Origin of the sequence: Roseateles subflavus (assembly GCF_030285365.1) — a bacterium.
GTDB classification, from domain to species: domain Bacteria; phylum Pseudomonadota; class Gammaproteobacteria; order Burkholderiales; family Burkholderiaceae_C; genus Roseateles_B; species Roseateles_B subflavus.
The window spans coordinates 1-112869 of the sequence record NZ_JASVDS010000005.1 but is presented as its reverse complement, the minus strand read 5'-3'; the positions used below and the strand labels follow the sequence as shown (position 1 = coordinate 112869).

General features: G+C 69.2%; 101 protein-coding genes and 1 tRNA gene (1 of these 102 only partly in view). 62 read left to right on the top strand and 40 right to left on the bottom strand.

What is annotated here, in order from left to right; all coding sequences use genetic code 11:
- Positions 1-530: the 3' portion of a LytR/AlgR family response regulator transcription factor gene (locus QRD43_RS17240; protein ID WP_285983743.1), read on the top strand. It extends 283 nt beyond the left edge of the window; 530 of the gene's 813 nt are visible here — the last part of the coding sequence; the start codon falls outside the window, past its left edge; it ends in the stop codon at positions 528-530.
- A 103-nt stretch (positions 531-633) separates the two neighbouring features.
- A complete protein-coding gene (locus QRD43_RS17235) occupies positions 634-2439 on the top strand; it encodes a glutamine--tRNA ligase/YqeY domain fusion protein (RefSeq protein ID WP_285983742.1) in 1806 nt (601 codons plus the stop codon).
- 135 nt (positions 2440-2574) lie between these two features.
- Here QRD43_RS17235 and QRD43_RS17230 read toward each other — a convergent pair whose 3' ends face one another.
- The 7 genes from QRD43_RS17230 to QRD43_RS17200 all read right to left on the bottom strand — a co-directional run bounded on the left by QRD43_RS17230 (position 2575) and on the right by QRD43_RS17200 (position 9674).
- A complete protein-coding gene (locus QRD43_RS17230; protein ID WP_285983741.1) occupies positions 2575-2832 on the bottom strand; it encodes a hypothetical protein in 258 nt (85 codons plus the stop codon).
- A 222-nt stretch (positions 2833-3054) separates the two neighbouring features.
- Entirely contained in the window at positions 3055-5325 is a 2271-nt protein-coding gene (locus QRD43_RS17225; RefSeq protein WP_285983740.1) for a S9 family peptidase, read from the bottom strand.
- A gap of 131 nt (positions 5326-5456) precedes the next feature.
- Positions 5457-6437, bottom strand: a complete 981-nt coding sequence (locus QRD43_RS17220; RefSeq protein ID WP_285983739.1) for a tRNA dihydrouridine synthase — start codon at positions 6435-6437, stop codon at positions 5457-5459.
- The gene (locus QRD43_RS17215) at positions 6434-6961 is read right to left on the bottom strand and encodes a M48 family metallopeptidase (protein WP_285983738.1); all 528 of its coding nucleotides are present in this window, start codon (positions 6959-6961) and stop codon (positions 6434-6436) included. Before QRD43_RS17215 ends, QRD43_RS17220 begins: the two co-directional genes overlap by 4 nt.
- Before the next feature lie 134 nt (positions 6962-7095).
- On the bottom strand, positions 7096-8190 hold the full coding sequence (locus QRD43_RS17210; RefSeq protein ID WP_285983737.1) for a hypothetical protein: 1095 nt from the start codon (positions 8188-8190) through the stop codon (positions 7096-7098).
- A 64-nt stretch (positions 8191-8254) separates the two neighbouring features.
- Positions 8255-9172, bottom strand: coding sequence for a response regulator (locus tag QRD43_RS17205; RefSeq protein WP_285983736.1), 918 nt, complete (start codon positions 9170-9172; stop codon positions 8255-8257).
- Entirely contained in the window at positions 9165-9674 is a 510-nt protein-coding gene (locus tag QRD43_RS17200) for a hypothetical protein (protein WP_285983735.1), read from the bottom strand. Before QRD43_RS17200 ends, QRD43_RS17205 begins: the two co-directional genes overlap by 8 nt.
- A 104-nt stretch (positions 9675-9778) precedes the next feature.
- Here QRD43_RS17200 and QRD43_RS17195 point away from each other — a divergent pair, with 104 nt between their 5' ends.
- Together QRD43_RS17195 and QRD43_RS17190 are read left to right on the top strand one after the other, a co-directional pair.
- A complete protein-coding gene (locus QRD43_RS17195) occupies positions 9779-10126 on the top strand; it encodes a 2Fe-2S iron-sulfur cluster-binding protein (RefSeq protein ID WP_285983734.1) in 348 nt (115 codons plus the stop codon).
- A 233-nt stretch (positions 10127-10359) separates the two neighbouring features.
- Positions 10360-10950, top strand: a complete 591-nt coding sequence (locus QRD43_RS17190; protein WP_285983733.1) for a lysophospholipid acyltransferase family protein — start codon at positions 10360-10362, stop codon at positions 10948-10950.
- 73 nt (positions 10951-11023) lie between these two features.
- On the opposite strand, the gene minE is transcribed toward QRD43_RS17190, so the two are convergent.
- From minE to minC, 3 genes are read right to left on the bottom strand one after another with little or no spacing between them, the layout of a single operon-like run.
- Positions 11024-11284 (bottom strand): cell division topological specificity factor MinE, encoded by a 261-nt coding sequence (minE, locus tag QRD43_RS17185; RefSeq protein ID WP_183105219.1) that lies wholly within the window; start codon positions 11282-11284, stop codon positions 11024-11026.
- Positions 11285-11297: 13 nt separating this feature from the next.
- Positions 11298-12113 carry a septum site-determining protein MinD gene (minD, locus tag QRD43_RS17180; RefSeq protein WP_285983732.1) on the bottom strand — a complete coding sequence of 272 codons (816 nt, stop codon included), beginning with the start codon at positions 12111-12113 and terminating at the stop codon, positions 11298-11300.
- Positions 12114-12168: 55 nt separating this feature from the next.
- On the bottom strand, positions 12169-13023 hold the full coding sequence (minC, locus tag QRD43_RS17175; RefSeq protein ID WP_285983731.1) for a septum site-determining protein MinC: 855 nt from the start codon (positions 13021-13023) through the stop codon (positions 12169-12171).
- A 1086-nt stretch (positions 13024-14109) separates the two neighbouring features.
- Here minC and QRD43_RS17170 point away from each other — a divergent pair.
- From QRD43_RS17170 to QRD43_RS17150, 5 genes are all read left to right on the top strand, one after another.
- Complete coding sequence (locus QRD43_RS17170; protein WP_285983730.1) at positions 14110-14298, top strand: hypothetical protein; 189 nt, start codon at positions 14110-14112, stop codon at positions 14296-14298.
- Between the two features lie 85 nt (positions 14299-14383).
- Positions 14384-16429 carry a methionine--tRNA ligase gene (metG, locus tag QRD43_RS17165; protein WP_285983729.1) on the top strand — a complete coding sequence of 682 codons (2046 nt, stop codon included), beginning with the start codon at positions 14384-14386 and terminating at the stop codon, positions 16427-16429.
- 285 nt (positions 16430-16714) lie between these two features.
- A complete protein-coding gene (locus QRD43_RS17160) occupies positions 16715-18421 on the top strand; it encodes a SulP family inorganic anion transporter (protein ID WP_285983728.1) in 1707 nt (568 codons plus the stop codon).
- A 55-nt stretch (positions 18422-18476) separates the two neighbouring features.
- Positions 18477-18680, top strand: coding sequence for a DUF3460 family protein (locus QRD43_RS17155; RefSeq protein WP_285983727.1), 204 nt, complete (start codon positions 18477-18479; stop codon positions 18678-18680).
- 90 nt (positions 18681-18770) lie between these two features.
- Positions 18771-19604 carry a segregation and condensation protein A gene (locus QRD43_RS17150; protein WP_285983961.1) on the top strand — a complete coding sequence of 278 codons (834 nt, stop codon included), beginning with the start codon at positions 18771-18773 and terminating at the stop codon, positions 19602-19604.
- A gap of 75 nt (positions 19605-19679) precedes the next feature.
- On the opposite strand, the gene QRD43_RS17145 is transcribed toward QRD43_RS17150, so the two are convergent.
- Together QRD43_RS17145 and QRD43_RS17140 are read right to left on the bottom strand one after the other, a co-directional pair.
- Complete coding sequence (locus QRD43_RS17145; RefSeq protein WP_285983726.1) at positions 19680-20420, bottom strand: response regulator; 741 nt, start codon at positions 20418-20420, stop codon at positions 19680-19682.
- 147 nt (positions 20421-20567) lie between these two features.
- Positions 20568-21209 (bottom strand): ParA family protein, encoded by a 642-nt coding sequence (locus QRD43_RS17140; RefSeq protein ID WP_285983725.1) that lies wholly within the window; start codon positions 21207-21209, stop codon positions 20568-20570.
- Between the two features lie 130 nt (positions 21210-21339).
- Here QRD43_RS17140 and kefF point away from each other — a divergent pair, with 130 nt between their 5' ends.
- From kefF to QRD43_RS17125, 3 genes are read left to right on the top strand one after another with little or no spacing between them, the layout of a single operon-like run.
- Positions 21340-21951, top strand: coding sequence for a glutathione-regulated potassium-efflux system oxidoreductase KefF (kefF, locus tag QRD43_RS17135; RefSeq protein WP_285983724.1), 612 nt, complete (start codon positions 21340-21342; stop codon positions 21949-21951).
- Complete coding sequence (gene kefC, locus QRD43_RS17130; RefSeq protein ID WP_285983723.1) at positions 21948-23792, top strand: glutathione-regulated potassium-efflux system protein KefC; 1845 nt, start codon at positions 21948-21950, stop codon at positions 23790-23792. The genes kefF and kefC overlap by 4 nt, the downstream gene beginning before the upstream one ends.
- A gap of 51 nt (positions 23793-23843) precedes the next feature.
- A complete protein-coding gene (locus QRD43_RS17125) occupies positions 23844-24275 on the top strand; it encodes a DUF1841 family protein (RefSeq protein ID WP_285983722.1) in 432 nt (143 codons plus the stop codon).
- Between the two features lie 84 nt (positions 24276-24359).
- Here the strand turns inward: QRD43_RS17125 and QRD43_RS17120 are convergent, their stop codons facing one another.
- From QRD43_RS17120 to flgA, 3 genes are all read right to left on the bottom strand, one after another.
- Positions 24360-24761 carry a hypothetical protein gene (locus QRD43_RS17120; protein ID WP_285983721.1) on the bottom strand — a complete coding sequence of 134 codons (402 nt, stop codon included), beginning with the start codon at positions 24759-24761 and terminating at the stop codon, positions 24360-24362.
- Positions 24762-24821: 60 nt separating this feature from the next.
- A complete protein-coding gene (gene flgM, locus QRD43_RS17115; RefSeq protein ID WP_285983720.1) occupies positions 24822-25154 on the bottom strand; it encodes a flagellar biosynthesis anti-sigma factor FlgM in 333 nt (110 codons plus the stop codon).
- 145 nt (positions 25155-25299) lie between these two features.
- Positions 25300-26034: a flagellar basal body P-ring formation chaperone FlgA gene (flgA, locus tag QRD43_RS17110; RefSeq protein WP_285983719.1), complete on the bottom strand. Its 735-nt coding sequence runs from the start codon at positions 26032-26034 to the stop codon at positions 25300-25302.
- Between the two features lie 193 nt (positions 26035-26227).
- On the opposite strand from flgA, the gene flgB reads away from it, so the two are divergent.
- The 14 genes from flgB (at position 26228) to QRD43_RS17040 (ending at position 42844) form a co-directional block, all read left to right on the top strand.
- Entirely contained in the window at positions 26228-26641 is a 414-nt protein-coding gene (gene flgB, locus QRD43_RS17105; protein ID WP_285983718.1) for a flagellar basal body rod protein FlgB, read from the top strand.
- A gap of 43 nt (positions 26642-26684) precedes the next feature.
- The gene (gene flgC / locus QRD43_RS17100; protein ID WP_285983717.1) at positions 26685-27101 is read left to right on the top strand and encodes a flagellar basal body rod protein FlgC; all 417 of its coding nucleotides are present in this window, start codon (positions 26685-26687) and stop codon (positions 27099-27101) included.
- A 26-nt stretch (positions 27102-27127) separates the two neighbouring features.
- Positions 27128-27793 carry a flagellar hook assembly protein FlgD gene (locus tag QRD43_RS17095; RefSeq protein WP_285983716.1) on the top strand — a complete coding sequence of 222 codons (666 nt, stop codon included), beginning with the start codon at positions 27128-27130 and terminating at the stop codon, positions 27791-27793.
- A gap of 33 nt (positions 27794-27826) precedes the next feature.
- Positions 27827-29158, top strand: a complete 1332-nt coding sequence (gene flgE / locus QRD43_RS17090; protein WP_285983715.1) for a flagellar hook protein FlgE — start codon at positions 27827-27829, stop codon at positions 29156-29158.
- Positions 29159-29186: 28 nt separating this feature from the next.
- Entirely contained in the window at positions 29187-29921 is a 735-nt protein-coding gene (gene flgF / locus QRD43_RS17085) for a flagellar basal-body rod protein FlgF (RefSeq protein WP_285983714.1), read from the top strand.
- 33 nt (positions 29922-29954) lie between these two features.
- Complete coding sequence (gene flgG / locus QRD43_RS17080; protein WP_285983713.1) at positions 29955-30737, top strand: flagellar basal-body rod protein FlgG; 783 nt, start codon at positions 29955-29957, stop codon at positions 30735-30737.
- A gap of 45 nt (positions 30738-30782) precedes the next feature.
- Complete coding sequence (locus QRD43_RS17075; protein WP_285983712.1) at positions 30783-31463, top strand: flagellar basal body L-ring protein FlgH; 681 nt, start codon at positions 30783-30785, stop codon at positions 31461-31463.
- 42 nt (positions 31464-31505) lie between these two features.
- Positions 31506-32612, top strand: coding sequence for a flagellar basal body P-ring protein FlgI (locus QRD43_RS17070; RefSeq protein WP_285983711.1), 1107 nt, complete (start codon positions 31506-31508; stop codon positions 32610-32612).
- Between the two features lie 180 nt (positions 32613-32792).
- Entirely contained in the window at positions 32793-33653 is an 861-nt protein-coding gene (flgJ, locus tag QRD43_RS17065) for a flagellar assembly peptidoglycan hydrolase FlgJ (RefSeq protein WP_285983710.1), read from the top strand.
- A gap of 44 nt (positions 33654-33697) precedes the next feature.
- On the top strand, positions 33698-35698 hold the full coding sequence (gene flgK, locus QRD43_RS17060; RefSeq protein ID WP_285983709.1) for a flagellar hook-associated protein FlgK: 2001 nt from the start codon (positions 33698-33700) through the stop codon (positions 35696-35698).
- Positions 35699-35732: 34 nt separating this feature from the next.
- A complete protein-coding gene (flgL, locus tag QRD43_RS17055; RefSeq protein WP_285983708.1) occupies positions 35733-36944 on the top strand; it encodes a flagellar hook-associated protein FlgL in 1212 nt (403 codons plus the stop codon).
- A 19-nt stretch (positions 36945-36963) separates the two neighbouring features.
- A complete protein-coding gene (locus QRD43_RS17050; RefSeq protein ID WP_285983707.1) occupies positions 36964-38151 on the top strand; it encodes an EAL and HDOD domain-containing protein in 1188 nt (395 codons plus the stop codon).
- Positions 38152-38198: 47 nt separating this feature from the next.
- Entirely contained in the window at positions 38199-42014 is a 3816-nt protein-coding gene (locus QRD43_RS17045; protein ID WP_285983706.1) for a PAS domain S-box protein, read from the top strand.
- Between the two features lie 221 nt (positions 42015-42235).
- Entirely contained in the window at positions 42236-42844 is a 609-nt protein-coding gene (locus QRD43_RS17040; protein WP_285983705.1) for a response regulator, read from the top strand.
- A gap of 43 nt (positions 42845-42887) precedes the next feature.
- Here the strand turns inward: QRD43_RS17040 and QRD43_RS17035 are convergent, their stop codons facing one another.
- Positions 42888-44243: a sensor histidine kinase gene (locus QRD43_RS17035; protein ID WP_285983704.1), complete on the bottom strand. Its 1356-nt coding sequence runs from the start codon at positions 44241-44243 to the stop codon at positions 42888-42890.
- Between the two features lie 257 nt (positions 44244-44500).
- Between QRD43_RS17035 and QRD43_RS17030 the strand changes: the two genes are divergently transcribed.
- The 5 genes from QRD43_RS17030 to QRD43_RS17010 all read left to right on the top strand — a co-directional run bounded on the left by QRD43_RS17030 (position 44501) and on the right by QRD43_RS17010 (position 52266).
- The gene (locus QRD43_RS17030) at positions 44501-46984 is read left to right on the top strand and encodes a PAS domain-containing hybrid sensor histidine kinase/response regulator (protein WP_285983703.1); all 2484 of its coding nucleotides are present in this window, start codon (positions 44501-44503) and stop codon (positions 46982-46984) included.
- Positions 46981-49230, top strand: coding sequence for a two-component system response regulator (locus QRD43_RS17025; RefSeq protein WP_285983702.1), 2250 nt, complete (start codon positions 46981-46983; stop codon positions 49228-49230). The genes QRD43_RS17030 and QRD43_RS17025 overlap by 4 nt, the downstream gene beginning before the upstream one ends.
- Positions 49231-49245: 15 nt before the next feature.
- Positions 49246-51135: a GGDEF domain-containing protein gene (locus QRD43_RS17020; protein ID WP_285983701.1), complete on the top strand. Its 1890-nt coding sequence runs from the start codon at positions 49246-49248 to the stop codon at positions 51133-51135.
- Positions 51136-51287: 152 nt separating this feature from the next.
- Entirely contained in the window at positions 51288-51464 is a 177-nt protein-coding gene (locus QRD43_RS17015; RefSeq protein WP_285983700.1) for a hypothetical protein, read from the top strand.
- 4 nt (positions 51465-51468) lie between these two features.
- A complete protein-coding gene (locus QRD43_RS17010; RefSeq protein WP_285983699.1) occupies positions 51469-52266 on the top strand; it encodes a CPBP family intramembrane glutamic endopeptidase in 798 nt (265 codons plus the stop codon).
- A 57-nt stretch (positions 52267-52323) separates the two neighbouring features.
- On the opposite strand, the gene QRD43_RS17005 is transcribed toward QRD43_RS17010, so the two are convergent.
- From QRD43_RS17005 to QRD43_RS16940, 14 genes are all read right to left on the bottom strand, one after another.
- A complete protein-coding gene (locus QRD43_RS17005; RefSeq protein ID WP_285983698.1) occupies positions 52324-53679 on the bottom strand; it encodes a methyl-accepting chemotaxis protein in 1356 nt (451 codons plus the stop codon).
- A gap of 42 nt (positions 53680-53721) precedes the next feature.
- The gene (locus QRD43_RS17000; RefSeq protein ID WP_285983697.1) at positions 53722-54435 is read right to left on the bottom strand and encodes an RNA polymerase sigma factor FliA; all 714 of its coding nucleotides are present in this window, start codon (positions 54433-54435) and stop codon (positions 53722-53724) included.
- 16 nt (positions 54436-54451) lie between these two features.
- The gene (locus QRD43_RS16995) at positions 54452-55261 is read right to left on the bottom strand and encodes a MinD/ParA family ATP-binding protein (RefSeq protein ID WP_285983696.1); all 810 of its coding nucleotides are present in this window, start codon (positions 55259-55261) and stop codon (positions 54452-54454) included.
- A 47-nt stretch (positions 55262-55308) separates the two neighbouring features.
- Complete coding sequence (flhF, locus tag QRD43_RS16990) at positions 55309-56958, bottom strand: flagellar biosynthesis GTPase FlhF (RefSeq protein ID WP_285983695.1); 1650 nt, start codon at positions 56956-56958, stop codon at positions 55309-55311.
- A 46-nt stretch (positions 56959-57004) separates the two neighbouring features.
- Complete coding sequence (flhA, locus tag QRD43_RS16985) at positions 57005-59095, bottom strand: flagellar biosynthesis protein FlhA (RefSeq protein ID WP_285983694.1); 2091 nt, start codon at positions 59093-59095, stop codon at positions 57005-57007.
- Entirely contained in the window at positions 59092-60270 is a 1179-nt protein-coding gene (gene flhB, locus QRD43_RS16980; RefSeq protein ID WP_285983693.1) for a flagellar biosynthesis protein FlhB, read from the bottom strand. Before flhB ends, flhA begins: the two co-directional genes overlap by 4 nt.
- 260 nt (positions 60271-60530) lie before the next feature.
- Positions 60531-61166: a protein phosphatase CheZ gene (locus tag QRD43_RS16975; RefSeq protein WP_285983692.1), complete on the bottom strand. Its 636-nt coding sequence runs from the start codon at positions 61164-61166 to the stop codon at positions 60531-60533.
- Between the two features lie 12 nt (positions 61167-61178).
- Positions 61179-61571 (bottom strand): chemotaxis response regulator CheY, encoded by a 393-nt coding sequence (cheY, locus tag QRD43_RS16970; RefSeq protein ID WP_183105258.1) that lies wholly within the window; start codon positions 61569-61571, stop codon positions 61179-61181.
- Between the two features lie 103 nt (positions 61572-61674).
- Positions 61675-62601, bottom strand: coding sequence for a flagellar motor protein MotB (motB, locus tag QRD43_RS16965; protein ID WP_285983691.1), 927 nt, complete (start codon positions 62599-62601; stop codon positions 61675-61677).
- 41 nt (positions 62602-62642) lie between these two features.
- Positions 62643-63503, bottom strand: a complete 861-nt coding sequence (motA, locus tag QRD43_RS16960; protein WP_285983690.1) for a flagellar motor stator protein MotA — start codon at positions 63501-63503, stop codon at positions 62643-62645.
- 121 nt (positions 63504-63624) lie between these two features.
- On the bottom strand, positions 63625-64437 hold the full coding sequence (locus tag QRD43_RS16955; protein WP_285983689.1) for a class I SAM-dependent methyltransferase: 813 nt from the start codon (positions 64435-64437) through the stop codon (positions 63625-63627).
- 18 nt (positions 64438-64455) lie between these two features.
- Positions 64456-64992 carry a flagellar transcriptional regulator FlhC gene (flhC, locus tag QRD43_RS16950; protein ID WP_285983688.1) on the bottom strand — a complete coding sequence of 179 codons (537 nt, stop codon included), beginning with the start codon at positions 64990-64992 and terminating at the stop codon, positions 64456-64458.
- A 206-nt stretch (positions 64993-65198) separates the two neighbouring features.
- Complete coding sequence (gene flhD / locus QRD43_RS16945; RefSeq protein ID WP_285983687.1) at positions 65199-65525, bottom strand: flagellar transcriptional regulator FlhD; 327 nt, start codon at positions 65523-65525, stop codon at positions 65199-65201.
- 246 nt (positions 65526-65771) lie between these two features.
- Entirely contained in the window at positions 65772-66251 is a 480-nt protein-coding gene (locus tag QRD43_RS16940; RefSeq protein ID WP_285983686.1) for a hypothetical protein, read from the bottom strand.
- 723 nt (positions 66252-66974) lie between these two features.
- Between QRD43_RS16940 and QRD43_RS16935 the strand changes: the two genes are divergently transcribed.
- The 7 genes from QRD43_RS16935 (at position 66975) to QRD43_RS16905 (ending at position 73748) form a co-directional block, all read left to right on the top strand.
- Positions 66975-67883: a flagellin N-terminal helical domain-containing protein gene (locus QRD43_RS16935; protein ID WP_285983685.1), complete on the top strand. Its 909-nt coding sequence runs from the start codon at positions 66975-66977 to the stop codon at positions 67881-67883.
- A gap of 351 nt (positions 67884-68234) precedes the next feature.
- Positions 68235-69149 carry a flagellin N-terminal helical domain-containing protein gene (locus QRD43_RS16930; protein ID WP_285983684.1) on the top strand — a complete coding sequence of 305 codons (915 nt, stop codon included), beginning with the start codon at positions 68235-68237 and terminating at the stop codon, positions 69147-69149.
- Positions 69150-69455: 306 nt separating this feature from the next.
- Entirely contained in the window at positions 69456-70370 is a 915-nt protein-coding gene (locus QRD43_RS16925; RefSeq protein WP_285983683.1) for a flagellin N-terminal helical domain-containing protein, read from the top strand.
- Between the two features lie 151 nt (positions 70371-70521).
- Positions 70522-71925: a flagellar filament capping protein FliD gene (gene fliD / locus QRD43_RS16920; RefSeq protein WP_285983682.1), complete on the top strand. Its 1404-nt coding sequence runs from the start codon at positions 70522-70524 to the stop codon at positions 71923-71925.
- A 174-nt stretch (positions 71926-72099) separates the two neighbouring features.
- Entirely contained in the window at positions 72100-72531 is a 432-nt protein-coding gene (gene fliS, locus QRD43_RS16915) for a flagellar export chaperone FliS (protein ID WP_285983681.1), read from the top strand.
- A gap of 54 nt (positions 72532-72585) precedes the next feature.
- A complete protein-coding gene (locus tag QRD43_RS16910; protein ID WP_285983680.1) occupies positions 72586-72885 on the top strand; it encodes a flagellar protein FliT in 300 nt (99 codons plus the stop codon).
- A gap of 113 nt (positions 72886-72998) precedes the next feature.
- Positions 72999-73748 carry a flagellar brake protein gene (locus QRD43_RS16905; protein WP_285983679.1) on the top strand — a complete coding sequence of 250 codons (750 nt, stop codon included), beginning with the start codon at positions 72999-73001 and terminating at the stop codon, positions 73746-73748.
- Between the two features lie 31 nt (positions 73749-73779).
- Here QRD43_RS16905 and fliE read toward each other — a convergent pair whose 3' ends face one another.
- Positions 73780-74103, bottom strand: a complete 324-nt coding sequence (gene fliE, locus QRD43_RS16900) for a flagellar hook-basal body complex protein FliE (protein ID WP_285983678.1) — start codon at positions 74101-74103, stop codon at positions 73780-73782.
- Positions 74104-74326: 223 nt separating this feature from the next.
- On the opposite strand from fliE, the gene fliF reads away from it, so the two are divergent.
- The 13 genes from fliF to fliR all read left to right on the top strand — a co-directional run bounded on the left by fliF (position 74327) and on the right by fliR (position 86432).
- Positions 74327-76027: a flagellar basal-body MS-ring/collar protein FliF gene (gene fliF / locus QRD43_RS16895; RefSeq protein ID WP_285983677.1), complete on the top strand. Its 1701-nt coding sequence runs from the start codon at positions 74327-74329 to the stop codon at positions 76025-76027.
- 486 nt (positions 76028-76513) lie between these two features.
- On the top strand, positions 76514-77509 hold the full coding sequence (fliG, locus tag QRD43_RS16890) for a flagellar motor switch protein FliG (protein ID WP_285983676.1): 996 nt from the start codon (positions 76514-76516) through the stop codon (positions 77507-77509).
- Between the two features lie 42 nt (positions 77510-77551).
- On the top strand, positions 77552-78355 hold the full coding sequence (locus QRD43_RS16885; protein ID WP_285983675.1) for a FliH/SctL family protein: 804 nt from the start codon (positions 77552-77554) through the stop codon (positions 78353-78355).
- The gene (gene fliI / locus QRD43_RS16880; RefSeq protein ID WP_285983674.1) at positions 78352-79788 is read left to right on the top strand and encodes a flagellar protein export ATPase FliI; all 1437 of its coding nucleotides are present in this window, start codon (positions 78352-78354) and stop codon (positions 79786-79788) included. Before QRD43_RS16885 ends, fliI begins: the two co-directional genes overlap by 4 nt.
- Before the next feature lie 34 nt (positions 79789-79822).
- Positions 79823-80296, top strand: coding sequence for a flagellar export protein FliJ (gene fliJ / locus QRD43_RS16875; RefSeq protein ID WP_285983673.1), 474 nt, complete (start codon positions 79823-79825; stop codon positions 80294-80296).
- A 70-nt stretch (positions 80297-80366) separates the two neighbouring features.
- Entirely contained in the window at positions 80367-81806 is a 1440-nt protein-coding gene (locus tag QRD43_RS16870; RefSeq protein ID WP_285983672.1) for a flagellar hook-length control protein FliK, read from the top strand.
- Positions 81807-81958: 152 nt separating this feature from the next.
- On the top strand, positions 81959-82549 hold the full coding sequence (locus QRD43_RS16865) for a flagellar basal body-associated FliL family protein (RefSeq protein ID WP_285983671.1): 591 nt from the start codon (positions 81959-81961) through the stop codon (positions 82547-82549).
- A 24-nt stretch (positions 82550-82573) separates the two neighbouring features.
- On the top strand, positions 82574-83578 hold the full coding sequence (fliM, locus tag QRD43_RS16860) for a flagellar motor switch protein FliM (RefSeq protein WP_285983670.1): 1005 nt from the start codon (positions 82574-82576) through the stop codon (positions 83576-83578).
- A 10-nt stretch (positions 83579-83588) separates the two neighbouring features.
- Positions 83589-84008 carry a flagellar motor switch protein FliN gene (fliN, locus tag QRD43_RS16855; protein ID WP_285983669.1) on the top strand — a complete coding sequence of 140 codons (420 nt, stop codon included), beginning with the start codon at positions 83589-83591 and terminating at the stop codon, positions 84006-84008.
- A gap of 97 nt (positions 84009-84105) precedes the next feature.
- Positions 84106-84453 carry a FliO/MopB family protein gene (locus QRD43_RS16850; protein ID WP_285983668.1) on the top strand — a complete coding sequence of 116 codons (348 nt, stop codon included), beginning with the start codon at positions 84106-84108 and terminating at the stop codon, positions 84451-84453.
- Positions 84446-85231, top strand: a complete 786-nt coding sequence (gene fliP, locus QRD43_RS16845; protein WP_285983667.1) for a flagellar type III secretion system pore protein FliP — start codon at positions 84446-84448, stop codon at positions 85229-85231. The genes QRD43_RS16850 and fliP overlap by 8 nt, the downstream gene beginning before the upstream one ends.
- Before the next feature lie 138 nt (positions 85232-85369).
- Positions 85370-85639: a flagellar biosynthesis protein FliQ gene (gene fliQ / locus QRD43_RS16840; RefSeq protein ID WP_285983666.1), complete on the top strand. Its 270-nt coding sequence runs from the start codon at positions 85370-85372 to the stop codon at positions 85637-85639.
- Positions 85640-85667: 28 nt separating this feature from the next.
- Positions 85668-86432: a flagellar biosynthetic protein FliR gene (fliR, locus tag QRD43_RS16835; protein WP_285983665.1), complete on the top strand. Its 765-nt coding sequence runs from the start codon at positions 85668-85670 to the stop codon at positions 86430-86432.
- Positions 86433-86441: 9 nt separating this feature from the next.
- Here the strand turns inward: fliR and QRD43_RS16830 are convergent, their stop codons facing one another.
- The 5 genes from QRD43_RS16830 to QRD43_RS16810 are packed head-to-tail and all read right to left on the bottom strand — an operon-like array spanning position 86442 to position 92224.
- Positions 86442-86960, bottom strand: a complete 519-nt coding sequence (locus QRD43_RS16830) for a YfiR family protein (protein ID WP_285983664.1) — start codon at positions 86958-86960, stop codon at positions 86442-86444.
- Complete coding sequence (locus tag QRD43_RS16825) at positions 86957-89035, bottom strand: TonB-dependent receptor plug domain-containing protein (RefSeq protein WP_285983663.1); 2079 nt, start codon at positions 89033-89035, stop codon at positions 86957-86959. The genes QRD43_RS16830 and QRD43_RS16825 overlap by 4 nt, the downstream gene beginning before the upstream one ends.
- Entirely contained in the window at positions 89025-90377 is a 1353-nt protein-coding gene (locus tag QRD43_RS16820) for a sensor domain-containing diguanylate cyclase (RefSeq protein ID WP_285983662.1), read from the bottom strand. The genes QRD43_RS16825 and QRD43_RS16820 overlap by 11 nt, the downstream gene beginning before the upstream one ends.
- 48 nt (positions 90378-90425) lie before the next feature.
- Positions 90426-91073: a response regulator gene (locus QRD43_RS16815; protein WP_285983661.1), complete on the bottom strand. Its 648-nt coding sequence runs from the start codon at positions 91071-91073 to the stop codon at positions 90426-90428.
- On the bottom strand, positions 91070-92224 hold the full coding sequence (locus QRD43_RS16810; protein ID WP_285983660.1) for a hybrid sensor histidine kinase/response regulator: 1155 nt from the start codon (positions 92222-92224) through the stop codon (positions 91070-91072). The genes QRD43_RS16815 and QRD43_RS16810 overlap by 4 nt, the downstream gene beginning before the upstream one ends.
- Before the next feature lie 366 nt (positions 92225-92590).
- Between QRD43_RS16810 and QRD43_RS16805 the strand changes: the two genes are divergently transcribed.
- The 7 genes from QRD43_RS16805 (at position 92591) to QRD43_RS16775 (ending at position 102384) form a co-directional block, all read left to right on the top strand.
- A complete protein-coding gene (locus QRD43_RS16805) occupies positions 92591-92974 on the top strand; it encodes a hypothetical protein (RefSeq protein WP_285983659.1) in 384 nt (127 codons plus the stop codon).
- 49 nt (positions 92975-93023) lie between these two features.
- Positions 93024-93386: a response regulator gene (locus QRD43_RS16800; RefSeq protein ID WP_183105291.1), complete on the top strand. Its 363-nt coding sequence runs from the start codon at positions 93024-93026 to the stop codon at positions 93384-93386.
- A gap of 26 nt (positions 93387-93412) precedes the next feature.
- Positions 93413-95557, top strand: coding sequence for a chemotaxis protein CheA (locus QRD43_RS16795; RefSeq protein ID WP_285983658.1), 2145 nt, complete (start codon positions 93413-93415; stop codon positions 95555-95557).
- A gap of 47 nt (positions 95558-95604) precedes the next feature.
- Entirely contained in the window at positions 95605-97410 is a 1806-nt protein-coding gene (locus QRD43_RS16790) for a methyl-accepting chemotaxis protein (RefSeq protein ID WP_285983657.1), read from the top strand.
- Positions 97411-97455: 45 nt separating this feature from the next.
- On the top strand, positions 97456-97986 hold the full coding sequence (locus QRD43_RS16785) for a chemotaxis protein CheW (RefSeq protein ID WP_285983656.1): 531 nt from the start codon (positions 97456-97458) through the stop codon (positions 97984-97986).
- A 97-nt stretch (positions 97987-98083) separates the two neighbouring features.
- Positions 98084-100231 carry a methyl-accepting chemotaxis protein gene (locus QRD43_RS16780; protein ID WP_285983655.1) on the top strand — a complete coding sequence of 716 codons (2148 nt, stop codon included), beginning with the start codon at positions 98084-98086 and terminating at the stop codon, positions 100229-100231.
- A 137-nt stretch (positions 100232-100368) separates the two neighbouring features.
- Positions 100369-102384, top strand: coding sequence for a methyl-accepting chemotaxis protein (locus QRD43_RS16775; protein ID WP_342399045.1), 2016 nt, complete (start codon positions 100369-100371; stop codon positions 102382-102384).
- 385 nt (positions 102385-102769) lie between these two features.
- Here QRD43_RS16775 and QRD43_RS16770 read toward each other — a convergent pair whose 3' ends face one another.
- Positions 102770-105334 carry an ABC transporter permease gene (locus QRD43_RS16770; protein WP_285983654.1) on the bottom strand — a complete coding sequence of 855 codons (2565 nt, stop codon included), beginning with the start codon at positions 105332-105334 and terminating at the stop codon, positions 102770-102772.
- A 92-nt stretch (positions 105335-105426) separates the two neighbouring features.
- On the opposite strand from QRD43_RS16770, the gene QRD43_RS16765 reads away from it, so the two are divergent.
- Positions 105427-106293: a dioxygenase family protein gene (locus tag QRD43_RS16765; protein WP_285983653.1), complete on the top strand. Its 867-nt coding sequence runs from the start codon at positions 105427-105429 to the stop codon at positions 106291-106293.
- A gap of 66 nt (positions 106294-106359) precedes the next feature.
- A tRNA-Gly gene (locus QRD43_RS16760) sits at positions 106360-106433 on the top strand.
- Positions 106434-106508: 75 nt separating this feature from the next.
- On the opposite strand, the gene QRD43_RS16755 is transcribed toward QRD43_RS16760, so the two are convergent.
- The gene (locus QRD43_RS16755) at positions 106509-107999 is read right to left on the bottom strand and encodes an NAD-dependent succinate-semialdehyde dehydrogenase (RefSeq protein ID WP_285983652.1); all 1491 of its coding nucleotides are present in this window, start codon (positions 107997-107999) and stop codon (positions 106509-106511) included.
- Positions 108000-108162: 163 nt separating this feature from the next.
- Between QRD43_RS16755 and alaS the strand changes: the two genes are divergently transcribed.
- Positions 108163-110790 carry an alanine--tRNA ligase gene (gene alaS, locus QRD43_RS16750; RefSeq protein ID WP_285983651.1) on the top strand — a complete coding sequence of 876 codons (2628 nt, stop codon included), beginning with the start codon at positions 108163-108165 and terminating at the stop codon, positions 110788-110790.
- Between the two features lie 139 nt (positions 110791-110929).
- Positions 110930-111538: a hypothetical protein gene (locus QRD43_RS16745; protein WP_285983650.1), complete on the top strand. Its 609-nt coding sequence runs from the start codon at positions 110930-110932 to the stop codon at positions 111536-111538.
- 28 nt (positions 111539-111566) lie between these two features.
- Here QRD43_RS16745 and QRD43_RS16740 read toward each other — a convergent pair whose 3' ends face one another.
- Positions 111567-112058: an SET domain-containing protein gene (locus QRD43_RS16740; RefSeq protein ID WP_285983649.1), complete on the bottom strand. Its 492-nt coding sequence runs from the start codon at positions 112056-112058 to the stop codon at positions 111567-111569.
- Between the two features lie 123 nt (positions 112059-112181).
- Entirely contained in the window at positions 112182-112472 is a 291-nt protein-coding gene (locus QRD43_RS16735; protein ID WP_285983648.1) for a hypothetical protein, read from the bottom strand.
- Between the last annotated feature and the right edge of the window lie 397 nt (positions 112473-112869).

Sequence of the window (112869 nt, the reverse complement as noted above, 5' to 3'; positions counted from 1 at the left end):
TGCAGGCCTTCGAGCACGCGGCCGTGGACTACGTGCTCAAGCCCGTGCAGCGCGAGCGACTCGCCCAGACGGTGGCGCGGCTGAAGCAGGCCCTGGCGCAGCGCCAGGCCTCGGCCAGCCCGCCGCTGGATGCCACCCTGGCGCAGCTGCGCCAGCTGCTTGCCCCGGCGAGCGGCGTTGCGCTCGCGCCGGCGCCGGCCGTGCCGCGCCTGCGCCTGCTGCAGGTCAGCCAGGGGTCGAGCATCCAGATGGTGCCCGTCGAGGACGTGCTGTTCTTCGAGGCCGCCGACAAATACGTCCGCGTGGTGACGGCGCAGAAGGAGCACCTGATGCGGCTGTCGCTGCGCGAGCTGCTGCCCCAGCTGGACACCGAACTCTTCTGGCAGGTCCATCGGGGCACGGTGGTGAAGGCGGCCGCCATCGAACGCGCGGTGCGCGACGAGCAGGGCAAGCTGACCCTGCACCTGCGCGCGCACCCCGAGAAACTGGGCGTCAGCCGCCTCTACGCGCACCTGTTTCGCGGTCTCTGAGCCGCCAGTGCCTCGCGTCGCCGCGCGGCACCGATAAAATCCGCCGCTTCCCATCTCCAACGAGGGAGCGGCGGCCCCCGCCGCACGCTCCTGACCACCCCCGATGTCCGAGCCCAAGACCGCCCCCGACGCTGAGGCCCTCAAGCCCAACAACTTCCTGCGTGCCATCATCGAGCGCGACCTGGAGCAGGGTTACGGGGGTGAGCGCCGCTTTGGCGCCGGCCCGGGCGACGCCCCGCACCATGCCGCCGGCCCGCTGGATCCGGCCCGCCTGCGCACCCGCTTCCCCCCCGAGCCCAACGGCTACCTGCACATCGGCCACGCCAAGAGCATCTGCCTGAACTTCGGCCTGGCGCGGGACTATGGCGGCGAATGCCACCTGCGCTTCGATGACACCAACCCGGAGAAGGAAGAGCAGGAGTACGTCGACGCCATCCAGGAAATGGTGGCCTGGCTGGGCTGGTCGTGGCAGGCACCGGCCGCCCACGGCGAGCGCAGCAACCTGTACTACGCCAGCAACTACTTCGACGTCATGTACCGCGCCGCCGAGTACCTGATCGAGCAGGGCCTGGCCTACGTCGACGAGCAGACGCCCGAAGAGATGCGCGCCAACCGCGGCGACTTCAGCACGCCGGGCACCAACAGCCCCTTCCGCGACCGCAGCCCGGCCGAGCACCTGGCCCGCTTCCGCGAGATGCGCGACGGCGTCCACCCGGACGGCGCCATGGTGCTGCGCGCCAAGATCGACATGGCCTCGCCCAACATCAACATGCGCGACCCGGCCCTGTACCGCATCCGCCGCGCCACCCACCACAACACGGGCGACAAGTGGTGCATCTACCCGATGTACACCTTCGCGCACCCGATCGAGGACGCGCTGGAGCGCATCACCCACTCCATCTGCACGCTGGAGTTCGAGGACCAGCGCCCCTTCTACGACTGGCTGCTGGAGCACCTCGCGCAAGGCGGCCTGGTGGCCCGCCCCCTGCCGCACCAGTATGAATTCGGCCGCCTGAACCTCAGCTATGTGGTGACCAGCAAGCGCAAGCTGCGCCAGCTGGTGGAGGAAGGCCATGTGAACGGCTGGGACGACCCCCGCATGCCGACGCTCGTGGGCATGCGCCGCCGGGGCTACACCCCGGAGAGCATCCGGGCGATGGTCGAGTCCACCGGCGTGACCAAGCAGAACGCCTGGATCGACTACAGCGTGCTGGACGGCTGCCTGCGTGCCGACCTCGAGGGCAAGGCCGCGCGCGCCATGGCCGTGATCGACCCGGTCAAGCTCAAGCTCAGCAACTTCGCCGAGATCTTCGGCAGCCTCGATCACCGCGAGCCCTGCAGTGCCCCGGCGCATCCGCACCTGCCGGAACTGGGCCAGCGCGCCTTCAGCCTCGGCCCCGAACTGTGGATCGAGCGCGAGGACTTCATGGAAGTGCCCAGCAAGGGCTACCACCGCCTGTATCCGGGCAACAAGGCACGCCTGAAGGCGGGCTACGTGATCGAATGCACCGGCTGCGAGAAGAACGAGGCCGGCGAGATCACCGCCGTGCTGGCCACGCTGGTGCCGGACACCAAGAGCGGCACCCCGGGCGCCGACGCCGTCAAGGTCAAGGGCGTGATCACCTGGGTGGCCGTGCACGAGGCGGTCCAGGCCGAGCTGCGGCTGTATGACCGCCTCTTCACCGAGGCGCAGCCGGACGCCGGCGGTCGCGACTTCCTGGAGGTCATCAACCCCGCCAGCAAGCGCGTGGTGACGGGCTATCTGGAGCCCTCGCTGGCCGCGGCCCCGGCCGATGTGAAGGTGCAGTTCGAGCGCCACGGCTACTTCGTGGCTGACCGCGTCGATCACCGCAGCGACAAGCCCGTGTTCAACAAGATCACGGGCCTGCGCGACGGCTGGGGCAAGTGAGGCCCGCGGCGCAGGCCGCCGCTTCAAGGACAAGACCGCCCGAGGGCGGTCTTTTTCATGGCGGGCGGCCGGTGCGCGGCGGCGTCCTGTCGAGCAGGGGGCCCGCGGCGGCGGCGCGCGCCGACCGAGGCGGGCTCAGCCGCGGCTCGTGACCACCGGCGCCGCGTACTCGTGGCCGACGACGGCGCGGGCGAAGAGGTAGTTCTCGCGGGCCCGCTCGCTCAGCGCATCCAGGCTCACCTCGCCTCGGGCATTGCAGGGAAAGGCCAGCGCCTTGCCCGCATGGAACAGGGACTGGAACCTCAGCTCGAAGCAGCGGTCCAGGGCCGGCTCGAGGCGCGGCTCGCTGCTCCCTGCGTCACGCAGGGCGGTGGTGCTGTCGATGATGTTCATGATCCTCTCCAACGACGCCCTCATCTTTGCTGCGGGCTTGATACAAGACTAGGCCCCGTTCACGGGGATCACCATGTGCAAAGGTCTCGACTCAACGTCGGATCTGCGCTCGCGGTGGACTAGGAAGTGCGCTGACAGCAATAAATCACACTGGGCAAGTGCGATGCCCGAGGGCGGTCCCGGAACACTCCTGCCCGGGCCCCCCGTGACAAGTGGCCGGACTCACGGGCGCAGCTGCCGCTGGAAGAAGTCCAGCTGCGTGCGCGCCAGGTGCAGCCGGGCCTTGCGGCCGGCGACGCCGTGCGCGTGGCCCGGGTAGATCACGGTCTCGAAGACCTTGCCCTCGTTCTGCAGCGCCTGGATCATGCGCAGCGAGTTGTCGAAGAGCACGTTGTCGTCCGAGGTGCCGTGGATGATCATCAGCGGCCGGCTCAGCAGCGGCGCGCGGGGGATCAGGTTGGCCTGCTGGTAGGCCGGCGCCTGGCCGCCATCGGGCAGGCCCAGGTAGCGCTCCGTGTAGGCGGTGTCGTAGAGCGTCCAGTCCGTGGGGGAGGCGCCGGCGATGGCGGCCGCGAAGGGCGTGTCGGCATCCAGCAGCGCGCGCAGCGCCAGGAAGCCGCCATAGGACCAGCCGGTGAAGCCGATGCGGCTCGCATCGACGGCCGGGTACTGCTTGGCCAGCTGGCGGACCGCCGTGAAGAGGTCGGCGACCTCGTTCTTGCCGAAGGCGTGGTCATGGGCGCGCGTGAACTCGCGGTCCCGGAAGGCCATGCCGCGGGTGTCGAGCATCAGCACGCCGAAGCCCTGCTGCTGGTAGAGGGCCAGCGTGGGCAGGTCCGCCTGCCAGCGCCAGGTGACGGTGGCCGTGCCCGGGCCGCCGTAGGCCCGCACCACGACCGGGTAGTTGCCGGACAGGCTCGGCCGCGTGGGCGGCAGGAAGACGGCGTTGAGCGGCGTCTTGCCATCGGCCGCGAGCAGCTCGGGCAGCTGGGGCTGCAGCCGCGCCGCGAGGTCGGTGACCAGCGCGTCGGGCTGGGCCTGCTCGATGAGGCGCGGGGCGGACTTGCCGTCGAGCTTCAGCAGCTCGGTGCGGGGCGGCTGCTGCCACGAGGACTGCGTGATGAGCAGCTGCGTGCAGGCGGCGTCCCCGCGGCCGTCACGCCAGCGGCGGGCGTCGCCGGGCTGCAGCATCTGCACCTGGCCCTTGAAGTCGGACTTGAACAGCTCCCGGCCGCGGCCCCGTTCGGTGGCGCCGGCAAAGACGACGTGCTGCTCGCCCAGGCACACGAGCTGGGCCACCGGCTCCGCCTGATGGGTCAGGGCCTGCGCAGCGCCGGTGACGCGATCGAGCAGCCACAACTGGCGGCGGCCGCTGCGCTCGCTGCTCCACAGCAGCGCCGGCTTGCCGGAGCGCTTGAGCGCGGGCACCTCGCGCAGGTCATCCTGCACCTCCACCCAGGCGGCGTCGCGCTCGTCCAGCACGGCATGGGGCTGTCCCTGGGCGTTGAACTCGAGCAGCTGCAGATGCTTCTGGTCCCGGGTGAGCCATTGCAGCCAGGGCGTGCCGTCCGCGAACCAGCCGGCGCGGGCGATGTACTCCGCCTCGGCGGGCAGGGGCAGGCGCAGGGGCTCGGCCTTGCCAGCAAGGTCCAGCACGAGGGCCTGCACCTTGGCGTTGGGGCTGCCCGCACCGGGGTAGCGCTGGTCGACGAGACGCGTGCCATCGCCCCCGATCTGGGCGCGGCGGCGCACGGGCACGCCGGACTCGTCCACCTCGATGGCCAGCAGGCGCGTGCCGTCCGGTGACCACCAGAAACCGCTGTGGCGATGCAGTTCCTCGGCGGCGATGAACTCGGCCAGGCCCGTCGAGCGCGTCTCGCTGCCGGTGCTCGTGAGGCGGCGCGGCGCGCTGCCGTCCAGGCCCTGGACCCACAGGTCGTTCTGCTTCACGTAGGCGATCTGCCGGCCGGCGCCATCGCATTGCGGATCGCGCTCGGGCACCTGCTCGTCTTGGGTGAGGCGCAGCACCTTCGGGGCGCTGCCGGCCGCCTGGCCGAGCTCCACGAGGTACAGGTCCCCGGCGAGGGGCAGCACCAGCTGGCGGTCGCCCTTGCCGCACCACTGGTAGCCGGTGATGCCCGCGCCGCGCTGGCGGCGGCGTTCGAGGGCCATCTTCTCGGCCTCCGTGAGCACGGCCTCGCGCTGGCCGATGAGATCGCGCGCGGCCACCAGGCGGCGCGCATCGCCTCCGGCGAGCGGCGTGCCCCACAGCTCATTGACGTCCGGATTGCTCTCGGAGGGGCGCAGATAGGTCAGCCACTGCCCGCCCGGGGAGAGCGTGCCGCCGAGGCCGGCGCGGCCCATCAGCGGGGGATCGCCATGGATGCGTTCCAGCGTGAGCGCGGGAGACGCCGGGGCGGCGGTGGCGGGAAGCAGCGGCCCGGCGGCCAGCAGGGGCAGCAAAGCCAGGAGAAGGCGCGGTTTTTGAAGCATGCGAGATGCTACGCGCACCCCGCGCCCGCGCGACTCCGGGCTTGCACCGGGGCGGCCCTCGAGCGGGCCCGCGACGTGCGTTCAGCGTGCGTTCAGCGTGCGTTCAGCGCCCGTTCGGCGCGGGCCTGACGTCAGGCCGCCAGCGCGGCGGACTCGGCCGGCGCCAGCAGTGGGCCGAAGTAGGCCTCTTCCAGCGCGGCCGGGGCGTTGATCGTGCGCACGCGCTGGTAGGCCTCGCCCGCCTCGGGGTAGTGGCGGCGCAGGTAGTGCAGCCACTGCTTGAGCCGCCCGGCCTGGTGCCTGGTCTGCACATTCGCCTGCACCTGGCGCCAGAACTGCAGCATCAGCGGCTGCAGGGCCGGCCAGTCCAGGCCCGCCCGGCCCTCGCCCGCCATCCCTCGCACGGCCAGGGCCAGGCCCGGGTTGGCGACCATGCCGCGGCCCAGCATCAGCGCGTCGCAGCCCGACTCCTGCAGGCAGCGGCGCGCGTCCTCGACGGTCCAGACCTCCCCATTGGCCACGACCGCCACCGACGGATCCAGCGCCTCGCGCACGTGGGCGATGCGGTCCCAGTAGGCGGGCGGCTTGTAGCCGTCGGCCTTGGTGCGGGCATGGATGACGAGCTCGTCGGCACCGGACTGCGTCATCGCCAGCGCGCATTCCAGCGTGCGCGAGCTGTCCATGAAGCCCAGGCGCATCTTGGCCGACAGCGGCATGTCGGCCGGCAGGGCGCGGCGCACGGCGCCGACGATCTCGGCGATCAGCTCGGGCTCGTCCAGCAGCACCGCGCCGCCCCGGTGGCGGTTGACGCATTTGGCAGGGCAGCCGAAGTTGAGGTCAATGCCCGCGGGGTTCAGCTCGGCGAGGCGGGCGGCGTTCTCCGCCATGCAGGTCGGGTCCGAGCCCAGCAGCTGCGCGCGCACCGGCACGCCGGCCGGCGTGCGGCCGCCCTCCAGCAATTCGGGCACGATGCGCGTGAAGACCCGGCGCGGCAGCAGCATGTCGGTGATGCGGATGAACTCGCTCACGCAGCGGTCGATGCCGCCGACGCGCGTCAGCACGTCGCGCAGCATGTGGTCGAGCAGGCCCTCCATGGGCGCCAGCAGGATCATGGCGTGAGCTCCCCGGCCACGGCCACCGGCGCCGCCGCGCCCGGCAGCTCGCGCCAGGTGAGGTACAGGCGCAGGTCCAGCTCCAGCTGCCCGTAGCGCGGCTCCATGTGCTGGCACAGCTGGTAGAAGGCCTTGTTGTGGTCCAGCTCCTTGAGATGGGCCAGCTCGTGCACGACGATCATCTTGAGGAAGTCGGCGGGCGCCTCGCGAAACAGGCTGGCGATGCGGATCTCGCGCCGGGTCTTGAGCTGGCTGCCCTGCACCCGCGTGCTGCGGGTGTGCGTGCCCAGCGCGTGCTGGATCACCTTGAGCTTGCTGTCGTAGCAGACCTTGTCGAGCGGCGCCGCATTGCGCAGATGGCGCTGCTTGAGCGCCTGCGTGTAGTCGAACAGCGCGCGGTCGCTCTGCACCGTGTGCGCCTCGCCGTAGTGCCCGGCCAGGTAGTCGCCCAGGCGGCCGGCATCGATCATCTGCTGCACTTGGGCCTGCAGGGTCGCCGGGTAGCCGGCCAGGTACTTGAGCATGGTCAGGGGCAGGGTCCGCCGCGCATGGCCGGCGGGCGCCTGGGGCGGGACGGGAAGTCAGGAAAGCCCGCGATTGTCCCTCAGCTTGCCGCGCAAGACCTGGCCCCCGCGCCGCCGCCCGGGCGGACCGGGCGTCAGCGCCCGCCAGGCGTCTTGCCCACGAACTCCATGGCCGCGGCGGCGGCCTCGGCCTCCAGGCGGGCCTCCTCGTTCTTCTGGGCTTCCTTGAGGTAGTGATCCTCGATGAATTCCTTCTCGACCTGGTTGCGCTTGAGGGCGTCCTGCAGGTCGTCGATCTTGCCCCGCAGCTGTTCCACCTCGCGTTCCAGTCGTTCGCGGATCTCGTCCACCGCCTGCTGGTCGACATGCTCGGGGGGGTTGGCCGCCAGCGCGGCAAGCTCGGCCCGCAGCTTCTGGATGGTGCGCTCCGCCTCGGCCAGCTGCTCGCGCAGCATCAGGGCCTCGCGCTCCAGCAGCTTCATCATCTCCGGCGCCTGCGTGTTCTGCGCCGCGGCCTTGGGGGCGAGCGCCATCTCCTCCAGCTCCTTCTGGAGCTTGTTGTTCATGCGCTCGGCCTTCTCTGCGCGTGTTTCGGCGAGGTACTGGCGGTCCTGTGCCTGCTGCAGCTGCGAGCGGACGCCGTCCAGCTGCTGTCGCAACACCTGCAGTTCCGGCGAGGCGCCGGCCGAGCCGCCACGGTGTCGCGAGGCGCTGAGCTGCTTGAGGGCATCGTCCAGGCGCTCGCGGGTGAGGCCCAGCTCCACCTGCATGCGGCGGCGCTGCGCCACCAGGCGGTCGACCTCGTTGCGATGACTGCGCCGCAGCTGCTCCATCAGCTCGGAGTTCATCTCGTGGGCCGAGTCCGGCCAGCGGGCCTCGGGCTCCGGGCTCGCGTCTTCGCCGTCGTCCTCGGAACCGTAGGCGTCCAGCAGGCCGCGAACGAGCTTCATCAGCTCGTCCAGCTGCCCCAGTTCGGCCGGTCCCAAGCCGCCACCGCCGCCGCCGCCCACGCCGCCCCGCTCGGCGATGCGGATGAGCTCATGCGCGGCGATCTTCATCTCCCGCCCGGCATCGCGCGTCTCGCGCAGGGCGTTGACGATGTGGATGTGGTTGCTCTGCTCGTAGCGCGTCATGCGCCAGTAGGTGCCGATGGTGATGACCATCACCGCGGCATTGGCCACGAAGACGGACACCACCGCCAGGCTGTCGAGCGAAAACTCCAGCGCCATGATCAGGCTGACCTCATCCTTTCCCGGCGCACCGATGGCGCCCACCCCGCTCTTATCGGCAGCATCAGAAGCGAATGAATGCCAATCTGCCCTCGCCGTAGCCCGGGACGGAGATTCGGTAGTCGCTGCGCCCCCGGTTGCGCTGCATCAGCCCCTGCAGCTTGTCGAAGGGCTTGGGCACGAGGTTCACGATGCGCAGGGCCGGCACGCTGACACCGTCCGCCCGGTGCAGGATGCCCGCCGCAGAGCGCAGGAAATGGTCCGCGAACTGCATCATCTCGACCGTGGGCTTGGCCGTCTGCATGGCCTGGCGCACCGGCGGCGGCTGCAGCCGCGCACCGCCACCGCCCAGGATGCAGCAGGCGTTGACGTCGAGGATGCCCAGCGCATAGGGCGTCTTTTGCCCCTCGAGCGCATACATCGCGAGGTCGTGCGGCAGCTGCAGGTCTTCCAGCGTCTGTCCCGGTGCCGCGATGAGCCGGAAGGGGATCTGCCCCATCTGCAGCTTCACGAGCTGGCTCAGCGCGCTCTCGGAGTCCAGCGCCGAGGGCGGGGCCGGCGGCGGCGGCGGCGCCTTCAGCTGCTCGACGCGGTCGGCCAGCGCGGCCTGCACCTCGCGCAGCAGCACCTCGTCCTTGAAGGGCTTGTTGATCACGAAGACGGCGCCGTTGCTGCGCGCCTGGTCCAGGTGGCGGTCCGCCGTCTCGGTCGTGACGAAGCCCACCTTCACGAGGTTGCCGCCCAGCTGGCGCAGCGTCTGGAGCATCTCGATGCCGCTCACCACGGGCATGTGCCAGTCGGAGATGACGAGATCGGGCGGGTGGGCCGTGACCATGCGCAGCGCCTGGTCGCCGTTGCTGGCCATCTCGATCTCCATGGGGCCGAGACCGGCGTTCTGCAGTACCCGGACGATGATCGCCTGGATGGCGCGGCTGTCGTCCACGACAAGCACGCGCAGGGAGGGTGGGCTGGAGTCAACCATGGCGCAATTCCTTGGAAGACGGGGGCGGGAGCGGATCGTCTTCGAAATAGGCCACGACAACATGCCGTGGCCCCAATGTGGCAGCCAGCGTCAGGCGCGGCGGGCAGCCGGCGCAGAGCTCCTCGACATGCCCGACCGAGGTGCGCTCGGGCAGGCCCAGTTCCAGCTCATGGCTGTCGTCCAGGGCCTTCACCACGCAGCTGCCGAAGATGTTGCAGAGCTCGGCGTTCGCATCGTCCACGTCCGCGGGCGCGAGCTCGTCCAGCGGCAGGCCGAACATGGAGGCGCCCAGGTGATGGGCGTCGTCGTCCCCCAGCACCAGCAGCACCCGGCCGGCCTCCCGCAGGTCGGCACGCAGCACCGGCAGCAGGAAGCAGGCATCGCCCGGCAGCCGCGGGGGCATGGCATCCAGGCTCGTGAAGGCACAGGGCTCCCCCGCCAGCGAAAGCCAGGCGCTGGCCAGCGTCGCAGCCAGTTCAGGAGGGAGGCGCGGGGCGTCCATGTGTGGCGGAGTGTCTGCCTTCGCCGCGGCGGGCGCTCGGGTCCCGCGGGCCCGCGCCGTCTCGCATTTCACGAAAGCGGCCACCGGGCTGGCATGATGTGCCGATGCCGCCACAGTCCGCCCCTGCCGCCGAGGCGCCCCGCACGTTCCGCATCCGCTTCAGCGCGGGGCTGCCGGATCCGGCCGTCCCGCTGGACGGGGGCTTTGATGCGCCCGCCGACACCACCGTCCTGCGCGCGAGCCTGCGCGAGGGCGGCGGCCTGCTGAGCTCCTGCCGCGCCGGCACCTGCCGGGCCTGCATGCGCCGCCTGGTATCGGGCGAGATCCGCTATGTGGTCGAGTGGCCGGGCCTCAGCGCGGAGGAAAAGGCCGAGGGCTGGTTCCTGCCCTGCGTCGCCCGCCCCCGCTCGGACCTGGTGATCGAGGCGCTCCCGGACGATCCTCCCGCCTAGTGCCCGCCGCTTGGTGCCCTCCGCATCGTGCCCTCCGCCCGGTGCCACGCGGCGCGTGCCAGCCCGCCTCCGGCATCCACAGCGCCTGTGGACAAGTCCGTGCATGGCCTCTGCAGCGCTGCCGCAAGTGCTTGTTTCTTCACGGACTTTGTTGATCTGCTGCAGAAATGGGCAGGCGTGCCCCTGCTGGCGGACGGGATAATGGCGGGCTGTCTTTCAACACCCGGCCCCGCATGCATCGCACCATCTTCACCACCCCCGTCGTCAACACCGTGCTGCGGGCGTTCTCGGTGGGTTTCTTGCGGCTGACGGGCTGGAAGCTGGATGGCGCCCTGCCCGCGGGTCAGGACAAGTGCGTGCTGATCGCCGCGCCGCACACCAGCAACTGGGACCTGCCCTACACGCTGATGGTGGCCTTCGCCCTGCGCCTGAACATCTACTGGATGGGCAAGGCGCAGATCTTCCGCTTCCCCTTCGGACCCGTCATGCGCTGGCTGGGCGGCATCGCCGTGCAGCGCGAGAAGAGCAGCAACCTCGTCGCCGCCTCCGCCGACGCCATCAAGGCGGCCGACGGCCCGCTGCAGCTGGTCGTGCCGCCCGAGGGCACGCGCAGCAAGACGCGCTACTGGAAGACCGGCTTCTACTGGATCGCCGTCACCGCCGAGGTCCCCATCGTGATGGCCTACATGGACTACGCCCGCAAGCTCAGCGGCCTGGGCCCAGTCTTCGTGCCCACGGGCGACATCGAGGCCGACATGGCCCAGATCAAGGCCTTCTACGCCCCGTTCAAGGGCAAGAACGCCTCGCAGTTCGACCACGCCTGAACACTCGCGCAGGCAGCAAAAAAGGGCCGGTCCGCGAGGACTGGCCCTTTGCATTTGAGAGGCCGGCGAAGGCTCAGCGCCCCGGCTCGGGCAGCTCGATCTTGACCTCCAGCACCTCCAGGTTGTCCTGGCGCTCCATGTGGACCTTGATGTCGTCCGGGTTGATGGAGACGTACTTGGAGATCACCGCCACCAGCTCCTTCTGCAGCTGGGGCAGGTAGTCGGGGCTGGCGCTGCGGCCGTTGCGCTCATGGGCCAGGATCAGCTGCAGGCGCTCCTTGGCGACGCTGGCCGTGCTCTTCTTTTCACCAATGAAAAACGAGAGGAATCCCATCGTGGCCGCTCCTTCACTTGCCGCCGAACAGGCGCTTGAAGAAGCCCGGCTTGACGGCCTCGATGAAGCGCATGGGCTTGTCCTCGCCCAGGAATCGGGCCACCACGTCGGCATAGGCCTCGGCCACATCCGTGCCCTTCATGTGGATGGCGGGCAGGCCCTGGTTGGAGGCCTGCAGCACGATCTCGCTCTCCGGGATCACGCCGATCAGCGGCGTGCGCAAAATCTCGTGGATGTCTTCCAGCGACAGCATCTGGCCACCCTCGACCCGGTTCGGGTTGTAGCGCGTGATCAGCAGGTGCTCCTTGACGGGCTCCTTGCCTTCGATGGCGCGCTTGGTCTTGCTGTTGAGCATGCCCAGGATGCGGTCCGAGTCGCGCACGGAGGAGACCTCGGGATTGGTCACCACCAGCGCCTCGTCGGCGTAGTGCATGGCCATCAGCGCGCCCGTCTCGATGCCGGCCGGGGAGTCGCAGATGATGTAGTCGAACTCCATGGACTTGAGCTCGTCCAGCACGCGCTCCACGCCTTCCTGCGTGAGGGCGTCCTTGTCGCGGGTCTGGGAGGCGGCCAGGATGTAGAGCTTCTCGAGCTGCTTGTCCTTGATGAGGGCCTGCGTGAGCTTGATCTCGTCGTTGATGACGTTGATCAGGTCGTAGACCACGCGGCGCTCGCAGCCCATGATCAGGTCCAGGTTGCGCAGGCCCACGTCGAAGTCGATCACCGCGGTCTTGTAGCCGCGCATGGCGAGGCCGGTTGCAAAGCTGGCACTGGTCGTGGTCTTGCCCACGCCCCCTTTGCCCGAGGTCACCACGACGATCTTGGTCATCGATTGCCTTCCTTCTTCAAAAATTCGTTGATCGGCCGCCCGGACATCAGGCGGCTCAGAGTTTCAGGGCTTCCATCACCAGCTTCTCGCCCTCGAGCCGCACCTGGGCGGGCTTGCCCAGCACCTCGGCGGGCAGCGGGTTCTCGGTGGTGCGATAGATGCCGGCGATGGCGATCAGTTCGGCTTCGAGGCTGGCCGCGAAGATGCGCGCCTCGGTGTTCCCGCGGGCCCCGGCAATTGCCTTGCCACGCAGGGGGGCGTAGACGTGGATGTTGCCGTCGGCGATGACCTCGGCACCGTGGTTGACGAGCGCCATCACGACCAGGTCCGCGCCCTTGGCGTAGACCTGCTGGCCGGAGCGCAGGGGCTTGTCCAGGATGACCGTGCGGGCCGGCTCGGCGGGCGCCGCAACCGGCACCTCGCGCTCGACGATGACCTCACGCACGACCTCCTTCACCACGGTCTCGACCCGCGGCGCTTCCGTGCGCTGGGCCGGCACATCAGCCTCGGCCAGACCGGCGGCCTGTGCGGCGGCCAGCTGCTCGGCGCTGGCGCCGCTGACGGCCACGGCCTGCATGCGGAAGCGGCGCAGGAGCGCGATCAGGGCGGGGAAATCGAGCTGGACGGCCGCGGCCTCGAGGCTCAGCTGGCCGTCGTCGGTCATGGCCGGCGCGGCGGGCAGCTGGCTCAGGTCCAGCACGACCGGGTCCTGGCTGAACACCTCCGGCGTGTCACCCAGGCGCTGCTGCAGGGCCTCCCCCAGTTGCTGGAGGTCGCTGCTGCGCAGCACCAGGCTGAAGGCGGCGATGGAGGCGCTGCGAAGCTCGAACACCTCCAGCGGGGCGGCCTTGTCCGGCGCGGCGTTGGTGGACGCCTTCTCTGACTTCTGCGAAACGGTTCCCTGCCCCATGAATCCGGCCATTGGCTGCAAATCGCGGCATTTTAGCTGCCAGAACGAGGCCGCCTCTCCGCGTTCCCCCGCATGGCCGGGGGCGGGCCCTCCCCGCCCGGCAGGCGCCGTCTTGCTGCATTCTTGAGCAGGCCAAGGTAAAGGCAATGCCATCAAGGACTTAGCGTCACTTTCTTCAGCGGACTCACAAGTTTGTCCACAGTCCCTGGGGATGCCTGCCGGACGGCAGGGGGGCGGCCCGCGGCGGCATGACCGCCCTGGGGCCGTGGCGCTGTCCCCCATTTGCACCACAGCCGGGGCTTGATTTGCCAGCGCAGCGGCCCCTCGGCGACAGACTTATCCCCATCGGCCAGACCCGGCGTTTCAGAAGGAAACAATGGCATCCAACCCTGCCGAGACGCCCTCCGCCTGCGGCAGCGAAGCGCTAAGTCATTGATTCATATAGCCGTCACGGAAGTGCAAGATTTTGAGGCAACCTACCTCCGGCGCCGATGAATCAAGCATTTAGCCCCTGCCGATCCGGCTTCTCCACAAACTTATCCACAGCATCAGTGGACAGCTTTCATTAGTCCCGATGAATCAAGCACTTGGCGATACTCCCTCCAAGCTACTTGAGCTCAATGCGCCAAGTTTGATGACGAGGCGCTCGACCGCCCTGCCATCCGGCAGGCCTCTCCATCGGCCTGGGGAGGTGGCGCCAATTGACACAGGCGAGCGCGTCCACGCGCGCCGCCGCCTCCGGCTTATCCCCAATGGGCGGCCCCCGGGCCTTGCGCGGACGGCCCCCGCGTCCGCCGGCGACGTCGTTCGCAAGCTCATGATTTAGAAGGACTTTTTGAACCACTCCCTGGAGACTCGCCGGTCACGCGTCGGCAGACGCCCCCGCCAACGCGTGGTTTTCACGGCGTTTCCCACAAACTTATCCACAGGCCAGAAGAGCGCTTTCCCTTGATGCAGCAAGCGTTTGCACGCGCAAGCTGAAGCGGGATGGCAGCAGGCGCCTGCACCCCGGCATGGCCGGCGCCCGCGGCAAGGCGCTACAGTCGGGTTGGCGGTGACTTGCCGTCGCGATACAAGGACGGGACTTTGGCCACTCCAAACTACTCCTACGAGAAACGCCAGCGCGAGCTGGCCAAGAAGCGCAAAGCCGAGGAAAAGGCCGCTGAGAAGCGGGCCCGCAAGCAGCAGGGCGGCCGCCCGGACGACGGCGCGCCGGCCGACGAGGGCGAGCCTGGCAACCCGAGTACCGCAGCGGCGCCCGGCCAGGAAGGCTGACCTCCGGCGCCGCGGCATCGGCGTCCCCCTTAAAATCCCGCCTCCTGCGTGGCCCCGTTGCGCCGCGCACTCGACCCTGCACGCCATGACTCGCAAGCTCTTCGTCACCACTGCCCTGCCCTACGCCAATGCGAACTTCCACATTGGTCACATCATGGAGTACACCCAGGCCGACATCTGGGTGCGCTTCCAGCGCATGATGGGTCAGGAGGTGCACTTCGTCTGCGCGGATGACGCCCACGGTGCGCCGATCATGATTGCCGCCGAGAAGGCGGGCAAGACGCCGCAGGCGTTCGTCGCCGGGATCGCGGCGGGCCGCAAGCAGTACCTCGACGGCTTCCACATCAGCTTCGACAACTGGCACTCGACGGACGGCGCCGAGAACCACGAGCTGTCGCAGGCCATCTACCGTTCCCTGCGTGCGAAGGACCTGATCGCCGTGAAGACGATCGAGCAGTTCTTCGACCCGCAGAAGGCGATGTTCCTGCCGGACCGCTTCATCAAGGGCGAATGCCCCAAGTGCGCGGCCAAGGACCAGTACGGCGACTCCTGCGAGGTCTGCGGCGCGGTCTACACGCCCACGGAGCTGAAGAACCCCTTCTCCGTGCTGACTGGCGCCACGCCGGTGATGAAGAGTTCCGACCACTACTTCTTCAAGCTCTCGGACCCGCGCTGCGTGGAGTTCCTGGAGCAGTGGACGCAGACGCCCGGCCGCCTGCAGACCGAGGTGCTGAACAAGATCCGCGAATGGTTCGCCAAGGACGAGAACGGCAACGGCGGCCTGGGCGACTGGGACATCAGCCGCGACGCGCCCTACTTCGGCATCGAGATCCCCGACGCCCCGGGCAAGTACTTCTACGTCTGGCTGGACGCGCCCATCGGCTACCTGGCCTCGCTGAAGAACTACTTCGGCAAGCTGGGCCGCGACTTCGACGCCTTCCTGGCTGACGACGCCGTGGAGCAGATCCATTTCATCGGCAAGGACATCACCTATTTCCACACGCTGTTCTGGCCCGCGATGCTGCACTTCAGCGGCCGCAAGACGCCCAACCACGTGCACGTGCACGGCTTCCTGACCGTCAACGGCGGCGAGAAGATGAGCAAGAGCCGGGGCACCGGCCTCGATCCGCTCAAGTACCTGAGCCTCGGCATGAACGCCGAGTGGCTGCGCTACTACCTGGCCGCCAAGCTCAACAGCAAGGTGGAGGACCTCGACTTCAATCCCGAGGACTTCGTGGCCCGCGTCAACTCGGACCTCGTCGGCAAGTACATCAACATCGCGTCGCGCGCCGCCGGCTTCCTGGCCAAGCGCTTCGACGGCCGCCTCTCCGCTGACGTGGGGGTCGAGGGCCGCGCGCTGCTGGACGGCCTGCGCGCCCACGCCGGCACCGTGGCCGAGCTCTACGAGACCCGCGAGTTCGGCAAGGCGCTGCGCGAGGTCATGATGCTCGCCGACCGCGTCAACGAGTACGTGGACCAGAACAAGCCCTGGGAGCTGGCCAAGCTCGAGGGCCAGGATCAGGTGCTGCAGGACGTCTGCAGCGTCTGCATCGAGGCCTTCCGCCTGCTGTCCATCTACCTGAAGCCGGTGCTGCCGGCACTCGTGGCCAAGGTCGAAGCCTTCCTGAAGGTCGAGCCCATGCAGTTCGCCGACGCCCAGCGCGCCCTGGGCGCCCACCAGATCGGCGCCTACGAGCACCTGATGCAACGCGTCGACCCGAAGCTGCTGGAGGCCCTGTTCGAGCCGCCCGCCGCACCCAAGGTCGTGCCCGGCGGTGAAGACCTGGCCCCCGAGATCAAGATCGACGACTTCAGCAAGGTCGACCTGCGCATCGCCAAGATCGTCAAGGCCGAGCTGGTCGAGGGCTCCGACAAGCTGCTGCGCCTGACCCTGGACACCGGTGAAGGCCGCCTGCGCAACGTCTTCAGCGGCATCCGCAGCGCCTACAAGCCCGAGGACCTCGAAGGCAAGCTGACGGTGATGGTGGCCAATCTGGCGCCTCGCAAGATGAAGTTCGGCGTGAGCGAGGGCATGGTGCTGGCCGCGAGCCACGCCGACGAGAAGGCGAACCCCGGCATCTTCGTGCTGGAGCCCTTCCCGGGCGCCCAGCCGGGCATGCGCGTGCGCTGACCGGCACACGCCACCTCGCGACAAGGGCTGCTGCGGCAGCCCTTTTTTTCGGGCCGCCCGGTGTGAACTGCGTCGCGCCCGCGGGTCATCCTGGCCGCCCCGCCGAGCCGGGCCCCGGCCCGGACAGCGATCCGGCGGCGCACAATCGGGCCATGGACCCGAGACGCATCCGACTGCTGCGCCTCGCCGCGCCCAGCCGGCGCCGGCGCTTCATCGCCCGCGTCCATCACTGCGGCCCGCCGGCCGTCATGAACGCACGCCCCTCCCACCCTTTCCGGAGCGTTCATGTCCCTGCCTCGACTCCATGCCTTCCGGCCCCGCCTGCTCGACAGCCTGCGTGGCTATGACCGGGCGCGCTTTGCCCGCGACATCGGCGCCGGCCTCACGGTCGGCATCGTGGCCCTGCCGCTGGCCCTGGCCTTCGCCATCGCGTCCGGCGTCAAGCCCGAGCAGGGCCTCGCCACCGCCATCGTCGCGGGCTTCCTGATCTCGGCGCTGGGCGGCTCCAGCGTGCAGATCGGCGGGCCGGCCGGCGCCTTCATCGTCATCGTCTACGGCATCGTGCAGCGCTATGGCGTGCACAACCTGCTGATCGCCACCATGCTCGGCGGGCTGATGATGCTGGCGCTCGGCGCGCTGCGGCTGGGGGCGCTGGTCCGCTACATCCCCGTGTCCATCGTGATCGGCTTCACCAACGGCATCGCGGTGCTGATCGCCCTCTCCCAGCTCAAGGACTTCCTCGGCCTGCCGATCGCCCGCATGCCGGCGGACTTCTTCGCGCAGCTGGAGACGCTGTGGCAGCACCGGGCCGGACTCAATCCCATCGCCCCGCTCGTCGGTGGTGCATGCAGCCTGCTGGTGCTCGCCTGGCCCAAGAGCTACACCATGGCCCGCGACGCCCGGGGCCTGGGCGAACGCCTGCACCGTGCGGCCGCCCACCTGCCCGGCACCCTGGTGGCGCTGGCCCTGGCCACGCTGGCCACGAGCGTGCTGCACCTGCCGCTGGACACCATCGGCAGCCGCTTCGGCGGCATCCCGCAGTCGCTGCCCACGCCGGCCTGGCCCGGCCTGAGCTTCGAGGAGGCCAAGCAGCTGCTGATGCCGGCGCTGACCATCGCCCTGCTCGGCGCCATCGAGTCGCTGCTCTGCGCGCGGGTGGCGGACAACCTGGGCGAGGGCCGCCGCCACGACCCGAACCAGGAGCTGATGGCGCAGGGCATCGCCAACGTCGTGGCCCCGCTGTTCGGCGGCATCCCGGCCACCGGCACCATCGCCCGCACCGTCACCAACGTCAAGGCCGGCGCCAGCAGCCCGGTGTCAGGCATGGTGCACGCCCTCACCCTGCTCGTCGTGGTGCTGGCGGCCGCGCCGCTGGCCTCGCAGGTGCCCCTGGCCGCGCTGGCGGGGATCCTGCTCGTGGTGGCCTGGAACATGGGCGAGTGGCACGAGTTCGCCCGGCTGCGGCACTTCAAGCTGCCCTATCGCGCCACCTTGCTCGGCACCTTCGTGCTGACCGTGGTGTTCGACCTGACCGTCGCCGTCGAGGCCGGGCTGATGCTGGCCTGCGGCTTCTTCGTCTACCGCATGAGCGAGCTGTTCCGGGTGTCGGAGCCGCCGCCGGGCACGGTGCTGCCCGCCGGCGTGCTGCTGCGGCAGGTGTACGGCTCGCTCTTCTTCGGTGCCGTCGCCAAGGTCGAGGCCCTCGGGGAGCAGCTGCCCGCCGACTGCCGCGTGCTGGCACTGGATCTGCACCAGCTCGTCTCCATGGACAGCACGGGCCTGGATGCCCTCGTCCAGCTGCATCGCGCCCTGCAGCGCAGTGGCCGGCGCCTCGTGCTCGTCGGGCTCAACGAGCAGCCGGCCTCGCTGGTCGAGCGCGGCGGCCTCGCGGCTCAGCTCGGGCCGGACGGGCTGCTGGCGGATCTCGCCGCGCTGCAGTCCCTCACGCTCCCCGTCACCGAGTCCCCGCCGCAGGCCGGCCAAGCCGGCTAAAATGGCGCGCTCATGCCGGGCCGCCGGCCCCGCATCAACCTGATCCGCACGCGCCATGCCTCTGTTCTGGAAGCCCTACAAGTCCGAAGTCACGCAGTTCATCGACGAGCTGAAGGCCAAGAAGCCCACGCTGGAGCAGGAACAGCGCGACGGCCGCGCCCTGCTGTGGGACAAGCCCGTGGACCGCACCGCCCAGGCCGACTACCGCGCCTCGCGCGTGGCCCAGCAGGCCTACGTCTACCAGACCAAGTCGCACTGAGCGCATCGCCCTGAGGCCACCGCTCCTGCGCCCCGCTGACCGGCACGCCTCCCCGTGAGCGCCCCCCATGCCACGCCGGATCCCGTCGAGCTGCCCGAGCCGCTCGTGCAGGCCGAGGCGAGCCCCGTGATCGAGACGGTCGACGGCGTCGCCGTCGCGCGGCTCTACGGCGAGCCGCTCTTCACCCTGCCCCAGGACCTCTACATCCCGCCGGATGCGCTGGAGGTCTTCCTGGAGGCCTTCGAGGGTCCGCTGGACCTGCTGCTCTACCTGATCCGGCGCCAGAACTTCAACATCCTGGACATCCCGCTTGCGGATGTGACCCGGCAGTACCTGAGCTACGTCGAGCAGATCCGCAAGCAGAACCTCGAGCTGGCCAGCGAGTACCTGCTGATGGCGGCCATGCTCATCGAGATCAAGTCCCGCATGCTGCTGCCGCCCAAGAAGACGGACGACGGCGGCGAGCCCGAGGACCCGCGCGCCGAGCTGGTGCGCCGCCTGCTGGAGTACGAGCAGATGAAGCTGGCGGCCGCCCGGCTGGACATGCTCCCCGTGATCGGCCGCGACTTCCTGCGGGCCCAGGTCCACATCGAGCAGTCCCTGACGCCGCGCTTCCCGGACGTGGAGCTGGTCGATCTGCGCGAGGCCTGGCTGGGCCTGCTCAAGAAGGCGCAGCTCAAGCAGCACCACAAGATCAGCCGCGAGGAACTCTCGGTGCGCGAGCACATGAGCATGGTGCTGCGCCGCCTGCAGGGCCAGCGCTTCGTGGAATTCGAGCACCTCTTCGATCCGAGCCGGGGCTCGCAGGTGCTGGTGGTGACCTTCATCGCGATGCTGGAACTGGCCCGCGAGCGCCTGCTGGAGATCACGCAGGCGGAAGCCTTCGCCCCGATCTACGTGCGCCTGGCCTACGCGCCGAGCTGATCTCCGCCCGCCGGTCCTGCGCCGCCACAGCAAAAAGCCCGCCGGATGGCGGGCTTCGTCTTGGACGGGCGGCCTTCAGTGCGCCGGCTGCCGGAAGGTGCTGAAGCTCTGGTCCGGCTGGCGCTGCACCATCTGGCTCACGGCCAGCACGGCCTGCGTGCGGGAATTGACACCCAGCGCCTTCAGCACGGCCGCCACGTGGTCCTTGACCGTCTCGACGGACACGCCCAGCTCGCGGGCGATGATCTTGTTCGGCTTGCCCTGCAGCAGCAGCGCCAGCACATCCGTCTGGCGCGGCGTGAGGGACAGGTTCTCCAGTCCCGCCTGCATCTGGTACTCGGTGGCCGTGGCCAGCTGGGAGATCTGCTGCAGGCGCGCGGCCTGGCTGTTGACCTCGGGCGCGGCCGGCGCCGGGGCCTCGCTGCCCAGGCTCATGGGGGGCACGTAGATGCCGCCGGACATCACCAGGCGCAGCGCCTGGGAGAGCACCTCGGTGCTGCTGCGCTTGGGCACGAAGCCCATGGCGCCCATGTCGATGGAGCGAATGACGTCACTGGCGCGGTCGGAGGCCGAGATCACGACCACCGGCAGCGCCGGATAGACGGAGCGGAACTCCTCCAGCACATCGAAGCCGCTGGCGTCTCCGAGCTGGAGATCCAGCAGGACGAGGTCGAAGTCGTCCTGGTCCTTGAGGCGCTGGCGAGCCGCGGCGGCCGTCTCCACCCCCACCATCTCCACGCCCTCGTCCAGGCCGGCAATCACGGTCTGCAGCGCCGCAAGAATCAGCGGGTGGTCATCAATGAGCAGCACCTTCATGCCCGTCTCCTCAATTGTTCTGAATCAATGTGCCCCGCAGCTCGGGGCGTCGAATCATAGTGGGGGCGCCTGGGCGAGGGCATACCCCTTCCGGGTGGGCGATTGCCGAACCGGGTTCGCCACTCGTATCGTTAACTTTGAGGATATTCACCCCAGAAGCCACTTGCAAAGCGACTCCCATTGCTGCAAGTCCTTCTCCACCTGGCCGGGCGAGATGTCCCAGAGACTGAGCCCGCGAGCGGCCAGCTGCACGTAGTGCTGGGTGTCCCGCAGCTCGCCGAGCCAGGTGAGGTGCCCGCCCGCCGCCTCGATCAGGCCCTGCCGGAACCGCTGCAGCTGCTGCTGGGACAGCGTGCCCTGCCGCACCCGCATGCCCAGCAGGCCGAGCCGAGGCGGCGATTTGCGCGCCGGCGCCAGCGCGTGGAGTTCCTGCACGAAGGCATGGCAGGCCTGCATGTCGAAGAGGCTGGGCTGCAGGGGCACCACGATGCCATCGGCCAGCCCGTACAGGCGGGCCAGGCGCTTGCCGTGCAGCCCGGCCGGCGTGTCCAGCACCACGTGGCTCACGCCCTTGGGCACGCGGGCAACCTGCCCGTCGTCGACCTCCAGCGCGCGGATCGGCGGCAGCTGCGGCGGGCGCTGCGCCAGCCACTGCCGGCTGGACTGCTGCACATCGGTATCGCCCAGGGCCACCGCGTGCCCCTGCCAAGCGAGAAAGCCCGCGATGTTGGTGGCGACGGTGCTCTTGCCGACCCCGCCCTTGGGGTTGGCGACCAGGATCACGGGCATGGCATCTCCCTGGAGAACGGGTGCCGCGCGCCGGCAGCGGCGGTCCGATGCATGTTAGCGGCGACTTTCCGGGCTCCGCAATGCGGGCGGGGCCGGGGTGTGGCGCCCGCGGACACTGCTACGCTCGCTCATGGCTGAAATTCTCTGTTTGTGTGCCCACCCCGACCGGGCGCATTCGCGGGTCAGTGCGCGCCTCGCCGACGCCCTGGCCGCCACGCCCTTCCCGCCCGGCCGGCTCGAGATCCGGGACCTCTACCGCCTCTACCCCGACTACGCGATCGATGTCGAGGCCGAGCAGCAGGCCCTGGCGCAGGCGCGGCTCGTGGTGTGGCTGCACCCGATCCACTGGTACGGCATGCCGGCGCTGATGAAGCTGTGGCTGGACGAGGTCTTCAGCTACGGCTGGGCCTACGGGCCGGGCGGTCACGCGCTGCAGGGCAAAGACCTCTGGCTGCTGCTCTCGACCGGCGGTTCCGAGGCCGCGTACAGCCCCGAAGGCCACCACCGGCACCCGTTCCAGGACTTCCTCCTGCCCTACGACCAGACGGCGCGCCTGTGCGGCCTGCGCCTGCTCCCGCCGATGGTGCTGCACGGCGCCCACCGGGCCGACGACGAGACCATCGCCCAGCACGTGCAGGACGCCCGCCAGCACCTGCTGAACTACCCGCACTGGTGCGGCGCGGCCCGCGCCGAGCAGGACGAGCTGCCGGCCGGCGAGCGGCCTGCGGAGGTCCAGCCATGAGCGCACCGGCCCACGACCTCCTGCACCTGCCGCTCGTGTTCCTCGGCGCCGCCGTGCTCGCCGTGCCGCTCGCCCGCTGGGCGCGGCTCGGGTCCATCCTCGGCTATCTCGTCGCCGGGGTGCTGATCGGGCCGCAGGTGGCCGGCCTTGTGTCCGCGCCCGACACCATCCTCGAAGTGGCCGAGATCGGTGTCGTGCTGATGATGTTCCTCGTCGGCCTGGAGCTGGAGCCGCGCCGGCTGTGGCAGCTGCGCCGGCCGATCTTCGGCTGGGGCTCGGTGCAGCTGCTGGGCTCGACGGCGCTGCTGATGGCCCTGGCCCTGCTGTGCGGGCTGCCCTGGCGCCTGGCGCTGGTGGGCAGCCTGGGGCTTGCGATGTCCTCGACGGCCGTCGCGATGGCCGTGCTGGGCGAGCGCAACCTCGGCCCGACCGCCGCCGGGCAGAGCATCCTGAGCGTGGCCCTGCTGCAGGACATCGCCGCCATTCCCATCCTCGCCCTGGTGCCGGCCCTCGCGGGTGCGGACGGCAGCGGCAGCGAGGGCCACTGGCAGGCGATCAAGGCCGTGGGCGCCATCGCCGTGCTGATCCTGGGCGGCCGCCTGGCGCTGCGCCCGGCCCTGCGCTGGATCGCCGGCAGCGCGACGCCCGAGATCTTCACCGCCGCCGCCCTTCTCCTCGTGCTGGCCACCGCCGCGCTGATGCAGGCCGTCGGCCTCTCCATGGCACTGGGCGCCTTCCTGGCCGGTGTTCTGCTGGCCGAGAGCGAGTACCGGCACGAGCTGGAGACCGACCTCGAGCCCTTCAAGGGTCTGCTGCTGGGCCTGTTCTTCATCGCCGTCGGCATGGGGCTGGACCTGCAGGTGCTGCTGCACCAGCCGCTGCTCGTGGCGGGGCTGCTGGCGGCGCTGCTGGTGCTCAAGGGCGCGCTGCTGCTCTTCATGGGGCGCGCCATGGGCCTGCCGCTGCTGGAGCGCCCGGTGTTCGTGATCCTGCTCGCCCAGGGCGGCGAGTTCGGCTTCGTCGTCTTCCAGCTGGGTCAGCAGGCCGGGTTGCTGAGCGACGCCCAGGCCTCGGCGCTGGTGGCGGCGGTGGCGCTGTCCCTCGGCTGCACACCCGCGCTGCTCGCCGCCGTCGATCGCTGGCTGCAGCCCCGGCTGGCTCGCCGCGGCGGTCCGGCCCTGGAAGAGATCCGGGAGCCGCAGCAGGCGCCCGTCATCATCGCGGGCTTCGGCCGCTACGGGCAGATTGTGGGCCGCCTGCTCTACGCGAACGGCCACGAGGCGACGGTGCTGGAGCACGACGCCCACACGGTCGAGGGGCTGCGGCGCTTCGACTGGCGGGTGTTCTACGGCGATGCCACGCGCCTGGACCTGCTGCGCACCGCGGGCGCCGAGACCGCCGCCGTGCTGGTCATCGCCGTGGACGACGTCGCGCAGAGTCTGGCCATCGCCGAGCTGGCCCGCGAACATTTCCCGCAGCTGCAGGTGGTGGCGCGGGCGCGCAACGTGCAGCACTTCTACCGCCTGCAGGAGCTGGGTGTGCAGCACATCGAGCGCGAGACCTTCGAGTCCGCCCTGCTCAGCGGCCGCAGCGTGCTGGAGCTGCTGGGCGTGGAGCCGGCGATGGCGCGCCGCCAGGCCTGGCGATTCCGGCAGCACAACGGCGCGCAGCTGCGCCTCATGGCCCAGCATCGCAACGACCAGGACAAGGTCGTCGCCATGGTCAAGCAAGGGCGGCAGCAGCTGGAGACGCTGATGGCCCAGGAGCGCGAGGCCCGCGCCCAGGTGCGCCATCGCCAGGGCTGGAATCCGGCGGAGGGCGACGAGCACCGGTCGGATTGACGGGCCGGGCGCACTCGGGACGGTCGGGCGGCTTGCGGCGACAATGGCGCCATGTTTGCCCCGTCCCAGATCGAAGTCCGCCGGTTCTTCTGCAGCACCTACGCCAAGTGGCGGGACCGCCTGCCCCTGACCCCCATGGAGACGCTTGCCGCCCAGTGGATCGAGCAGCACCCGGAGTACCACGCCGAGCTGGCCGATGAGGAACAGGCCGTGCAGGCCGTCTACACCGTCGAGGAGGGGCGCACCAATCCCTTCCTGCACTTGTCGATGCACCTGAGCATCAGCGAGCAGCATTCCATCGACCAGCCGCGCGGCGTGCGCCAGGCGCTGGACCTGCTGGCCGCGCGCAAGCAGTCCCTGCACGAGGCCCAGCACGTGGCGATGGAATGCCTGGGCACCATGATCTGGGAATCCCAGCGCAGCGGCCGCCCGCCGGATGGCCACGCCTACCTCGAAGCACTGCGGCACAAGGCCACTCAGTAAGCCACGCAGTACGTCGCGCCCTGTCCAGGGCCGGAAATGCAAAAGCCACGCGGAGCGTGGCTTTCATGGCAGGCGCCGGGAAGGTCAGGCCTGGATCGACCCGCCGAGGCTGCTCTTGCGCTCGTTCTTGCCGCTGGCGCCGTAGACGCCACCCGGCTCGGGCGGGATCAGCACGTCGATGGCGCGATCCAGCGACGCATTGGCCCGGTTGAGAGACTCGCGCTGCGCCGCCACGCGGCCGCCGGCCTGGACAAGGCGGTTGCGCAGCTGGGGCGGCACCTTGCCGTTGCGCGCCGCTTCCATGAAGCTGTTCATCGCGACCTGCAGCGCCTGGTGCAGGGCGGCCGAATGGGTCTCGATGGCCGGCGTGTCACGGCGTGCGAGCGCCTCGCCCAGCAGGTTCAGGCAGTTCTCGACGTCGATCAGCGGCCGCTCCAGATCCTGGCTCAGCGCTTCGGGGGTATCAGGGGGCGGCAGGGTGGACATGGCTGGATCCGCCTGTGGGCTGTGATGTGACATGGACGTCCGGGGTTCGGGGCAGCGGGCTCAGTGAGCGCCGACGCGACCGACCATCTCCCGGGCATTGGCAATGAGCTTGTCGGCGACGGCCTCGGCATTGATGCTGAACTTGCCTTCGCTGATCGCCTGGGAAATGCGCTGCACCTTCTCGGCGTCGAAGCTGCCGTCGTCCGGCACACCTTGCAACATAGTGCTCGCGGTGCTGGACAGCGCCAGCCTCGCGCTCGCTTCCGGGGCATTTTTCACGGGACCGGCCTCGGAAGCACCCTTGCTGCGGCCGGCTTCCGCCGTCGCCGGGCGCTCGACGCCGGAGGCAAGGCCTGCGGCGGCGAGTTTGTCAGCGTTTTGACCGATTTTCATGATGTTCTCCAAGGACTGAGCTTGAAACCGCCCAGCCTGTTGGACGGTGTATCGGCCGGCCTGCGCCGGACTTGAGGCATTTCCCCGACGATACCAGTTGGACGCCCCCTGGGCACGGGGGTGAAGTGCGGACTTGGTGCATCGTTCACAACAGGACCTCCACTTCCCGCTCGCCGACGGCCCGGCCGGTAACGGTACGGCCGTTCTCAAAGCGAACACGAACGTCCTGCCCCTCGATGCCCTGCCCCAGCGCCTGCCCTTCCCCGGCGATGGCGAAGCCGTCGCCCCGGGCGACGACCTTGACCTGCGCACCCGCGACGAACCACTGGCGCTGCCGGAGGCGATCCGGCCGCAAGGCCTCGCCGGCCTGCAACGGCCGGGCCAGGGTCCGCCCGAGCAGGGCGGCGGCGTCCGTGTAGACGGCCCCCGGCTCCGCGGCCAGGTCGACATCGGCCAGGCGCAGGTGCTCGGCCAGCAGCGGCGTGCCGGCGTCCAGCGGCCCGGTGGCCACCAGCGCCGGCGCGATGACGTGCACGGTCAGGGGCAGCGTGACATTCCAGCGCGTCGGGCCCTCGACGCAGCGCAGACCGATGCGGGAGCGGCCCCACAGGCGCAGGCCCGGCAGCAGATAGGGTTCGGCGCGCTGGCAGGGGGCGAGGCGCAGGCGCGGATCGGCCTGCCCCAGCTCGACCATCACCCGGGCCGAGCTGCCCAGGCCCTGGTTCAGCTGGGTCACGGCGCTCGTCGCCGTCTGCTGGAGCATCTGGCGCCAGGCGTCCAGGCCCTGGCCCTGCGCGAGGGCCCCGAGGCCGTGCAGGCCAAGCAGCAGCGCCGCCAGCCATCGGGCAGAGCATTGCAGGAGCGTGGGCCGATTGCACATGATGGATCGGACTGTAGGCCTCGGCCGGGCCGGCCTTAGCGCCGAATTGAGCAGCAAAGCGCCGTCTTTTCCCGCTCATGTTTGGCGGACAGCCGCCCAACAATGCCCACAACCCGTGCCATGGCGTCGACAGGGCCTGCAGCCGTACCGCAGAACCCGCCCTCGAAACCCGGCCCCGGCAAGGAGCGCTCCCATGATCAACCGCCTCACCGATTCGCTGACTTTCCAGACCCAGGCCCTGGTGCTGCGGGCGGAGCGTCAGCAGCAGCTGGCCAGCAATATCGCCAATGCCGACACGCCGGGCTACCAGTCCCGCGACATCGACTTCAGTCGCGCGCTGAAGGAGGCCACCGGCGAGATCGCGACCCCGGGCGCCCTGCAGACCACGCAGAGCCGCCACCTGGCGCCGCTCGCGGGGGCGCTGAGCCCTTCGGGCCGGGAGTACGCCATGGCCGCCCAGACCAATCTGGACAGCAACACGGTGGACATGGACCGCGAGCGCGCCAGCTTCGCGGACAACGCCGTCAAGTACGAGGCCACGCTGCGCTTCATCAACAGCAGCGTGCGGACCACCCTGGATGCGATGAAGTCGCACAACGCGGCCTGACGCCCGCAGGGTCCGCTGAAGCAAGACGCCGCAGGAGAGCCCCATGTCCATGTTCCAGATCTTCAATGTGTCCGGCAGTGCGGTCAGTGCGCAGAGCCAGCGCCTGAACGTGGTCGCCAGCAATCTGGCCAACGCCGACACCGTGGCCGGCCCCGACGGCCAGGCCTACAAGGCGCGCCAGGTGATGTTCCAGACGCAGCTCATGGGCGCCGGCCAGGACCCCGGCGCGGCCGGCGTGCGCGTGGCGCAGATCACCGAGGACCAGACCCAGGGCCGCCGGGTGCACGACCCCAAGCATCCCCAGGCCGATGCCGAGGGCTACGTCACCTACAGCAACGTCAACAGCGTCGAGGAGATGGTCAACATGATCTCCGCCTCGCGCTCCTACCAGAACAACATCGAGGTCATGACCACGGCGAAGAGCCTGCTGCTCAAGACCCTGCAGCTGGGCCAGTCCTGAGCCCCACCCACGACACGAGGTAAGCCATGGACTACAGCAACGTCATCAGCAACAGCAAGGTCACGGGCAGCAGCGCGAACACCGCGCCGAGCGCCGCCCAGCAGGCCCAGGACACGCAGGACCGGTTCCTCAAGATGCTCGTCGCGCAGATGAAGAACCAGGATCCCATGAACCCCATGGACAACGCGCAGGTCACCTCGCAGATGGCGCAGATCCAGACGGTCACCGGCATCAGCAATCTCAACGACAACATCAAGGCCCTGGGTTCCCAGTTCGGCCAGATGCAGGCGCTGCAGAGCGTGAGCCTGGTCGGCCGCGAGGTGCTGGTGCCCGGCAGCAAGCTCAGCTGGAACGAGACCACGGCCAAGGCGCAAGGCTCGTTCGAGATCGCCAGCCCGGCCGACGCCGTGAAGCTGGAGGTGCTGGCGCCGTCGGGCGCGGTGGTCGACACCGTGCAGCTCGGGGCCCAGGGCGCCGGCGTGCACGACTTCGACTGGAGCTCCGACAAGGTCGACGCCCGCTCGGGTGGCTACACCTTCCGCATCACCGCGAGCAAGGGCGCCAGCGTCCTCGCCAGCACCGCCTACGCCCATGACAAGGTCATGGCCGTGAACACCGCCGGCAGCAAGCTGCAGCTGCAGCTGCAGACGGTCGGCATGGTCGATTACAGCAGCGTCAAGCGGGTCGACTGACCCCCGGGAACACATTCTTTCGAAGGACACATCATGGGCTTCCAGCAAGGTCTCTCCGGTCTCAACGCCGCCAGCAAGAACCTCGAGGTCATCGGCAACAACATCGCCAATGCCAACACCTACGGCGGCAAGTCCTCGCGGGCCGAGTTCGCCGATGTCTACGCCAGCGCCCTCAACGGCGCGGGCCAGAACCCGGTGGGCATCGGCACGAGCCTCGCCTCGGTGTCCCAGCAGTTCACGCAGGGCAACATCAGCACCACCGAGAACCCGATGGACATGGCCATCAACGGCTCGGGCTTCTTCCAGGTGAGCGACGACAAGAACCCCGTCATGTACACCCGCAACGGCCAGTTCAAGGTGAGCCGCGACGGCTTCATCGTGAACAACGCCGGGCTCAAGCTGCTGGGCTATCCGGCCGACGGCACGGGCGTGATCCAGCCGGGCCTGGCGCAGCCGCTGCAGCTGCCCACCGCGGGCATCACGCCGCAGGTCACGAAGAATGTCTCGATGGAGTTCAACCTGGACTCCCGCGCCAAGAGCACGGCGCCTGGCGGCACCGGCGTGGGCATGAAGCTCAATGACCCGGCGACGTACAACAACGCCACGTCGATGACGATCTACGATGCCAAGGGCCAGAGCGTGGCGCTGACCTTCTACTTCCAGAAGAGCGACCCGACCCCCCCTCCGCCCGATCCCAGCTCGACCACGACCTGGAACATCTACGCCACGGCCAATGGCAAGCCGCTGGAGGTCGATGCCGCCGGCACGGCGACGCCCGTCGATGTCGACGGCAACCCCACCGCGCCCTACACCACGCTGGTGTTCTCGGCCTACGACGGGTCCAAGCCCGTGAGTCCGACGGCGGACATCAACATGGATGTGCCGGTCTCCACCAACGCCGCCGGCGCGGCCACGCTGCCGATCGCCGGCATCAAGCTGAACATCCTGAAGACCACGGAAGGCGGCTCCAGCTTCGCCGTGACCGACGTGAAGCAGGACGGCTACGCGCCGGGCCAGCTGGCCGGCATCCAGATCGACAAGTCCGGGATCATCATGGCCCGCTACTCCAATGGCCAGTCCAAGCCCGCGGGGCAGGTGGAGCTCGCGACCTTCCGCAACACGCAGGGCCTGCAGCCCCTGGGCGGCAACGTCTGGGCGCGCACCTACGGGTCGGGCGACGCCGTCGTGGGCGTGCCGGGCGACGGCAACATGGGCGTGCTGCAGTCCGGCGCCCTCGAGGAATCGAACGTGGACATGACGGCCGAGCTGGTCAACATGGTCACGGCACAGCGCGTCTACCAGGCCAATGCCCAGAGCATCAAGACGCTGGACCAGGTGCTGCAGACGCTCGTGAATCTGCGTTGATGCCCTGCATCGCTGATCAAGGACTGCCATGGACCGCATGATCTACCTGTCGATGGCCGGCGCGAAGGCGGCCATGCAGCGTCAGGACGTGCTGGCCAACAACCTGGCCAACGTCTCGACGAACGGCTTCCGTGCCGAGCTGGCGGCCTTTCGCGCCGTGCCCGTGCGCGGCGACGGCGCCAGCACGCGAGCCTATGCGCTCGAGACGACGATCGGCTACAACCCCGATCCCGGCGTGATCAGCGCCACCGGCCGCAACCTGGACGTCGCCATGCGTGGCGACGCCTGGATGGCCGTGCAGGGGCTGGACGGCACCGAGGCCTACACGCGGGCAGGCTCGCTGGACGTCAGCAGCGAAGGCCTGCTCGTCCTGCGCAACGGCCTGCCGGTGCTGGGCGACGGCGGCCCCATCAACGTGCCGCCCAACAGCGAGCTGAGCATCGGCAACGACGGCACGCTGACGGCCAAGGGGGCCACGGGCCGCCCGACGGCCATCGGCCGCCTGAAGCTGGTCACGCCCACCGCAGAGACCCCGCTGACCCGGGGACCCGACGGCCTCTTCCGCGCCGCCAATGGCGACCTGCCGGCCGATCAGGCCGCACGGCTGCAGGATGGCGCGCTCGAGGGCTCCAACGTGAGCGCCGTCGAGACCATGGTCAGCATGATCGCCGCGGCCCGTCAGTTCGAGCAGCAGATGAAGCTGCTCCAGATCGCCCAGACCCAGGGACAGACCAGCGCCAAGCTGCTGTCCAGCAACAGCTGAGCCTGAGGGCACGGCTTCGAGAAGGACCCCGCCATGATTCGCTCGCTCTGGATCGCCAAGACCGGCATGGAAGCCCAGCAGACCCAGCTGGACAACATCTCGCACAACCTGGCCAACGTCGGCACCAACGGCTTCAAGCGCAGCCATGCGGTGTTCGAGGACCTGATCTACCAGAACCTCCGCCAGAGCGGCGCCAACACGACCGAGCAGACGCAGCTGCCCACCGGCCTGCAGCTGGGCCTGGGCGTGCGCACGGTCGCGACCTCGCGCAACTTCAGCCAGGGCAGTCTGCAGCAGACCACCGGCAACTTCGACCTGGCGATCAAGGGCAGCGGCTTCTTCCAGATCCAGATGCCGGACGGCACCACGGCCTACACCCGCGACGGCGGCTTCCAGCTCGACGCCAACGGCCAGATCGTGACCAACAACGGCTACACCGTCATGCCCGGCATCACCGTGCCGGCCAACGCCCAGAGCGTGACCATCGGCCAGGACGGCACGGTCAGCGTGGTGGTGCCCGGCCAGACGCAGCCGCAGACACTGGGCCAGATCCAGCTGGCCAACTTCGTGAACCCGGCCGGCCTGGAACCCAAGGGCCAGAACCTCTTCACCGAGACGGCCTCCTCGGGCACCCCGAACGCCGGAGCGCCCAACGCCAACGGCATGGGCGCGATCCAGCAGGGCTTCGTCGAGACGTCCAACGTCAACGTGGTGGAGGAGCTGGTGCAGATGATCCAGACCCAGCGCGCCTACGAGCTCAACTCCAAGGCCGTGCAGACCTCCGACCAGATGCTGCAGAAGCTGGCGCAGATCTGATCGCGCCTCACTGACCCCCTCGCCCGCCGACTGAGAGGACTCCCCATGCGCTCCCGCCTCGCTCCCCTGCCCGCCCTGTGCGCGATCGCCCTGCTGGGCGGCTGCGCCAGCACGATGAAGATGCCCCAGGTCGAGATGCAGAACACGCCCGTGGTGCAGATGCCGGCCGTGCCGCCGCAGACGGCCCTGAACGGGGCGATCTACCAGGCGGCGAGCTACCGACCGCTGTTCGAGGACCATCGCGCGCGCCTGGTGGGCGACACCTTGACCGTGCAGATCGCCGAGAAGGTGAGCGCCAGCCAGTCCTCCACCAGCGAGCTGGCCAAGAGCGGCGACCTGAGCGGCAGCCTCACCGCCCTGCCCGGCATCTCCGCCAACAGCTTCGGACGGGCCACCGTGGGTGGCACCTCGTCCAACAAGGCGGCCGGCAAGGGCGCGAACCAGAACACCAACGAGTTCACCGGCACCGTCACGGCCATCGTGACCGCCGTGCTGCCCAACGGCCACCTGCTGATCATGGCGGAGAAGCAGATCGGCGTGAACCAGAACGTCGACGTGCTGCGCTTCTCGGGCCAGGTGGACCCGCGTGCCATCCAGCAGGGCAACGCCATCCCCTCCACGGCCATCGCGAACGTGCGCATCGAGCAGCGCGGGCGCGGCGCGCCGGGCGAGGCCCATGGAATAGGCTGGCTGTCGCGCTTCTTTTTGAGTCTTTCGCCGGTCTAAAGTTTTCGCAAAATTGGTCGCAAGGCTTCCCCTGCGACCATCATGTCCACCACCACCGTTCTCCGTCTCCTGCTCGCCGCCCTGCTGTTCGCGGCAGGCACTGCCGAAGCGGTGCGTCTCAAGGAGGTCGCCGCCGTCCAGGGCGTGCGCACCAATGCGCTGACCGGCTACGGCCTGATCGTGGGCCTGGACGGCACCGGTGACCAGACCACGCAGGCCCCCTTCACCGGCCAGAGCCTGCAGGCGATGCTGCAGCAGTTCGGCGTCATCCTGCCCCAGGGCGTGACCATGCAGCCGCGCAACATCGCCGCGGTGATGGTGACGGCCCAGCTCCCGCCCTTCGCCCAGCCCGGCCAGACGCTGGACATCAACGTCTCCTCCATCGGCAATGCCAAGAGCCTGCGCGGCGGCACGCTGATCGCCACGCCCCTGCGCGGCGCCGACGGCCAGGTCTACGCCATGGCCCAGGGCAACCTCATCGTGGGCGGCGCCGGGGCTTCGGCCGGCGGAGCCAAGGTGCAGATCAACCATCTCAGCGCCGGCCGCATCCCCGCGGGTGCGACCGTCGAGCGCGCCGTGCCGACGCCGCTGGCGCTGGGCGAGGCCATCCAGCTGGACCTCAACGCCGCCGACTTCGCCACGGCCCGTGCCGTGGCCCGCGCCATCAACAAGGCCAAGGGCGCTGGCGTGGCCCAGGCCGTCGACGGGCGCGTGGTGCGCGTCAAGGCCCCGACGGACAGCGACGAGCGCGTCGCCTTCCTCGCCGACCTCGAGGAGCTGCCCATCGACATGGCCGCGCCGGCCGCCCGCGTGGTGATCAACGCACGCACCGGTTCCGTCGTGATGAACCAGGCCGTGAGCATCGGCAACTGCGCGGTGGCCCACGGCAACCTCTCGGTGACGATCACCAGCACGCCGCAGGTCAGCCAGCCCGGCGCCCTCTCCGGCGGGCAGACCGTCGTGACAGAAAAGACCGATATCGCGATCCGCCAGGAGCCCGGCCCCTTGATCCAGCTGCCCGCGAGCGCCAAGCTTGCGGATGTGGTCAAGGCGCTCAGCGCCCTCGGCGCCACCCCTCAGGATCTGCTGGCGATCCTGCAGGCGATGAAGACCGCCGGCGCCCTGAATGCAGAGCTGGAGGTGATTTGATGGCTCCCCCCCTTCTGGCTTCGCCCGCCTTGCAGGCCGCGCCAGGCCAGAGCCCTGGCCCCTCGACCGGCACAAACGGTCCCCGCTTGTGTCCTGTCTCGGCCCCCTCAGGCGGCACGCCCGAAGGCCCGGCAGCTGTCCTGCCCCGACGGTTGCGAGACACCGCATCGGAGACCTGCCATGCGATTTAACCCGCCCACCCTCAGCGGCAACAGCCTGAGCACGGACACGCGCTCGCTGGACGCCCTGCGCGCCTCCGCTGCGCGCGACCCCAAGGCGCAGATCAAGGAGACCGCGAAGCAGTTCGAGGCCCTCTTCATGCAGGAGGTGATGAAGAGCATGCGCGCCGCGACGCTCTCCTCGGGCATGCTGGACAACGCCGGCTCGCAGATGGGCACGGAGATGCTGGACCAGCAGTTCGCGACCAAGATGACGGGCCTGCCCGGCGGGCTCTCCGACGCCATCACCCGCCAGCTGCAGCGCCAGATGGGCGTGAGCCCCGACACCGACAAGACCGCCGCCACGCAGGCCCTGCCGCAGCTCGCGAAGAAGAACGTCGCGCCGCATGTGCAGGACTTCATCCTCAAGCACGACGGTGCCGCCAAGGAGGCGCAGGCCAGCACCGGCATCCCGGCGTCCTTCATGATCGCGCAGGCCGCCCATGAATCGGGCTGGGGCAAGCGGGAGATCCTCAACAAGGACGGCAGCACCTCGCACAACGTCTTCGGCATCAAGGCCACCGCCGGCTGGACCGGCAAGACGACCGAGGTCCAGACCACCGAGTACATCGACGGCCGGCTGCAGAAGGTCACCGCGAAGTTCCGCGCCTACGACAGCTACGCCGACGCCTTCAAGGACTACGCCAAGCTGCTGGGCAGCAACGAGCGCTACAAGGACGTCGTGGCCAAGGCCGGCACCGGCAGCGCCGAGACCTTCGCGCAGGGCCTGCAGAAGGCCGGCTACGCCACGGATCCGGACTACGCCGTCAAGCTGGCCAGGACCATCAACACCACGGTGCGCGTGCAGCGCGCCCTGGCCTGAGCGGCCCGTCCCGCCTGGCCGTGCACGGAAGCAAGGACTGAATCATGGGCAACTCCGCACTGATGTCCCTGGGCATGCGGGCCATGTTCGCCAACCAGGCGGCACTGCAGGTCATCGGCCAGAACATCTCCAATGCCAACACGCCGGGCTATTCGCGCCAGAGCCTCCAGCTGACGACGCCGGAAGGCCAGTACACGGGCGCCGGCTACTTTGGCAAGGGTGTGGTGATCGAGACCGTCACCCGCTCCTACAACGCCTTCCTGACCACCAACGCGTCCGCCACGAAGTCGACGGCCTACATGGACCAGACCAGCCTCGAGCAGCTGACGCAGCTGGAGAAGCTCTTCCCGCCCGGGACGCAGGGCCTGGGCTACGCCGCCAGCCAGTTCCTCAATGCCATGGTCGACGTGACCAGCCGGCCCAACGACCCCTCGGCACGCCAGGTCGTGCTCGGACGGGCGCAGGAGCTGGCAGCGCGCTTCTCCAACGCGGGTGAGCAGCTGCAGCAGCTGCAGGCGGGCGTGGTGAGCGACCTCAAGGCCAACGTGGACGTCATCAACCAGCTCGCCAAGCAGATCGCCGCGGCGAACGACCAGGTGGCGCGCTCCAATGGCAACGGCCATACCCCCAATGACCTGCTCGACAAGCGTGACCAGCTCATCTCGCAGCTCAGCCAGTACGTGCAGGTGACGACGCTGGCCCAGGACGACGGCACGGTGGGCGTGTTCATCGGCGGCGGCCAGCGCCTGGTGCTGGGCGCCGATGCGCAGGCGCTGAAGGTCACGGCCGATCCCTACGATCCGGCGCGCGCCTCGCTGAGCATCATCGACGTCAGCGGCCCGCGCAAGCTGGACGAGTCGATCCTGACCGGTGGGTCGCTCAGCGCGCTGCTGCGCTATCAGAACAAGGACATCCAGGACGCCCGCAACCTGATCGGGCAGATGGCCACCGCCCTGGCCACGCGCGTCAACGACCAGCAGGCCCTGGGCTGGACGCTCACGAATCCGCCGGGGACGGGCAATCCCATCTTCTCGCTGGCCCCGCCGCGGGCGCTGCCGGCCGAGACGAATGCGCGCAATCCGGACGGCACCTTCGCCAGCAAGGTCGACCTCTCCATCAGCGACGCCAAGCTGCTGCAGGCCAGTTCCTACAAGCTCGAGCTCGATGCCGCCTCGCCGGGGCAGTACAAGCTGACCCGGCTCTCGGACGGTCTGGAGCGCACGATCTCCGACGGCGACTCGGTGGACGGCTTCACGGTCAAGGTCGTCGGCGCCCCGCTCACCGCCACGGACAGCCTGCTGCTGGAGCCCGTCGCGCAGGCCTCGGTGGACATGCGCCGGGTCCTGGACCAGACCACGGGCATCGCGGCCGCCTCGCCGGTCAGCGCCACGACGGACGTGAACAACAAGGGCACGGTCAGCGTCGACGCCATGTACGCCGTCAACAACAAGCTGAACCTCAGCCTGACGCCGGCCCGCCTGGTCTTCGGCGATCCCAACCCGTCCATCACGAACGGCGTGGACTACACCATCACGCTGTCCGACGGCAGCACGCTCACGGGCACCTGGACGCCCGGCTCGCCCATCGGCAACGACCCCGCCGCGACGCCGCCGATCGACCTCGGCTTCGAGCTGCGCCTCGTGGGTGTGCCCAAGAAGAACGATGCCATCGACATCACCACGACCAAGTTCCCCGCCAGCAACAACGGCAACGCCAAGGCCTTCCTGAACATCCAGAAGGAGGCCTTCGTCGGTCAGCGCCTGCTGCCCGACGGCAGCCTGGCTGCCGGCTCCACCATCAACGACGCCTATGCCGCGGCCATGTCGGAGATCGGGGCCCGCGTGCAGGGGGCGCAGTACCTCAGCAATGTGTCCTCCGCCGTCGCGGCCGACGCCGAGACCAGCCGCGCCAGCCAGGCCGGCGTCAACCTCGACGAAGAGGCCGCCCGGCTGATGCAGTACCAGCAGGGCTACCAGGCCGCCGCCAAGGTCCTGCAGACCGCGCAGACCGTCTTCGCCGAGCTGCTGACCCTTGCCCAGCGATGAAACCGGCGCTATGCGCCGCTGAAGGACGTCCCTCATGAGACTCGCCACCATCACCGTCTTCGACGCCGGCATCACCGAGCTGCAGGCCCGCCAGCAGCGCATGCAGGACGCCCAGCAGCGGCTCACCTCCGGCAAGCGGGTCGAGCGGGCCAGCGACGACCCCACCGGTGCGGCCCGCGCCGAACGTGCGCTGTCCGCCATCGGCCGGGTGGACGCCAACCAGCGTGCGCTGGAGGCCAGCCGCAACGGCATGACCCTGGCCGAGGGCGCCCTCGGTGACGCCAACGAGATCCTCCAGCAGATCCGCGAGGCCCTCGTGTCGGCGGGCAACGGCACCTACAGCGACGCCGAGCGCAATGGCCTGGCCAACAAGATCGAGGGTCTGCGCGCCCAGCTGCTGTCGATTGCCAACCGGGCCGACGGCGGCGGCGGCTACCTCTTCTCGGGCCAGGGTGCGGGCAACCCGCCCTTCCTGGACACCGCGACCGGCGTGGTCTACAGCGGCTCCTCGGGCCAGATCCAGACCGGCAACCTCGACAACTTCCCCCTCACCGTGGACGGTCGCCAGACCTGGGAACAGGCCCGCAGCGGCAACGGCAGCTTCGTCACCTCGGCGTTGCCCAACAGCATCACCGCCGCCCCGGCCAAGTCGTGGATCGACTCCGGCCGCGTGATCGACCCCGCCGCGCTCACGGGAGACAGTTACAAGATTTCCATCAGTGGTACAGGTCCTACAGCCACTTACACCGTGCTCGACACGACAACGGGCGGGGTCGTGAAATCCGGCACCTATGTGCCGGGCAAGAGCCTGGACTTCGACGGGATGTCCATGACACTCACGGGCGTGGCCGCCGACGGCGACGAGTTCCAGGTCCAGCCTGCCACGAGCACGCTCAAGGTCTTCGATGTGCTCGACAACGCGGTGGCCGACCTGCGCAAGACCAACCGAACCGGCACCGAGGTCGTGCAAAGCAACGTCCTGTCACTGCGGGATCTGGACGCCTCCATGGCCAACCTGCAGAATGTGCGAAGCCAGGTCGGGGAACGCCTGAACAATCTGGACGGCACCGAGACCCGACTGGCCGCGCTGAAGCAGTACAACGAAGCCGAGAAGTCGGCCGCGGAAGACCTTGACATGACCCGGGCGATTTCCGATTTCCAGAACCAGCAGACCGGCTACGAAGCCGCCCTCAAGGCCTACGCCACGGTGCAGCGCATGTCCCTCTTCAACTACCTGAACAACTGAATCCAAGCGAAGCGCCTGCATGAGTGAACATCCCATCCTGGGCCTGGTGGCCCTCGGCTACGCACCGGTGATCGATGCCCAGCGCATGGTCACGGCCACGCGCCTGAGCATCCTGCCCCTGCGCCCCGATGCCTCGCTGGATGGAGCCGCCCTGCTGGCCGCGCTGCAGCCCGCCTTTGGTGAACCGCCCAGGCCCGTGCAGCTGAACCTCATGAGCGAGACCGGCCTCCATGGCCTGGCCACGCAACGCCTGCCCGCCCAGGCCCAGCTGGAATGGCCGGCCTTCATGGGCACGAGCCCCGAGGCCGCCGAGGCGATCCAGGCCGCCCGCCAGAACGGCACGGGTCTGCTGCTGAAGGGCCTGAGCAACAACCCGCTGCCCCAGGAGCTGCGTGGCGCCTTCGGCCGCGTGCAGCTGGACCTCGACGACGCCCGCCGCCTCGGCCTCGCCGCGTTGCAGGGCAAGAACGTGCTCGTGGGCAATGCCCGCGGCGCTGCCGAGATCGACGAGGCCTTCAAGCTCGGCGCCGCCCTCGTCACGGGCAGCCCGGCCGTGGAGGCCTACGAACCGCCGCCCGGCGCCGGCAAGCCCGAGATCGCAGCAGACCTGCAGGTCATCGTGGAGCTGATGTCGCGCCTGGACCAGGGCGATGACGTCGAGCGCCTGGAACAGACCCTCAAGCGCGACCCCAGCCTGGCCTTCAAGCTGCTGCGCTACATGAACTCGGCGGCCTTCGGGCTGCCGGTGGAGGTCAGCTCCTTCCGCCACGCCATCATGCTGCTGGGCTATGCCCGCCTGAAGCGCTGGCTGGCGCTGCTGCTGGCCACCGCCAGCAAGGACCACACCATGCGTCCCATCATGTACGCCGCCCTGCGTCGCGGCCTGCTGATGGAGGAACTCGCCAAGGGCATGAACGAGTCCGAGATGCGGGACGAGATGTTCATCTGCGGCCTCTTCTCGCTGCTGGACCACATGCTCAAGCAGCCCTTCGACAAGCTGCTGCAGTCCATCCCCGTGCCCGAGCGGGTGCGCCAGGCGCTGGTCGACCAGACCGGCCCGTGCAAGCCCTACCTGGACCTGGTGCATGCCATCGAGAACGAGTCGGTGTTCGACTTCCGGGCCAGCACCGAGGCCCTGATGCTCGGCGCCGAGGAAGTGAACCTCGCCGTGGCGCGCGCGCTCGGCAAGGCCGCCCAGCTCGAATGAGGCCCTGACGGGCGGGGGCCCGCCGCGCTTGTCCTACACTGCGCCTCGTGCCCTCCCAGCTCTCTCTGCTTGCCCAGGACCTGACCGCGTTGCGCGGGCTCATGCTCGAGCTCAGCGACCCGGTGCTCCTGCTCGACCAGCGGCTGGACATCCTCGAGGCCAACCCCGCTGCGCAGGCCCTGGACCTGCACCCCGGCTCGAGCCTGCAAGCCCTGCGCACCGCCGCGGGCACCAAGGTCTGGGACTGGCTCAAGCTGGCCACCCACGCCCTCGCGGAGGGCCGCCGCGCCCCCGTGGCGCCCACCTGGGCGCTGAGCTCGGGACAGCGCGCGCAGCTCAAGCTCATCGCCCTTTCGCCCGATCCGCAGGACACCGCCTGCTGGATGCTGCATGCCCGCATCGACACGGCATTGCCGGATGCCGCCCGCCCCACCCGCGCCGGCAGCTCGGTGCTGGGCCGGCGGCCGGCGGGCGACCCCGGTGGATCCGGCACGACGCCGGCTCCGGCCGTGCCAGGCCCCGAATCTCCCGGACCGACGCCGGCCGCCATCGGCAGTCCTGCCGGCCCGGCCGGCACCCCGCACGAGCTGATGCGGGTGTTCTGGCAATCGCCCTGGCCCGCCTTCATCGAGGACGGTCAGCATCGCCTGCAAAGCGCCAACGAGGCCCTCCTGCAGCTGCTGGGCAAGCCGCTGGAGGCGCTGGCCGGGCAGGACTTCTCCCTGTGGCTGGCCCCCGAGGATCGCGCCCAATGGCGAGAGCGGCCCCACAGCCGTGCGCTCGCACGCAGCCTGGTGCGCCCGGACAGCGCGGCGCGCCCCCTGCGCCTGCGCGATGCCGGCGGCGCGGAGCACTGGATGCGCATCAGCAGCCACCGGCTCAACGACGCGCAGGCGCCCACGCTGAGCCTCGTGCTGCTCCAGGACTGCAGCGCCGAAGTGCTGGCCCGCGAGCAGACCGACCGCCATCACCAGGAGATGCTGCAGTGGCTGGACCTCAACCCGCAGCCGCTGCTGATGTTCGACGCCCAGGGCCTGCTGCTGCGTCACAACGGCGCCTTCGCTGCCCTGTACCCCCAGGTGCCGGCCACGCTGCACGAGGCGCCGCCGGCGCTGCAGGCGCTGCTCGGTTGGTCGCCCCAGGGCCTGCATCCGGTGCTGACGGGACGCCAGGAACCCGTGCTGATCCAGGGCAGCCTGCCCGACGCACAAGGCCGCCCCCGCTGGTGGCAGGCGCGCCTGCAAGCCCTGCCGGAAGTCCCGGGCGCCACGCCCCGGGTCATGGCCGTCCTCGAGGATCGCAACCTGGAGCAGGAGCGTGACCTCGCCCACCAGCAGCTGGACGCCCTCATGGACACCGCCGGGGTCGGCCTCGCCACCTTCCAGCAAGACGCCGGCTGGCTGCGCCCCCGCGCGGGCAAGGGCGGCGCGGCGCCCGCGGGTCCGCTGGCCGCGCTGCAGGGCGTGGGGCGCGACATCGTCGAGCCCGAGTCCCTGCCCGAGTTCGAACGGCTGCAGAAGGCGCTCAAGACCGGCGAGAAGGCCGAGGTCCGCTACGCCGTCCGGCATCCCGAGCTCGGCCGGCGCTGGCTGCTGACGCGCGTCGAGCCCGGGCAGCTGGGCACGGGGCAGCGCACCACCTCCGTCGTCACGCTGGACATGACGGCCCAGCAGCAGGCCCTGGCCCGCAGCGAGCAGCTGCTGCACGAGCTGACCACCACGATGGACGGGGCGGGCCTCGGCCTTGCCTATCTGCGCGGCCAGCGTCTGGTGCGCTGCAATCCCGGCTTCGCGCGCATGCTGGGCCATCCCTCCCTGCCGGAGGCCGGTACCGGCATCGCGCGGCTGTTCCAGGCGCTGCCGGCTCTGGGCCAGGCGGTGCTCACGGCGCTCCAGGCCCTCGATCCCCAGCAGCCCTTCGAGGCCGAGTTCCAGCAGGTCGCCCCCGAGGAGGCGCCGGCCGACGCGCCGGCACGCTGGCTGTCGCTGAGTCTCAAGGCCGTGCCCGCGGGCCAGTCCGTGGAGCCCGAGGCCATCGCCGTGATCAGCGACATCAGCCGCCTCAAGAGCCAGCAGGCCCAGCTGGAGACGCTGGTGCAGGACCGCGAGCTGATGTTCAGCCTCTCCGACGTGGGCATCGCCATCCTGCGCGGCGGCCGCATCGAGCGGGCCAACGAGGCGCTGGCGCAGCTGACGGGCTACCGGATCGAGGAGCTCGTGGGCCTGCCGCTGGAGATGCTCTACGAGTCCCACCACGAGTACGAGCACATCGGCCGGCTCACCCAGGCCGCCCTGCAGGACAGCGGCCTGTGGCGGGGCGAGCGCCGCGTGCGTTGCCGCGACGGCAGCCTGCTGTGGATGCAGGTCAGCAAGCGCCTGATGCGCCAGGGGGTCGCGGACGAGGCCCTCATCGCCACCTACGTGAACGTGGACGACCGCTGGCGCGCCCAGCAGTCGCTGCTGCTGCAGGCCGAGCGCGAGCGGGCGGTGCTGGACTCCGTGCTGGTGGGCATCGTGACCGTGGGGCGCGGCGGCATCGAATGGATGAACCGCTCGGCCCGGCGCATGTTCGGTGGCGACCTCGTCGAGTTCCTCGGCCAGCCCATGAGCATCGTCGCCACGGCGGAGCCGGAGCATCCCTTCCGCCAGACGCATTACCTGGACGAGCTCACCGAGGGCCAGGCCGAGACCTTCGAGTGCCGGCTGATGGCGCGCGACGGCCGCGAGTTCTGGGTGGTGGGCAATGCCGTGGTGACAGGTCTTGCCGAGCACGGCCGCCAGCTCACCTACGCGCTGCTGGACATCGAGCGCCGCCGCCAGGCCGAGGCACAGACGCAGCAGGCGCAGGCCTCGCTGCGCCGCATCATCGAGGTGGCGCCGCTGGCCATCAGCCTGCTCGACGCCCGCAGCCTGCGCCTCGAGAAGATCAACCAGGCCGCCGCGCGGCTGGCCGGCCGTCCCGAGCAGGCGCTGCTGGGCGCGACGCCCGAGGAGCTGTTCGGCCCCGACCAGGGTGGCGCCATCCGCCGGGACATGGAGGCCGCGCTGCAGACGGACGCCGTCACGCAGCGCGAGTACCCCCTGAGCATGGGCGGCGAGACCCGCATCTGGGACACGCGCTACCTGCACCTGAGCGACGTCAGCCGCCCCGACGGTGCGAGCGAACCCGAGCAGCTGCTCATGGTGGCCACGGACGTCACCGAGCAGCGCGCCGCCGAGGCCGCGCGCCTGGAAGCCGCCATCGCCCAGCGTGAGCTGCTGGTGAAGGAGGTGCACCACCGCATCAAGAACAACCTGCAGGGCGTGGCCGGGCTGCTGCAGCAGATCGCCGCGCGCCGGCCGGAGATCAAGGGCGTGATCTCGGAGGCCGTGGGCCAGGTGCAGGCCATCGCGCAGGTCTACGGCCTGCAGGTGGGCGGCACCGGGCCGCTGCGCGTGCCCAAGGTCGTGGAGGCGATCACGGGCTCCGTACAGCGCATGTTCGGTCGCCCCATCCACTGCCATATCGAGGGCGGCATGGCGGCGCAGGCGGAGCGCTGGGCGCTGCCCGAGGCGGAGTCCATCCCCATCGCGCTGACCCTCAACGAGCTGCTCACCAACGCCATCAAGCACAGCGAGGAGGCGCCCATCCACTGCCACCTGCGCTGCGAGGCCGACCGGTTGTCCATCCGCATCGTCAACCCGGGCCAGCTGCCGCCGGGCTTCACGCTGGCGGGCGTGCCGGGCAGCGTGTCGGGCCTGGGCCTGGTGCGTGCCCTGCTGCCGCGGCGCAGCGCCAAGCTCAATCTGGAGCAGCAGGGGCTCCTGGTGTGCTGCACCATGGAGCTGCAGCCGCCGAGCATCACCTGGCTTCCCGGCGACTGAGCGGGGAAGCGTCCGGCGCCTCGATCGCTGTGCGCCCACCATCGCGTCCGACTAGGGCAATCGTGAACGCCGGGCTGCCGGCAATTCAGCGACAATGACCGCTTTTGGCCGCTCCGAACGCCCTCGAGCGGTACAGATCACGCAGCCCCGGCTTCACCGGGGCGCCAAGCGTGGCTCGGCCGGCCCCCAAGCCGGCCACCCTGGGTGGGAGTGCGTAGGCAGTGACGAGCAAAGGCAAGATTCTGGTGGTCGACGACGACAGGCTCGTCCTGGCGACGCTCACCCACGGCCTGGTCCAGGCCGGTTACGAGGTCATCGACGCCGACAACGGCGACGACGCCATCCTGCTGGCACGCGAGCACCGCCCCGAGCTGGCCCTGCTGGACATCCGCATGGAGGGCATGAGCGGCTTCGACGTCGCCGCCTACCTGCGCGAGGCCCTGCAGACGCCCTTCATGTTCCTCTCGGCCTTCACCGACGAGCAGACCGTGGCCAAGGTCAAGGAGCTGGGCGCCGTGGCCTATCTGGTCAAGCCCCTGGACATCCACCAGATCGTGCCGGCCGTGGAAGCGGCCGTCGCGAACCTGCGCGCCCGTGGGGATCGCCCCGCCGAGCCCCCCGTGCGCAGCGCGGCCGGTGACGAGGTGCTGGCGCAGACCGTGCCCATGGCCGTCGGCGTGCTGATGCACCGCTATTCGCTCTCGCGCCAGGACGCCTTCGCGCGCCTGCGCCGCATGGCGGAGCTGGAGGGCCGGTCCTGGCCCGAGCAGGCCGCCCGGCTGCTCGAGGCGGTGGAGCTGCTGGCCCTGCCCGCCACCGACCAGGCCTGACCGCACCGGCGCTCTGCGCCGGGGAGGCCGCTCGGCCGTGCGCTCAGCCCGGCAGGGTGAAGAAGAAGCGCGCGCCCTGCCCCACGGCCGCCTCGGCCCAGATCTCGCCGCCATGGCGCTGGACGATGCGTCGCACCGAGGCCAGCCCCACGCCCGTGCCCGCGAAATCGCTGGCGCTGTGCAGGCGCTGGAAGGCCGCGAAGAGACGGTCGGCGAAGCGCATGTCGAAGCCGGCGCCATCGTCGCCCACCATGAAGACACGCCCCTGGGGCCCGTCCTCGCACTGGAAGGTGATGTGGGCGAGTTCGCACTTGCTGCTGTACTTCCAGGCATTGCCCAGCAGGTTCTCCAGGACCACGCGCAGCAGCGTCGGGTCTCCGTTCGCCACCATTCCGGGCTGGATGTGCACCGCGACCTGCCGCTGGGGCGCCTCGCGGCGGAGCTCGTCCAGCACGAGACCGGCCAGCAGGCTCAGGTCCACCGGGCGGCACTCCAGAGCCTGGACCGAGAGGCGGCTGAGAGCCAGCAGCGCATCGATCATCTGGTTCATGCGCTGCGCGGCGCCGGAGATGCGGTCGAGGTGGTCATTGCCGACGCGGTCGAGCAGGCGCCCGTAGTCCTCGCGCAGGATGCGGGCGAAGCCATCGACCACGCGCAGGGGCGCGCGCAGGTCATGCGAGACGGTGTAGGCAAATGCCGCCTGCTCGGCGCGCAGGGCCTCATCGCCCGGCGGCGAGATCGATGCGACCGGCGGGCTGACGGCAGCTGCTGCCGGGACCGTGGCGGCCGCGGCGGCCACGAAGCGCGCGCTGCCCTGGAAGCCGCAGAAACGTCCGCTCCCGTCCAGCAGCGGCACGGCCTGCAGGCACCATTCGCCCGCCGAGGCCTTGGCGCCGGTGACGCTGCCGTCCAGCCGCAGTTGAAGCAGGGGCCGCTGCGCCGCGAGGCAGTCCTGGAGCTGCCGCGCCGATGCATCCGCCAGCTGCAGTCGTTCGGCCAGCGACTGCGTCGCCGCCTGGCCCACCCAGCTCGAGCCGGGCTGCCCCCACGGGGCCTGCCAGCGCACCAGGTGATGCTGGGCATCGGTCTGCCACTGCCAGTCGGACTGCACCTGCGCCTGCACGTGCAGCTGCTGGCGGAGCTCCCGCAGCGACTCGCCCAGCTGCTGGCGCGTCAGGCGAACGCCCAGATGCCAGCCCAGCGCGAGGGCCACGCACAGCAGCAGCATGGCCAGCACCGCCAGCAGCACGCCGGGCAGCGTGCCCTGCGGCGCGAGCGCATCCAGCAGCCACAGGCCGCCGGCCAGCAGGGCCACGCCGACCGCCATGAGCGCAACGGCGGCGCTGCCCCACCGGGGTCGGCGACGACCGCGCTGGGGGACCTGGCTGAGGCTGCTCATGCAACTCATTGTAAAGACGACGCTACCCAGTTCGGCGGCGTTTCGCCGAGAATGCGGCGCAGAGGGTTTCGGGCCCGCCCGCCGGGTGGCGCCGACCGCAAAGAGAGATCCATGCAGGAACGACACTGCCCGCGCACGCCAGCGCCAGCCGCCCCCCACCACGACGCCTTCCGCCCCCGCCTGCTGCCTCGGCCCGGCCCCGAGGGGTCAGGTCTTGACTTCGGCCTCCCGACGCAACGCCACCCGGTCCATCGCCCATGACGCCGGATGCCTCCCTCACCGGCGATGTGGCTCGCCAGCTGCTGCAGTCGCTGAACACGGGCGATGCCCTGGCGCTGGTGGACCTGCTGCCGCTGGGCGTGCTGCTGATGGACAGCCAGGACGGCAGCGTCCTGCACCTGAACCGCGAGGCCGAGCGCCTGCTGTCCGTCCGGGGCGCCGCGCTGATCGGCCAGGTGCTGGGATCCGCCGTGGACCCGGCCCTGGCCGAGCTGTGCACGCCCGCCCGCTGGCAGGCCCTGCGCGAGGGCCGGCGGGGCGCCCGCGAGGACCTGCGCGTGCAGACGCCCTTCGGTCCTCGCTGGCTGCAGGTGCAGCGCCTGCTGATGCCGCTGGCCGGCCAGCGTCGCTCGCTGGCGCTGCTGGTGCTGCAGGACGCCAACGCGCGGCGGCAGCTCGAGCGCGCGCTGCAGGAAAGCGACACCCGCTTCCGCGAGGTCACCGACGCCGTCAGCGAATGCCTCTTCGTCACGAATGCGGAATGGGACCGCCTGCACTTCAGCTCCCCGCTGCTGCTGGACACGCTGGGGCTGAGCCCCATGGACCTGCGGCTGGGACCGCGGGTGTTCGAGGACCGCATCCACCCGGACGACCGCGCGCTCTACCAGCGCCGGCTGCTGGCCCAGGCGGCCGGTGAGCCCACCGACATGGTCCTGCGCGTGCAGCACCCGGGCCGCGGCGTGCGCTGGGTCCGGCTGCGCACGCGCCTGCAGGCCCATGCGGGCGGCGCGCCGCTGGTCTACGGCATCCTGGCAGACGTCACGGAGGAGCAGCAGCGCCACCGCGAACTGCAGGCCGCGCGCGACAAGGCGGAGTCCGCCAGCCAGGCCAAGAGCCAGCTGATGGCGAACATGAGCCACGAGTTCCGCACGCCCATGAATGGCATCCTCGGGATGACGCAGCTGCTGCTCAACACGCCCCTGGACGAGCGCCAGCAGCACTACGCCCGACAGGTCCAGGCCAGCGGCGAGGACCTCCAGCACTTGCTCGACGACATGCTCGACCTGGCCCACCTGGACGGCGAGGCCGCCGAGCAGCGCAGCGGCGAGTGCCCGCTGCAGCCCCTGCTGGAAACTCTGGCGGCGCAGTACCGCCCGCAGGCCGAGTCCCGCGGCCTGCGCCTGAACCTGACGCTGGACGCCGCGCTGCCGGACGCGGTGCCGGTGGCGGCGGGCGCGCTGCGCCGACTGCTGGGCAAGCTGCTGGACAACGCCCTGAAGTTCACCGAGCGCGGCGAGATCGGCCTCGCGGCCCGGGCTCAGCCCTTCCCGGACGGCCGGCCCGGCGTGCTGCTGAAGGTGCAGGACACCGGCATCGGCGTCCCGGCCGACAAGCTCCACCACCTCTTCAAGCCCTTCACCCAGGGCAACGACAGCCTCGCCCGCCGCCATGGGGGGGCCGGGCTGGGCCTGGCCGTGGCCCAGCAGCTGGCCCAGCAGATGGGTGCCGTGCTGGATGCCCGTGCCCGCCCGGACGGCGGCAGCGTCTTCAGCCTGCACCTGCCGCTGCAGGACGCGGGGGCCCCCGACGGCCTGCCCCAGGCGATCGAGGCCGGGGCGGCCCGGCCCTGGCAGGTCCTGGTCGTCGAGGACAACCCCGTCAACCAGGAGGTGATTCAGCAGATGCTCCTGCAGCTGGGCTGCAGCGTGCAGCTGTGCGACGGCGGCGAGGCCGGCCTGCAGGCCCTGTCCGAGCGGGCCTTCGACCTCGTGATGATGGACATCCACATGCCCGGCATGGACGGCATCCAGGCCCTGCAGATCTTCCGCCGGGGCGGTGAGGGCCGGTATCGCTTCGTCAATCCCGGCAGCCTGCCGGTGGTGGCCGTGACCGCCAACGCGCTGTCGGGCGATCGGGGAAAGCTGCTGGCCTACGGCTTCGACGACTACCTGCCCAAGCCGCTGCGCCACCGCGAGCTGCTGGCGGTGCTGCAGCGGCGCCTGGGCCATCCGGCCCGCCCCCTGGCCGCCGGCGCCTCGGGGTCCCCGGCGGAGGCGGCATCTGCCGCATCTGCGACTTCCGCCACGTCCGCCACGTCTGCCGCCGTTTACGATGGAGCCACCATGTCATCCGCCGCAACGCCCTCCTCCCCGGACCGCAGGCCCAGCTGCCTGGACGAAGCCTCGCTGCAGCGCCTGCGCGACCTGGACCCCAGCGGCGCCAACCAGCTGCTGCCGCGGGTGATCAACGCCTTCATCAAGTCCCTGGACAAGCTGCTGCCGGACCTCCAGCGCGCCCGGGAGGCCGGCATGGACCTGGCGGCCATCCGCCATGTGGCCCACACGCTGAAGTCCTCCTCGGCGAGCCTGGGCGCCCTGCAGCTGTCCCGCCTCTGTGCCGATACCGAGGCCATGGCCCGCAACGGCCAGACCGAAGGCTTGGACAAGCTGATCGATGCCATGCATGATGAGGCGGGGCTGGTGCGCCAGGCCCTCGAAGCCTTGTTGACGGGCCCCCAATGAACTCAGCCAACCCGACCGTGGACCAGGACCTGCCCGAGCAGCCGCGCGTGCTGCTCGTCGATGACGACGAAGTCAATCTGCTGCTGACCGCCATCGCGCTGCGCGAGCGGGGGTTCGACATCACCGAGGCCAGCAGCGGCGAGGAAGCCCTGCGCACGGTGGGCAGCTGGACGCCCGACATCATCGTGCTGGACGCCATGATGCCGGAGCTGGACGGCTTCGAGACCTGCAGCCGCCTGCGCGAGACCCCCGGCTTCGAGTCCACGCCGGTGCTGATGCTCACCGGCCTGGACGACGAAGCCTCCATCAACCGCGCCTACCAGGTCGGCGCCACCGACTTCTTCGTCAAGTCCACCCAGTGGAGCCTCCTGGCCGGCCGCCTGCGCTACCTGCTGCGCAGCTCGCGCACCCGCATCGAGCTGGAACGCAGCAAGGCCCGGCTGGCCCGCGCCCAGGACCTGGCCCGCATGGGCAGCTTCGAGTGGCACCGCGGCGCAGGCGGCTTCGTGCTGGCCACCGAGGCGCTGCGGGTCTTCGGTTTCGGGCCCAACGAGCCGCTGGACTTCATCGGCGTGATGCGCATGGTGCCGCGCGAGGACCGCCAGCTCTTCCTGCGCCTGCTGCGCGAGGTGATGGTCCACAACTCGGTGCTGGTGACCGACGTGCCGGTGACCCTGGTCGACGGCCGCCAGCGCGTGCTGCACATCGAGGCCGAACCCGAGTTCAACGAGCACGGCAATGCGAGCGGCTACACGGGCGTCATCCAGGACGTCACCGACCGCCGCCTGGCCGAGGACAAGATCCGTCAGCTCGCCAATTTCGATGCCCTCACCGGCCTGCCCAACCGCCGCCAGCTCATCTGGCGGGCCGAGCGCGCCATCGAGGCCGCCCGGCGCAGTGGCCACGAGGTCGGCCTGCTGCTGATCGACCTCGACCGCTTCAAGGTCATCAACGACACCCTCGGCCACGCCGCGGGCGACGAGCTGCTGATGGAGGTCGGTCGCCGCCTGCGGGCCTGTGTGCGCCATTCCGACCAGGTCATGGAAGGCCTGCTGGAGTCCGTGGGCGGGCGCTCGCACCGCACGCTGGAGGCCGTGGGCCGACTGGGCGGCGACGAGTTCGTGGCGCTGCTGCCCGAGGTGGCCGACGAGCGTGACGCCGAGCGCGTGGCCCAGCGCGTGCTGGAGGCGCTGCGCGAGCCCATCTTCATCGCGGGGCAGGAGTGCTTCGTCACGGCCAGCGTGGGCATCGCCATCTACCCGCGGGACGGCACCACCACGGCGGATCTGCTGCGCAACTCGGACGTCGCCATGTACGCCGTCAAGAGCCAGGGGCGCAACGCTTCGGCCCTCTACACGCCGCAGCTCGCCGGCCGGGGCCGCGAGAAGCTGGAACTCGAGTCCGCGCTGCACAAGGCCATCGAGCGCAACGAGATCGTGCTGCACTACCAGCCCAAGATCGACGTCCGCGCCGCCCGCATGGTCGGGGCGGAGGCCCTCATGCGCTGGCAGCGGGGCGACAAGCTCGTGCCTCCCGGCGACTTCATCCCGCTGGCGGAAGAGACCGGCCTGATCGTGCCGCTGTCCGAGTGGGCGCTGCGCGAGGCCGCCCGCCAGGCCAAGGTCTGGCAGCTGAACTTCGGCTTCTCGGACGCCATCGCCGTCAACCTGCCCAACCGCCTGTTCGAGCGATCGGACCTGGTCGAGCACATCCACCAGTGCGTCAGTGCCTACGGCGTGCCGCACCGGGCCATCCAGCTGGAGATCACCGAGACGGGCCTGATGAAGGACCTGCAGAACGTGATCCCGGCCCTGCACCGGCTCAACGAGGTGGGCGTGGAGATCTCCATCGACGACTTCGGCACCGGCTACTCCTCGCTCGCCTACCTGACCACCCTGCCCATCTCCGAGGTCAAGATCGACCGCAGCTTCGTGCGGGATCTCGGCATCACGCCGCAGAGCTCGGCCGTCGTCACCGCCATCATCGCCCTGGCGCGCTCTCTGGGCCTGCGCGTGATCGCCGAGGGGGTGGAGACGCTCCGCCAGATGGAGGTCCTGCACCGCCTGGGCTGCAGCGTCATGCAGGGTTTCCTCTTCAGCCGCCCCCTGGCCGCGGACGATCTCGAACGCTGGCTGGCGCAGACGGTGCTGCCGCGCAAGGCGCCCTGGATCGTGCAGGCCAACGGGCTCGAGGGCGACACCGCCACGGGACGGGCCGCCAGCAGCCCGACCGGCGGCCTCCGCTGAGTCTTCTGGAGCATCATGGACGACCGTTCGCCCGCCTCCCCCGCCCCGTCTTCGCCACGCCCCGCGCCCGGTGCGCAGCCCCCGGCCACGATCGCGAAGGCTGCCCTGCGCCGCCTGGCGATGGCCAAGCTGGAGCCCACGCCCGAGAACTACGCCCGGGCCTACCTGGTCGAGTCCGGCGGCACGGAGCCCGCCAGCCCCCCTGCGGCCGGCAGCGCCGGTGCGCCGGGCCCCGCGCCCGAGGCCTTGCCGGAGCGCGCCCAGCCCGTGCTGCAGCGCATGCTCAGCCTCGGCCTGCCCGAGCTGCAGGCCCGCCAGGACGTCATGGCCATGCTGAGGGAATCCCGCTGGGATGAGGCCCAGCGCGTGCTGGAACGCTTCCAGCAGAGCGCCGGCCCCGCGGTGCTGGCCGACGGCATGGCGAGTGTCACCGAGCGCCTGGTGCGCGGCCTCGAGCGAGGCGGCCGCCAATGGACGCTGGCCCGCAAGAAGGACGGCCTGCAGCGCGTGCTGGAGTCGAGCCGCACGGATCCCCACCGCCTGCTCAACCGCCTGCGCCAGCTGCTGTCCAGCTGGGACGCCGACCCCAGCGATGTCGGCGTGGACGTCCAGGAGGCGAGCACCGAAGAGCCGGGCGGCACGCCCAGCCAGTTCTTCAACGAGGAGGAGCTGCAGCTCGACACCTCGGCCCTGGACCGCGAGGCCGGCCCGCAGGCCTGGCCTCTCGTGGGCGACAGCCTGCACGAGACCGTCCAGCACGCCCTGCTGGCCTCCGACGAGCGCGCCGAATCCCTCAAGCAGGAGATCGAGACCGCGCTGGCCAGCCTGCGCGAGCAGGGCGCCACGCCGCAGCGTGCCGAGGCCATGGAGGCGCTGTGCGTGCGGGCCCGCCGCATGCTGGATCACCGCCATCACCTCTTCGGCCAGATGGGCGAGCTGTGCCGTGCCCTGAGCGCGAGCCTGGTCGAGCTGGCCGAGGACGATTCCTGGGCCCGGGGCCAGTGCGAGCTGATGACGCAGGCGCTGGACACCGGCCTGAGCTCCCGCGGCGTGCGCATGGTCAGCGAGATGCTGGACGGCACGCGCGAGCGGCAGAAGAGCCTGCAGGCCGAGCGCGCGCGCGCGCGCGACTCCCTCAAGCTGCTGATCCACCGCATGCTCGAGGAGCTGGGCGAGCTGGGCCAGCACACCGACCGCTTCCAGAGCAATGTGAGCCGCTACGCCGACGTCATCGAGAAGGCCGACACGCTGGAGAGCCTGGCCGGCGTGGTGCGGGAGATGGTCGAGGAAAGCCGCACCGTGCAGGGCCTGGTGCACAGCACGCAGCAGCGGCTGAGCACCGAACACGAGCGGGCCTCGGAGCTGTCCCGTCGCGTCGACGAGCTGGAGGGCGAGCTGCGCCGCCTCTCGAGCGAGGTGCAGACGGACCAGCTCACCAAGATCGCCAACCGGCGCGGCCTCGAGGCGGCCTTCAACACCGAGCAGGCCAAGCTCGAGCGTGAGGGCACGGTGCTGGCGCTGGCGCTGCTGGACGTCGACAACTTCAAGAAGCTGAACGACACCCTGGGCCACGCCGCCGGCGATGAGGCGCTGAAGTCCCTCGCGGCACGCGTGACGCAGATGCTCCGCCCCGGCGATCTCGTGGCGCGCTACGGCGGCGAGGAGTTCGTGCTGATGCTGCCCCGCACGCCGCTCGACGAAGCCCAGCAGGTGCTGACGCGGCTGCAGCGCTCGCTCTCGGCAGCGCTGTTCATGCATGAGGGCAAGGATGTCTTCGTGACCTTCTCGGCCGGCATCACGATCTACCGTGCCGGCGAGACGCTGGAGGTCGCGCTGGACCGGGCGGACGAAGGCCTCTACGAAGCCAAGCGCACGGGGAAGAACCGCGCCTGCATCGTGGAGTGAGCCTGGAGCCAGCCGGACCGTCGCGGCCGGCGTGCGCTGTGCGCATTCGCTGCTCCACGGTCGCCCGAGAGACGCTGATCCAACTCGTAAGATGAGCGGACTCGCACCGCAGGGCGCGAGTGATTTCAAACATCATCAATGAGGGAATAGCAATGCAAGAACTGCATCAACTGGATTGCGAACACGTGGGCGGAGGAGAGGTTGGCGCCACCAAGATGGGTGACGACTACCACTACACCGGCACCCAGAGCCTGGGCGACTGCATGGTCTACGAGGGCACCAAGGGCAACACGTTCTGGCAGTCGGCCATCGAATGCCTGACGCGCTGATGGCATGAAGATCGACGGGCGCCTGCTGCGGGGCAGCCTGGCGGCCCTGCTGGAGTTCGCGCTCGTCGAGTTCAGTCTCTTCCAGGCCGCCGGCGTGGTCGTCACGGGGCTGCGGCCCATGGGCCTCCCCTCGCTGTACGAACAGGCCCTCCCCTGGCTCGTCCTGGCCACCGGTCTGGCCTTCGCCAAACGCCTTCTTGCGGGTCGATACGCGCCGCCTCCTGGCAGCACGCCCCGCGGCCTCGGCGTTGTCTGGACGGCAGCGCTCGCCGCCCTGGCCGCCTACTGGCTCTTCGCCCGGGAGATCCAGGCTGATGTCGTCCTGCACAGCGACGTCCCGGCCCTGCTCATGACGGTGGCCGTCACCGGGGCCTCGGCATTCATCGAGGAGTTCTGCTACCGCTGGATTCTTCTGGGGCGGCTGCTGAGGTGTGGGTGGCCGGTCGCCGCCTGCATCGCCCTGCAGGCCCTCACGTTCTGGCTTGCTCACGGCTTGGCCGCGCGGACCGACACCGGCACGCTCTCGGGCTACCTCCTGTGGGGCATGGTCCTGGGTGTGCTGAGCCTGGGGCGCGCCGGCATCTGGCTGACCGCCCTCCTGCATGCCGGCTGGAACCTCACCCTGGCCACGGCCTCGCCGTGGAGACATGCCTACGTTCCCCGCTTCGTGGGCGAGGTCAACGCGCAGTGGGCGACGCTCGCGCAGGCCCTGCTGGCTGCCAGCCTGCTGCTGATGGTCTGGCTCAATGCACGAGCCCCCTCGGCCCCGCTGCCCGAAGCGGCGCCGATGCCCAGGACCTGACGGCCGCGCTCAGGTGCGGGCCTCGCGGCGGCGCTCCGGCGAGGCGGCCAGCGCCGCTCAGAAGCTGAACGCCAGGCGCAGCCCGCCCCAGTGGCGCCCCTGCACATGGATCGGTGCCGAGGCCTCCTTGAGCAGCACGAAACGCCCGCCGCCCATGTCCCGGCGGTAGGTCTGCAGCAGGAAGGGGCGCTCGTTGCGCGCCGAGGCCAGGCCGGTGCGGTCGCTGAAGATGCGCCGGTAGCGGCTGTTGGCCGTGTTCCAGACGACATCGCCCGGACGCTGCGGCTGGCAGTACTTGCGGTTGTGCGTCGAGACATAGCCGTTGCGATCCGCGGCAATGCAGTACACGACCTTGTCGGAGAGCTGGAGCATGCGCTCCTGCACGGCCGGGAAGAGCTGGTCGGCCAGCTCGCTGAAACGCGCGAGGTGCTGGGCAGGATTGGTGCCGGGCAGCGCCTGGTACTGCTCGTCGAAAAGGTCTGCCAGCGAGATGCGCCCCTGCGCGACCGCACGCTCCAGCAGCTCGCCGACCTCCAGCGCCGCCTGCTGGGCGCCTTCGATGTAGAGCGCGTCGTCGACCCGCACGCCGGAGGAGGCGATGCGCTCGATCAGGTCCTCGGAAAGGCGCAGGAAGCGGTCGCTGCAGGCGAAGGCCGCGTCCATGTAGCGCAGGGCCAGGGCCACGTCGCCTCCGAGCGTCGCCGCCCGTACGGCCAGCGCGGCGGTGGTCTGCTGGCTCTCATCGGCGGCCGTGGCGATGCGCTGCACGTCCGCCTGCACGATGCCGAACGCCGCGTGGATGCTGCTCTCCTGGGCCTGGCGGCCTTCGCTGCTGAGCTCACGGCTGAAGCTGTCGATGCGGGCGTCCAGCGCCCCCACCGTGCCCATGATGGACTTGGAGCTCTGCTCGACCTGCGTGGCGAGGTCCTTGACGGCATCCGCCACCACGCCGAAGCCGCGACCGGCCTCGCCAGCACGCTTGGCCTCGACGGAGGCATTGAAGGCCACCAGACGGGTCTGCAACGCGATGCGGGTGATGTCGGAGGCGGCATCGGACACCTGGCGCAGCGTCTGCACGATGCCGCCGACTTCGGCGCCGATCTTGTGCAGGGCCTCGCGCGCCCGGGCGACCGCGGCGATGGACTCGGCCGTGGCCGCGGCGATGCCGGACTGCGCGCGCTGGACCTGCTGCAGCTCGAGCTCGAGCGCCTGCATGGCCTCGCGCTGGGCGACGATCACCTTCTGCGTGTCTTCCAGGGCGCCCCGCACCTCGGCGGCATCCCGGCCGAGATTGGACACCGGCTGCGCCAGCGAGCGGACGAGCGACTGCGCGTCGCTGACCTCGTTGCGCTGAGGGGGATCAGGAGCTTGAGGGGCCGGCACGCGGGCGCCGGGCTGCCACCACGACTTCATGCGAACTCTCCAGACGGCGCAGGCGGCCATCCGGTGTCGGTTTTACCAGTCGCGCAGCTTCACGCGCAAGCGGGCGATCGCCTGACTGTGCAGTTGACAGACCCGGGATTCCGTCACTTTCAGGACGGCGGCGATTTCCTTGAGGTTCATGTCGTGCTCGTAGTACATGCTCATCACGTACTGCTCGCGCTCGGGCAGGTTCTTGATGGCGGCGACCAGGGCCTCGCGCATGCGATGGTCCTGCAGCTGCGCCATGGGGTTGTTGCTCTCGTCGACCACGTGGCGGTCCAGGTAGTCGTCGCTGCCCTCGTCGCCGCTCATGTCCTCGAGGTAGACCAGCTGCGTGCCGCGCACCTTGGAGAGCATGTCCTGGTAGTCGCCGAGGCTCAGGCCCATCTCGGCGGCGATCTCGGATTCATGGGGCGCACGCCCGAGGCGCTGCTCCAGCTTGTGCACGGCGGTCTCGATCGAACGCTGCTGGCGGCGCGTGCCGCGGCTCATCCAGTCACCGCCGCGCAACTCGTCCAGCATGGCGCCGCGGATGCGCTGCGTCGCGAAGGTCTCGAACTGCACCCCCTGCGCCACATCGAAGCGCGACAGCGCGTCGGTGAGCCCGATCAGGCCGACCTGGATCAGATCGTCCAGCTCCACATTGGCCGGCAGCTTGGCGATCATCTGATGCGCCAGGCGTCGAACGAGACCGCTGTACTGCCGGATCAGCGCCGAGTTGTCGAGGCGGCCTTTGGCGGTATACATCTTCAGCTCCTGCACATCAGTTGGCGGCCACCGCGGGCCGCGCCGAACGGAGATTCACCAGGGGGCGCAAGGGGCGGGCATCGTGCGCCGCGTCCGAGGCAAATCCCTGAGGCACGACCGCCAGGAGCTCACGGGCCAGATGCCGCACTTCGGGCGACAGCGGCGCCGAGGGCGGCGTGCGAGGATCCATGCAGGCCCAGTCGCGCAGCACCGCGCCCAGGAAGCCATCGCCGCAGCTGCTGATCTGCTGGGCGATGCGCTCCGCCAGGCGCAGCTGCGGGTGACAGGCCATCAACAGGCTGTAGACCATGATGCCGGAGCGCTGGCTGAGCCACTTCATGCCGGCATAGGCGTGGGTGACGCTGCGGGCGTCGGTGTCGGCCAGCAGCACGGGGCGCATCTCGCGGGAGTTCAGCACGCGGGCCAGCTCGGCGGCGGGGGCGTGCAGGATCATCACGTCGGCCTGCGGCGCGGCCTCACCGAGCGCACGGAGAAACTCGGCCGCCGAGCCGTTGGCGTTGATGTAGCGCAGCGGCAGCCCGCGCGCGGCCAGGTAGCTCACCTGGGCGGACAGCCGCTCCACGCAGGCCGACAGGTCCACGGCAGCCATTTCGGAGGCCGCCGGCGACAGCTCGCCCGCATCGACCACCAGCGTCTGGAGGCCCATCTCGGAGCAGGCCGCGCACAGGCCTTCCAGCAGCACACCGGCGTCCAGCACCTCGGGGTTGCTCACCACGGGAATGATGCGGGTGCGGGAGGCGGCAAAGAGCTTGCGCAGGCCGTCGGCCTGGTCTTGCGGGGTCTTGCTGAAGGGCGGCTCGCGCATGGGGGTCTCGGTTCGGGTCGCGATGCGTTCGAGGGATCCGGGCGCGCTCAGTGCACGCCCGCGGCGGTGGCCTGCACGGCGGCCAGCGCGGGGCCTCCGGCAAAGATCAGGTTCACATCGGCGCTGTCCATGCGCCAGGCGGCGTGTGCCTGGCTGCGCAGCGCGCGCTGCACCAGAGCCTGCGCCGACAGGCGATGCCAATCTTCCGGCACCCGCTGCCCGTTGGCAACGCCAATAATGCGCAAACGATGACGGATCATGGTGTCCAGCGCCGGGGCCAGCTTCACGGCCTCGTCGATCTTGGACAGCACCACGCCCTGGCAGGTCTGGGCACGCCAGGCGCCGGCCACGTCCTCGATCGTCTCGCCCTGCTGGGCGGCGTTGATCACCAGGATGCGGCGGATGCTCGGGTGGGCGAGCATCTCCAGCAGCTCGTGGGTGCGGCTGTCGCGCTGAGCCATGCCGGCGGTGTCGATCAGCACCATCTTCTTGCCCGACAGCAGCTCCAGCAGGTCCTCCAGCGAGGCGCGGTCGTGCGCGGTGTGCACCGGCACGCCCAGGATGCGGCCGTAGGCTCGCAGCTGCTCGTGGGCGCCGACGCGATAGGCATCGAGCGTGATGAGACCCAGCTGCGAGGCGCCGTGCCGGGTGGCGAAGGCGGCGGCGATCTTGGCGGTGGTGGTGGTCTTGCCCACGCCGGTCGACCCGATCAGGGCGAAGACGCCGCCCTGCTCTTCCAGCGGCGGATTCATCTCGTCGGTGATGAGGTTGCGGGCGAGCACCTGGGCGGCCCAGGGCGTCTCGTCCGCCCCGTCCTTGCCGTCCAGGTGGGCCGGGCAGCCCTCGACCAGCTTGCGCACCAGGGCCGGCGAGAAGCCGACGTCCAGCAGGCGCTGCGTCAGGCGGGCCTGCACGGGCTGGCGCTGCAGCTTCTCCATGAAGGCCAGCGCGCCGAAACGCTCCTCGATCAGGCCCTTCATCGAGCGCAGCTCGTTCATCATGTCCTGCTGGTCGCGGCGCGCGCTGCCGGGCATGTCGGCCAGTTGCGGCACCGGGCGCTGCTCGGCGGACAGGCGGATCTCGTCGCGCAGCACGGGCGGATTGCGGCGCGGCGGCTCGGCGGCGGGGGCCTGCATCGGGGCGCCCTGGGCGTCCAGGCGACGGGCGCCCAGCGTCTGCATGGCGGCCTGCGCGCGTTGCTGGCGGGCTGCGCTCATGCCGACCAGGCTCTCAGGCGTCGGCAGCTCCGGCGCGGGGACCGCCGTCTCCAGGGGATCGGGCTGGCCGCTCAGTTCGGCCGCGCGGCGCTTGAGCATGCGCTCCCGGACGTAGTCCTGGAAGCTCAGCGTGCTCATGGCCAGGGTCTGGACATCGGCATCGACGGGCTGGCCGAAGGCCGGCTCCATGCGCTCGTTGCGCTCGGCCACGCGCTGCGCGAGGCGGGCGCTGCCGGCCATCGTGGGCACGGGGGCCTGTGCGGGGCGCGCCTGCACGCGGGCCGGGCCACGGGCCTCGGCGCGCGGTGCCGAGGCCGCCACGCGCTCGATCTGCGTCATGCCCTCGGGGGCCATGGCCAGCACCTCCACGCCTTCGGCGCAGGGTTTGTTGGACAGCACGACGGCATCGTCGCCAAAGGCCTGGCGCACCAGCGCGAGGGCCTCGCGGGATGTACGGGCGGTGAAGCGTTTGACGTTCATGCGGCCTCCTGGCAAGGCAGGGCATCGGTCATCGGCAGGCGGGCGCTCATGCGGCCGCTCCGATGATCGAACCGATGCGGATCGAATGGGTCTCGGGAATCTCGCTGTGACCCAGCACCTTCAGGCGCGGGGCGGCACGGCGCAGCAGGCGGGCCAGCGGCGCGCGGATCAGGTCCGGCACGAGCAGGCAGGCGGGCACGCCGCGGTCTTCCTGGGCCTGGCTCTGCTCGGCCGCGCTGCGGGCGAGGGTGTCAGCCACGCCGGGGTCCAGCGCGGCGCCATGCGGGGAATTCAGGGCCTGGGTCACCAGGCGTTCGAGCTCGGGCTCCAGCGCGATCACGTCCAGCTCCTTCACGGGGCCGTAGATCTGCTGGACGATGGCCGGCGCGATGTGCACGCGCACCCGGCGGCCCAGCTCGATGGGATCGGTCGTGGCGGTGGCGTTCTCGGCGATGGAGTCGACGATGGAGCGCATGTCGCGGATGTGCACGCCCTCCTCCAGCAGGAACTGGAGAACCTTCTGCAGTGTGCCGATGCCGACCATCTTGGGTATCACGTCTTCGATCAACTGGGGTTGCAGCTTGGTGAGGTGGTCCACCAGCTGCTGCGTCTCCACCCGGCCCAGGAGACGGGCCGCGTGAACTTGCATCAAGTGTGAAAGATGGGTGGCGATGACAGTCGAGCAATCAACCACCGTAAACCCGGCCATTTGGGCCATTTCCCGCTGGCGCTCCTCGATCCACGTGGCGGGGAGTCCGAAGGCGGGGTCGGTGGTCGAGGTACCGATGAGCTTCTGCGTGGCATGGCCCGGGTTGATCGCCAGCCACATGCCCGGATAGGCCTCGGCCTCGCCGATGACGGCGCCGCGCAGGATCAGCCGGTACTGGCTCGGACGCAGCTCGAGGTTGTCGCGGATGTGCACGGCCGGCGGCAGGAAGCCCACCTCCTGTGCGAACTTGCGGCGCACGCCCTTGATGCGGGAGAGCAGGTCGCCCTCCTTGTTCTTGTCCACCAGCGTGATCAGGCGGTAGCCGACCTCCAGGCCCAGCACGTCGACGGGCTGCAGGTCGTCCCAGCTGGCCTCGGCATTGGCTTCGGGCGGCGGCGGCGGCATCTGCTCGGCCTTGGCGGCCAGCGCGAGCTGCTCGCGGCGCTTGATCCACCAGGCGAGGTAGCCCAGGCCCGAGGCGATCATCAGGAAGACCACATGCGGCATGCCCGGGATGAGCCCCAGCATGCCGATGACACCGGCCGTGATGGCCAGGCTCTTGGCCGAGCCGAACACCTGGCGGCCGATCATCGTGCCGATGTCCTTGTCCTTGCCGACGCGCGACACCACCATGGCCGCCGCGACCGAGATCAGCAGCGCGGGAACCTGCGCGACCAGCGCATCACCGACTGCCAGCAGGATGTAGGAGTCGGCCGCCTGCCCGGCGGACAGCCCGTGCTGGGCCACGCCGATGATGAAGCCGCCGACGATGTTGATGAAGAGGATCAGGATGCCGGCCACGGCATCGCCGCGCACAAACTTGCTGGCACCGTCCATGGAGCCGAAGAAGTCCGCTTCGTCACTCAGCTCGGCGCGGCGGCGCTTGGCCTCCTTCTCGTCGATCAGGCCGGCGTTCAGGTCCGCGTCCACGGCCATCTGCTTGCCGGGCATCGCGTCCAGGGTGAAGCGAGCGCCGACCTCGGCGATGCGCTCGGCGCCCTTGGTCACCACGATGAAGTTGATGACCACGAGGATGGCGAACACGATCAGGCCGACGGCGAAGTTGCCGCCGATCAGGAAGTGGCCGAAGGACTCGATCACGCGGCCCGCCGCGCCCGTGCCCGTGTGGCCCTGCAGCAGCACCACGCGCGTGGAGGCCACATTGAGCGACAGGCGCATCAGCGTGGTCAGCAGCAGCACCGTCGGGAAGGCGGCGAAATCGAGCGGCTTGAGCATGTGTGCCGCCACCATCATCACCATCACGGCCATGGCGATGTTGAAGGTGAACAGCAGATCCAGCACGAAGGGCGGCAGCGGCAGCACCATCATCGACAGGATCATGAGGATGGCGACGGGCGCGCCCAGCGCGCCGATGATCTGCGCGCGCGGGCCGAGCATCGCCTGCAACTGAGCCATCAGGGCGTTCATGCCTCATCCTCCAGAAGGTCGGCATCGGGGGCGCGATGCGGCTTGTTGTGCGGGTCCAGCTCGGGCGGCACCTGCGGATCGGGCATCTGCGTGGGCGCCTGACCGCGGCCGGCCATCGCGGCCTTGAGCTGGTACACATAGGCCAGCACCTGCGCCACGGCGGCGAACAGGGCGGCGGGAATCTCGCGGTCGACCTCGGCATGCGCATACAGCGCGCGCGCCAGCATGGGCGACTGCAGCACGGGCACCTTCGAGTCCTTGGCGAGGTCGCGGATGCGGAACGCCAGGAGGTCGGTGCCCTTGGCCACGACCTTGGGCGCCGCCATGCTGCCCTCTTCGTACTTGAGCGCGACGGCATAGTGGGTCGGGTTCATCACCACCAGGTCGGCCGTGGGAACGGCGGCCATCATGCGGCGCTTGGCCATCTCGCGCATGCGGGCGCGCATCTTGCCCTTCATCTCGAGGTTGCCCTCGATCTCCTTCATTTCCTGCTTGGCCTCTTCACGGCTCATGCGCAGGCGCTTGAGGTAGAGGTGGCGCTGCAGCGGCACGTCGATCACGGCGAAGAGCGCGAGCGCCAGCCCGAGCAGCGCGAGGCCCTGCATCAGCTGCTGGCCGGCATAGGCGATGGCGCTGGGCAGGGGCACGGACATGATGCCCACATAGCCGGCGATGCGGTCCTTGAGCACCAGGGCGCCCACGCCGCCGAGCAGCAGCGCCAGCAGCACCGCCTTGAGTGCCTGCCCGAGGTGCTGCCATTGGAACAGGCGCGCCAGCCCCTGCAGCGGATTCAGGTGCTCGAAGCGCGGGGTGAGCGGCTTCATCGTCCAGTTCCAGCCGCCGGCGGCGACGTTGGCCGCCACGGCCACCAGCATCAGCACGCCGCAGAAGGGCAACAGGAACATCAGCGCCTGCAGCGTCAGCTCACCGAGACGCTCACCCATGAAGCCGGGGCGCTGCAGCAGCTGGGCGTCGAAACGCAGGCCGTGCTGGAGCATCTTCTGCAGCCAGTCCAGGGCCTGCGGCGCGGTCGCCGACAGCAGCGCGCCGCCGCTGACCAGCATGGCGAAGTGCGGCAGGTCGCGCGAGCGCGGCAGCTGGCCCTCGGCCCGAGATCGCTGGATCTTCTTGGCCGATGCGGGTAGGTTGCGGTCCTGTGCGTCTTGGTCTGCCATGGCGTGATGCCTCCGGACGGGACAGTCCGGGGGATGGCGCCATTCTTGGCTGGAGGGCGGGGAAACTTAAGCCGGATAAGCGGGAGGAAACCGGCAGTCATCTCGACCCGGCCGGCAGCCGGCTTCGCGACGGCATCCTGCACAGGGCGCACGACCCGCCACGTGTCGATCGGCCGGGCAACAAAAAACCCGCCGGTGCAGTGCACACAGCGGGCTGTGGAAGGCCCGGCCGTCCAGGCCGGGCAGGAGGACAAGGAGCCTCAGAAGCCCAGGCTGGCCAGCAGGTCGTCGACCTCGCTCTGGTTGGCCACGACGTCGGTTCGGCCTTCCGGATTGACCACCGGACCCTGCAGGATGTTCGGGTCGACCTTCTCGCGCTGTTCGGGCGGCACCACCTGCACCAGCAGCTTGACCAGGCTGTCTTCCAGGTCGTTGGCCAGCGTCACCACCTTGGCGACCACCTGGCCGGTGAGGTCATGGAAGTCCTGGGACAGCATGATGTCCGTCAGGTGCTGGTCGATCTGCGCGGTGGAGTCCTCGACCTGCTTGACGAAGTTGAACACCGCGCCGGAGGCCACGGCCTTGACCGGGTCGGCGGTGATCGCCTTCGCCATCTCGGCCGTGGCCGTGGAGATCTTGGCGTGTTCGCTCTTGGCCTGATCGACCGAGTTCAGCACCTTGTTGGCGGCCTCGGCGGTCTTGTTGGCGATGTAGGTCAGGCGGCTGCGGGCATCGGGCAGACCGTCGGTGGCCGTCTGCAGCTTGGGCATCACGCCCAGCTGCTGCATGGTGTCATGCAGTACGCGGGTGATCGTGCCGAGCTGCTGGAACACCTCCGGCGAGACCATCAGGGGATCGGTACCGGCACCCAGCTGAGCGAAATCTTCGGCTTTCATGGCCTACTCCCTTCAAGCGGCCGCGGCCAGCTTCTGCATGATCTTCTGGACCTTCTCTTCCAGCGTCGCCTTGGTGAAGGGTTTGACGATGTAGCCGGCAGCACCGCTCTGGGCGGCCAGCACGATGTCTTCCTTGCGGGCCTCGGCGGTCACCATCAGCACGGGCAGGTGCTTGAGCGATGCGTCTTCCTTGATGGCCTTGAGCAGCTCGAAGCCCGTCATGTTGGGCATGTTGATGTCGCTCACCACGAAGTCGAACTTGCCGTTCTTCAGCATGTTCAGGGCCTCGACGCCATCCTCCGCCTCCTCGGCGTTGTTGTAGCCGATCTCCTTCAGCAGACCGCGCACGATCCGGCGCATGGTCGAGAAGTCATCGACGATCAGAAATTTCATGTCAGTGCTCATGGCGTTCCTCGCAAGGGGCGTGAGGGCGGGTCAAACCGGGTTCCGTCGGCGGCGCCGGCGTCTGGGACGCCACGCCGCCGTGATGGGACGCTTCAATGATTCTTCAGGGTTTCTCGGCCGCTGTCGCCGAATTGTCGGCCGGTTCGTCCTCGTTGTCCGGCAGATTTTTCAGCACTGCGTCTTCCGCATCACGGTTCATCACGATGATGCTGATCCGGCGGTTGATCGGGCTTCGGGGCTCATCGGGTTCCAGCAGCTTGCTGGCCGCCAGGCCCTGCACGCGCAGCACCCGCGACTCCGGCAATCCCCCGGACAGCAACTCCCGCCGGGAGGCATTGGCGCGGTCCGCCGACAGCTCCCAGTTGCTGTAACCCCGTTCGCCCCCCGAGAAGGGCTGAGCATCAGTATGCCCCTCCAACGTCAGGCGGTTGGGGACCTCCGCGAGGACAGCGCCAAGTTCGCGAAGTAGTTCTCGCATATAGGGTTTGACCACGGCGCTGCCACTGTCGAACATCGGACGGTTGTTCTCGTCCACGATCTGGATGCGCAGACCCTCCCGTGTCATTTCGAGACGGATCTGCCCGCCGAGCGACGCCAGCGCCGGCGTGTTGGCCAGCACTTCCTGGATTTTGTCCTTGAGCTGCTGCAGGCGGCTGCGCTCGGCGCGGCGCTGCTCCTCCTTCAGCGCACGCAGGTTGATCGTGTGGCGCGGCGCCTCGACGTCCCCTGCCTTGACCTGCCCGGTCTGGCGCGTCAGGTCCTGCCCGCCGCCCTTGATCACATGCGAGGAGTCGCCCGAGCCCGAGCCGCCGCTCAAGGCCACCTTCAGCGGCGACGAGAAGTAGTCGGCGATGCCCTTCTTGTCCCCCTCGGTGGTCGAGCCCAGCAGCCACATCAGCAGGAAGAAGGCCATCATCGCCGTCACGAAGTCGGCGTAGGCGATCTTCCAGGCGCCACCATGGGCACCATGGCCGCCCTTCTTGATCTTCTTGATGATGATGGGCTGGAGTTTCTTGGCGTCACCGGCCATGGCTCAACTCCTGACGCTGCCCGACGGCACGCTGGGGACCATCACTTCTTGCCCTTCACGTGGCTTTCCAGTTCGGTGAACGACGGACGGTCCCCCGAATAGAGTACCTTGCGACCGAACTCGATCGCCACCTGCGGCGCATAGCCCTGCATGCTGGCGAGCAGCGTGGTCTTGATGCACTGCAGCTCCTTGCCGGCGTCCTCGACCTTCTGCTCGAGCAGGCCGGCCAGCGGCTCCGCGAAACCGTAGGCCAGCAAAATGCCCAGGAAGGTCCCGACGAGGGCCGACCCGATCATGCCGCCCAGCACGGCGGGCGGCTGCCCCACCGAGCCCATGGTGTTCACCACGCCCAGCACGGCGGCCACGATGCCGAAGGCGGGCAGGCCGCCGGCGAGGCGGTTGAGGGCCGCCACGGCGGCGTGCTCTTCCTGGTGGTGCGTCTCGATCTCGGCGTCCATCAGGGACTCGATCTCGTGGGCGTTCAGATTGCCCGACACCATCATCCGCAGATAGTCGGTGATGAACTCCGTGACGTGGTGGTCGTTGCCCACCGTCGGGTACTTCTGGAACAGGGGCGAGCTGTGCGGATCCTCGACGTCCTTCTCGATGGACATCAGGCCCTCCTTGCGGGCCTTCTGGAGGATGTCGTACATGAGCGCCAGAAGCTCCATGTAGCGGGCCTTGCTGAACTTGCTGCCCTTGAAACAGGTCCCGAGGCCCTTCATGGCGCCCTTCACCACCTTCATCTGGTTGTTGGCCAGGAAGGCGCCGAAGGCGGCGCCGAAGATGGTGATGAACTCGAAGGGCAGTGCATGCAGCACGACGCCGATATTGCCTCCGTGCGCGATGAACACGCCGAAGATGCAACCCATGGCGACGAGCCAGCCGACGATGACGAACATGGTGTGTGGATGCTGCTGTGTCTGATGCCCTTATCGGCCAGGCGCGCGGGCTCTTGAGCGATGTCGGGCATCGCCCGCACGTCGGCGTGAAGAGTGGCCGGCAACTGCCATCGGCAAGGGGTCAGAAACGATAGACGTGAAGGGAATGGCGCCCCGCGAGGGGCTGGACCAGTATGGCAGGCGTGCCCGGCAGGGGAAAGTCCAGGCTGATCAGCCAAGCGCCGGACTCAAGTTCCGATTGCGCCTTGGCCTCGGCCTGCGCCATGCTTTCCGGGCGCTGGAAGAGGTAGACGACCTGGTACGGCGCCCAGGACTGCGCCCACATGTCGCCCCGGCGAACGCGGGCCCAGGGATGGCGCAGGCGGCACAGCCAGGCCAGCAGCGGGCTCCACTCGATGCCATGGAGGTCTGCGGCGGGGAAACAACGGTGGAGCTCGCGCAAGCCGGCGCCCAAGCCGCAGCCGGCGTCCAGGATGCGCGCGCCGGACGGGAGCCGGATCTGATCCGCGGCCTGGGCCAGCGCGCCGGCGGGCGTCGGGAACAGCGGTGCGTCGCGCCAGGTGCTGCGCGGATACATCAGCAACAGCAGCGCCAGGGGCAGCAGCCAGCTCCAGGCGGGCAGCAGCGCCAGCCCCGGTCCGGCCAGCAGCGACGCCACGAAGCCGCCCAGGACCATGAACCGCCGCCAGCGCCGCTCATGCAGCCAGGCCAGCGCGGCGACGGGCAGCACCGCCCCGATCAGGGCCAGGACGGCCCCCTGCGGCTGCAGGGCCGTCAGCAGCCCCCAGCCCAGCAGCCAGCACAGCAGGGCCGAGGTGGGCCAGAGCCGTGACAGCGCCTGCCCTCGCCTCGCCCATGCGTGCGCCGCCGGCAGCGCCTCATCGGCGCCCGGCGGCGGGGTCTCGGGGGAATCGGCGCGGGCGGGTTCCTGCATCGTCGGGCGGGCCCGGCCTCAGTGCATCTGGATCGCGCCTTGTGCGCGGCCCTTGCCGGCACGGGCGGGGGGATTGCACAGGCCGCAGACGTAATGACGCGAGATCTCGTGCGGGTGGGTCACGAAATGACCGCCGCACTTGCAGCACTTGGTCATGGTCAGCATGCCGTTGTCCACGAACTTCACCAGCCGCCAGGCGCGGGTGACCGACAGCAGCGGCTCCAGGCCCTGCGCCTGCACCTGTTCCAGATAGAGCTGGTAGGCCTTGATGACGGTGTCGATCTCGTCGATCTCCGCCACCTTGTTCAGGTATTCATGCACGTTCAGGAACAGCGAGGCATGGATGTTGGGCTGCCAGGTCATGAACCAGTCCGTCGAGAACGGCAACTGGCCCTTGGACGGCGACTTGCCCGAGACTTCCTTGTACAGGCGCAGCAGACGCTCGTAGGACAGGTCCGTCTCCGACTCCAGCACCTGCAGGCGGGCGCCCAGCTGGATCAGGGTGACCGCACGGCTGATCTGGCGGGCTTCGGTCAGGATGGATTTGCTGCGCATGGAAGTCTCCAGTCTATTCAAACTACTTGGTTGTCTCGGCTGCAGTTCATATCTGCCCACGGCGGGCTCGAACTGCGTATTGAATGGGCCGGCGCCGGGCCGCCCCAAGCCGGCCCCCCCTTGCAGTTCATATCCGCCCCACGGCGCCTATGAACTGCACCCCCTCAGGGGTGGTCGCCCGGCCTCGGGCGACGGGGGGCCCACTGTCAGGCCGCTTCCTGATGGCGACCCGCCAGCAGGATCGAGGCATGCAGGCGCGAGACCTGGTCGTTGGCGGCGGCCGGCTTGCCGTGGCTGGTCAGCAGGCCCCACACCAGGTCGTCGTCCATGCGGAAGCGGCACAGCAGCGTGTTGCCGGAGGAGACCTTCATGATCTGCGCCGGGGTCAGGGTGGCGATCAGCGTGGCGGTGTCTTCCGAGATGCCCAGGCGGTAGAGGGCTTGCTCGCGGTCGTTGCGGATCAGGCTCTGGGCCAGCATCAGGTACGACAGATTGGCTTCACGGATCTCGGTGAGGATTTGTTCGGCGTTCATGTCGGGCTCCTGTTTTCGCTTCAATTGCGTGTCAACGTGAGACGAATTGTGAAGAGTCCAACAGGACGGAAACATCAGGCCAGTTCGGTCGATGAAGTCCCGTTAATTCGCAGTCGTTTGTCAGTGAAATTCCTACAAGGCTGTCGGGCGCCCCAAAAGGAAAAGGGCCTGCTGCACCTGGCAGAAGGCCCTCTTTTCGTGCCAGCCGTCCCGGGGGCGGGCCCGGTGGCGGCGATGGCGGCGCTGTCAGCCGGCGGCTGACGCGTCGGCGCGCGACTGCAGGCGCGCCAGTTCCATGCGCACCAGGCCCACCAGTTCCGGCGCTTCGCGCTCCAGGCTGATCAGGCCCTGCCCCGTCAGCAGCTGCGTCAGCACCTTCAGGGCCTCGGCTTCCTCGCCCAGACCGGCCAGGGCGAAGCCCAGGGTGTAGAGGCTGGCACCGTGGTGCGGCGTGATCACCAGCGCCTCGCGGGCAAAGCGGGCGGCCTGCGCCAGCTCGCCGGCGCTCAGCAGCAGGGCGGCCATGTCGCTCAGCAGCTCATGGCTCAGCGGCTCGTGCGACAGGGCGTCGGCCAGGACGGCCAGACCCTGCCCCACGCGGCCCCGGGAGGCTTCGGCGAAGGCGGCGTTGCGGGCCTGGGCCAGCAGCCACTGGGCTTCCGGGCTGGGGTTGATCAGGGCGGCGGGCATGGCCTCGCGAGCGCCTTCAAAGGGGGTCGAATGCATCTGCATCTCCTGCTTTAGGGCCGGATCGGGCCGTTGAAAGGGACGCAAACAATGCATGGCCTGCCATCCATCACGGCAGGGGCAGGCTTATCGTCCGCGTTGCCGCCCACTTTAGGGGGCACCCTGCCCGGCAATGCCTCGAAAAGCGGCGGCCTTGACCTGCATCTCGAACGCTCCCCGCCGCGGCCCGTGCCGAAATAGCAAGCAGGGCCCCGCCTCCAGTGGCATGAGGGCGCGGCCCGACGCAGCGTGCTCCTGACGCTCACTTCTTGCCCTTCCTTCACTTAGATGCCGCCGCGCCTCCCCGGTGCAGCGGCGCCCCTTTCAGCAAAGGACGCCCCGAACCCGACCGACCCCCATGACGCCAGACCGGCAGTTCTTCACAGTCCAGGCCCCGCTCCGCCTGATTTCAAAACGAAGAACAGACCGGCAAGTCACCCGGCTATTCAAAAGATCACAGGTCTTGACAAAAAGCCCTCAAGTTCAGGCTTGCGGGCTCCGATAGCCATTCCAACGGGTCTGGAAACAGGTTCGTGGTCCGGTTAGGAGGCCGAGAACGGCACCTCGATGGCAAGACGAGGTGACGGCTTCAACGGTTGACTAGCGCCGGGCGGTGCAAGCCGGCAGGTTCGCCTGCAGGGTTGCAAGCACGGGTGTCAGTACCCGGGCACCCGAGTCACGTCGGCGCTAAGCCGGGGTTCTTCAAGCTGAAAGGAGCACATCATGCCCGCCGTCATCAATACCAACCTGCTGTCGCTGAACGCACAGCGCAATGCCAACACGGCACAGTCCTCGCTGGCTGTGTCCATGCAGCGCCTGTCCTCTGGCCTGCGAGTCAACTCCGCACGAGACGATGCCGCCGGCCTGGCCATCGCGGAACGCATGAATTCCCAGGTCAAGGGGATGAATGTCGCCATCCGCAATGCCAACGACGGCATCTCCCTGGCGCAGACGGCTGAAGGCGCGCTGGGCAAGGTCAACGACATGCTGCAGCGCATGCGTGAACTGGCCGTGCAGTCCGCCAACGGCACCAACAACACGGATGACCGCACCGCGCTGAACAACGAGTTCTCGCAGCTGCAGAGCGAAATCACCCGCCTCACGAACAACACCACGTTCAACGGGCAGGCCACGCTGACCACCACCACCTCGTTCGACTTCCAGGTGGGCGCCAACGCCACCAGCAATGACGTCATCTCGATCTCCGGGCTGAACATGCTGGGCACGACCACGGCCGCCGGCAAGAACGACGGCGCGCTGGCCGAAGTGACCAACACCAGCAACACCGACATCCTGGCCGTCGGCGCCGCCGGCACCGGCACGACCTTCGACGCCTACGCCGGCGGCACCAAGGGTGCTCTGGATTCGGTGGCGAAGATCGATCAGGCCATCGCCCAGGTGAACGTGGCACGCTCGACCTTCGGTGCCGCGCAGAACCGCATCGATGCTGCCATCTCCAGCCTGCAGGTCTCGGTGGAGAACCAGTCGGCCGCACGCAGCCGCATCATGGATGCCGACTACGCAATGGAGACCGCCAACCTGAGCCGAGCGCAGATCCTGCAGCAGGCCGGCACGGCGATGATCGCCCAGGCGAATCAGACGCCCCAGCAAGTGCTGTCGCTTCTTCGATGACCCTGGGCCAGCCCCGCTGGCCCTGAGCTCCAACGCTGCGACGACCGTCGAGGTCAAAGGGCAAAGCCCGCCAGCGCAAACACCTTAACAGGCCGCCAATCACCCCGCTTTTCAGGTGATTGAGCGGCCCCTCTTTCGAAGGTTTGGACTCAAGCGCGTCCCCCCTCAGTCCGATAACCCTCTCAACGGGTCCCAGCTCGTTGGCGACAAGCGACAGCGGCCACTGCCTCTCCCCCGAGGGTGCACCAGGCCGGCAGCGCAGGCACAGAAGCCCGCACTGCCACTGACGCGGCCGCTACGCTGGTCTGCTTGGGCTCGGTTTCCATTCAACGGTACTGAAAGGATCGCGTCATGCCTCAAATCATCAACACCAATCTGCAATCGCTGAATGCACAGCGCAATCTGACGATGTCGCAGAGCTCCCTCTCCGTCAGCATGCAGCGCCTGTCTTCCGGCCTGCGTGTCAATTCCGCCAAGGACGACGCCGCCGGCCTCGCCATCGCGGAACGCATGAACACCCAGGTCCGCGGCATGACCGTGGCCATCCGCAACGCCAACGACGGCATCTCGCTGTCGCAGACGGCGGAAGGTGCGCTGGGCAAGATCGGCGACATGCTGCAGCGCATGCGTGAGCTGGCCGTGCAGTCCGCCAACGGCACGAACAACCAGACCGACCGCGAAGCGCTGAACAACGAGTTCACCCAGCTGCAGAGCGAAATCGGCCGTCTGGCCGCCAACACGTCCTTCAACGGTCAATCGGTCCTGACGGGCACCACGGGCTTCACCTTCCAGGTGGGGGCCAACGCCACCACGAACGACCAGATCACCATCAGCGGTGTCGACATCACCGGCACCACCACCAGCGCGGGCACCAATGCCGCCGCCCTGGCCGAGGTGATCAACACGACCAACACCGACATCCTGAATGTCGGCGCGGCCGGCACGGGCGCCACCTTCGACGCCTACACCGGCGCCACCATCGGCGCACTGGATGCGATGGCCAAGATCGACCTGGCGCTCTCTCAGGTCAACACCGCCCGTTCGACCTTCGGTGCGGCCCAGAACCGCTTCGATGCGGTGATCTCCAGCCTGAACGTCTCGGTGGAAAGCCAGACGGCCGCCCGCAGCCGCATCATGGACGCGGACTACGCCTCGGAAACCGCCAACCTGAGCCGCGCGCAGATCCTGCAACAGGCCGGCAACGCCATGGTCTCCCAGGCCAACCAGCTCCCGCAGCAGGTGCTGTCGCTGCTGCGCGGCGGCTGATCCCGAGGGCGCCGCCCTCTCGAAAGAAGGGCAGCTCCTCGCCGCAGGCGGGGTGCTGCCTTTTCTTTTGGGCGTGGTTTCGCCCCCTTATCGGGTCTTTGGGCAATGACGAGCACTTTCAGAATTCGTCCAACACGTCAGGGATTTCCGGCGTGGATTCCGGAGCCCTCCGGATGGCAGTCAGGTTCAGTTCCGGCCTGATGCCTTTCGCGGGGCGACTCCGGGAATCGCAGGCTCGAGCGCCATCCGGCGCCGGCGGCGGCTCCCGGGGTCCGAACCCTCCGGCAATTTTGCAGGAGTGCTCAAATGCCCCAGACCATCAATACCAACATCGCGTCGTTGAATGCGCAGCGCAACCTGAACATGTCGCAGGGGATGCTGAGTGTCGCGATGCAACGCCTGTCCTCCGGTCTCCGAGTGAACTCGGCCAAGGACGATGCTGCCGGCCTCGCGATTGCGGAACGCATGAACACGCAGGTCCGGGGCATGACCGTCGCGGTGCGCAATGCCAATGACGGCATTTCGCTGGCGCAGACGGCGGAAGGCTCGCTCGGCAAGATCGGCGACATGCTGCAGCGCATGCGTGAGCTGGCCGTGCAGGGCGCCAACGGCACCAACAATGTCGACGACCGCTCCGCGCTGAACAACGAGTTCCTGCAGCTGCAGACCGAAATCGGACGGCTGGTGCGCAACACCACCTTCAACGGCTCGCAGATCCTGACCGGCGCAGCGACGACCTACACCTTCCAGGTGGGGGCCAACGCCACCACGGACGACCAGATCCAGGTGGCGGTGAGCGACATGCTGACCACCACCACGGCGGCCGGCAAGAACGACGGCGCGCTGGCCTCGGTGATCGACACCACCACCACGGACATCCTGAACCTGGGCGCGGCCGGCACCGGCACGACCTTCGATGTCTACGCCGGCGGCACGCAGGGCGCCCTGGACTCGCTGGCCAAGATCGACCTGGCCCTGGCGCAGGTCAACCTGGCCCGCTCCACCTTCGGTGCCACGCAGAACCGATTCGATGCCGTGATCGCCAACCTGCAGGTCGCGGTGGAAAACCAGGCCGCCGCCCGCAGCCGCATCATGGATGCCGACTACGCGCAGGAAACCTCCAGCCTCTCCCGGGCGCAGATCCTGCAGCAGGCCGGCAATGCCATGGTCGCCCAGGCGAACCAGCTGCCGCAGCAGGTGCTGCAGCTGCTCAAGGGCTGAAGACGCAGGCGACAGCCTGCAGGCCGAGGCGGTTTCCCGGTTCCGGGAGGACGGTCTCGGCCTGCAGGCGCTGAAAGATCGAAAAAAGCCCTAAAGTTCGCGTCGGCCTAGCCGAAGAGGCCTTGGGGCAGTGTCTTTTTGAGAGGATGCCATGGCGAGCATTACTTCAGTGGGGATTGGCAGCGGATTGAATGTCGAGGACATGATCTCGAAGCTGATGTCCGTCGAACAGACACCCATCAACAACATCAAGAAGGCCTCCGCCGGCCTTCAGACCAAGATCTCGGCCTACGGGCAGATGCAGGCGGCCATGTCCGCCATGCAGACCGCGGCCCAGAAGCTCAGCGACCCGGCCACCTGGACCGCCTCCGGCGCCACCAGTTCGGACAGCTCGGCCGTGAGCGTCGTCGGCCCCAACGCCGGCACCCAGAGCCATGTGATCACCGTCAGCCGCCTGGCCTCCGCGCAGAGCGTGGCCAGCGGCGTCTTCGCCAGCGGCACCAGCACGGTCGGCGAAGGCACGCTCACCATCGCCCTGGGCAGCTGGGAAGGCGACCCGCCGGTCTTCACGGGCAAGGCGGGCGGCAGCTCGATCAACATCAACATCACCGCCACGGACACGCTCAACAGCATCCGTGACAAGCTCAATTCAGCCAATGCCGGCGTGGTGGCCAGCGTGGTCAGCGACGCCGCGGGCACGCGCCTGGTGATCCGCTCCCGCGACACCGGGCAGACCAACGGCTTCCGCATCAGCGCCTCCGACCCCAGCCTCGCCGCCCTCAGCTACGAAGGCCCGGACGCCGGCGGCATGGCCCTCAAGCAGACCGCCGCCAACGCCACCTTCAACATGGACGGCCTGGACCTCAGCTCGGAGTCCAACACGCTCAGCACCGTGGCGGACGGCGTCACCCTGACGCTGCTCAAGACCAGCGCCACCGCGGTCAACATCGGCACCAGCACGGACACCAGCGCCATCAAGAAGACCATCCAGGACTTCGTCACCGCCTACAACGGCCTGATGAACCTGATGCGCGACCAGACCAAGTACGACTCCGCCACCAAGACGGCCGGAACGCTGCAGGGCGACGCCAAGGCCATCTCGCTGCAGCAGATGCTGCGCAATGTGAGCGGCGGCTCGACGACCCTCGGCGGCGCCTTTGCCCGCCTCGCCGACATCGGCCTGGACCCCGGCCAGAACGGCACCCTGACCGTCAACAGCAGCAAGCTGGACAAGGCGCTGACCAATCTCTCGGACCTCAAGCGCTTCTTCAGCTCGGTGGACACCACGGACGGCAGCAACAACGGCTTCGCGAAGAAGTGGGCCGAGTTCGCGACCAAGACGCTGGGCACCGATGGCGCCATCGCCACCGGCCAGACGGGCCTGCAAAAGCGCATCAAGGACAACGACAAGCAGATCTCCCAGCTCCAGGACCACCTGGAACTCATGGAGAAGCGCCTGCGCGCCCAGTACACGGCGCTGGACACCAAGATGGGCCAGCTCAACGGGCTGTCCGCCTACGTCAACCAGCAGTTCGGCACCAAGTCCTCCAGCTGAGGCGGTGCAGCCGAGTCCTCTGCCAGGGCGCCCCGCGGGGCGCCTTTTTCATTCACACGGCCCATTCGCAAAACGCCCTGGTTTCCCCGTGCAATTCGTCGCGTCGTGGAGGCTCAAGTTTCCCGGCCGCAGGTCGAAAAATGACTCAACACGGCCCAACAGAGAACTGAGCATATGTACGGCAACTCTTCCCCCTTCGCATCGCGCACGCACCGGGCCAGCGCCATGTACAGCAAGGTCGGTCTGGAAACCGACGTGCTGAATGCCAGCCCCCACCGTCTGGTGAGCCTGCTGTTCGACGGTGCCCATGACGGCATGACCCAGGCCATCGGCCACATCCAGTCGGGCAACCACGAGATGAAGAACCGCAGCCTCGGCCGCTGCGTGCGGATCCTGGACGAAGGGCTGAAGGCCGCCCTGAACCTGGAGTCGGGTGCACTGGCCCGCGATCTGCGCGACCTCTACGCCTACCTCTGCATGCGCCTGACGCATGCCAACCTGCACAGCGACATCGCCACGATCCAGGAATGCCAGCGGCTGCTACAGCCGATCCGTGAAGCCTGGCACACCATCGGCGATCGCAGCGAATCCAAGCGGGTGGCCTGACCCATGTGCGCCAAGCCCACGCCCGCCCGCCCCACCCGATTTCCGGAACGCCCCATGAACACCCACCTCCTCAGCTACTACGAAGCCATCGAGCAGGCCAGTGCCGACATGCTCTCTGCGGCCCGCTCCGGCAACTGGGATGAAGTCGTCAAGCTCGAGGGCGCCTGCGTGCTGCTGATCTCGCAGCTCAAGCATGCCGCCCAGCGCGAGCAGCTGGCCCCCGAGGAAAGCCAGCTCAAGACGCGCATCATGCAGCGCATCCTGCTGAACGACGCGGAGATCCGGCATCTCGCGGAGCCCTGGCTGGATGACCTGGATCAAGTGCTCAGCGGCAAGTTCAAGACCGTACACTGACACCCCTCGAAGCGCACTCCGGTGCGCTTCTTCACATCGCGGCCCGCGCATCCCGGCCTCCCATCCCCGGGTGCCGCGCCGCCACCGGTCCCCGCCCCTGCCCCTGTCCGCTCATGAGCCTGCCCGACACCGCCGCCCCGCTCGACCTCGATGATCAGCAGCGGGAGAACTACCGGGTCAGCACCCCTGTCGAGATCGCTGCCTACCTGCGCGAGCTGATGAGCGAGCAGGCGCGCGTCTACCTGCGCAATCCCGAAGGCCTGGACCTGCACACCACGCTGTGCGTGCTTGACGCGAAGTCCGGCCTGCTCGGTCTCGACCTGCCGCACAACAGCAGCCGCGCGGAATCGCTGCTGGAAAGCGACGAGATCACGGCCACGGCCTATCTCGCGTCCATCCGCCTGGAGTTCGAGCTGGAGCAGCCGGTGATCGTGCGCGATGGCGGCGGCAGCGTCCTGCGGGCCGCCCTGCCCCGGCGGCTGTACCGATTCCAGCGCCGCCAGACCTTCCGGGTGCAGCCGACCGGCATCAACTACCCGCTGCTGCAGCTTCGCCATCCCGCGCAGGGCCAGCTGATGAGCCTGCGCGTCCTGGACGTGAGCATGGGCGGCCTCGGCCTGCTGCTGCCCGGGGACGAGGCGGCGCTGCCGCCCGGCCTGGCGCTGCCCGGCTGCGTGCTGGAGCTGGACCGGGACACGCGCCTGGAGGTGGGGCTGAAGCTGCTGCACGTGACGCAGCACGCCGAGGTGCAGAGTGGCCGCCACCTGGGTTGCGCCTTCGAGACCCTGCCGCCGGACACCGCGCGGGCCCTGCAGCTCTACATTGACCAGACGCAGAAGCGCCGCCGCCAGATGCGGCTCTGAGCCGCAGCACGGGGTCGCTCGCGGGTCGCGCTCAGACCTGCATGTTCATGATTTCGGAGTAGGCCGACACCAGGCGGTTGCGCACCTGCAGCGTGGCCTGGAAGCCGATCTGAGCCTTCTGCATCGCCACCATGGTCTCTTCGAGGCTGACGGTGGGGTTGTCCAGCTGCACCTCGCGCTGCAGGCGCTGGGCCTCGTTCTGCTGGGTGCTGACCGACTGCATGGCCTTCACCATGGCATCGCCGAAGCTGGCGCCGCCGACGGCGCGCGGCTGCGCCACCGGCTGTCCGTTGCTGCTCATGCCGGCGCGGGCGACGGCAGCGGCGAAATCGAAGGGGCGAAGCTTGAGGTCCATGGCATCTCCCGGAGCCGGGCGGCGCGATCCGACCCAGGGCGGGTCCGGATGCAGGACGCGGTCCCGCTCTTCAGGTAGGGAAATGCTAGGGCCTGCTCGCGCCGACAAAGGCGTGAACTGAGCGCGCTTTGTCGGCCTCATTTCGCCTTTCTTGAGGGGGAAATGACAAAAAAATCCTGGTCATTGGTGCGGGAACCCTGCACCCTTGCACAGCCGCCACGCCATGGACACAGCCCTCACCGCCCCTACCGCCGTCACTCTGGAGCCCGTTCCGGTCCAGCCCGCAGGCCAGCCGGGCCTCGCGGAGCGTCTGGTGGCCATGCCCGCCCGCAGCAAGCTGGGCCTCGGCCTCGGCCTGGCCGCGCTCGTCGGCGTGGTGCTGGCGATGAGCATGTGGTCCTCCCAGGGCGACTTCCGCCCGGTCTTCACCGGCCTGTCCGACAAGGACGGCGGCGCCGTGATCGCCCAGCTGGCGCAGATGCAGGTGCCCTACAGGAACGAGCCCGGCGGCACCATCCTCGTGCCGGCCGGCCAAGTCTACGACGTGCGGATGAAGCTGGCCTCCGCCGGCCTGCCCAAGGGCTCGGTGGTGGGCTTCGAGCTGATGGACAAGCAGTCCATCGGCCAGACCCAGTTCAACGAGCGCCTGAATTTCCAGCGCGCGCTGGAAGGCGAGCTCACCCGCACCATCACCGCGATGGCCGACGTGGCCGATGCCCGCGTGCACCTCGCCATGCCCCAGCAGAACGGCTTCTTCCGCGAGCAGCAGAAGCCCAGCGCCTCCGTCATGCTGACCCTGCGCGGCGGCCGCAGCCTGGACCGCAACCAGATCGCCGGCATCGTCCACCTCGTCTCGGCCTCGGTGCCCGAGCTCAACCCCAAGGCCGTCAGCGTGCTGGACAGCACCGGCGCCCTGCTCTCGAACCCGGCCGACAACGGCTCCGGCCTGGACAGCCAGCAGCTGCAGTACAAGCAGCAGATCGAAGCCGGCCTGCACAAGCGCATCCTTGAGCTGCTCGAGCCCGTCGTGGGCCGGGACAACCTGCGCGCCACCGTGACGGCCGATGTCGACTTCTCCCAGGTCGAGTCCACCGCCGAGGAATACAAGCCCAACCAGGGTGCCAACGCCACCAGCGCCATCCGCAGCCAGCAGACGCAGGAGTCGAACAACGCCACGCCGGCCCAGCCGACGGGCGTGCCCGGCGCGACGAGCAACCAGCCGCCCGTGCCGGCCACCGCCCCCATCAACGGCGCCTCGGCCCCGCTGCAGACGGCCGGCGGCGCCGGCAGCGGCCAGCAGAGCAGCCGCCGCGAGGCCGTCACGAACTACGAGCTCGACAAGACGGTGCGTGTCACGCGCAATGCCACCGGCGTCGTGCGGCGCCTCAACGCGGCGGTGGTGCTGAACCACCGCTCCAGCACCGATCCCAAGGGCAAGGTCAACACCACGCCCGTGCCGCAGGAGGAGCTCGACAAGCTCACGGCGCTCGTCAAGGAGACGATGGGCTTCAGCCAGGAGCGTGGCGATTCCGTGCGCGTGGTCTCGGCCCCCTTCGTCGTCGAGAAGATCGACACCACCGAGCTGCCGCTGTGGAAGCAGCCGTGGGTGCTGGACATGGTCCGCGCCGCCGCCGTGCCGGCCGCACTGGTCCTGGTGGCGCTGATCGCCGTCTTCGGCATGGTCAAGCCCGCCATCCGCGCTGCCTACCCGCCGGCCCCCGAAGAGAAGCCCGAGGAGGCGGCCGCGCAGCTCAATGCCGTGGCCGACGAGACCGAGCTGCTGCCCGGCGCCGAAGGCCTGCCCGCCCTCGAGGCCCCGGCCAACAACGCCAAGCTGGAGCGTGCCCGCCAGCTGGCCCGCGAGAATCCCGCCGCCGTGGCCAACATCGTTCGCGCCTGGGTGAACGGCGAGGAGCCGGTGTGAGCATGAGGCCCCTCGCCCAGCTTCGCCACGCTGAACGCGGGCGAACCCGGTCGGTCCCCCGCGGGGACGTCGATGCGCGCAGCGTTGAGCCGCTCGCATCGCCCTCGTGGGCCGGCTTGGGGGCGGCCCGGCGCTCGGCCCGAAATGCAGGGCCCCTCGCCCAGCTTGGCCACGCTGAACGCGGGCGAATCCGGTCGGTTCCCCGCTGGGACGACGGTGCGCGCGGCTTTGAGCCGCTCGCATCGCCCTCGTGGGCCGGCTTGGGGGCGGCCCGGCGCTCGGCCCGAAATGCAGGGCCCCTCGCCCAGCTTGGCCACGCTGAACGCGGGCGAATCCGGTCGGTTCCCCGCTGGGACGACGGTGCGCGCGGCGTTGAGCCGCTCGCGTCGCCCTCGTGGGCCGGCTTGGGAGCGGCCCGGCGCTCGGCGCGGAACTCATTGCCCAATGCCATCGCCCGCGGGGCGGAACTGACAGGAAAGCTTCACCATGGATGACGAAGGCGTCGAACAAGCGGCCATCCTGCTGATGTCCCTGGGCGAGGAGGAAGCCTCCGAGGTCTTCAAGCACCTGGCGCCCAAGGAAGTGCAGAAGCTCGGCGAGACCATCGCCAAGCTGAAGGTGGTCAAGCGCGAGCAGGTCGAGAAGGTGCTGGACAAGTTCGACGCCGTGGCCGAGACGCAGAGCATGCTGGTCAACGACACCGACGAGTACGTGCGTACGGTGCTGCGCCGCGCCCTGGGCGAGGACAAGGCCAATCTGCTGCTGGACCGCATCCTGCAGGGCAGCGACGTCTCCTCCATCGAAAGCCTGAAGTGGATGGACGCCAGCTCCGTGGCGGAGCTGCTGCGCAACGAGCACCCGCAGATCATCGCGGCCATCCTCGCGCACCTGGACTTCGACCAGACCAGCTCGGTGCTCAAGCTCTTCACGGAGCGGCAGCGCAACGAGGTGCTGATCCGCATCGCCACGCTGGACGGCATCCAGCCGATGGCGCTGAAGGACCTCAACGAGGTGATGAGCCAGATCCTGGCCGGCGGCGACCGCATGAAGAAGAGCTCGCTGGGCGGCGTGAAGACCGCGGCCGAGATCATCAACATGATGGGCTCCAGCGTCGAGGCCTCGGTGCTCGACTACATCCGCGAAGCCGACAGCGACCTGGCCCAGAAGATCATGGACAACATGTTCACCTTCGACGATCTGGAAAAGATCGACGACAAGGGCATCCAGGCCACGCTCAAGGAAGTGCAGAGCGAGTCGCTGGTGGTCGCGCTCAAGGGCGCCGGCCCCGAGCTGCGCGAGAAGATCTTCCGCAACATGTCCACCCGCGCCGCCGAGACGCTGCGCGAGGACCTCGACTCCCGCGGCCCCGTGCGGCTCTCGGAAGTGGAAAGCGAGCAGAAGGAAATCCTCAAGATCGTGCGCCGCCTGGTGGACGAAGGCCAGATCGTGCTCGCCACCGGCGGGGACGACCAGTTCCTCTGATCCGCCGCTTCCCCGCCCTGCCGAACGCCCTGAATGTTCACCATGCCACCCCGCCCGCCTCGCCAAGTCCCGCCCCCCGTGCGCCCCGAAGGCGCACCGGCGCGCACGAGCCACTACAGCCGCTTCATCCCGCGCGAGGAGCTGCAGGGCTTCTCGAGCTGGAACCCGGACGCGTTCCAGGGCGTGCCCGAGACCAAGCCGACGTACACCACCGCGGCGCCGGACGCGGCGCCGGTGGAGACGCCCGAGGAACCGGCCGCCCCGCACATCGACGAGCTGCTGAGCGCCGCGCGCCAGAGCGGCTACCAGGACGGCTACCGTGACGGCATGGAGGCGCTGGATGCCTTCAAGAAGAGCTTCGCGCAGCAGATGACCGCACAGATCGGCGAGCTGATGCGCAACTTCAGCGCCGACTTCGACGACCTGGAAGGCCGCATGGCCGAGACCCTGACCCGCTGCGCCGTCGAGCTGGCTCGCCAGGTCGTGCGCACGGAGCTGCAGCAGCAGCCCGAGCTCATCGCCCGCGTGGCGCACGACGCCGTCGAGGCGCTGCTCATCTCCGCCCGCCACATCCGCGTGCGCGTGCATCCCGAGGACCTGCCTCTGGTCGAGCAGGGCGCCGGCGAGGAGCTCAAGGCGCGCGAGGCCCAGCTGATTCCCGACGCCACCGTCGCCCGTGGCGGCTGCAAGGTGGACTCCGACATCTCCAGCGTCGATGCCACCGTGCCGGCCCGCTGGCAGCAGGTCATGGCGGCGCTCGGCCAGCACTCGCTGTGGGAAGACCGCCGGGGTGGCGAACTGCCCGGCGAGGGCGAGGCGCTCCGGGACGAAGGCGGTGCCGCATGAGTCACGACAGCGTCGAACGCCTGGGCCGCTGGGGCCAGTACCTCGAGGACCTCCAGGCCTTTGCCTCGGCGCCCGTCGCGCTGGAGTCGCAGGGCAAGCTGGTGCGCGTGGCCGGGCTGGTGCTCGAGGCCACGGGCGTGCGCGTGCCCGTGGGCTCCGTCTGCCAGATCCACATGCCCAGCTCGGCGGCCAACCCGCGCCGCGGGCAGGCGCCGGTCAATGCGGAGGTCGTCGGCTTCTCCGGCGACCGGGCGTACCTGATGCCCACGGACGAGGTCCACGGCCTCTCCAGCGGCGCCATGGTGCTGCCGCGCCCGGCCGCCCTGCACGGCCCCGTGCTCGGCCAGCAGCGCCATCCCTGGCGTCGCGACGAGGACCGCGGCCTGCACCTGCCCATGGGCGACGGGCTGCTGGGCCGCGTGGTCGACTCGCACGGCCATCCGCTCGACCGCCGCGGCCCGCTCGAGAACGTGCTGCCCGAGCCCATGGTGCGACGCCCGATCAACGCCATGGACCGCGATCCGGTGCGCACGCCGCTGGACACCGGCGTGCGGTCCATCAACGCCATGCTCACCGTCGGCCGCGGCCAGCGCCTGGGCCTCTTTGCCGGCACCGGCGTCGGCAAGTCCGTGCTGCTGGGCATGATGGCGCGCTACACGCAGGCCGACGTGATCGTCGTGGGCCTGATCGGCGAACGCGGCCGCGAGGTGAAGGAATTCATCGAGGACATCCTTGGCGAGGAAGGCCTGGCGCGCTCTGTCGTGGTGGCCGCCCCCGCCGACGCCCCGCCGCTGCTGCGCATGCAGGGCGCGACCTACGCCACCGCCATCGCCGAGCACTTCCGCGACCGCGGCCTGCACGTGCTGCTGCTGATGGACTCCCTCACCCGCTACGCCATGGCCCAGCGCGAGATCGCCCTGGCCATCGGCGAGCCGCCCGCCACCAAGGGCTATCCGCCCAGCTGCTTCGCCAAGCTGCCGCAGCTCGTGGAGCGCAGCGGCAACGGCATGGCCGGCGGCGGGTCGATCACGGCCTTCTACACCGTGCTGTCCGAAGGCGATGACCAGCAGGACCCCATCGCCGATGCCGCCCGGGGCATCCTGGACGGCCACATCGTCCTCTCCCGCGAGCTGGCCGAGGCCGGGCACTACCCGGCCATCGACATCGAGCGCTCGATCTCCCGCGTGATGAGCAATGTGGCCCGGCCGGCCCACATCGTCTGCGCGCGGCGCTTCCGCCAGCTGTGGGCCAAGCACAACAAGGCGCGCGACCTGCTGCAGCTCGGCGCCTACGTCCCCGGCCACGACCACGAGCTGGATCTCGCCGTCCGCCTGCATCCCGACATGGTGCACCTGCTGCAGCAGGACATGCACCAGCCCGCCGGCCTGGCCAGCAGCGTCGACCAGCTTGAAAAACTGGTCAATGTTTCCTGAAACCTGCCGATAGCCCCAAGACGGAGAAACTTTCATGAGCGCCCCCTCCCTGCAAGCCCTGGATGTGCTGCTGGAACGTGCCGAAGCCGAGCGCGACGAGGCCCTGCGCCTCCTGCGCGACGCCGAGGCGCGGGCCGGCGCCCTGCGTCAGCAGCATGAGCAGCTCGCGCAATACCGCACGGAATACCGCATGCGCTGGACGCAGAGCTTCGCGCGCAGCACCACCGTCGACATCCTGGCCTGCTACCAGAGCTTCGGCGGGCGCCTGGACCAGGCCATCAGCCAGCAGGACCTGCTGAGCAGCCAGGCCGAGCAGCGGCTGACGCTGGCGCGGGACCAGCTGCGCGAGCGGGAGCTGCGCGTGGCCTCGGTGCGCAAGCTGCTGGAGCGGCGGCGCCTCGAGATGCGCCGCACCCAGGATCGCCAGGATCAGAAGGCCACGGACGAGCAGGCCGCCCGCGCCATGCGCCAGGCCGGCTTCGGCGCCGGGCTGCGACTGGGCCACTGAACACGGTCGCCGCCGCCGGAGCGCCCGCCCCCACCCCGGGCGCCGGGCGCAGGACGAGAAAGGATCTCCCATGAACAAGATGTCGTTGTCTCCCAATGCCGCCTCCCCGCGGACTGCCACCACCGATCTGCTGGGCCAGCTCGGCCAGCTGAGCCAGGGCCGCGGCGCGCAGGACGCCACGGAGGCCGCCGGCGGCTTCGCGCGGCTGCTGCAGGCCAAGGCCAGCCAGGCGACCCGGGCCCCTGCGCCCGCACCGGTCGCCCCCACGGCCCAGGCGTCCGCGATGCCTCCCAAGAGCCCGGACAGCCCGGCCCCGTCCAAGCCCGCGCAAGGCGCCTCCCGGCAGGGCCACGCCGTGGAAAGCGGCGAGACCGCCCTCCCGGCGTCGACGGAAACGGCGCGACGCCAGGACAACGCCAAGGCCGCCGCACGCCGGATCGCCGACGCGCAGGCCAAGCCGGCCTCCGCGACGCCCGCCAAGCCGCGCGGCGACACGCCGGACGCCGACGGCGAGCTCCAGGATCCGGTGCTGGCGCAGGTGCTGCGTCACCTCCGCGGCGACGGTGGCGATGCCGACGCGGCCCTCTCGACCGACGCCGCGGCCGAAGACACGTCCGAGGCGGAGACGACCGACGCTGCGCTGGTCCCCGTCCCCGCGGGGCTGCCCGTGGCGCAGGCGCTCGCTCAGGACCTCCAGCGCCTGGCCCAGCCTTCCGCCGCCCCCGAGGGCGCCGATGCCGACGCGGTGTCGCCCGAGGCCCCGTCGCGGGCGGGCCACCACGCGCGACTCGCCAGCGTCGACGGCCAGGCCAGCGCCCCCACGGGCCCGGATGGGACGCCGCGGGCCGGCGCGGCGGCGGCCCCCGCAGACACGGCGGCTCACCCGGACGGTCTCCAGGCCCTGGCGCTTGACGGCGCGGCCTCGTCCGGCAAGAGCGCCGCCATGGTCGAGACGGGCCACGGCGCCGCGGGCAGCTTCGCAGGCGTGCTTCAGCAGGTGCAGGCCGGCGTCGTTCAGGACAAGGCGGCCGCGAACGGTCCCGCGGGCGCGCGCTACGAGCTTCACGCCCCGGTGCACAGCCCCGGCTTTGCACCGGAGATGGCCGCACGTCTGAGCGTCGCGGCAGCTGACGGCATCCAGCAGGCCCAGCTGCACCTGAACCCGGCCGAGATGGGGCCCGTGCAGGTCCAGATCGTGCTGGACGGCCAGCAGGCCCAGGTGAGTTTTGTCGCGGAGCAGGCGGACACCCGCGCCGCCCTCGAGAAGAGCCTGCCCGAACTGGCCGGCGCGTTGCGCGAGCAGGGGCTCACCCTCAGCGGCGGCGGCGTGTTCAGCCAGCAGCAGCAGACCGCCTCCGGCCAGCCCGGCCAGGCGGAGTCCCAGGGCGGACGGCCCGGCGCACGCTGGGCGAGTGCCCCGATGGGAGACACCGGGAGCGACGACGCCGTCACGGCCGCCGCCCGGGCGCCCCTCCCCCGCGCCCGGGGCGTCCTGGACCTCTTCGCCTGAGATTCCCGGGGCCCTGGCGGGCCCTGACCGGTCTTTTGCACGCTTTTCCGCCGCTTATTGCCGCATGCCAAGCCGCCGATCGTCCGAATAATTGATCCTGATGGACCCATGGCGCGTCAAGGCGCCCGGTCCGACCGAATCAAGGAGCCTTCATGTCCACACCAGCAGCTGCTGCCGAAGCCGCGCCCTCGGGCGGCGGCAAGAAGAAGCTGATCATCATCATCGCTGCCGTGCTGCTGCTGGTGCTCATCGGCGGCGGCGCCGCGCTGATGTTGATGAAGAAGAAGCAGCACGCCGAGGACGAGGACGGCGGCGAGGCCCCGGCCGCCGTCGAGACCAGCCACGCCAAGCCCAAGCCGGGCACGCCGCCCACCTTCGTGCCGCTGGAGCCCTTCACCGTCAACCTGGCCGACAAGGAAGTGGACCGCTTCGCGCAGGTCGGCGTGACGCTGGAGGTGGCGGACCCGCACATGGCGGACCAGCTCAAGGCCTACATGCCGGCCATCCGCAGCAATGTGCTGATGGTGCTGTCCCACAAGACCTCCGCCGAGCTGCTGACCCGCGAGGGCAAGGAGAAGCTCGCCCGCGAGATCCAGCGTGAGTCCGTGCGCCCCATGGGCATCGAGCTCGACGAAGAGGAAGACGAGGAAGCCGCCGCGACGACCAAGAAAAAGAAGAAAAAGAAGAAGGCCGTCGAGAGCCCCGTGACGCAGGTGCTGTTCTCCACCTTCATCGTGCAGTGATGCTGCACGAGCCGTGAGCCCGCCATGAACCAGCAGATCCTCTCCCAAGACGAAGTCGATGCGCTATTGCAGGGCATCACCGGCGAGAGCCAGAAGCTCGAAGCCGAGGAGGTCCAGCAGGGCGGCATCCGCGACTACAACCTGGCCAGCCAGGAACGCATCGTGCGTGGGCGCATGCCCACGATGGAGATCATCAACGAGCGATTCGCCCGCAACATCCGCATCGGCCTGTTCAACTTCATCCGCAAGAGCCCGGAAGTCGCCATCGGCGGCATCAAGGTGCAGAAGTACAGCGCCTTCCTGCGCGAGATCGTGGTGCCCACGAACTTCAACATCGTCTCGGTGAAGCCGCTGCGCGGCTCCGGGCTGATCGTGTGCGACCCGACGCTCGTGTTCGCGGTGATCGACTCCCTCTTCGGCGGCATCGGCAAGTTCCACGCGCGCATCGAGGGCCGGGACTTCTCACCCACCGAGCAGCGCGTGATCTTCCGCCTGGTGGAGGTGATCACCGCCGAGTACCACAAGGCCTGGAAGGGCATCTACCCGCTGGAGCTCGAGTACCAGCGCTCGGAGATGCAGCCGCAGTTCGCCAACATCGCCACGCCCAGCGAGATCGTGGTGTCGACCTCCTTCACGCTGGAGATCGGCGAGACCAGCGGCACGGTCTACTTCTGCATCCCCTACTCCACGCTGGAGCCCATCCGAGACGTGCTCTATTCGAGCACGCAGGGCGACTCCACCGAACCCGACCGCCGCTGGGTGAACCTCCTCAAGCACCAGCTGCAGTCGGCCGAGGTCGAGCTGGTGGCCGAGCTGGCGCAGGCGCCGGCCACGGTGGAGCAGCTGCTGGCCTTCAAGCCCGGCGACTTCATCGAGCTGGACCTGGAGCAGGTGATCAAGACCAAGATCGATGGCGTGCCCGTCTTCGAGGCCCACTACGGGACCTCCAACGGCAAGTACGCCCTCAAGGTAGAACAGATGCTGACCGGCCATGACCAGGGCTGGCTGGGCGCACGCAACACGGGCTGAAGGCACTGCCATGGACGAACAAGACGCAATGGCGGCCGAATGGGCGGCCGCACTCGCAGAAGCCAAGGGTTCCGACGTCGCGGAGGAGGTCCAGGCCCCCGCCGAGGAAGTCGCGCCCGCCAGCTTCGCGAACTTCACGCCCACCCCGAGCAACATGCCGGGCCAGGACATCAACATGATCCTGGACATCCCCGTGCAGCTCACGGTGGAGCTGGGCCGCACGCGCATCCCGATCAAGAACATCCTGCAGCTGGCGCAAGGCTCGGTCGTGGAGCTGGACGCCCTGGCCGGCGAGCCCATGGACGTGCTGGTCAACGGCTACCTGATCGCCCAGGGCGAGGTGGTCGTGGTGAATGACAAGTTCGGCATCCGCCTGACCGACATCGTCACCCCCTCGGAACGCATGCGGCGCCTGTCCAAGGGCGGCTGATACGCGGCCGACCGGCGGACGGGCTCGCGCCGTCACGCCGGCTTTTCCGCCGCTTTTCGAGGGACTCGCCCCCTCAAGTCCTGCCCAGAATCGGCACATGAACTCCCAAGTGCTGCCGGTCCTGTGGTTCCTGGCCATCCTCGCGCTGATCCCCCTCGCGCTGTGGCTGCTCAAGCGAAGCCCCTTGGGGTCAGGTCTTGCCAGTTCGCAGATGCGGCTGGTGTCCATCCTGCCGCTGTCCCCCAGCCAGAAGGTGCTGACCGTCGAGGTCGGCGAGGGCGAGGACCGGCGCTGGCTGGTGCTCGGCGTGACGGCCCAGCAGATCCAGACCCTCCACGTGATGCCCCCCCAGGCCACGCTGCCAGCCGCCCCCGAGGCCGGCGCCAGCTTTGCCGCGCAGCTGCGCCAGCGCCTCCAGCGAGGCAGCGGAGAAGGCCATGCGTGATGCTCGCCGCCCACTCGCCACCCTCGCCACCTGGCTGCGCACCGCCGCCGCGCTGTGCCTGCTGAGCCTCGGCACGAGCGCCCTGGCCCAGCAGGGGGCTCAGCCGCCCGCCAGCCTGCCGGTGCTGATCGGCCAGGGCAGCGGTGGCAGCTACTCGGTGCCCATCCAGACGCTGCTCTTCTTCACGGCCCTCGGCTTCCTGCCCGCCGTGCTGCTGATGATGACGGGCTTCACCCGCATCGTGATCGTGCTGTCCCTCATGCGCCAGGCGCTGGGCACGCAGGCCGCGCCGCCCAACCAGGTGATCATCGGCCTGTCGCTGTTCCTCACCTTCTTCGTGATGAGCCCGACGCTGGACAAGGTCTACAGCGACGCATGGCAGCCCTACTCCACCGGCCAGATCGCCTTCGACGAGGCGCTCAAGCGGGCGGAGGTGCCGATGCGCGGCTTCATGCTCAAGCAGACGCGCCAGGCCGATGTGGCGCTCTTCAGCCGCCTCGCCAAGCTGGAGGGCGACGTCAAGCCCGAGGCCGTGCCGTTCCGCGTGCTGGTGCCGGCCTTCGTGACGAGCGAGCTGAAGTCCGCCTTCCAGATCGCCTTCCTGATCTTCATTCCCTTCCTCGTCATCGACATGATCGTCAGCAGCGTGCTGATGAGCCTGGGGATGATGATGCTGTCACCCGTGCTGGTGTCCCTGCCCTTCAAGCTGATGCTCTTCGTGCTGGCCGACGGCTGGAACCTGCTGCTCGGCTCGCTGGCCGCCTCCTTCGCGACATGAAACTCCCACCCGTACCGGCTTCGCCGGCCCCTCCAAGGGGGCGCGCCCGCAGGCCCGGCAAAGCCGGATCCTCGGGCGCCACTTGATTCGAACCTGAGCCTGCATCGGCCGCAGCCGCCGACGACAAGGAAACCCGACATGGATGCCCAACAAGTCTTCACCTTCGGCCAGCAAGGCCTCTACATGCTCATGCTCGTGGCGGCGCCGGTGCTGCTGACGGTGCTCGCGGTGGGCGTGCTGGTCAGCGTGTTCCAGGCGGCCACGCAGATCAACGAGGCCACGCTGAGCTTCGTGCCCAAGGTCGTCGCGGCGGTGCTGGTGCTGGCCATCACGGGCCCGTGGATGATGAACACGCTGGTCGAGTACATCCAGCGCACCCTGCAGACCATTCCGCAGGTGGTGGGCTGAGCCCCCGGCCTCGCCGGTCGACGTCGCGATGATCAGCTTCACCGAGGCCCAGCTGCTGGAGTGGCTCACGCCGCTGCTGTGGCCCTTCGTCCGCACCCTCGCGCTCTTCGCGGGCATGCCGGTGTTCAGCCAGCGCGCGATGCCCCTGCGCGTGCGCATCGGGCTGGCGCTGGTGATCACGGTGGCGGCGCAGCCCTCGCTGCCCGCCATGCCCGCCACGCCGCTGGACTCGCTGCCGATGCTGCTCCTGCTGCTCGCGCAGCAGCTGCTGATCGGCCTGTCCATGGGCTTCGCCGTGCGTCTCGTGTTCGCGGCACTGGAGTTCGCGGGCGAGGTCATCGGCCTGCAGATGGGCCTGAACTTCGCCGGCTTCTTCGATCCGGGCACCGGCAGCCAGGGCACCTCGACCTCGCGCTTCTTCGGCTCGATGGTGGCCTTTCTCTTCATCGCGGTGAACGGCCATCTGCTGCTGATCCAGGCCCTGGTGCAGAGCTTCCAGGCCTTTCCCGTCGGCCAGGAACCCTTCGAGTTCCTGCGCGTGGCCCGGCCGCACGTCTGGGGCGCGGAGATCTTCCGCATGGGCTTCTGGATCGCGCTGCCGCTCATCACGATGCTCATGTTCGTGAACCTCGTGCTGGGCGTGATCTCCCGGGTGGCGCCGCAGATCGGCGTGTTCTCGGTCGGCTTCCCGCTGACGGTGAGCATCGGCCTGATCGGCATGGCCGCCACGCTGCCGCTAATGCAGGGGCCGTTCCAGATCGTGCTGGAGCGGATGCTGGCCGCCTTCTCCTGAGCCGTCGGCTCAGCGCACCTCGCGCGCGAGCTTCAACACCTGGGAGCTGAGCACCAGGCCGCGGCGCTTGGCCTCGGTGTTGTTGATGCGGAAGCTCAGGCCGTTGGGCTCCTGCGTGAGCGCGATGACGGCGCCGCTGCGCAGCGCCTCGGGCGCATCCGCCACGACGAGCACCGGCGCGTCCGTCAGGGCCTGCTGCCAGCGCAGCATCTCCTGGCGATCCATCTGGCTGAGCACGAGCAGGTGGCAGCCGCTGCCGGCCGACGCCTGCTGCAGCGACACGGTGCGCACCTGCGAGAACTCGTGCTGGCGCGCCACCAGCTGGCGCAGCGCATCGGACAGCTCCTGGGCGCCCGCCGTGCAGTAGGTGAACTCCTTCACCGACACCGGCCACTGCGTGAACTGCGCGAAACGATAGATGAAGGCGGCCTTGAGGCTCGCCTCTTCCGAGACCTGCGCAGGCCAGGCCAGCGTCGCCGTCATGCCGACGGCCACGCCCAGCCCGAGCCGCAACAGCCGATGCATCATGGCGTCGGCGCCGTGGTGAGCTGCAAGAAGACCGTGCGTCCCGGCGCCCGCATCTGCGACTCCCCCGGGTCCGTGATGTCGCCGTAGCGCTTCTGGCCGAGATTGCGCACGCCCAGGCCGAGGCTCCACCCGCCGGGCAGGCGCGTGCTCAGGTGGACGTGGTGGAGGAGCACTGCGCCGAGGTGTTCGTCGCCGACGTGCCGCGCGCCCATGCCCACCGTCTGCCAGCCCATCTCCCAGCCTCCCGCCAGCGGGCGCTGGTACTGGAGCTTGAGCAGGTACTTGGGCGAGTTGTCCGGCACCAGGCCGCGGACGTCACGCAGGCGCTGCGTCGTGGCCGAGGCCTGCAGCCGGGCGCCGTCCAGCCAGCGGTGCTCGAGGCCGACGTCCAGGCCCAGCGACTTCATCTGCCCTTCGTTCACATAGGCCAGCATGTCATTGAGTCCGATCAGGCCGCGGAACGAGGAGCGGAAGGCCGACACCCGCAGCTGCGTGTGGCGGCTGAGGGCATGCTCGTACACCAGCTCCTGCGAGCGCACGCGCTCCTCGGAGGGCAGCATCTGGGGCGCCTCGACGAAGTAGTTCTGCGCGAACTCCATCAGGTTGGCCACGCGGTAGGCGCTGCCATGCACGAATCGCAGGCGGCGGTCCGCGTCGATCTGCCAGGTCCAGGCCAGGCGCGGGTTGAGCTGCGCCCCGTCCACGCGGTCGTCCCGGTCGCGCCGCAGGCCGAGCGAGAGGTGGTGCCCGTTGCCAAGATCCCAGTCATCCTGCACAAAGAGGCCGTTGCCCTTGCCGCGCGCCAGGAAGCGCAGGTAGTACTCCGGGTCGCCCCAGACGCCCAGGAAGATCTGCTGCACGTAGTCCTGCTGCGTGTCCCAGCCCAGCGCCACGCGGTGCCCGGCCCATTGGTTCAGCCCCAGGCGCAAGCTCGCGTTGACCCAGCGCCCATCGTTGGCCGTGCGCCAGACACGGCGGGTGCCGTCCTCGTCGATGAAGGGACGACGCCCCTCGACGCGGGTGCGCTTGGCGGAGATGTCCAGCGTCAGGTCGGTGCTGGGGCCGAGATTGAAGTCCTGCGTCAGCGCCAGCATGCTGTTGCGGTAGTAGGCCTCGCGCTTGACCAGGCCGCGGGAGCGGTCGCGCACGTCCAGCCACAGCCCGCTGCCGAGGGTGCGCTCCGAGTGCCCGCCCCGGATCGACAGGCCCTGGTGGCTGTAGGAGCCGAACACGCGCTGCACGCGTTCGGTGTTGAGGGACTGGAGCTCGTCCACGAGCGCGGGCGCGGTGTCAAAGGCCAGCGGCACGCGCGGCTGCTCCACCACGGCCACGCCGAGCATGGCTTCCTGGCCCTCGCTGCCGCGCAGCGCCCAGCTCAGCTGCGCTTCCTTGCGCGTGCTGCTGTCGACCATGACGCCCAGGCGCAGGCCCTGCAGCTTGTCGGCCCGCTTGGGGATCACGTTGATCACCCCGAGGAAGGCGTTGTTGCCGTAGACGGCCGAGCCGGGGCCCGGGGTGAACTCGACCCGCTCGATCCACTGGACGTCGAGGTAGAACTCGGGGCCGATCAAGGCCGCGTCCGTGGTGTTCTCGTTGACGCGCACGCCGTCGATCAGCAGCAGCACGCGGGAGTTGAAGTCGCCGGGCCGGCCGAGCCCGCGCGCGCCCACGAAGCTGAAGTTGGAATTGCTGGTGATGTACAGGCCCGGCAGCGCGTCGAGCACGTCTCGCAGGCTGCGCAGGCCGAGGCCGCGGATGTCCTCGTCGGTCAGCACATAGGTCAGGGCCGATTGCTCAGCCGTCTGAGCGAACCGGGACGCCGTCGACACCTGGACCGACTTGGGCAGCTCGGAGAGCTTCTGCTGCAGCAGCTGCTCGAGGCTGGGCGGCTCCGGGGAGGCCTCGGCGGTGGCGACCGACGCGAGCGTCTCCGACGCTGCGGCGAGCGACGCGCCCGAGACCGCCAGACCGGCCAGCCCCGCCATGAGGCCGGCGAGCTTCAGGCCGTGACGCCGGGTGCGGCCGTCATCGCGCGCCTGCGGGCCGGCGCCGCCGTTTCCTTGCTCACGCTTCATGGCTGTTCACCTCGCCCGCCTTGCGGAACGTGTTCTTGCCCGCACGCTTGGCGGCGTACATCGCGGCGTCGGCCTGGCCCAGCAGGCCCGCTTCGTCGGTGGCGTCTTCCGGGAAGCTGGCCACGCCGATGGTGGCGCCGACCTGCACCGGCACGCCTTCGATCACGATCGGCTCGCGGACCACGGCGATGAGCCGCTGGGCCAGGTTGCTCACCACGCTCTCGGCGCTTCGACCCGGCAGGATCAGCGCGAACTCGTCGCCCCCGAGGCGGCACAGCACGTCACTGCCGCGCAGCACACCGCTCATGCGGCGCGAGACCTCGACCAGCACGGCATCGCCCGCCTCGTGGCCATGCCCGTCGTTGACCAGCTTGAAGTTGTCGAGGTCGATGAACATGAGGGCCAGCCCTTCCCGCTGATCACGCGCCTGCGCCATCCGACGCTGCAGTGCCGACTGGAAGTAGAGCCGGTTCGGCAGGTGGGTGAGGCTGTCCTCGTGGGCGAGGCGCTGGAACTGCTGCCCGGCCGCCTGCTCCGCGCGGAGCTGGCGGTTGAGCTCCGCCTGCCAGGCCTCGGCGCGCCGCAGCAGCTGGTTGAAGCGCTCGGTCAGGCGGCCGACCTCGTCCGGGTGGTGCACGCGTGCACGACGGCTGTAGTTCTGGTCCGAGGCCACCTGCTCGGCCAGCCGCGACAGCTCCACCAGCGGGGACAGCGCACGGCGCTGGACGAATCGCAATGCGCGCGAGGCCACCACGATCGCCACGCCGAGCATCAGCGCCACCAGCAGGATGGCCCGCTGCAGCTGCTGGTGCAGCGCCTGCAGGCTCTCGCGCAGGTAGAGGGTCCCGACGCGCTCTCCGCGCAGCTCCACGGGGATCCACACGCGCAGCTGCTGGGCATCGGCCTCATGGTGCATTGCCGGATGGCTCATCGCCTGGCTGACGAGCAGGTCCGAATGCTGCCCCGGCGCCTCCCAGGACGCGAACAGCTGGCCGCTGGTCAGGATGAGCTGCACCTCCAGCACATCCCCGCGGCGGACAAAGGACTGCAGCTCATTGCGCGCCGCCTCCCGGTCCTCGAAGACCAGCATGGGGGCGAGGCTGTTCGCCAGCACCCGCGCACTCCCCTGGGAGAGGCTCGCCTGCCGCTCCTGGGCCGAGAACCAGCCGGTCGTCGCGATCACGATGAAGCACAGGACCACCGTCGTGACCAGCACCGCCATGTTCCAGCGCGTGAGCCGCGCCACGAGGGACGCGGCCCCCCGCGGGCGCGGCCCCTCGCGCGAGGGATCCCGCGGCGGGTCGCCCGAGGGCATCGAGGCAGTCGGTGGAGAGTCTTGCATGCAGGTCGGCAGGCGTGGGCGCCGGGACGCGACGCAGCCTCACCTGCGTCAGTTGGCGACCAGGCCGTTGCGAATGGCGTAAACGGTCAGTTCCGAATTGTTGCTGAGCCCAAGCTTTTCCAGCACCCGCGCGCGATAAACGCTCACTGTCTTGGGGCTCAATGTCAATTCCTCCGCAATATCGGAGAGGCGCTTGCCCGAGGCGATCATCACCAGCGTCTGCAGCTCGCGGTCCGAGAGCTTCTGGTGCGCCTGCTCGGTGACGGGCGCCGTGAGGCTTTCGACCAGCATCTGCGCGATCTCGGGCGTGACGTATTTCCGCCCCTGGGCCACGGTACGCACGGCCTGCACGAGCTGCTGCGGGTCCCCGCCCTTGTTGACGTAGCCGAAGGCGCCGGCGCGCAGGGCGCGGATGGCGTACTGGTCCTCGGGATACATCGAGACGATGAGCACGCGCAGGGCGCTGCCCTCGTCCTTGAGCACGTGCAGCACGTCGAGGCCGCTGCGGCCCGGCATGTTGATGTCCAGCACCAGCACGTCGCAGGCCGGCGGATCGCCCAGGCCGCGCAGCAGCGTGCGCAGCTCGCCGTAATCCCCGGCCTCGCCGACGACGTCGATGTCGGCGGCATCCGCCAGCGTGTCCCGGATGCCCCGCCGGATCAAGGCATGGTCGTCACACAGAATCACTTTGATCATAGATTGCCCCACACCGAGGGGTCGTGCGCGCTCGCGTCCTCCAGGGCCTGGCCATCGTCCAGCGCCTCCGGCACGGCGTCAGGTTCCAGGGGGACGGTGAGGATGAGGCTCGTGCCCTTGGCACTGCTGCTCAAGTCCACCCAGCCGCCCACGGTGGCCGCCCGCTCGTGGAGCCCGCGAATGCCGAAGCTGCGCGTCTTGGCCAGGTCCTGCGGCGCCATGCCGCGACCGTTGTCGCGCAGCTCCAGCGTCAGCACGCCGGCGTCGAGGCTGAGCTCGATGTCCACCCGCGTCGCCTGGGCATGCTTGGAGACATTGGTCAGCGCTTCCTGGGCGCAGCGGTAGGCCACCAACGGCACACCGCCGGGCATCTGCAGCTGCTCCTGGGGCGTGCGCAGGCTCACCTGGATGCCCGTGCGCCGCTCGAAGCGCGCCGCCATCCATTGCAGCGCGGCCACGAGGCCCTGCTCCAGGATCGCCGGGCGCAGGTTGTGCATGATGCGCTGGCTGGCCTCGATGGCCTGGCTGACGGTCTCGAGGGCCGAGGCCACGCGCTGCTTCACCGCCGGCTCGTCCACATGGCGCGCCAGCCAGGCGAGGTCGAACTTCAGTGCCGTCAGCGAGCCGCCGACGTCGTCGTGGATCTCCCGCGCGATGGCCGCCCGCTCCATCTCGACGCTGGTCTGCAGATGGCCCGCCAGCTCGTGCAGGCGCTGCTTGCTGCGTCGCAAGGCGCGGTCGGCCTCCAGGCGCGCGCGCTCGGACTCGTTGGCTTCGATCGCATGCAGCAGCGCGGGGGCCAGGCGCGTGAGGTTGTTCTTGAGCAGGTAGTCCGAGGCACCGGTCTTCATCGCCGCCACGGCAGTGTCCTCGCCGATTTCGCCGGACACCAGGATGAAGGGCAGCAGCTGGTGCCGCTCCTTGAGCAGGGCGAGCACCTGCAGGCCGGAGAAGCCGGGCAGGTTGAAGTCGGAAATGATGGCGTCCCAGCGCTCGTCCAGCGCCGCGTTGACGGCCGCCAGGCTGTCGAGGCGGCACAGCGACACCCGCAGGCCCGCTCGGGCCAGTTCCACCGCGATGAGTTGGTGATCCAGCTCCGAGTCCTCGACGTGAAGAACTCGCAGCTGACGCTCAGGACTGGGCTTGGACATGGGCGGGAGTATGCCAATGGCGGATGCCCCTCGCAGGGCATCCGCCTGCTGGAAAACGACAGTCCGGAGACAGCGAAACAGCAAATAAAGGGTTTACCCTAGGTCCAATGTGAGAACTATTGGCCGAAGGATGGAAATAGCCCGAGTTTGAACAACAAGTCTTATCGACATTGCTACGAGAAATGCCGAAGATCGCGCCATGAACACATGGCTCGGACTGGTCGCCGCGGGAATATCCCAGACGACACCAACGGCAGCTTCTGCAGAGACAAAACCCGTGGAGCCACGATGCTGATGAATGAATCCTCCGCCCCGGATTCGGGGATGCTTCCCCTCCTGGCCGCGGCAGAGCTTCAGGATCACCTGATGACGGTGACCAACGATCTGGAGCGCCTGCAGCGCCTGCTGGACGATGCCGGGGAATCGCTGTCGACGCATTTCTTCAGTGCCTCCAGCGTCCTGCACGGACTGCTGCGCCGGGCCGCCGAGCAGGCGGACGAAAGCGGCAGCACGGAACTCCATCGCGTGATGGAGGACATCGCCGCGGCGATCACCGCACTGCAGTTCCAGGACATGGCGACCCAACTGATCGCTCACACGAGCCAGCGCCTGCGCAACTGCGCCGACCAGCTGGCCCGCGACACCTTTGGCGATGACGAGGACGGCACCACCGTCGTCGAGATCGCACCCCTGCGACCCAACCCTGTGACGCAGGACGAGATGGACGCTGGGTCCATTGAATTGTTCTAAGGATCAACTCGATCCAGTCGATATCAGCTAGTTATCCGGAGAGAAAGCGATGCACTCAATTCTTGCTGTAGACGATTCGGCCTCGATGCGCCAGATGGTCTCCTTCACGCTGAAGAACGCAGGATTCAACGTGGTGGAGGCGGTGGACGGGCAGGACGCCTGGGAGAAGTCCAGTACGCGCGATTTCGATCTGGTGCTGACCGATCAGAACATGCCGCGCATGGACGGCATCAGCCTCACCAAGAAGCTGCGCGACAACCCCAAGTTCAAGACCACGCCGATCCTGATCCTGACCACCGAGTCCAGCGACCAGATGAAGCAAGCCGGCCGCGCTGCCGGTGCCACCGGTTGGCTGGTCAAGCCATTCGACCCGGCGAAGTTGATCGAAGTGATCGGCAAGGTGATCCGCTAAGGCCCGAGCAACGCCAGGAGTAAAGCATGGGAGAAATGACCTCCGAAGGCGCCAGCCTCAGCGCGGGCATCGACCTGAGTCAGTTCTATCAAGTCTTCTTTGAAGAGGCGAGCGAGAACCTCGACAACATGGAACAGCTGCTGCTGAACCTGAACATCGAGACCGCCGACGATGAGGAACTGAACGCGATCTTTCGCTGCGCGCACTCCATCAAGGGGGGCGCGGCGACGTTCGGCTTCAGCGATGTCGCCGAGCTGACGCACCAGATGGAAACGCTGCTGGACAAGCTGCGCCGCCACGAGCTGCAACCCACCTCGCAGATGGTGGACGTACTGCTGCAGTCCGGTGACGCCTTGCGCGAGCAGCTGGGCCGCCACCAGGGCTCCGGCGCCGCACCGGTGGATACCGGCGAGCTGCTGTTCAGCATCAAGACGCTGGTTGACGGCGGCACGCTGGACGGGAGCCCCGCGCCGGCCCCGAAGGCCGCCGCGCCCGCCGCCTCCGCCGCCCCTGTCGCGGCACCTGCGCCCGCGAAGCCGGCCGGCCCGATCGCGCGCCAGCTGGAGCTGAAGGTGGGCCCGCTGAGCAATCCCTCGCAGGCCGACAACCTGGTCGAGCTCTTCAAGGAGATCACCGACCTCGGCACCATCGAGCCGCTGGACGGCGGTATCGCAGCCGACGGCATCCGCCGCTTCAAGGTCCTGACCACCAGCACCGACAACGACCTGCTGGACCTCTTCACCTTCCACGTGGCACGTGAGCAGGTGCAGCTGTCGCCGCTGGGCGAGGGCTTCGGCTTCCATGAAGGCGCGCCGGGCGCACCGCAGGAAGTCAAGAAGGAAGAGGACCTGGGCTACGGCTTCTTCGACGACGCCCCGGGCGTGCCGGCGACGGCCGTGACATCCACGAGCACCGAGGTCAAGCCGGTGGCCGAGGCGCCCAAGCCCGTTGCGGCCGCCGCGCGCCCCGCGGCCAAGGCCGAGCCGCGTGCCGGTGGCGGCGGCATGGACCAGTCCACCCTGCGCGTCTCGGTGGAGAAGGTCGACCAGCTGATCAATCTCGTCGGCGAGCTCGTGATCACGCAGGCCATGCTGGCGCAGAACTCGCGCAACGTGGACCCGGCGCTCTACCAGCAGCTGTCCTCCGGCCTGGCCGACCTGGAGCGCAACACGCGCGACCTGCAAGAGTCGGTGATGTCCATCCGCATGATTCCGATGTCGGTGGTCTTCAACCGCTTCCCGCGCATGCTGCGGGATCTCGCGGCCAAGCTGGGCAAGCGTGTCGAGCTGGTCACGCAGGGCGAAGCCACCGAGCTGGACAAGGGCCTGGTCGAAAAGATCACCGACCCGCTGACCCACCTGGTGCGCAACAGCTGCGACCACGGCATTGAGCTGCCTGCCGACCGCATCGCCAAGGGCAAGCCCGAGCACGGCACCATCACCCTGGTGGCTTCGCATCAGGGCGGCTCGATCGTGATCGAGGTGCGGGACGACGGCCGCGGCCTGAACCGCCAGAAGCTGATCCAGAAGGCCCGCGAGAAGGGCATCGACGCACCGGACACGATGACCGACCAGGAAGTCTGGGGCCTGATCTTCGCGCCGGGCTTCTCCACGGCAGACCAGGTCACCGACGTCTCGGGCCGCGGCGTCGGCATGGACGTGGTCAAGAAGAACATCACCCAGCTGGGCGGCACGGTGGAGATCGACTCCGCCGAAGGCTACGGCATGAAGGTCTCGGTCCGCCTGCCGCTGACGCTGGCCATCATGGATGGCATGAGCGTGGGCGTCGGCGAGGAGGTCTACATCCTGCCGCTGTCGTCCGTGGTCGAGTCCTTCCAGGTCCAGGCCGACACCATCAAGACCGTGGGCGGCTCCGGCCGCGTGGTCGAGGTGCGTGACGAGTTCATGCCGGTGGTGGAGCTGGAGCAGGTCTTCAACGTGCCGCGATTCGACTTCGAACACGTCAGCTCCATCATGGTGGTCGTCGAGGCCGAAGGCGGCCGCGTCGCCATGCTGGTGGATGAACTGCTCGGCCAGCAGCAGGTGGTCGTGAAAAACCTCGAAGCCAACTACCGCAAGGTCACCGACGTCTCCGGCGCCACCATCATGGGTGACGGGCGGGTGGCCCTGATCCTGGACGTGGGCAGCCTCGTCCGCCGTTCTCGGCATTGATCGACATAGAGCGGGCCCCGTGATCGGGGCCCCAGGGAGCATTTTCAATGAGCATGAGCTCGCTGCTGCGTCAGTTCAGCATTCGCCTGCGCATGATCGGCGCCATCGTGATGGTGCTGACCCTGCTGCTGACGCTGGGCAGCGTCGGTCTGTTTGGCATGGACTCCATGCGCAAGCAGTCCGATGACATCCTCCAGCGTTCGGTCGGCGACTCCACGGAGCTGACTCGTTTGGTCCATGCCTTCGGCGATCTGCGTCGCCTCGAGAAGGACATGATCATCAATTACGAGAAGCCGGACAACGTCAAGGCACTGCGTCAGCAATGGGAGCAGTCCCGGGACCTGGTGCTCAAGCAGGCCAAGGCCCTGCAGCACGGCAAGGAAGCCGGGCCGCTGGGCAAGCTGCCGGCGGTCATCGCCGACTACGAAGCCAAGGCCCGCCCGGTGCTGCAGCAGCTGGAATCCGGCGGCTACGACAACGCGGCCGTCGCGGACCGCATGCTGGCCGCGGCCAAGGACCTGGCCGGCGAGGCCGACAAGCTGGTCCTCGACTACCAGGCCGGCCTGCAGAAGGACTCCGCACAGCTGCTGGAGCAGTCCAAGAAGACCCAGAGCAGCGTGTTCATGATCTTCGTGGTCGTGCTGATCGCCAGCGGCGTCGTCGTGGTGCCGCTGACGCTGCTGAACATGCACAGCATTTGCAAGCCGCTCGCGGAAGCCGAGGAGCTGGCCAGCGCGATCGCCAAGGGTGACCTGACGAACGTGGACCGCCCGATCGAAGGCAAGGACGAGGCCTCGCACCTGCTGCACTCGCTGCAGCTGATGCAGAAGGCGCTGCAGGACCTGGTGGGCCAGCTGCGCACCTCGGCGGACCACATCCGCACGGCCTCGGTGGAGATCGCCAGCGGCAATCAGGACCTCTCCGGCCGTACCGAGCAGACCGCCTCCAACCTGCAGCTCGCCGCCTCCTCGATGGTCCAGCTGACCGGCACCGTCAAGCAGACGGCCGACTCCGCCCGCACGGCCAACCAGCTGGCGAGCTCGGCGTCCTCCGCCGCCGCCAAGGGCGGTGAGGTCGTGGGCCAGGTCGTGTCCACCATGGACGAGATCAACGCGAGCTCCAAGCGCATCGGCGACATCATCGGCGTGATCGATGGCATCGCCTTCCAGACCAACATCCTCGCGCTGAACGCGGCGGTGGAAGCGGCCCGTGCCGGCGAACAGGGCCGCGGCTTTGCGGTCGTGGCCGGCGAGGTGCGCTCGCTGGCGCAGCGCAGCGCCGGCGCCGCCCGCGAAATCAAGACGCTGATCGGCGCCAGCGTGGAACGGGTCGAGACCGGCGCCCGCCTCGTGCAGGAGGCAGGCGAATCGATGACGGACATCGTCTCCAGCGTGCAGCGCGTGACGGACATCATCGGCGAGATCACCGCAGCGGCCAGCGAACAGAGCGATGGCATTGGGCAGGTCAACCAGTCCGTGGTGGAACTCGACCAGATGACGCAGCAGAACGCGGCCCTTGTCGAGGAATCCGCGGCCGCAGCCGAGAGCCTGCGCGACCAGGCGGAGCAGCTCGCCCAGGCCGTCGGCAAGTTCAAGATCGCCGGGGATCACGCGCCCGTGGCCACGGCCAGCAAGCCGCGTCGCAGCACCAGCCCTTCGCCGCGCCCGACGGGCTCGTCGCTGGCCCGCCCGGGCATCACTGCCACCAGCGCCCTGGCGGCCAAGGCGGCGCCGGCGCCCCTGCGTCCCGCAGTCGCCAGCGGGCCCCGTCCCTCTGCCCCCATGCCGGCGCCGAAGGCCGCACCCAGCCGTCCCGCCGCCCCTGCGGGCGACAGCGACTGGGAATCCTTCTGAACCCCGCAACCGAACCACGCTTCAATCAACCTTGCTGAGGTCAACATGGAAATCGTCCAACAATCGAATCAGGTCGTTCGACATGAAGGCGGCGCCGTCGCGGTGAAGAACCATGGCCCGGCCAGCGGTGAGTACCTGACCTTCCGCCTGGGTGCCGAGGAATACGGCATCGACATCCTGAAGGTCCAGGAGATCCGCTCCTACGAACCCCCGACGCGCATCGCCAACTCGCCGGACTTCATCAAGGGCGTGGTGAACCTGCGCGGCGTGATCGTCCCCATCGTGGACCTGCGCCTCAAGCTGGGCTGCCCCACTGCCGAATACAACAGCTTCACCGTCGTGATCGTGCTGAACGTGAAGAGCCGCGTGGTCGGTGCGGTGGTGGACTCGGTGTCCGATGTGCTGGAGCTCTCGCGCGATGCCATCCGCCCGGCTCCCGAGCTGAACGCCAGCGCCGTGGACACCAGCTTCATCACCGGCATCGGCGCCGTCAGCGACCGCATGCTGATCCTGATGGACATCGAAGGCTTGATGAGCAGTGCCGACATGGGCCTGATGGACAGTCTCACGGCCTGATCTAGCCAGGCCCTTCAGCTGCGGGAGAACAGCCACCCCGCGGCATTGCCAGAGGGTGGGAGGTGCACCCTACACAGAGAGTTGGGAGATCCGGGAAATGTCTAGCTCATCCACCTCCATCGCACGCCGCGTGTCCATGGTGGGCGTCACGGCGATCGCCGCCATCCTGCTGGGCACCAGTGCCGTCCTGAGCGTGCTGCTCACCCGCGTGGCCCATGAGCGCACGGTGACCTGGGTCGGCGACAAGACGCAGACCCTCATCGATGCGCTGGACGCCATGGACGAAGTGGCTAAGACCTTGGTCAAGCAGTCCTACGGCGCCTTCCGCCAGGAATTCGGCCCCGTGTTCCAGCTGGATGAGGCCACGGGCGATCTTCGCGACTGGGGTCCCAAGCTCAACGGCAACACCACGCAGGTGGACAAGTTCGCCGGCACCACGGGCGGCGCCGCCAGCGTCTTCGCGGCCAAGGACGGCGACTTCATCCGCATCACGAGCTCGCTCAAGAATGCCAACGGCGAACGCGCCATCGGCCAGATGCTCGGCAAGAACCACCCGGCCTTCGCAGCCATGATGCAGGGCCAGCCCTTCGCCGGACGCGCCGTGCTCAACGGCAAGGCCTACATGGCCTACTACGACCCCATCAAGAGCGAAGCCGGCAAGATCATCGGCATCCTCGCGATCGCCCTGGACATGGAAGGCTTCCAGAAGGCCATGGACAAGATGGCCAAGGACGCCCGCTTCTTCGAGACGGGCGGCACCTATGTCGTGGCCGTCGGCAAGGACGGCAAGGGCGGCCGCTTCCTCTCGCATCCGAGCGCAAAGGGCAAGGCCGTGAGCGAGGTGTCGCCGGAGCTCGAGTCCTTCCTCGTCGAGCTGGGCCAGACGCCGGACGGCTATCTGTCCGGGGCGCCCAATGCCCTCGCGGCGGCCGGCAGCTCCTATTTCGCCGTGCTCAAGAAGAACGATCCGGCCGGCTACTGGGTGGTCTCCCAGGTCTCCAGCAGCGAAGCGCTGGCGAGCCACTGGCGCACCATGGTGCCCTTCTGGATCCTGCTCGGCGGCGCCACCGCGGCCCTGGGCTATGGGCTGTTCTGGATGATGCGCAACTGGATCGCCCGCCCGCTCAAGGATCTGCGCGACTCCGTGCAGGCCATCGCCAGCGGGGACCTGACCAAGAGCGTTGACAACACCCGCAACGACGAGATCGGCGACCTGATCCGCGACACCGAGTCCATGCGCCAGCGTCTGGCGGACACCATCGGCACGGTGCGCCATTCGGTCGATTCCATCGGCACGGCCAGCACGGAAATCGCCACCGGCAACCAGGACCTGAGCCACCGCACCGAGCAGACGGCCTCCAACCTGCAGCTGGCGGCCTCGTCCATGGTCGAGCTGACCAGCACCGTGCGTCAGACGGCGGACTCGGCCCGCACGGCGAACCAGCTGGTGGCTTCGGCCAACAGCGCGGCCGCTCGCGGCGGGCAGGTCGTCGGCCAGGTCGTGACGACGATGGACGAGATCAACGGCAGCTCGCGCAAGATCAACGACATCATCGGCGTCATCGACGGCATCGCCTTCCAGACGAATATCCTCGCGCTGAACGCGGCGGTGGAAGCCGCCCGGGCCGGCGAGCAGGGCCGCGGCTTCGCGGTGGTCGCTGGCGAGGTGCGCAGCCTCGCGCAGCGCAGTGCCGAGGCCGCCAAGGAGATCAAGGCGCTGATCGGCGCGTCGGTGGACCGCGTCGAGGCGGGCTCCCGCCTCGTGCAGGAGGCCGGGCAGTCGATGGAAGACATCGTCAGCAGCGTCCAGCGGGTGTCGGACATCATTGGCGAGATCAGTGCCGCCGCCACCGAACAGAGCGATGGCATCGGCCAGGTCAACCAGTCCGTGGTGCAGCTCGACCAGATGACGCAGCAGAACGCCGCGCTGGTGGAGGAGTCCGCCGCGGCGGCGGAAAGCCTGAAGGAGCAGGCCCAGCGGCTCGTGGAAGCCGTGAGCGTGTTCCGGGTCAGCAGCCAGCAGATGTCGACGTCAGGCCGCCCCGCACCCGCACCGATCGCCCGCCCCGCCCTGGGCAGCAGTGTGAAGTCCGGCGCCCCCCCCATCCAGACCGCGTCAAAGCCCGCCACGCCCCGTGCCAGCAGTCCGGCACCCAGGCCCGTGGCGGCGCCGACGCCCTCAGCCCCCCGCCCGTCGCCTGCGCCCAAACCGGCGGCCGGCGACAGCGACTGGGAATCGTTCTGACGCCGCCCGTCCGGCACTGACAAGTCCATCAACAGGGCTCCGTCAAGAAGAGCCCCCCAGCATCCGAGCCGAGGAGGGCCGGAGCCAGTCTCCTGGAGGCGGTCCGCCGCCTCGTGCCAGAAAACAAAGAAGGAGTGATGATGTTCGACTCAATCAAGACCCGCCTCATTGCCTTGGGCATCGCCGTGGTCGTGCTGTCGCTGGCCGCCGCCACGGTGGCCAACTACATGAGCGTCAAGTCGCACACCAATGCGCAGCAGCTGTCGGCGCTGGATCAGCTGGCGGCGGCGCGCGCCTCGGCGGTCGGGCAATGGGTCCGCAGCCAGCGCGACATCATCACCGCGCTGCAGCCCGTGGCGGACCAGGCCGAGCCGGTGCCCTTCCTGGTGCAGGCGGCCAAGTCCGGGCGCCTGGACGCGGCCTACGTCGGCTTCGCGGACAAGCGCATCGCCTTCAACACGCCGCAGAACCTGCCGGCCGGCTATGACCCCACCGGGCGGCCCTGGTACACCCAGGCCGCGGCCGCGAGCGGACCGATCCTGACCGAGCCCTACATGGACGCGGCACGGCAGCAGCTGGTGGTGACCTTCGCCGCGGCCATCAAGGACGGTAGCGGCACCAAGGCCGTCGTGGCCTCCGACGTCTTCCTCGAGGACGTGGTGGTGACCGTCAAGGCCATCAAGCCGACCCCCAACGGCTTTGCCTTCCTCGTGGACAAGGACGGCAAGATCATTGCGCACCCGGATGCGAAGCTGGCCCTGAAGCCGGCCACGACGCTCTCCCCTGCCCTGGACGGCAATGCGCTGAAGGCGGCGCAGACGGCCGGCGGCGGCTGGGTCGAGGCCGCCATCGGCGACGGCACCTACCTGCTGCGCGGCGTGCCCATCCCCGACACCAACTGGACGCTCGTGCTCGCCGCCGACCGCTCCGAGGCGCTCGCCTCGCTGAGCTCGCTGCTGCGTGCCGCGGCCATCATCCTGGTCATCATGGTGGCGCTCTCCGGAGCAGTCATCGCCGGGGCGATCACCCAGACCATGGGCGGCCTGGACCGCGTGCGCGCCGCGCTGGACGAGATCAGCGCCGGGGGTGGCGACCTGACGCAGCGCCTGCCGGAGCACGGCAATGACGAGATCGCCCGGATCGCCTCGTCCTTCAACCTCTTTGCCAAGAAGATCCAGGACATCCTCATCGACGTCCGGTCCGCGAGCAACTCCATCTCGACGGCGTCCAGCGAGATCGCCGTCGGTGCGCAGGACCTGTCGCAGCGTACCGAGCAGACCGCGTCCAACCTGCAGCAGGCGGCCTCCTCGATGGAAGAGCTGACCGGCACGGTGCGTCAGACGGCCGACGCCGCGACGACGGCCAACCAGCTCGCCTCGTCCGCCAGCGACGCCGCGGCCAAGGGCGGTGACGTGGTGTCCCAGGTGGTCTCCACGATGGAGGAGATCAACACCAGCTCGAAGAAGATCAACGACATCATCGGCGTGATCGACGGCATCGCCTTCCAGACCAACATCCTGGCGCTGAACGCCGCCGTGGAGGCCGCCCGTGCGGGCGAGCAGGGTCGCGGCTTCGCGGTGGTGGCCTCTGAAGTGCGCAGCCTCGCGCAGCGCAGCGCCGAGGCCGCCAAGGAGATCAAGGCGCTGATCGGCGCGTCGGTGGACCGCGTGGAAGCCGGCTCCCGCCTCGTGCAGGCTGCCGGTGCCTCGATGACGGACATCGTCTCCAGCGTGCAGCGTGTCACGGACATCATCGGCGAGATCACCGCGGCCGCGGCCGAGCAAAGCCAGGGCATCGGACAGGTCAATGGCGCCGTCGTGCAGCTCGACCAGATGACGCAGCAGAACGCGGCCCTGGTGGAGGAATCCGCCGCCGCCGCGGAAAGCCTCAAGGACCAGGCCGTGCGCCTCACGGAGGTGGTGTCGGTGTTCCGCCTCGGCGAGGAGGAGCGTCAGCAGAAGGCCTATGTGGCCAAGCCGCGAAAGAGCATGAGCACCGGCATGGGCAGCAGCGCACCGATGGCCGCTGCACCGCGCCCGGCACCCCGCCCTGCAGCGCCCAAGCCGGCGCCCATGGCCAGCCCGAGCCCGGCGCCCGCTGCCAGCAGCCCGGCACCGAAGGCCGGCGCCGACGACGACTGGCAGTCCTTCTGAAGGCGGCGCGGGCGCTGAGCCCGAGGCCTGCCCAAGCGCCCGCCGCGCCCCTTCGACGCTCGCCCCCGTGGCCCACCGGCTCGGGGGCGTCTTTCATTCCGGCCGGCGAAGGCGAGCGCGCTCATTCACGATCGACCGGACGAGCAGCCCGGTGAGCAACCCGGTGAGGGCCCAGGGCAGCGTTCAGGATCACGCGCGCAGTCGCAAGCCGTCCAGCCGAGTGCGGCGCGGGCGCTGAACCCGTGGCCGGCCCCAGCGCCCGCCGCGCCCCCCCGGAGGGCACCCTTCGTCTCGGCCGGCAGGTGCGTGTGCGTGTGCGAGCGTGCGTCCGTGCGCTCCGTCACGATCGCCCAGGTCAGCGCACGGGTGAGCGCCCGGTGCGCACTCAGGTGAGATCGCGCAGACGCAGGCTCTGCATCACGGGCTTGCTCAGCACGCCCCGCAGACCCCACCACCCCGCAAGCCAGGCCAGCAGGGCGCCGGCGAGGCCGCTGGCCGGCACCAGCCAGGGATTGAGTGTCCAGCTGAAGTCGAATACCTTGGCCGCCAGCACGGCACCGATGAGCAGGGCCGCCCCACCGGCCAGCACGCCGGCCAGCAGCCCCAGGCCCAGCAGTTCAGCCCGCTGCACACGCCCGAGCAGACCCGAACCCGCGCCCAGCGCCCGCATGAGGGCGAACTCCCGCATGCGAGCCTCGCGCGTGCTGCTCACGGCGGTCAGCAGCACGATCAGGCCAACGGCCAGCGTGAACACGAAGAGCACCTGCACGGCCGAGGCCACCTGATCCAGCACCTGCTGCACCTGGTCGAGCTGGGCCCGCACATCGACCGCCGTGATGTTGGGGAAGTCGCGGGCGAGCTGCTTGTCCAGGGCCTTGGCCGCCGCAGGGGCGCGGAAGGCGGTGATGTAGCTACGCGGCAGATCCGCCATCTCCCGCTGGGGGAAGAGCACGAAGAAGTTCACCCGCATCGAGCTCCAGTCCAGCTTGCGGATGCTGGTGATGCGCGCCTCGACCGTCTGCCCCGCCACATCGAAGCCCAGGCGGTCGCCCAGCTTGAGGCCAAGGTCCCGCGCCAGGCCCTGCTCCACGCTGAGGCCATCCGCCTCGTCCGCGACCCACGTGCCCTGGGCGAGCTGGTTGTGCGGAGGCAGCGCATCGCTGTGGCTCAGATTGAACTCCCGCTCCACCAGCCGCTGGGTGCGCTCCTCCTTGAACTGCTCCGGCTTCACGGCCGCGCCGTTGAGGGTGACGAGGCGGCCGCGGATCATGGGGTACCAGTCATAGCCCGTCACGCCAGCGGCATCCAGCGTCGAGCGGAAGGCCTGCGCCTGCTCCGGCTGGATGTTGATGACGAAGCGGTCCGGGGCATTCCTGGGCGTGGCAGCGCGCCAGCTGTTGATGAGATCGGTGCGCAGCAGGAGCAGCAGCGCCAGCGACAGCAGGCCGATGCCCAGGGCCGACACCTGCACCACGGCAAAGCCCGGCCGGGCGCTGATCTGCCGCGTGGCCAGCGCCAGCCAGCGAGGCGCCCCCGCCTGCGGGACGGCGCGGCGCAGCAGCCGCAGGACGAGCCAGGCGCCCAGGGCAAAGACGCCCAGCGCCAGGGCGAATCCGCCTGCCGTGCCCAGCCCGAGCTTCCAGTCTCCGGCGACCAGCGCCAGCAACCCGGCAAAGCCGGCCAGTCCCGCCACCAGCACCAGGCCGGAGGCCATGCGCACGCCGCCGAGGTCGCGACGCAGCACCCGCAGCGGCGGCACCGAGGCCAGCTGCAGCACCGGCCCGAGTCCGAAGCCCAGCATCAGGCTCAGCCCCAGCCCCATGCCACCCGCCGCGGTGCCCCAGCCCGGCGGCGGCAAGCTCACCGACATCAGCCCGGCCAGCAGCCGCACGAAGACCTCATGCAGCAGCAGGCCGCCCAGCACGCCCACCGCACTGGCCGCGAGGCCCGCCATGGCGAACTCGAGCACATGCAGCCGCGCGATGCGCGCCTGCGACTGGCCCAGCACGCGCAGCATGGCGCAGTCGTCCAGGTGACGAAGGGCGAAGTCTCGCGAGGCCAGGCTGATGGCCACGGCCGCGAGCAAGGCCGCGAGCATGGCCACCAAGCGCAGGAAGAGGCTGGCGCGATCCAGCGTCTGGCGCATTTCCGGGCGACCCGATTCGAGGTTCTCGAGACGCAGGCCTCGCAGCCCCTGGCCCTCGATCAGGCGCGCCGCGTCCTTCATGAAGCGGGCGGCGGCCTCCCCGTCTGCGGCGGGACTCAGCACGGCCATGCGGTAGGTCACGCGGCTGCTCGGCTGCACCAGACCGGTGGCCGCCAGATCCGCCTCGTTGAGCATCAGCCGAGGCGCGAAGCTCAGGAAGCCGGCACCACGGTCCGGCTCGTTGAGGATCACGCCCGCCACCTTCAGTGAGCTGTCACCCAGCAGCAGCGGGCTGCCGACGGCGAGGTCCAGGGCGTCGAGGACCGGCGCATCGACCCAGACTTCGCCCGGGGCCGGGGCCCCCACGCGACGACCGTCCGCCAGCAAGACCTGACCCCGCAGCGGATAGCTGGCCGAGACCGACTTCACCGTCACCAGGCGCGTGTTGCCGCTGGCGGCGCGCGCCATGCTCGGGAAGGTCACGCTGTGCATCCGGCGCAGGCCCAGCGTCTCCGCCATCGACTGGAGCGAGGGCGGGATGGGGCGGTCCGAGGCCACCAGGGCATCGCCGCCCAGCAGCTGCGCCGCATCGCGCCTGAGTCCGGCCTCCATGCGTTCCGAGAGGAAGCCCACCGCCGTCACGGCCGCGACGGCCAGCACCAGCGCCAGGCTCAGCAGGCGCAGCTCGCCGGCCCGCCAGTCACGCCAGAGCTGCCGCCAGGCCAGCACGAGCACCGAGGGAGGTGCCGGGTGTTGAACAGGCGCAGCAGCCGGGCTGCGCTCCGATGCGGTCGATGAATCCATGCCGCACTGTAAAGGCGGATATCCAATGCTTTTGAACCCTGCATGCAAGTCCCCTCAGCCTTGTGCGGCGCTCGCTCTGCTGCAATGCATCCATGACTCGCGCCACTGCCCTTCCTCCGCTGTTCCTGTCGCACGGCTCGCCCATGACGGCGATTCAGCCTGGTGCGGCCGGAGCGTTCATGACAGCCCTGGGGGCCCAGTTCGGGCGGGGAGCGCTGCCACGACCGCGCGCCATCCTGGCCGTGTCAGCCCACAGCCTCGCGCGGCGCCCCGTGCTGCTGGTGGCCCCACAGCAGCATGCCGTCTACGACTTCGGCGGCTTCGACCCGGCGCTGTACGAGCTGCGCTACGACGCCCCCGGCGCCGTCGATCTGGCCGCCGAGCTGCAGCAGGCCCTGCCCGAGATGCTCCAGACCCAGGCCATGTCCGGCCTGGACCATGGCATCTGGACGCCTCTGCGCTACATGGTGCCCGAGGCCGACATCCCCGTCCTGCCGCTGTGCTTCTCGCCGCAGGCGCGGCCCGAGGAGCTCTGGGCCCTGGGCGAGGCCCTGGCGCCGTGGACCGAGCGGGACGTGCTCGTCATGGCCAGCGGCAGCATCACCCACAACCTGCGACGCGTCTTCCAGGGCGGTGCGGCCTTTGACGCGCCGGAGATCTCCGAATCACGCGCCTTCCGCGACTGGTGGGCCGCGCAGGCCGCGGCGGGGAACTGGTCCGCCTTGATGGACTACCGGCGCCAGGCGCCGCATGCCGTGGACATGCATCCGACAGACGAGCATCTGCTGCCCTGGTTCATTGCAGCGGGCGCGGGCGGGGTGGCGTCAGGGGCCATGCGCCTCCACGAGAGCGTCACCTTCGGCTGCCTGGGCATGGACGCCTACGCCTTCGGCCCGCAAGCCGCGGTGCTGGCGTCTGCACTCGGGTCGGCACCGCCGTTGCCCGGACAGTTCGCCTGAACTGCGCGCGAACCTGCCTATAATCGCCGCCAACCCATCGCCCGGTGCGATGCGGCCCACACCTCAGCGGGTGTAGTTCAATGGTAGAACGCTAGCTTCCCAAGCTCGATACGTGGGTTCGATTCCCATCACCCGCTCCACCCCACCGCACACCTCAACGCATCCCCTCCCCGACGCCTGCCATCGCCAAGCGTCAGGGGCTGCCGTGAGCCACCTCAGCGCTGGATGTCGCCCAGGCAGAGGTACTTGATCTCCACGTAGTCGTCGATGCCCTGGTGGGCGCCTTCGCGTCCGAGGCCGGACTGCTTCACGCCACCGAAGGGCACTTCCGCCGTGGAGATCAGGCCCGTGTTGACGCCCACCATGCCGTACTCCAGCGCCTCGCCGACGCGGAAGATGCGGCCGATGTCGCGGCTGTAGAAGTAGCTGGCCAGACCGAACTCGGTGGCGTTGGCGGCCTCGATGACCTCGGCCTCGGTGTCGAAGCAGAAGACGGGAGCGACCGGCCCGAAGGTCTCCTCGCGGGCGCACAGCATGTCCGCGCGCACGTCGGCGAGCAGGGTCGGCGCATAGAACTGCTCGGAGCCCAGCCCCTCGGCACGGTAGCCACCCGCCATCAGACGGGCGCCCTTGGCCAGGGCATCGGCGACGTGGCTCTCGACCTTGGCGATGGCATCACCGTCGATCAGCGGGCCGAGGTTCACGCCCGGTTCGAAGCCATTGCCCACCTTCAGCTCGCCCACCTTGGCGGCCAGCTTCTCGAGGAAGGCGTCGTATACGCCACGCTGCACGTACAGGCGGTTGGCGCACACGCAGGTCTGACCGGCATTGCGGTACTTGCTGGCCATGGCCCCCTCCACGGCGGCGTCGAGGTCGGCATCGTCGAACACGATGAAGGGCGCGTTGCCGCCGAGCTCCAGCGACAGCTTCTTCACCGTGGGCGCGCACTGGCGCATCAGGATGCGGCCGACCTCGGTGGAGCCCGTGAAGGACAGATGGCGCACCACATCACTCTCGCAGAGCACCTGCCCGACCTCGATGGACCGCTGCGCATCGGCCGTCACGACGTTGAGCACGCCCGCCGGCAGACCCGCACGCTGGGCCAGCTCCGCGACGGCCAGCGCCGACAGCGGCGTGGCCTCGGCCGGCTTGATCACGACCGTGCATCCGGCCGCCAGGGCCGGTGCCACCTTGCGGGTGATCATGGCGATGGGGAAGTTCCAGGGCGTGATGGCCGCGCAAACGCCCATGGACTGCTTGATGACGAGGTAGCGCTTGTTGTTGTCCGTCGTGGGAATGGTCTCGCCGTAGACGCGCTTGCCCTCCTCCGCGAACCATTCGAGGAAGCTCGCACCGTAGACCACCTCGCCGCGGGCCTCCGCCAGCGGCTTGCCCTGCTCGGCCGTCATGATGCGGGCGAGATCGTCGGCGTGACGCAGCATCAGCTGGTACCAGCGCATCAGGATCGCTGCACGCTCCTTGGCGGTCTTGCTGCGCCACATCGGCCAAGCCGCTTGGGCGGCATTGATGGCCGCGCCCGCCTCGGCCGCACCCAGATTCGCCACCTCGGCGAGCAACTGCCCGGTGGCCGGGTCCGTCACGCCAAAGCGCGATTCACCGCCCACCCACTCGCCGTTGATCAGCCCTTGCTGGCGCAACAGGCTGGCATCGTCCAGGGCGGCCAGGGCGGGGGTCTTGCTGTCCATTGAGAACTCCGGATATGGGGGGTGTGGAGACAGCACTCTACCCCGCCCGCAAAGTCCCCTCGGGCAATGCCCGCCCCTATAATCAAAAATCCCCAAAAATCAAGTATTTACCGCGTCGCCGACGCCCTTGCCCCGGGCCCACGCCCGCAATGAAAGTGGCCGCATGAAAGCAGCAGACATTCGCCAGACCTTTCTGAAGTTCTTCGAATCCAAGGGACACCAGATCGTCGCCTCCAGCCCCGTGGTGCCGGGGGACGACCCCACGCTGCTGTTCACGAACGCGGGCATGAACCAGTTCAAGGACGTGTTCCTCGGCTTCGACAAGCGCGCCTACAGCCGCGCCACGACGGCCCAGAAGTGCATCCGCGCCGGCGGCAAGCACAATGACCTGGACAACGTCGGCTACACCGCGCGCCACCACACCTTCTTCGAGATGCTGGGCAACTTCAGCTTCGGCGACTACTTCAAGAAGGACGCCATCAGCTACGCCTGGGAGCTGCTGACCCAGCACTTCAAGCTGCCGGCCGACAAGCTGTGGGTGACCGTCTACTCCGAGGACGACGAGGCCTACGAGATCTGGAACAAGGTGGTGGGCGTGCCCGCCGAGCGCATCGTGCGCATCGGTGACAACAAGGGCGGCCGCTACATGTCCGACAACTTCTGGATGATGGGCGACACCGGCCCCTGCGGCCCCTGCACCGAGATCTTCTTTGACCACGGCTCGGACGTCGCCGGCGGCCCTCCCGGCAGCCCCGATGAAGACGGCGACCGCTACATCGAGATCTGGAACAACGTCTTCATGCAGTTCAACCGCACGGAAGACGGCGTGATGCACCCGCTGCCCAAGCCTTCGGTGGACACCGGCATGGGCCTGGAGCGCATTGCGGCCGTGCTGCAGCATGTGCACTCGAACTACGAGATCGACACCTTCGTCGCCCTGCTGGCCGCGGCCAAGGCTGCCGTGGACGGCGCCGGCGCCGGCGATTGCGACAAGAGCAGCGCTTCGCTGAAGGTCATCGCCGACCACATCCGCGCCTGCAGCTTCACCGTCGTGGACGGCGTGATCCCGGGCAACGAAGGCCGCGGCTATGTGCTGCGCCGCATCGCCCGCCGCGCAATCCGCCACGGCTACAAGCTGGGCGCCCGCACGCCCTTCTTCCACAAGATCGTCGCCGAGCTGGTCCGCCAGATGGGCGAGGCCTACCCGGAGCTGCGCCAGGCCGAGGCCCGCGTGACCGAAGTGCTGCGCCAGGAGGAAGAGCGCTTCTTCCAGACCATCGCCAACGGCATGGAGATCCTCGAGGCGGCGCTGGCCAAGGGCGAGGGGCAGTTCGATGGCGACACCGCCTTCAAGCTGCACGACACCTATGGCTTCCCGGTCGACCTGACGGCCGACGTCTGCCGCGAGCGCGGCGTGACCGTCGACCAGGCCGGCTTCGATGCCGCCATGAACAAGCAGCGCGAGCAGGCTCGCGCGGCCGGCAAGTTCAAGATGGCCCAGGGCCTGGAGTACACCGGCGCGGCCACCGCTTTCCACGGCTACGAGCACCTGGTCTGCGAGAGCAGCAAGGTCACGGCCGTCTATGTGGATGGCGTGTCCGTGCAGGAGGCCAAGGCCGGCGACGACGCCGTCATCGTGCTGGACCACACGCCCTTCTACGCCGAGAGCGGGGGCCAGGCAGGCGACAGCGGTGAGCTGCGCAACGCCAGCACCCGCGTGGTGGTGGAAGACACCCTGAAGATCCAGGCCGACGTGTTCGGCCACCACGGCCGCGTCATGGAAGGCTCGGTCAAGGTCGGGGACGGCTTCAAGGCCCAGGTCCATGCCGAGGCCCGCGCGAAGACCGTCCGCAACCACAGCGCCACCCACTTGATGCACAAGGCCCTGCGCGAAGTGCTGGGCGCGCACGTGCAGCAGAAGGGCTCGCTGGTCAACGCCGAGCGCACTCGCTTCGACTTCGCGCACAACGCGCCGATGACGGCCGAGGAGATCCGCAAGGTCGAGGCCATCGTCAACGCCGAGATCCTGGCCAACGCCGGGGCCAAGGCCGAGGTGATGGCCCTGGACGATGCCCAGAAGAGCGGCGCCATGATGCTGTTCGGCGAAAAGTACGGCGAGACGGTGCGTGTGCTGAGCATCGGCAGCTCCAAGGAGCTGTGTGGCGGCACGCACGTGAAGGCCACCGGTGACATCGGCCTCTTCAAGATCGTGGCGGAAAGCGGCGTGGCCGCAGGCGTGCGTCGCGTGGAAGCCGTGACGGGCGACAACGCGCTCGCCTACCTGCAGTCGCTGGAAGACACGGTGAACGGCCTGGCCGGCAGCCTGAAGGCCGCCCCGGCGGAGCTGGCACACCGGGTGGCGGGCGTGCTGGACCAGGTCCGCAGCCTGGAGAAGGAGCTGGCCGCTGCCAAGAGCAAGCTGGCATCCGCCCAGGGCGATGAGCTGCTGACGCAGGCAGTCGACGTGAAGGGCCTGAAGGTGCTGGCGGCAACGCTGGTGGGCGCCGATGCGAAGACCCTGCGCGAGACCATGGACAAGCTCAAAGACAAGCTGAAGACCGCAGCCATCGTGCTGGCCGCCGTCGATGGCGACAAGGTGCAGCTGGCGGCGGGTGTCACCAGCGACAGCACGGGCAAGGTCAAGGCCGGCGAACTGGTCAATTTCGTGGCCCAGCAAGTCGGCGGCAAGGGTGGCGGCAAGCCTGACATGGCCATGGCTGGTGGCACGGACGCCAAGTCCCTGCCGGCCGCTCTGGCCAGCGTGCAGGCCTGGGTCGCGGAACGGCTCTGAGTCGGCGTCACCTGCCCATGTCGGCACCCCGGGGGTCTCTTGCGAGACCCCTTTTTGTTGACGCCCATCGCCGCGCCAGAGGCGTGGCCCTCACCCCTGCCTCAGTGCCGGTCCCTGTTCACCCTCGCCTCATTCCGTCATGACCTTTCCCCTCGAACAGAATCGCCTGGAATCCCTGCTGGCACTGCTGCCTGGCGTGCCAGGCGCCGAGCGGCTTTCGGCCGACTACTTTGCGGGATGGCTTTGCGGCGCGCTCTGCGTGCTCGGGGCCGAGGAGCCGGTGGGCGCCATGGATGCACACTGGGGCGAGTCCTGGTCCGAAGCGCTGATGGAGCAGGAACTGCTCGACGAGTTCATGGGAGGCGTCGAAGAGTACTGGCAACTCCTGCAAGAGCGCCTGGACGGCGCCGTCCTGACGCAGGATCCCGACGCCCTGCCGGTTGCCGACGCTCTGCCATGGGCGCACCACCTCCCGGACCGCCCCGCTTCGAGCGGCGGGGTACCGGAAGCGGCGCGAGCCTGGGCCAGCGGCTTTGTGGACGCGGCCCGCGATCAGACCCTTGGACACGAAGCCGCGGAACTGCTGGCGGTGGTTCGTGCGCTGACGCTGGGCCCAGGGGCGACCTTGCAGGCCTATCTTCAGCAGGCCTATGACGAGCCGCTCCGTATCCCCGTGGCCGCACTCATCGACGACGCGCTCTACGCGGCACAAGACCTGCGCATCCTGACCCAGGGCCAGGCACGCTGACAGGCGCACGCCTGCGGTTGACGGCAGGTTAGAGCCGACCTTTGCAGTTCGGCGCGCCGCAGCCGCAGCGCAGGCGGCCCTCGTGGTGGCTCTCGCCGTAATCCGCCGTCAATTCCTCGCCGGGCTCGATGTCGCGCATGGCGTAGAACTCGGCCCGCCCCTGGCGAATGCGGAGCACCGCATTCGGGGCACAGGAGTGATTGATGTAGCGGAGGGGGCCGTCCGACGTCGTGGCGTCGATGGCGCTGCGCTCGCTCACCTCCACCATGTGAATCCGCGCCCTGCCCTTGATCCGCCGGCGGGCCTCTCGCACGGAAATCACCTCGCCCCGCATCTCACCGATCTTGCGCCGGGCCGGAATCGGCTCGGCGGCGAAAACGCCCAGACCATCGATGGAGGACGCCCCGACCGATACCAGGAACTTCTCTGCACTGCTGGGCCCCGGCCGGGCAGCGTCCTCGGCGGCCGTTGCGGCGCTACCGGACAGTTGGACAGCGGGCAGGGAAGAAAGCTTGGGCATCAGGCGTAGGTGACAAGGACGGAGCCCGACACTGTAGCGGGTCCTGACCGTCGTTGAGCATCTCGGCGTTCAGCACCGTCCGCCGACCGCAGTTGCGCCAATTCAGCGAGCGGCGGGATGAGGTCAGCTCGGGCGGCTGCCAGCGCGCAGTTGACCGGCCACCTGGGTGGGATTCTCATCCATCCGCAAGCCGTCGATGCTGACCTTGGGCAGGCGCTCGACCGGCGCAGGGGCCGGGAGCGTCTTGTTCGCATCGACCGAGCGCTTGCCGGTGAGCACCAGCCGCGTCAGCTTGACGACTTCGCTGGCGTCTGCAGGTTGAGCGGGCGTGAACAAGACCAGCACCGCCATCGCGGCCAACGCCAGCGTTGCGCGGATGCGGCCCGTGCCTTTGGCTTGCTGCACTTGGTTCATAGGATCCCACCAGCCCTGTCAGATTGTGTGCTCACAGTATCTGAAGTCATAGCGCCTCGTGCCAGCACAAAGCGACGAAGCGCAGTCATGGCTGCGTGACCTGCGCTCCTGCAGGATGAAATGCCGGGCTCGGAGACGGCCATCGGGCCGCCTCACAGGGAGCGCCCACCACAAGCGCCCTGGCCCAGGGCGGCTGTGCCGCCCTGCAATCGATACGCAGGCAAACCGGTAGCCTGGGTGGCGCCAGCCCAGAGCCGGCGGCAGCGCAAGTCTACGAGCCAGACGCAGCACGCTGGGCGCAGGGCCTGGTGGTGGGTCTGACCAAGACGGGCCAGGTGGCCGCGGACGAGGCGGGCGTGCGGCTGAGGGGCTGACGCTGCGCCGAAGGCCGCATTGG

What these genes read in the sequence shown, in the direction of transcription:
- QRD43_RS16775 (WP_342399045.1), top strand. Translation starts at nt 100,369, where the DNA reads ATGATGTTCGACTCAATCAAGACCCGCCTCATTGCCTTGGGCATCGCC.
- minD (WP_285983732.1), bottom strand. Translation starts at nt 12,113, where the DNA reads ATGACCAAGATCGTCGTGGTGACCTCGGGCAAAGGGGGCGTGGGCAAG.
- QRD43_RS17095 (WP_285983716.1), top strand. Translation starts at nt 27,128, where the DNA reads ATGGACTACAGCAACGTCATCAGCAACAGCAAGGTCACGGGCAGCAGC.
- flgM (WP_285983720.1), bottom strand. Translation starts at nt 25,154, where the DNA reads ATGAAAATCGGTCAAAACGCTGACAAACTCGCCGCCGCAGGCCTTGCC.
- QRD43_RS16770 (WP_285983654.1), bottom strand. Translation starts at nt 105,334, where the DNA reads ATGGATTCATCGACCGCATCGGAGCGCAGCCCGGCTGCTGCGCCTGTT.
- QRD43_RS17025 (WP_285983702.1), top strand. Translation starts at nt 46,981, where the DNA reads ATGAACTCAGCCAACCCGACCGTGGACCAGGACCTGCCCGAGCAGCCG.
- QRD43_RS17020 (WP_285983701.1), top strand. Translation starts at nt 49,246, where the DNA reads ATGGACGACCGTTCGCCCGCCTCCCCCGCCCCGTCTTCGCCACGCCCC.
- flgG (WP_285983713.1), top strand. Translation starts at nt 29,955, where the DNA reads ATGATTCGCTCGCTCTGGATCGCCAAGACCGGCATGGAAGCCCAGCAG.
- fliJ (WP_285983673.1), top strand. Translation starts at nt 79,823, where the DNA reads ATGAGCGCCCCCTCCCTGCAAGCCCTGGATGTGCTGCTGGAACGTGCC.
- QRD43_RS16780 (WP_285983655.1), top strand. Translation starts at nt 98,084, where the DNA reads ATGTCTAGCTCATCCACCTCCATCGCACGCCGCGTGTCCATGGTGGGC.
- QRD43_RS17140 (WP_285983725.1), bottom strand. Translation starts at nt 21,209, where the DNA reads ATGCCCGTGATCCTGGTCGCCAACCCCAAGGGCGGGGTCGGCAAGAGC.
- QRD43_RS16785 (WP_285983656.1), top strand. Translation starts at nt 97,456, where the DNA reads ATGGAAATCGTCCAACAATCGAATCAGGTCGTTCGACATGAAGGCGGC.
- QRD43_RS16790 (WP_285983657.1), top strand. Translation starts at nt 95,605, where the DNA reads ATGAGCATGAGCTCGCTGCTGCGTCAGTTCAGCATTCGCCTGCGCATG.
- QRD43_RS16935 (WP_285983685.1), top strand. Translation starts at nt 66,975, where the DNA reads ATGCCCGCCGTCATCAATACCAACCTGCTGTCGCTGAACGCACAGCGC.
- flgK (WP_285983709.1), top strand. Translation starts at nt 33,698, where the DNA reads ATGGGCAACTCCGCACTGATGTCCCTGGGCATGCGGGCCATGTTCGCC.
- QRD43_RS17235 (WP_285983742.1), top strand. Translation starts at nt 634, where the DNA reads ATGTCCGAGCCCAAGACCGCCCCCGACGCTGAGGCCCTCAAGCCCAAC.
- QRD43_RS17215 (WP_285983738.1), bottom strand. Translation starts at nt 6,961, where the DNA reads ATGCTCAAGTACCTGGCCGGCTACCCGGCGACCCTGCAGGCCCAAGTG.
- QRD43_RS16955 (WP_285983689.1), bottom strand. Translation starts at nt 64,437, where the DNA reads ATGCAGGAACCCGCCCGCGCCGATTCCCCCGAGACCCCGCCGCCGGGC.
- QRD43_RS16740 (WP_285983649.1), bottom strand. Translation starts at nt 112,058, where the DNA reads ATGCCCAAGCTTTCTTCCCTGCCCGCTGTCCAACTGTCCGGTAGCGCC.
- QRD43_RS16885 (WP_285983675.1), top strand. Translation starts at nt 77,552, where the DNA reads ATGCCACCCCGCCCGCCTCGCCAAGTCCCGCCCCCCGTGCGCCCCGAA.
- fliR (WP_285983665.1), top strand. Translation starts at nt 85,668, where the DNA reads ATGATCAGCTTCACCGAGGCCCAGCTGCTGGAGTGGCTCACGCCGCTG.
- QRD43_RS17160 (WP_285983728.1), top strand. Translation starts at nt 16,715, where the DNA reads ATGTCCCTGCCTCGACTCCATGCCTTCCGGCCCCGCCTGCTCGACAGC.
- QRD43_RS17035 (WP_285983704.1), bottom strand. Translation starts at nt 44,243, where the DNA reads ATGAGCAGCCTCAGCCAGGTCCCCCAGCGCGGTCGTCGCCGACCCCGG.
- fliS (WP_285983681.1), top strand. Translation starts at nt 72,100, where the DNA reads ATGTACGGCAACTCTTCCCCCTTCGCATCGCGCACGCACCGGGCCAGC.
- flgF (WP_285983714.1), top strand. Translation starts at nt 29,187, where the DNA reads ATGGACCGCATGATCTACCTGTCGATGGCCGGCGCGAAGGCGGCCATG.
- QRD43_RS16905 (WP_285983679.1), top strand. Translation starts at nt 72,999, where the DNA reads ATGAGCCTGCCCGACACCGCCGCCCCGCTCGACCTCGATGATCAGCAG.
- fliF (WP_285983677.1), top strand. Translation starts at nt 74,327, where the DNA reads ATGGACACAGCCCTCACCGCCCCTACCGCCGTCACTCTGGAGCCCGTT.
- QRD43_RS16995 (WP_285983696.1), bottom strand. Translation starts at nt 55,261, where the DNA reads ATGCGCGAGCCGCCCTTCAGCAAGACCCCGCAAGACCAGGCCGACGGC.
- QRD43_RS17050 (WP_285983707.1), top strand. Translation starts at nt 36,964, where the DNA reads ATGAGTGAACATCCCATCCTGGGCCTGGTGGCCCTCGGCTACGCACCG.
- QRD43_RS17205 (WP_285983736.1), bottom strand. Translation starts at nt 9,172, where the DNA reads ATGGTTGACTCCAGCCCACCCTCCCTGCGCGTGCTTGTCGTGGACGAC.
- QRD43_RS17220 (WP_285983739.1), bottom strand. Translation starts at nt 6,437, where the DNA reads ATGATCCTGCTGGCGCCCATGGAGGGCCTGCTCGACCACATGCTGCGC.
- QRD43_RS16930 (WP_285983684.1), top strand. Translation starts at nt 68,235, where the DNA reads ATGCCTCAAATCATCAACACCAATCTGCAATCGCTGAATGCACAGCGC.
- minE (WP_183105219.1), bottom strand. Translation starts at nt 11,284, where the DNA reads ATGGGATTCCTCTCGTTTTTCATTGGTGAAAAGAAGAGCACGGCCAGC.
- QRD43_RS16800 (WP_183105291.1), top strand. Translation starts at nt 93,024, where the DNA reads ATGCACTCAATTCTTGCTGTAGACGATTCGGCCTCGATGCGCCAGATG.
- QRD43_RS16735 (WP_285983648.1), bottom strand. Translation starts at nt 112,472, where the DNA reads ATGAACCAAGTGCAGCAAGCCAAAGGCACGGGCCGCATCCGCGCAACG.
- fliP (WP_285983667.1), top strand. Translation starts at nt 84,446, where the DNA reads ATGCGTGATGCTCGCCGCCCACTCGCCACCCTCGCCACCTGGCTGCGC.
- QRD43_RS16820 (WP_285983662.1), bottom strand. Translation starts at nt 90,377, where the DNA reads ATGCAAGACTCTCCACCGACTGCCTCGATGCCCTCGGGCGACCCGCCG.
- QRD43_RS16850 (WP_285983668.1), top strand. Translation starts at nt 84,106, where the DNA reads ATGAACTCCCAAGTGCTGCCGGTCCTGTGGTTCCTGGCCATCCTCGCG.
- flgA (WP_285983719.1), bottom strand. Translation starts at nt 26,034, where the DNA reads ATGTGCAATCGGCCCACGCTCCTGCAATGCTCTGCCCGATGGCTGGCG.
- QRD43_RS17120 (WP_285983721.1), bottom strand. Translation starts at nt 24,761, where the DNA reads ATGTCCACCCTGCCGCCCCCTGATACCCCCGAAGCGCTGAGCCAGGAT.
- QRD43_RS17125 (WP_285983722.1), top strand. Translation starts at nt 23,844, where the DNA reads ATGTTTGCCCCGTCCCAGATCGAAGTCCGCCGGTTCTTCTGCAGCACC.
- motA (WP_285983690.1), bottom strand. Translation starts at nt 63,503, where the DNA reads ATGTTCGTCATCGTCGGCTGGCTCGTCGCCATGGGTTGCATCTTCGGC.
- QRD43_RS17155 (WP_285983727.1), top strand. Translation starts at nt 18,477, where the DNA reads ATGCCTCTGTTCTGGAAGCCCTACAAGTCCGAAGTCACGCAGTTCATC.
- flgJ (WP_285983710.1), top strand. Translation starts at nt 32,793, where the DNA reads ATGCGATTTAACCCGCCCACCCTCAGCGGCAACAGCCTGAGCACGGAC.
- QRD43_RS17070 (WP_285983711.1), top strand. Translation starts at nt 31,506, where the DNA reads ATGTCCACCACCACCGTTCTCCGTCTCCTGCTCGCCGCCCTGCTGTTC.
- QRD43_RS17075 (WP_285983712.1), top strand. Translation starts at nt 30,783, where the DNA reads ATGCGCTCCCGCCTCGCTCCCCTGCCCGCCCTGTGCGCGATCGCCCTG.
- flhF (WP_285983695.1), bottom strand. Translation starts at nt 56,958, where the DNA reads ATGAACGTCAAACGCTTCACCGCCCGTACATCCCGCGAGGCCCTCGCG.
- fliN (WP_285983669.1), top strand. Translation starts at nt 83,589, where the DNA reads ATGGACGAACAAGACGCAATGGCGGCCGAATGGGCGGCCGCACTCGCA.
- fliD (WP_285983682.1), top strand. Translation starts at nt 70,522, where the DNA reads ATGGCGAGCATTACTTCAGTGGGGATTGGCAGCGGATTGAATGTCGAG.
- kefF (WP_285983724.1), top strand. Translation starts at nt 21,340, where the DNA reads ATGGCTGAAATTCTCTGTTTGTGTGCCCACCCCGACCGGGCGCATTCG.
- fliI (WP_285983674.1), top strand. Translation starts at nt 78,352, where the DNA reads ATGAGTCACGACAGCGTCGAACGCCTGGGCCGCTGGGGCCAGTACCTC.
- minC (WP_285983731.1), bottom strand. Translation starts at nt 13,023, where the DNA reads ATGGGGCAGGGAACCGTTTCGCAGAAGTCAGAGAAGGCGTCCACCAAC.
- QRD43_RS17015 (WP_285983700.1), top strand. Translation starts at nt 51,288, where the DNA reads ATGCAAGAACTGCATCAACTGGATTGCGAACACGTGGGCGGAGGAGAG.
- QRD43_RS17145 (WP_285983726.1), bottom strand. Translation starts at nt 20,420, where the DNA reads ATGAAGGTGCTGCTCATTGATGACCACCCGCTGATTCTTGCGGCGCTG.
- QRD43_RS16765 (WP_285983653.1), top strand. Translation starts at nt 105,427, where the DNA reads ATGACTCGCGCCACTGCCCTTCCTCCGCTGTTCCTGTCGCACGGCTCG.
- QRD43_RS16755 (WP_285983652.1), bottom strand. Translation starts at nt 107,999, where the DNA reads ATGGACAGCAAGACCCCCGCCCTGGCCGCCCTGGACGATGCCAGCCTG.
- QRD43_RS16810 (WP_285983660.1), bottom strand. Translation starts at nt 92,224, where the DNA reads ATGTCCAAGCCCAGTCCTGAGCGTCAGCTGCGAGTTCTTCACGTCGAG.
- flgE (WP_285983715.1), top strand. Translation starts at nt 27,827, where the DNA reads ATGGGCTTCCAGCAAGGTCTCTCCGGTCTCAACGCCGCCAGCAAGAAC.
- QRD43_RS17190 (WP_285983733.1), top strand. Translation starts at nt 10,360, where the DNA reads ATGCATCGCACCATCTTCACCACCCCCGTCGTCAACACCGTGCTGCGG.
- QRD43_RS17200 (WP_285983735.1), bottom strand. Translation starts at nt 9,674, where the DNA reads ATGGACGCCCCGCGCCTCCCTCCTGAACTGGCTGCGACGCTGGCCAGC.
- motB (WP_285983691.1), bottom strand. Translation starts at nt 62,601, where the DNA reads ATGGCCGGTGACGCCAAGAAACTCCAGCCCATCATCATCAAGAAGATC.
- kefC (WP_285983723.1), top strand. Translation starts at nt 21,948, where the DNA reads ATGAGCGCACCGGCCCACGACCTCCTGCACCTGCCGCTCGTGTTCCTC.
- QRD43_RS16940 (WP_285983686.1), bottom strand. Translation starts at nt 66,251, where the DNA reads ATGCATTCGACCCCCTTTGAAGGCGCTCGCGAGGCCATGCCCGCCGCC.
- fliE (WP_285983678.1), bottom strand. Translation starts at nt 74,103, where the DNA reads ATGGACCTCAAGCTTCGCCCCTTCGATTTCGCCGCTGCCGTCGCCCGC.
- flhC (WP_285983688.1), bottom strand. Translation starts at nt 64,992, where the DNA reads ATGCGCAGCAAATCCATCCTGACCGAAGCCCGCCAGATCAGCCGTGCG.
- QRD43_RS17030 (WP_285983703.1), top strand. Translation starts at nt 44,501, where the DNA reads ATGACGCCGGATGCCTCCCTCACCGGCGATGTGGCTCGCCAGCTGCTG.
- QRD43_RS17005 (WP_285983698.1), bottom strand. Translation starts at nt 53,679, where the DNA reads ATGAAGTCGTGGTGGCAGCCCGGCGCCCGCGTGCCGGCCCCTCAAGCT.
- QRD43_RS17230 (WP_285983741.1), bottom strand. Translation starts at nt 2,832, where the DNA reads ATGAACATCATCGACAGCACCACCGCCCTGCGTGACGCAGGGAGCAGC.
- QRD43_RS17195 (WP_285983734.1), top strand. Translation starts at nt 9,779, where the DNA reads ATGCCGCCACAGTCCGCCCCTGCCGCCGAGGCGCCCCGCACGTTCCGC.
- QRD43_RS16975 (WP_285983692.1), bottom strand. Translation starts at nt 61,166, where the DNA reads ATGAAAGCCGAAGATTTCGCTCAGCTGGGTGCCGGTACCGATCCCCTG.
- QRD43_RS17210 (WP_285983737.1), bottom strand. Translation starts at nt 8,190, where the DNA reads ATGGCGCTGGAGTTTTCGCTCGACAGCCTGGCGGTGGTGTCCGTCTTC.
- fliG (WP_285983676.1), top strand. Translation starts at nt 76,514, where the DNA reads ATGGATGACGAAGGCGTCGAACAAGCGGCCATCCTGCTGATGTCCCTG.
- flhB (WP_285983693.1), bottom strand. Translation starts at nt 60,270, where the DNA reads ATGGCAGACCAAGACGCACAGGACCGCAACCTACCCGCATCGGCCAAG.
- flhA (WP_285983694.1), bottom strand. Translation starts at nt 59,095, where the DNA reads ATGAACGCCCTGATGGCTCAGTTGCAGGCGATGCTCGGCCCGCGCGCG.
- QRD43_RS16745 (WP_285983650.1), top strand. Translation starts at nt 110,930, where the DNA reads ATGACCTTTCCCCTCGAACAGAATCGCCTGGAATCCCTGCTGGCACTG.
- metG (WP_285983729.1), top strand. Translation starts at nt 14,384, where the DNA reads ATGACTCGCAAGCTCTTCGTCACCACTGCCCTGCCCTACGCCAATGCG.
- QRD43_RS17000 (WP_285983697.1), bottom strand. Translation starts at nt 54,435, where the DNA reads ATGTATACCGCCAAAGGCCGCCTCGACAACTCGGCGCTGATCCGGCAG.
- fliM (WP_285983670.1), top strand. Translation starts at nt 82,574, where the DNA reads ATGAACCAGCAGATCCTCTCCCAAGACGAAGTCGATGCGCTATTGCAG.
- QRD43_RS16925 (WP_285983683.1), top strand. Translation starts at nt 69,456, where the DNA reads ATGCCCCAGACCATCAATACCAACATCGCGTCGTTGAATGCGCAGCGC.
- QRD43_RS16870 (WP_285983672.1), top strand. Translation starts at nt 80,367, where the DNA reads ATGAACAAGATGTCGTTGTCTCCCAATGCCGCCTCCCCGCGGACTGCC.
- fliQ (WP_285983666.1), top strand. Translation starts at nt 85,370, where the DNA reads ATGGATGCCCAACAAGTCTTCACCTTCGGCCAGCAAGGCCTCTACATG.
- QRD43_RS16830 (WP_285983664.1), bottom strand. Translation starts at nt 86,960, where the DNA reads ATGATGCATCGGCTGTTGCGGCTCGGGCTGGGCGTGGCCGTCGGCATG.
- QRD43_RS16795 (WP_285983658.1), top strand. Translation starts at nt 93,413, where the DNA reads ATGGGAGAAATGACCTCCGAAGGCGCCAGCCTCAGCGCGGGCATCGAC.
- QRD43_RS16865 (WP_285983671.1), top strand. Translation starts at nt 81,959, where the DNA reads ATGTCCACACCAGCAGCTGCTGCCGAAGCCGCGCCCTCGGGCGGCGGC.
- QRD43_RS16805 (WP_285983659.1), top strand. Translation starts at nt 92,591, where the DNA reads ATGACGGTGACCAACGATCTGGAGCGCCTGCAGCGCCTGCTGGACGAT.
- cheY (WP_183105258.1), bottom strand. Translation starts at nt 61,571, where the DNA reads ATGAGCACTGACATGAAATTTCTGATCGTCGATGACTTCTCGACCATG.
- QRD43_RS17010 (WP_285983699.1), top strand. Translation starts at nt 51,469, where the DNA reads ATGAAGATCGACGGGCGCCTGCTGCGGGGCAGCCTGGCGGCCCTGCTG.
- flgL (WP_285983708.1), top strand. Translation starts at nt 35,733, where the DNA reads ATGAGACTCGCCACCATCACCGTCTTCGACGCCGGCATCACCGAGCTG.
- QRD43_RS16815 (WP_285983661.1), bottom strand. Translation starts at nt 91,073, where the DNA reads ATGATCAAAGTGATTCTGTGTGACGACCATGCCTTGATCCGGCGGGGC.
- flgB (WP_285983718.1), top strand. Translation starts at nt 26,228, where the DNA reads ATGATCAACCGCCTCACCGATTCGCTGACTTTCCAGACCCAGGCCCTG.
- alaS (WP_285983651.1), top strand. Translation starts at nt 108,163, where the DNA reads ATGAAAGCAGCAGACATTCGCCAGACCTTTCTGAAGTTCTTCGAATCC.
- QRD43_RS16910 (WP_285983680.1), top strand. Translation starts at nt 72,586, where the DNA reads ATGAACACCCACCTCCTCAGCTACTACGAAGCCATCGAGCAGGCCAGT.
- flhD (WP_285983687.1), bottom strand. Translation starts at nt 65,525, where the DNA reads ATGAACGCCGAACAAATCCTCACCGAGATCCGTGAAGCCAATCTGTCG.
- QRD43_RS17225 (WP_285983740.1), bottom strand. Translation starts at nt 5,325, where the DNA reads ATGCTTCAAAAACCGCGCCTTCTCCTGGCTTTGCTGCCCCTGCTGGCC.
- flgC (WP_285983717.1), top strand. Translation starts at nt 26,685, where the DNA reads ATGTCCATGTTCCAGATCTTCAATGTGTCCGGCAGTGCGGTCAGTGCG.
- QRD43_RS16825 (WP_285983663.1), bottom strand. Translation starts at nt 89,035, where the DNA reads ATGAAGCGTGAGCAAGGAAACGGCGGCGCCGGCCCGCAGGCGCGCGAT.